This is a genomic window from Amycolatopsis sp., from assembly GCF_036008905.1.
Taxonomy (GTDB): Bacteria; Actinomycetota; Actinomycetes; order Mycobacteriales; family Pseudonocardiaceae; genus Amycolatopsis.
This window is the reverse complement of sequence record NZ_DASYMU010000059.1, coordinates 1-90,394: the sequence shown is the minus strand read 5'-3', so window position 1 is coordinate 90,394 and position 90,394 is coordinate 1. Positions and strand designations below refer to the sequence as shown.

General features: G+C 67.1%; 92 protein-coding genes and 1 pseudogene. 67 read left to right on the top strand and 26 right to left on the bottom strand.

The genetic code is table 11. From position 1 onward, the window contains the following. From VGP60_RS11900 to VGP60_RS11885, 4 genes and pseudogenes are all read left to right on the top strand, one after another. Positions 1-111 (top strand): annotated as a pseudogene (locus VGP60_RS11900) (IS982 family transposase); the annotation flags it as partial. A 78-nt stretch (positions 112-189) separates the two neighbouring features. Beyond that, positions 190-1,521, top strand: a complete 1,332-nt coding sequence (locus VGP60_RS11895; protein WP_327548005.1) for a thioesterase domain-containing protein — start codon at positions 190-192, stop codon at positions 1,519-1,521. A gap of 99 nt (positions 1,522-1,620) precedes the next feature. Then, positions 1,621-1,848: a hypothetical protein gene (locus VGP60_RS11890; protein ID WP_327548004.1), complete on the top strand. Its 228-nt coding sequence runs from the start codon at positions 1,621-1,623 to the stop codon at positions 1,846-1,848. Continuing rightward, positions 1,848-2,417 carry a hypothetical protein gene (locus VGP60_RS11885; RefSeq protein WP_327548003.1) on the top strand — a complete coding sequence of 190 codons (570 nt, stop codon included), beginning with the start codon at positions 1,848-1,850 and terminating at the stop codon, positions 2,415-2,417. The genes VGP60_RS11890 and VGP60_RS11885 overlap by 1 nt, the downstream gene beginning before the upstream one ends. Positions 2,418-2,795: 378 nt before the next feature. Here VGP60_RS11885 and VGP60_RS11880 read toward each other — a convergent pair whose 3' ends face one another. Then, positions 2,796-3,173 (bottom strand): metalloregulator ArsR/SmtB family transcription factor, encoded by a 378-nt coding sequence (locus VGP60_RS11880; RefSeq protein ID WP_327548002.1) that lies wholly within the window; start codon positions 3,171-3,173, stop codon positions 2,796-2,798. Positions 3,174-3,271: 98 nt separating this feature from the next. On the opposite strand from VGP60_RS11880, the gene VGP60_RS11875 reads away from it, so the two are divergent. Further along, positions 3,272-5,260 (top strand): heavy metal translocating P-type ATPase, encoded by a 1,989-nt coding sequence (locus tag VGP60_RS11875; protein ID WP_327548001.1) that lies wholly within the window; start codon positions 3,272-3,274, stop codon positions 5,258-5,260. A gap of 9 nt (positions 5,261-5,269) precedes the next feature. Here the strand turns inward: VGP60_RS11875 and VGP60_RS11870 are convergent, their stop codons facing one another. Further along, positions 5,270-5,710, bottom strand: a complete 441-nt coding sequence (locus tag VGP60_RS11870) for a hypothetical protein (RefSeq protein ID WP_327548000.1) — start codon at positions 5,708-5,710, stop codon at positions 5,270-5,272. Positions 5,711-5,773: 63 nt separating this feature from the next. Between VGP60_RS11870 and VGP60_RS11865 the strand changes: the two genes are divergently transcribed. Further along, a complete protein-coding gene (locus VGP60_RS11865) occupies positions 5,774-6,196 on the top strand; it encodes a hypothetical protein (protein ID WP_327547999.1) in 423 nt (140 codons plus the stop codon). 101 nt (positions 6,197-6,297) lie between these two features. On the opposite strand, the gene VGP60_RS11860 is transcribed toward VGP60_RS11865, so the two are convergent. Beyond that, positions 6,298-6,714, bottom strand: a complete 417-nt coding sequence (locus VGP60_RS11860) for a DUF1707 domain-containing protein (protein ID WP_327547998.1) — start codon at positions 6,712-6,714, stop codon at positions 6,298-6,300. Between the two features lie 228 nt (positions 6,715-6,942). Beyond that, positions 6,943-7,329, bottom strand: coding sequence for a BlaI/MecI/CopY family transcriptional regulator (locus VGP60_RS11855; RefSeq protein WP_327548008.1), 387 nt, complete (start codon positions 7,327-7,329; stop codon positions 6,943-6,945). 73 nt (positions 7,330-7,402) lie between these two features. Between VGP60_RS11855 and VGP60_RS11850 the strand changes: the two genes are divergently transcribed. The 5 genes from VGP60_RS11850 to VGP60_RS11830 all read left to right on the top strand — a co-directional run bounded on the left by VGP60_RS11850 (position 7,403) and on the right by VGP60_RS11830 (position 13,574). Beyond that, positions 7,403-8,344 carry a M56 family metallopeptidase gene (locus VGP60_RS11850; protein WP_327547997.1) on the top strand — a complete coding sequence of 314 codons (942 nt, stop codon included), beginning with the start codon at positions 7,403-7,405 and terminating at the stop codon, positions 8,342-8,344. A gap of 140 nt (positions 8,345-8,484) precedes the next feature. Next, a complete protein-coding gene (locus VGP60_RS11845; RefSeq protein ID WP_327547996.1) occupies positions 8,485-9,516 on the top strand; it encodes an iron ABC transporter substrate-binding protein in 1,032 nt (343 codons plus the stop codon). A 122-nt stretch (positions 9,517-9,638) separates the two neighbouring features. Continuing rightward, the gene (locus VGP60_RS11840; protein ID WP_327547995.1) at positions 9,639-11,138 is read left to right on the top strand and encodes an iron ABC transporter permease; all 1,500 of its coding nucleotides are present in this window, start codon (positions 9,639-9,641) and stop codon (positions 11,136-11,138) included. Further along, complete coding sequence (locus VGP60_RS11835; protein WP_327547994.1) at positions 11,135-12,175, top strand: ABC transporter ATP-binding protein; 1,041 nt, start codon at positions 11,135-11,137, stop codon at positions 12,173-12,175. The genes VGP60_RS11840 and VGP60_RS11835 overlap by 4 nt, the downstream gene beginning before the upstream one ends. 676 nt (positions 12,176-12,851) lie before the next feature. Next, on the top strand, positions 12,852-13,574 hold the full coding sequence (locus VGP60_RS11830; RefSeq protein ID WP_327547993.1) for a VIT1/CCC1 transporter family protein: 723 nt from the start codon (positions 12,852-12,854) through the stop codon (positions 13,572-13,574). 132 nt (positions 13,575-13,706) lie between these two features. On the opposite strand, the gene VGP60_RS11825 is transcribed toward VGP60_RS11830, so the two are convergent. Continuing rightward, positions 13,707-14,243, bottom strand: a complete 537-nt coding sequence (locus tag VGP60_RS11825; protein ID WP_327547992.1) for an RBBP9/YdeN family alpha/beta hydrolase — start codon at positions 14,241-14,243, stop codon at positions 13,707-13,709. A 139-nt stretch (positions 14,244-14,382) separates the two neighbouring features. Between VGP60_RS11825 and VGP60_RS11820 the strand changes: the two genes are divergently transcribed. Further along, positions 14,383-14,571, top strand: coding sequence for a hypothetical protein (locus tag VGP60_RS11820; RefSeq protein WP_327547991.1), 189 nt, complete (start codon positions 14,383-14,385; stop codon positions 14,569-14,571). A gap of 366 nt (positions 14,572-14,937) precedes the next feature. Here VGP60_RS11820 and VGP60_RS11815 read toward each other — a convergent pair whose 3' ends face one another. Next, positions 14,938-15,597 (bottom strand): response regulator transcription factor, encoded by a 660-nt coding sequence (locus tag VGP60_RS11815; RefSeq protein ID WP_327547990.1) that lies wholly within the window; start codon positions 15,595-15,597, stop codon positions 14,938-14,940. A 5-nt stretch (positions 15,598-15,602) separates the two neighbouring features. After that, positions 15,603-16,940 carry a sensor histidine kinase gene (locus tag VGP60_RS11810; RefSeq protein ID WP_327547989.1) on the bottom strand — a complete coding sequence of 446 codons (1,338 nt, stop codon included), beginning with the start codon at positions 16,938-16,940 and terminating at the stop codon, positions 15,603-15,605. A 179-nt stretch (positions 16,941-17,119) separates the two neighbouring features. Between VGP60_RS11810 and VGP60_RS11805 the strand changes: the two genes are divergently transcribed. The 4 genes from VGP60_RS11805 (at position 17,120) to VGP60_RS11790 (ending at position 19,613) form a co-directional block, all read left to right on the top strand. Next, entirely contained in the window at positions 17,120-18,175 is a 1,056-nt protein-coding gene (locus tag VGP60_RS11805) for a Clp protease N-terminal domain-containing protein (protein ID WP_327547988.1), read from the top strand. Positions 18,176-18,206: 31 nt separating this feature from the next. After that, positions 18,207-18,731, top strand: coding sequence for a hypothetical protein (locus VGP60_RS11800; RefSeq protein WP_327547987.1), 525 nt, complete (start codon positions 18,207-18,209; stop codon positions 18,729-18,731). 73 nt (positions 18,732-18,804) lie between these two features. Next, a complete protein-coding gene (locus VGP60_RS11795) occupies positions 18,805-19,056 on the top strand; it encodes a hypothetical protein (protein WP_327547986.1) in 252 nt (83 codons plus the stop codon). A gap of 11 nt (positions 19,057-19,067) precedes the next feature. Then, entirely contained in the window at positions 19,068-19,613 is a 546-nt protein-coding gene (locus VGP60_RS11790) for a hypothetical protein (RefSeq protein WP_327547985.1), read from the top strand. 1,032 nt (positions 19,614-20,645) lie between these two features. On the opposite strand, the gene VGP60_RS11785 is transcribed toward VGP60_RS11790, so the two are convergent. The 3 genes from VGP60_RS11785 to VGP60_RS11775 all read right to left on the bottom strand — a co-directional run bounded on the left by VGP60_RS11785 (position 20,646) and on the right by VGP60_RS11775 (position 21,725). Continuing rightward, entirely contained in the window at positions 20,646-20,900 is a 255-nt protein-coding gene (locus tag VGP60_RS11785; RefSeq protein WP_327547984.1) for a hypothetical protein, read from the bottom strand. 1 nt (position 20,901) lies between these two features. Beyond that, on the bottom strand, positions 20,902-21,177 hold the full coding sequence (locus VGP60_RS11780; RefSeq protein WP_327547983.1) for a hypothetical protein: 276 nt from the start codon (positions 21,175-21,177) through the stop codon (positions 20,902-20,904). 86 nt (positions 21,178-21,263) lie between these two features. After that, a complete protein-coding gene (locus VGP60_RS11775; protein ID WP_327547982.1) occupies positions 21,264-21,725 on the bottom strand; it encodes a MarR family winged helix-turn-helix transcriptional regulator in 462 nt (153 codons plus the stop codon). Positions 21,726-21,809: 84 nt separating this feature from the next. Between VGP60_RS11775 and VGP60_RS11770 the strand changes: the two genes are divergently transcribed. Continuing rightward, the gene (locus tag VGP60_RS11770) at positions 21,810-22,457 is read left to right on the top strand and encodes an FMN-dependent NADH-azoreductase (protein ID WP_327547981.1); all 648 of its coding nucleotides are present in this window, start codon (positions 21,810-21,812) and stop codon (positions 22,455-22,457) included. Between the two features lie 393 nt (positions 22,458-22,850). Here the strand turns inward: VGP60_RS11770 and VGP60_RS11765 are convergent, their stop codons facing one another. From VGP60_RS11765 to VGP60_RS11755, 3 genes are all read right to left on the bottom strand, one after another. Beyond that, positions 22,851-22,991, bottom strand: a complete 141-nt coding sequence (locus VGP60_RS11765; RefSeq protein ID WP_327547980.1) for a hypothetical protein — start codon at positions 22,989-22,991, stop codon at positions 22,851-22,853. Beyond that, the gene (locus VGP60_RS11760) at positions 22,988-23,461 is read right to left on the bottom strand and encodes a DUF6292 family protein (protein WP_327547979.1); all 474 of its coding nucleotides are present in this window, start codon (positions 23,459-23,461) and stop codon (positions 22,988-22,990) included. The genes VGP60_RS11765 and VGP60_RS11760 overlap by 4 nt, the downstream gene beginning before the upstream one ends. A gap of 211 nt (positions 23,462-23,672) precedes the next feature. Beyond that, positions 23,673-24,113 carry an Hsp20/alpha crystallin family protein gene (locus tag VGP60_RS11755; protein WP_327547978.1) on the bottom strand — a complete coding sequence of 147 codons (441 nt, stop codon included), beginning with the start codon at positions 24,111-24,113 and terminating at the stop codon, positions 23,673-23,675. 96 nt (positions 24,114-24,209) lie between these two features. Here VGP60_RS11755 and VGP60_RS11750 point away from each other — a divergent pair, with 96 nt between their 5' ends. After that, the gene (locus VGP60_RS11750; RefSeq protein WP_327547977.1) at positions 24,210-24,824 is read left to right on the top strand and encodes an HSP18 transcriptional regulator; all 615 of its coding nucleotides are present in this window, start codon (positions 24,210-24,212) and stop codon (positions 24,822-24,824) included. A 101-nt stretch (positions 24,825-24,925) separates the two neighbouring features. Here the strand turns inward: VGP60_RS11750 and VGP60_RS11745 are convergent, their stop codons facing one another. The 3 genes from VGP60_RS11745 to VGP60_RS11735 form a co-directional block, all read right to left on the bottom strand. Beyond that, a complete protein-coding gene (locus VGP60_RS11745) occupies positions 24,926-25,450 on the bottom strand; it encodes a DoxX family protein (protein ID WP_327547976.1) in 525 nt (174 codons plus the stop codon). A 107-nt stretch (positions 25,451-25,557) separates the two neighbouring features. After that, positions 25,558-26,643, bottom strand: a complete 1,086-nt coding sequence (locus tag VGP60_RS11740; RefSeq protein ID WP_327548007.1) for a glycosyltransferase family 4 protein — start codon at positions 26,641-26,643, stop codon at positions 25,558-25,560. 38 nt (positions 26,644-26,681) lie between these two features. Further along, positions 26,682-28,796: a glycogen debranching N-terminal domain-containing protein gene (locus tag VGP60_RS11735; RefSeq protein WP_327547975.1), complete on the bottom strand. Its 2,115-nt coding sequence runs from the start codon at positions 28,794-28,796 to the stop codon at positions 26,682-26,684. Positions 28,797-28,812: 16 nt separating this feature from the next. Here VGP60_RS11735 and VGP60_RS11730 point away from each other — a divergent pair, with 16 nt between their 5' ends. After that, positions 28,813-29,211, top strand: a complete 399-nt coding sequence (locus VGP60_RS11730) for a hypothetical protein (protein WP_327547974.1) — start codon at positions 28,813-28,815, stop codon at positions 29,209-29,211. Positions 29,212-29,451: 240 nt separating this feature from the next. Here VGP60_RS11730 and VGP60_RS11725 read toward each other — a convergent pair whose 3' ends face one another. Continuing rightward, the gene (locus tag VGP60_RS11725; RefSeq protein WP_327547973.1) at positions 29,452-29,895 is read right to left on the bottom strand and encodes an Hsp20/alpha crystallin family protein; all 444 of its coding nucleotides are present in this window, start codon (positions 29,893-29,895) and stop codon (positions 29,452-29,454) included. Between the two features lie 992 nt (positions 29,896-30,887). Then, positions 30,888-31,196, bottom strand: a complete 309-nt coding sequence (locus VGP60_RS11720; protein WP_327547972.1) for a hypothetical protein — start codon at positions 31,194-31,196, stop codon at positions 30,888-30,890. A 266-nt stretch (positions 31,197-31,462) separates the two neighbouring features. On the opposite strand from VGP60_RS11720, the gene VGP60_RS11715 reads away from it, so the two are divergent. The 24 genes from VGP60_RS11715 (at position 31,463) to VGP60_RS11600 (ending at position 58,541) form a co-directional block, all read left to right on the top strand. After that, a complete protein-coding gene (locus VGP60_RS11715) occupies positions 31,463-32,785 on the top strand; it encodes an aromatic ring-hydroxylating dioxygenase subunit alpha (protein ID WP_327547971.1) in 1,323 nt (440 codons plus the stop codon). Continuing rightward, positions 32,782-33,333: a 3-phenylpropionate/cinnamic acid dioxygenase subunit beta gene (locus VGP60_RS11710; RefSeq protein ID WP_327547970.1), complete on the top strand. Its 552-nt coding sequence runs from the start codon at positions 32,782-32,784 to the stop codon at positions 33,331-33,333. Before VGP60_RS11715 ends, VGP60_RS11710 begins: the two co-directional genes overlap by 4 nt. 52 nt (positions 33,334-33,385) lie before the next feature. Continuing rightward, positions 33,386-34,276 carry a 4,5:9,10-diseco-3-hydroxy-5,9,17-trioxoandrosta-1(10),2-diene-4-oate hydrolase gene (gene hsaD, locus VGP60_RS11705; RefSeq protein WP_327547969.1) on the top strand — a complete coding sequence of 297 codons (891 nt, stop codon included), beginning with the start codon at positions 33,386-33,388 and terminating at the stop codon, positions 34,274-34,276. Between the two features lie 14 nt (positions 34,277-34,290). After that, the gene (locus tag VGP60_RS11700) at positions 34,291-35,145 is read left to right on the top strand and encodes a VOC family protein (RefSeq protein ID WP_327547968.1); all 855 of its coding nucleotides are present in this window, start codon (positions 34,291-34,293) and stop codon (positions 35,143-35,145) included. Between the two features lie 27 nt (positions 35,146-35,172). Further along, positions 35,173-35,541: a bifunctional 3-phenylpropionate/cinnamic acid dioxygenase ferredoxin subunit gene (locus tag VGP60_RS11695; RefSeq protein ID WP_327547967.1), complete on the top strand. Its 369-nt coding sequence runs from the start codon at positions 35,173-35,175 to the stop codon at positions 35,539-35,541. Next, on the top strand, positions 35,538-36,719 hold the full coding sequence (locus VGP60_RS11690) for an NAD(P)/FAD-dependent oxidoreductase (RefSeq protein WP_327547966.1): 1,182 nt from the start codon (positions 35,538-35,540) through the stop codon (positions 36,717-36,719). The genes VGP60_RS11695 and VGP60_RS11690 overlap by 4 nt, the downstream gene beginning before the upstream one ends. Positions 36,720-36,754: 35 nt before the next feature. After that, positions 36,755-37,567, top strand: a complete 813-nt coding sequence (gene hcaB / locus VGP60_RS11685) for a 3-(cis-5,6-dihydroxycyclohexa-1,3-dien-1-yl)propanoate dehydrogenase (RefSeq protein ID WP_327547965.1) — start codon at positions 36,755-36,757, stop codon at positions 37,565-37,567. Between the two features lie 12 nt (positions 37,568-37,579). Beyond that, the gene (locus tag VGP60_RS11680) at positions 37,580-37,999 is read left to right on the top strand and encodes a hypothetical protein (RefSeq protein WP_327547964.1); all 420 of its coding nucleotides are present in this window, start codon (positions 37,580-37,582) and stop codon (positions 37,997-37,999) included. 19 nt (positions 38,000-38,018) lie between these two features. Beyond that, positions 38,019-38,678, top strand: coding sequence for an RNA polymerase sigma factor (locus VGP60_RS11675; protein ID WP_327547963.1), 660 nt, complete (start codon positions 38,019-38,021; stop codon positions 38,676-38,678). After that, the gene (locus VGP60_RS11670; protein ID WP_327547962.1) at positions 38,675-39,052 is read left to right on the top strand and encodes a hypothetical protein; all 378 of its coding nucleotides are present in this window, start codon (positions 38,675-38,677) and stop codon (positions 39,050-39,052) included. The genes VGP60_RS11675 and VGP60_RS11670 overlap by 4 nt, the downstream gene beginning before the upstream one ends. Next, positions 39,049-39,894, top strand: coding sequence for an ABC transporter permease (locus VGP60_RS11665; protein WP_327547961.1), 846 nt, complete (start codon positions 39,049-39,051; stop codon positions 39,892-39,894). The genes VGP60_RS11670 and VGP60_RS11665 overlap by 4 nt, the downstream gene beginning before the upstream one ends. 9 nt (positions 39,895-39,903) lie before the next feature. Continuing rightward, positions 39,904-40,731 (top strand): ABC transporter permease, encoded by an 828-nt coding sequence (locus VGP60_RS11660; protein ID WP_327547960.1) that lies wholly within the window; start codon positions 39,904-39,906, stop codon positions 40,729-40,731. 15 nt (positions 40,732-40,746) lie between these two features. Further along, positions 40,747-41,559: an ABC transporter ATP-binding protein gene (locus VGP60_RS11655; RefSeq protein WP_327548006.1), complete on the top strand. Its 813-nt coding sequence runs from the start codon at positions 40,747-40,749 to the stop codon at positions 41,557-41,559. 4 nt (positions 41,560-41,563) lie between these two features. Further along, the gene (locus VGP60_RS11650) at positions 41,564-42,793 is read left to right on the top strand and encodes an MlaD family protein (protein WP_327547959.1); all 1,230 of its coding nucleotides are present in this window, start codon (positions 41,564-41,566) and stop codon (positions 42,791-42,793) included. Further along, positions 42,790-44,148, top strand: coding sequence for an MlaD family protein (locus VGP60_RS11645; protein WP_327547958.1), 1,359 nt, complete (start codon positions 42,790-42,792; stop codon positions 44,146-44,148). The genes VGP60_RS11650 and VGP60_RS11645 overlap by 4 nt, the downstream gene beginning before the upstream one ends. Further along, positions 44,148-45,431, top strand: coding sequence for an MlaD family protein (locus VGP60_RS11640; RefSeq protein WP_327547957.1), 1,284 nt, complete (start codon positions 44,148-44,150; stop codon positions 45,429-45,431). Before VGP60_RS11645 ends, VGP60_RS11640 begins: the two co-directional genes overlap by 1 nt. Positions 45,432-45,437: 6 nt before the next feature. Beyond that, a complete protein-coding gene (locus VGP60_RS11635; RefSeq protein ID WP_327547956.1) occupies positions 45,438-46,769 on the top strand; it encodes an MlaD family protein in 1,332 nt (443 codons plus the stop codon). Continuing rightward, positions 46,766-48,013 (top strand): MlaD family protein, encoded by a 1,248-nt coding sequence (locus VGP60_RS11630; RefSeq protein WP_327547955.1) that lies wholly within the window; start codon positions 46,766-46,768, stop codon positions 48,011-48,013. The genes VGP60_RS11635 and VGP60_RS11630 overlap by 4 nt, the downstream gene beginning before the upstream one ends. Before the next feature lie 4 nt (positions 48,014-48,017). After that, positions 48,018-49,316 carry an MlaD family protein gene (locus VGP60_RS11625; RefSeq protein WP_327547954.1) on the top strand — a complete coding sequence of 433 codons (1,299 nt, stop codon included), beginning with the start codon at positions 48,018-48,020 and terminating at the stop codon, positions 49,314-49,316. A 2-nt stretch (positions 49,317-49,318) separates the two neighbouring features. Then, complete coding sequence (locus VGP60_RS11620; protein ID WP_327547953.1) at positions 49,319-51,616, top strand: RND transporter; 2,298 nt, start codon at positions 49,319-49,321, stop codon at positions 51,614-51,616. Beyond that, complete coding sequence (locus VGP60_RS11615; protein ID WP_327547952.1) at positions 51,616-52,728, top strand: peptidylprolyl isomerase; 1,113 nt, start codon at positions 51,616-51,618, stop codon at positions 52,726-52,728. Before VGP60_RS11620 ends, VGP60_RS11615 begins: the two co-directional genes overlap by 1 nt. After that, positions 52,725-52,940: a hypothetical protein gene (locus tag VGP60_RS11610; protein WP_327547951.1), complete on the top strand. Its 216-nt coding sequence runs from the start codon at positions 52,725-52,727 to the stop codon at positions 52,938-52,940. The genes VGP60_RS11615 and VGP60_RS11610 overlap by 4 nt, the downstream gene beginning before the upstream one ends. Positions 52,941-53,220: 280 nt before the next feature. Continuing rightward, entirely contained in the window at positions 53,221-57,927 is a 4,707-nt protein-coding gene (locus VGP60_RS11605; protein WP_327547950.1) for an AAA family ATPase, read from the top strand. Further along, complete coding sequence (locus VGP60_RS11600) at positions 57,924-58,541, top strand: response regulator transcription factor (protein WP_327547949.1); 618 nt, start codon at positions 57,924-57,926, stop codon at positions 58,539-58,541. Before VGP60_RS11605 ends, VGP60_RS11600 begins: the two co-directional genes overlap by 4 nt. A 44-nt stretch (positions 58,542-58,585) precedes the next feature. On the opposite strand, the gene VGP60_RS11595 is transcribed toward VGP60_RS11600, so the two are convergent. Further along, positions 58,586-60,112: an AMP-binding protein gene (locus VGP60_RS11595; protein WP_327547948.1), complete on the bottom strand. Its 1,527-nt coding sequence runs from the start codon at positions 60,110-60,112 to the stop codon at positions 58,586-58,588. A 65-nt stretch (positions 60,113-60,177) separates the two neighbouring features. On the opposite strand from VGP60_RS11595, the gene VGP60_RS11590 reads away from it, so the two are divergent. Continuing rightward, a complete protein-coding gene (locus VGP60_RS11590) occupies positions 60,178-60,801 on the top strand; it encodes an enoyl-CoA hydratase/isomerase family protein (protein WP_327547947.1) in 624 nt (207 codons plus the stop codon). 99 nt (positions 60,802-60,900) lie between these two features. Next, positions 60,901-61,170 carry a hypothetical protein gene (locus VGP60_RS11585; RefSeq protein WP_327547946.1) on the top strand — a complete coding sequence of 90 codons (270 nt, stop codon included), beginning with the start codon at positions 60,901-60,903 and terminating at the stop codon, positions 61,168-61,170. Positions 61,171-61,613: 443 nt separating this feature from the next. Here VGP60_RS11585 and VGP60_RS11580 read toward each other — a convergent pair whose 3' ends face one another. Next, entirely contained in the window at positions 61,614-62,012 is a 399-nt protein-coding gene (locus tag VGP60_RS11580) for an STAS domain-containing protein (RefSeq protein WP_327547945.1), read from the bottom strand. A gap of 374 nt (positions 62,013-62,386) precedes the next feature. Here VGP60_RS11580 and VGP60_RS11575 point away from each other — a divergent pair, with 374 nt between their 5' ends. The 3 genes from VGP60_RS11575 to VGP60_RS11565 all read left to right on the top strand — a co-directional run bounded on the left by VGP60_RS11575 (position 62,387) and on the right by VGP60_RS11565 (position 63,496). Continuing rightward, a complete protein-coding gene (locus VGP60_RS11575; protein WP_327547944.1) occupies positions 62,387-62,629 on the top strand; it encodes a hypothetical protein in 243 nt (80 codons plus the stop codon). Between the two features lie 59 nt (positions 62,630-62,688). Further along, positions 62,689-63,135 carry a nitroreductase family deazaflavin-dependent oxidoreductase gene (locus VGP60_RS11570; protein ID WP_327547943.1) on the top strand — a complete coding sequence of 149 codons (447 nt, stop codon included), beginning with the start codon at positions 62,689-62,691 and terminating at the stop codon, positions 63,133-63,135. Between the two features lie 139 nt (positions 63,136-63,274). Continuing rightward, the gene (locus VGP60_RS11565) at positions 63,275-63,496 is read left to right on the top strand and encodes a hypothetical protein (RefSeq protein ID WP_327547942.1); all 222 of its coding nucleotides are present in this window, start codon (positions 63,275-63,277) and stop codon (positions 63,494-63,496) included. Between the two features lie 212 nt (positions 63,497-63,708). Here the strand turns inward: VGP60_RS11565 and VGP60_RS11560 are convergent, their stop codons facing one another. Then, complete coding sequence (locus VGP60_RS11560) at positions 63,709-65,409, bottom strand: PucR family transcriptional regulator (RefSeq protein WP_327547941.1); 1,701 nt, start codon at positions 65,407-65,409, stop codon at positions 63,709-63,711. 281 nt (positions 65,410-65,690) lie between these two features. Here VGP60_RS11560 and VGP60_RS11555 point away from each other — a divergent pair, with 281 nt between their 5' ends. The 15 genes from VGP60_RS11555 to VGP60_RS11485 all read left to right on the top strand — a co-directional run bounded on the left by VGP60_RS11555 (position 65,691) and on the right by VGP60_RS11485 (position 78,061). Beyond that, positions 65,691-66,143 carry an Hsp20/alpha crystallin family protein gene (locus VGP60_RS11555; protein WP_327547940.1) on the top strand — a complete coding sequence of 151 codons (453 nt, stop codon included), beginning with the start codon at positions 65,691-65,693 and terminating at the stop codon, positions 66,141-66,143. Positions 66,144-66,151: 8 nt separating this feature from the next. Beyond that, on the top strand, positions 66,152-66,655 hold the full coding sequence (locus tag VGP60_RS11550; protein ID WP_327547939.1) for a general stress protein: 504 nt from the start codon (positions 66,152-66,154) through the stop codon (positions 66,653-66,655). Then, entirely contained in the window at positions 66,655-68,514 is a 1,860-nt protein-coding gene (dnaK, locus tag VGP60_RS11545) for a molecular chaperone DnaK (RefSeq protein ID WP_327547938.1), read from the top strand. The genes VGP60_RS11550 and dnaK overlap by 1 nt, the downstream gene beginning before the upstream one ends. An 8-nt stretch (positions 68,515-68,522) precedes the next feature. Then, a complete protein-coding gene (locus VGP60_RS11540) occupies positions 68,523-69,074 on the top strand; it encodes a nucleotide exchange factor GrpE (protein WP_327547937.1) in 552 nt (183 codons plus the stop codon). A gap of 6 nt (positions 69,075-69,080) precedes the next feature. Next, complete coding sequence (locus VGP60_RS11535; protein WP_327547936.1) at positions 69,081-69,980, top strand: J domain-containing protein; 900 nt, start codon at positions 69,081-69,083, stop codon at positions 69,978-69,980. Further along, complete coding sequence (locus VGP60_RS11530) at positions 69,980-70,276, top strand: chaperone modulator CbpM (protein ID WP_327547935.1); 297 nt, start codon at positions 69,980-69,982, stop codon at positions 70,274-70,276. The genes VGP60_RS11535 and VGP60_RS11530 overlap by 1 nt, the downstream gene beginning before the upstream one ends. Continuing rightward, the gene (gene clpB / locus VGP60_RS11525) at positions 70,267-72,894 is read left to right on the top strand and encodes an ATP-dependent chaperone ClpB (protein WP_327547934.1); all 2,628 of its coding nucleotides are present in this window, start codon (positions 70,267-70,269) and stop codon (positions 72,892-72,894) included. Before VGP60_RS11530 ends, clpB begins: the two co-directional genes overlap by 10 nt. Next, positions 72,891-73,349 (top strand): thioredoxin, encoded by a 459-nt coding sequence (gene trxA, locus VGP60_RS11520; RefSeq protein ID WP_327547933.1) that lies wholly within the window; start codon positions 72,891-72,893, stop codon positions 73,347-73,349. The genes clpB and trxA overlap by 4 nt, the downstream gene beginning before the upstream one ends. Beyond that, entirely contained in the window at positions 73,346-73,777 is a 432-nt protein-coding gene (locus VGP60_RS11515) for a hypothetical protein (protein ID WP_327547932.1), read from the top strand. Before trxA ends, VGP60_RS11515 begins: the two co-directional genes overlap by 4 nt. Continuing rightward, positions 73,774-74,037 (top strand): UBP-type zinc finger domain-containing protein, encoded by a 264-nt coding sequence (locus VGP60_RS11510; RefSeq protein WP_327547931.1) that lies wholly within the window; start codon positions 73,774-73,776, stop codon positions 74,035-74,037. Before VGP60_RS11515 ends, VGP60_RS11510 begins: the two co-directional genes overlap by 4 nt. 32 nt (positions 74,038-74,069) lie before the next feature. Then, positions 74,070-75,725, top strand: coding sequence for an FAD-dependent oxidoreductase (locus tag VGP60_RS11505; protein ID WP_327547930.1), 1,656 nt, complete (start codon positions 74,070-74,072; stop codon positions 75,723-75,725). Positions 75,726-75,733: 8 nt separating this feature from the next. Next, on the top strand, positions 75,734-76,174 hold the full coding sequence (locus VGP60_RS11500; RefSeq protein WP_327547929.1) for a DUF1931 family protein: 441 nt from the start codon (positions 75,734-75,736) through the stop codon (positions 76,172-76,174). 124 nt (positions 76,175-76,298) lie between these two features. Then, entirely contained in the window at positions 76,299-76,874 is a 576-nt protein-coding gene (locus VGP60_RS11495) for an STAS domain-containing protein (RefSeq protein ID WP_327547928.1), read from the top strand. Next, the gene (locus tag VGP60_RS11490) at positions 76,871-77,806 is read left to right on the top strand and encodes a PrsW family intramembrane metalloprotease (RefSeq protein WP_327547927.1); all 936 of its coding nucleotides are present in this window, start codon (positions 76,871-76,873) and stop codon (positions 77,804-77,806) included. Before VGP60_RS11495 ends, VGP60_RS11490 begins: the two co-directional genes overlap by 4 nt. Before the next feature lie 9 nt (positions 77,807-77,815). Then, positions 77,816-78,061 (top strand): glycosyltransferase family 87 protein, encoded by a 246-nt coding sequence (locus VGP60_RS11485; RefSeq protein ID WP_327547926.1) that lies wholly within the window; start codon positions 77,816-77,818, stop codon positions 78,059-78,061. Positions 78,062-78,307: 246 nt separating this feature from the next. Here VGP60_RS11485 and VGP60_RS11480 read toward each other — a convergent pair whose 3' ends face one another. After that, complete coding sequence (locus tag VGP60_RS11480; RefSeq protein ID WP_327547925.1) at positions 78,308-80,662, bottom strand: hypothetical protein; 2,355 nt, start codon at positions 80,660-80,662, stop codon at positions 78,308-78,310. A gap of 9 nt (positions 80,663-80,671) precedes the next feature. On the opposite strand from VGP60_RS11480, the gene VGP60_RS11475 reads away from it, so the two are divergent. Beyond that, a complete protein-coding gene (locus VGP60_RS11475) occupies positions 80,672-81,049 on the top strand; it encodes a helix-turn-helix domain-containing protein (RefSeq protein ID WP_327547924.1) in 378 nt (125 codons plus the stop codon). Between the two features lie 442 nt (positions 81,050-81,491). Here VGP60_RS11475 and VGP60_RS11470 read toward each other — a convergent pair whose 3' ends face one another. Beyond that, positions 81,492-82,040 (bottom strand): hypothetical protein, encoded by a 549-nt coding sequence (locus VGP60_RS11470; RefSeq protein WP_327547923.1) that lies wholly within the window; start codon positions 82,038-82,040, stop codon positions 81,492-81,494. A gap of 177 nt (positions 82,041-82,217) precedes the next feature. Here VGP60_RS11470 and VGP60_RS11465 point away from each other — a divergent pair, with 177 nt between their 5' ends. Next, the gene (locus VGP60_RS11465) at positions 82,218-84,662 is read left to right on the top strand and encodes a DUF7617 domain-containing protein (protein ID WP_327547922.1); all 2,445 of its coding nucleotides are present in this window, start codon (positions 82,218-82,220) and stop codon (positions 84,660-84,662) included. A gap of 1,066 nt (positions 84,663-85,728) precedes the next feature. On the opposite strand, the gene VGP60_RS11460 is transcribed toward VGP60_RS11465, so the two are convergent. Further along, entirely contained in the window at positions 85,729-86,580 is an 852-nt protein-coding gene (locus tag VGP60_RS11460) for an LLM class flavin-dependent oxidoreductase (protein ID WP_327547921.1), read from the bottom strand. Between the two features lie 445 nt (positions 86,581-87,025). On the opposite strand from VGP60_RS11460, the gene VGP60_RS11455 reads away from it, so the two are divergent. Next, positions 87,026-87,823, top strand: a complete 798-nt coding sequence (locus VGP60_RS11455; RefSeq protein WP_327547920.1) for an endonuclease/exonuclease/phosphatase family protein — start codon at positions 87,026-87,028, stop codon at positions 87,821-87,823. Positions 87,824-87,892: 69 nt separating this feature from the next. On the opposite strand, the gene VGP60_RS11450 is transcribed toward VGP60_RS11455, so the two are convergent. Continuing rightward, positions 87,893-88,024 carry a hypothetical protein gene (locus VGP60_RS11450; protein ID WP_327547919.1) on the bottom strand — a complete coding sequence of 44 codons (132 nt, stop codon included), beginning with the start codon at positions 88,022-88,024 and terminating at the stop codon, positions 87,893-87,895. A 508-nt stretch (positions 88,025-88,532) separates the two neighbouring features. Between VGP60_RS11450 and VGP60_RS11445 the strand changes: the two genes are divergently transcribed. Continuing rightward, positions 88,533-89,477, top strand: coding sequence for a hypothetical protein (locus tag VGP60_RS11445; RefSeq protein ID WP_327547918.1), 945 nt, complete (start codon positions 88,533-88,535; stop codon positions 89,475-89,477). A 491-nt stretch (positions 89,478-89,968) separates the two neighbouring features. Here VGP60_RS11445 and VGP60_RS11440 read toward each other — a convergent pair. Next, on the bottom strand, positions 89,969-90,394 hold a 426-nt coding region (locus VGP60_RS11440; protein ID WP_327547917.1), incomplete at its 5' end, for a hypothetical protein.

The following is a 90,394-nucleotide window of genomic DNA, read 5'->3' as shown; positions in this document are numbered from 1 at the left end:
GGAGTGTTCATCCGTGTCGCACAGCGCCTGCTGGCCCTGGCCGCAGGCATCTGGCACAACTGGCAAACCGGCGTGACCAGCAAACGATCACTGATCGCCTTCGATCACTAACACCAACTTCACGGAATCAATCATCTAGGGCTGCCGGCGCTGTCGCTGGCCTGGGGGTTGTGGGCGGGGGACGACGGCATGGCCGCAGCGGTCGTCGACCGGCTGCGGCGCGCGGGGGACCGGGCGCTGTCCGCGGCGCAGGGCGTGGCGCTGTTCGACGCGGCGTTGCGCACGGGCGAAGCCGTCGTGGTGCCCGCCCGGTTGAACCTTCCCGCCATCCGTGCTCGCGGCGCCGTCCCGGCGCTGCTGCGTGGCTCGGTCCCGGTCGTCGCGGCGGCGCCGGCGACCCCGGTCCCGCCCCGCGACACACTGGATCTCGTCCGCGCCGAGATCGCGGCCGTGCTCGGTCATTCGGTCCCGGTGGCCCCGGACACGGCGTTCGGCGAACTCGGGTTCGATTCGCTGACTGGTCTCGAGCTCCGTAACCGCCTGGCCGCCGCCACCGGGATCAGGCTGTCCGCGACGCTGGTTTTCGACCACCCGACCCCCGCCGAACTCGCCCGTCACCTCGACCAGGGACTCGGTGGTGAGCCGGTGGGCTCGTCCCGTCCGGACACGCTGGCCACGTTGTATCGGAAGGTGTGCGAGGCGGGCGAATTCGTCGCGGCGATGCACCTGCTCGTGACCGCTTCCTGGGCCTTACCGACGTTCGGCGCGGCCGACAGTCGCGCCCATGCTCTTGCCCCGACACTCCACCGCGCGGGCGGCGAGGGCCCGCTGCTGGTGTGCTTTCCGTCGTTCGTGCCGGATGTCGCGGAATACGGGCCGCTTGTCCAACTGCTGCCCGTGGACACGCTGCTGATCCCACATCCCGGCTTCGTCGGCTCGGCCGTCCCCCGGGACTGGGAAACGCTGGTCGCGTTGCACACCGAAACGGTGCTGGCGCAAATCGGTGACCGGAGGTTCGTCGTTGTCGGCCGTTCGGCGGGCGGCCGCGTCGCGCACGCGGTCGCGACCCGGTTGCGGGCCCTCGGGCGGCCTCCGGCAGGGCTTGTCCTTCTCGACACTTACCAGGTCGATGCGGGGAACATCGCCGACGAATGGTTGTTGTCGTTGCCGTGGCGATCGGCACTGAGGCTCGGAGAACGGTTCGATGACGCGGTCGCGGAGTTGGGCGCTTACACGAGGATCTTCCTTGACTGGCGGCCCTCGCCGACGGATCTCCCCACCCTGCTGGTCCGCGCGTCCGAGCCTGTCGGGGATCCGGGCTCCACGGTGGACTGGCAGGCGCGCTGGCCGTTGCCCTGCGACGTCGTCGACGTCGCAGGCGACCATTTCACCCTGCTCGAAGACCAGGTGCCAGCTACCGCGGCCGCGGTTATGCACTGGGTGTCGCGGCTTGACGAGCCGCGTGTCCTGGACAGCACGCCCATGCGTGAAGCCGTCCCGGACACGCCGCATCCGGTGTGAGAGTGGGAAAACCACGGCTTCGGCTAAGCGGGCAACGGCTCGTAGTCGCCGATTTGCGCGTGTGAGAGGACTTCATGCTCGTACCGTTGGCACCAACCGGTGGGCGCTCGGGCGGGGCAGCCGGATGGTGTGCTCGCGGTGCTCAGCGGCGGCCAATCCGTCCGCGCCGCCGGTGAGGCGACTATCGCCGGTTCGGCGGGGAGCGGTTACTGGGGCCTCGACATCAGCAGCCGCAGCGGCCACTTCGTCGGCGGTGACGAGGCACTCTGGGGGCCGATCATGAAGCTGGGTCAGGACGCGTTCGGGAAGTTGGGGATCCACTTCTGATGGCCATGGACGTCAGGGACCTGGATTCGCTGTCGCAGAGGGAGCGCTTCGCGTGGTGGAAGGCCGGTGGCCGCCTTCCGGCGGACGCCGGGGAAAGCCCGTGGCTGGGCGTGGTGCAGTCGCTGACCATGCCGCTGGTGCGGGAACTCCGATATCGGGAGGCAACGACCGAGCAATTGTCCGTCGCCGAATTCGAGCGGTTTCTCGAGGTGGCCGACGAGGTGTTCTCGTTTCTCGAAGAACGGCAGCTGATGAGCCGGCACGAAGTGCTGACCCGCCGGCTCATCCTGGCTTCCGCATTATCGGGGTCGGGGATTTCGCTGCCCGATTCGCCGTTCACGGCCGACCGTGTCGTGCGGCAGGTGATAGCCGTGGTCACCTCGGCTCGGCTCGCCGAGGCGAGTCGGCTTGGTCCGGTGTGGACGACGTTGGAGAGCGCGGAAATCTTGCGCTTGCGGCATCTCAAGCAGCTCATCCGGCTCGCCGCCGACCTGCGCGAGGACCTCGGCGACGAGGAATCGGCCGCCACGGTGTCGAGCTGGCTGCGGGTGTCTTCTGTGCTGCCGTAAACCCGTGCTGAGCTCATTCCTCCAGGAACCGAGCCTGGCCCGCGTGCGCCCGGGCCGGCCCGGGCTGGCCGGTTGAGCGCGTCGGACTCGCGGTCACTCGTCGATCCCGGTGACCAGAATATCGAAACATAACAATCAAGACCTGAGACGGAAATATCTCGTCTCGGCCGGGTGACAGCACCCGTTCAACTCGAAGCGGCCAAAGCCATGGCACTGGCGCGTGACTCGACCGTCGACGATCTGGGCAGCCTCACCCGCGGGACCTGAGTTCCGGTGTGGATGGGCAGGCCGCCATGGGAAGTCTCAAGCGGAGCGACACAGCGCAGGACGAATCGTCGGGGATTGGCCGCCCATGGACTGTCGATCCTGGGGTTCCGCTCAGTCAGGGATGGAGACGTCCGGGTTGGCATCGCTCAGGCCCAGGCGTAGATGCTCGACGTGGTAGACGGCCTGGTCGAGTAGTTCGGCGACGTGGTGGTCATAGAGCGTGTACACCACCGAGCGGCCCCGTCGTTCACCGACGACGAGGCCGAGGTTGCGCAGCAGGCGCAGCTGATGCGAGCAGGCGGACTGCTCCATGCCGACCTCGGTGGCCAGTTCGGTGGCGGGCAGCGCCCCTTCGCGGAGACGGGCGAGGATCAGCAGTCGCGACGGGGTGGCGAGGGCTTGCAGGGTGGTGGCCACCTTTGCCGCGCCGGCCGCGTCCAGTCGGGTGCGCGGTACGGCATTTGTGGTGGTGACGACTCCGTGGCCCATGACACCATCATACGTACAGGAACACATGAAGACGTCTTCATGCGTTCCTGTACGGTGGTGGAGTTGCCCGGCCGTCTACGCGAAGGATCACCACCGCCATGTCTGCCACCCTCACCGAGCGCCCGGCCCGTACCGCGCGTGTGGTTGTCGCCCCGAAACGGCGGACCCGCGTGTTCGCGCTCGCCGAGGCCCGCTGGGCGGGCGCGGCCACGATCGCGTTCCTGATCGCGCTGCCACTGCAGCTCACCGGCGCCCCCGCCTGGCTGTGGGGGCCGCTGTACGCGATCGCCTACGTCACCGGCGGCTGGGAACCCGGCTGGGCCGGCCTGCAGGCGCTACGGGAGAAGTCCCTCGACGTGGACCTGCTGATGATCGTCGCCGCGATCGGCGCCGCCGCGATCGGACAGGTGATGGACGGCGCATTGCTGATCGTCATCTTCGCCACCTCCGGCGCCCTGGAAGCGCTGGCCACCGCACGGACCCAGGACGCGGTCCGCGGCCTGCTCGACCTCGCCCCCACCACCGCCACCCGCCTGACCGGCGACGGTAACGAAGAAACGGTCGCCACCGCCGAGCTCACGGTTGGCGACACCATCCTGGTCCGGCCCGGCGAGCGTGTCGGCGCCGACGGCCGCGTGCTGGACGGGGCCAGCGAGGTCGACCAGGCCACCATCACCGGCGAACCCCTGCCCGTGACTAAGGAACTGGGCGACGAGGTGTTCGCCGGCACCCTCAACGGCACCGGTGCTCTGCGGGTGCGGGTCGAGCGCGATGCATCGGACTCGGTGATCGCCCGGATCGTGGCCATGGTCGAGGAAGCCTCCGAAACCAAGGCGCCGACCCAGCTGTTCATCGAGAAGGTCGAGCAGCGCTACTCCCTCGGCATGGTCGTCGCCACCCTGGCGGTGTTCCTCATCCCGCTGGCCTTCGGCGACGACCTGACCCCTGCGCTGCTGCGCGCGATGACGTTCATGATCGTCGCCTCGCCCTGCGCGGTGGTACTGGCCACCATGCCGCCGCTGCTCTCCGCGATCGCCAACGCCGGGCGCCACGGAGTCCTGGTGAAATCCGCCGTGGTCATGGAACGCCTCGGGCAGGTCGACGCGGTCGCACTGGACAAGACCGGCACCCTCACCGAGGGCACCCCCCGCGTCGCCGACATCCGCCCGCTGCCCGGCAGCGGCCTGGACGAGAACGCCCTGCTGGCCCTGGCAGCCGCGGCCGAGCGCCCCAGCGAACACCCGCTGGCCCGCGCCGTCGTCGACGCCGCCCGCACCCGCGGGCTCGCCATCCCCGAGATGCAGGACTTCACCTCCGCCCCCGGCATCGGCGTCACCGCCACTGTCGACGGCCACGTGATCGCCGTCGGCGCTCCCGCCCGCCTGCTGGACGGCACCGGCGACGGGATCACAGGCCGCGCCGCCGTGGTGGCCGACGGGCTGGAAAATGGTGGTGGCACCGCGGTCCTCGTCCAGCGCGACGGCACACCGGTCGGTGTGCTGGGCATCGCCGATCGGCTGCGTCCCGACGCGGCCGACACCGTCGCCGCACTCAGCACGCTGACCGGAACCACCCCGATGCTGCTGACGGGCGACAACCCGCGCGCCGCCGCCCGCATCGCCGCCGAGGTCGGCATCACCGACGTCCGCGCCGGACTGCTGCCCCAAGACAAGGTCACCGCCGTGCGGGAGCAGGAAACAGCCGGGCGCAAGGTGCTGGTCGTCGGTGACGGTGTCAACGACGCCCCCGCGCTGGCCGCCGCCCACACGGGTGTCGCCATGGGTCGCGCAGGATCCGACCTCGCCTTGGAGACCGCGGACGCGGTCATCGTCCGCGACGATCTCGCCACCGTCCCGGCCGTCATCGCGCTCTCCCGTGCGGCCCGCCGGCTGGTCGTGCAGAACCTCGTCATCGCCGGGGTGTTCATCTCCGGGTTGGTTCTGTGGGACCTGATCGGCACCCTGCCGCTGCCCCTGGGTGTCCTCGGGCACGAGGGTTCGACCGTCATCGTCGGCCTCAACGGGCTCCGTCTGCTGCGCGACGTCGCCTGGCGCCGGGCTGCCGCGACCGTGCGCGGCGACCGCTGAACCGCACGACTACCGATCGGACAGTCGCAAGGTGCGGTCGGGCAACGGAATCACGTCGGGATCGGCGTCGGCCAGGCGGCGGTGGAGTTGCCGGGCCCGATCCTCAAGCTCCGCGTTCCACAAGGCGAGAACCGGGATCTGGTTGGCGTAGACCCTGACGTTCTCTTCCAACTCGCGCGTGGTGGCGGCGTGGTCGCTGGCGGTCTGTTTACGCTCCCGCTTGAGAGCGCCGATCTCCTCGCGCAGCGCGACGAGTTCAGGCTGGTGGCCCTCTCGGTTCGCTTGTGCAGTAGCAACAACATCCTTGAACTCCTGCGTCGAGCAGTAGAACGAGTCACGCCCACGCCGTGAGACGTGCCCCTTGACGGTGGCTTCGGTCAGGTGGAGGCGGACACCGATCCAGTCGCAGGGCAAGCAGGACGAGTACGCGACGCTGTCCGGTATCGCCACGACGCTGGGATCGCCAAGGGCGCCAAGCCGAACCAGGTGCCGTGGCGGCAGTGATCTCACGCGGTGGGCAAGGAAACCGACGGGAAGGCGCTTGTCGCTGCCACTGAGGACAAGCTTCGCCGGACAGCGCGCGAAAACCCGGCTTTCGCCACCAAGACCGTGTCGATCCTGCTCGCCTGCAGCGGCAACGGGGGTCTACACGACCAGCGACACCCGGATGCAGGTCGTCACGGAGATGGGGCTCAAACCGTCGCCGTTTGCGGAGAAGCTGGGTACGGACGACTACTTCGTCGACGTCTCCCCGGGGAGACCCTCGGTGAGGCCGACGCCGACGTGGTGGTCGTGCTGAGCCGGCAGAGCCTGCCGACGAACGACACCTTCGCGCAGTACCCGCAGATCGCCCGCATGGCCGCGAACGCGGAGCAGCGGATGGTCTATCCCGAAGACGCCAACATCGGGCCGCGTTGTCCGCGGCCTCGGTGCTGAGCATTCCGTACGCCGTCGACGGGCTGCTTCCGCTCATCAAAGAGAAGCTGCGCTGACAGCGGGTCAGAATCCGGAGAGTGTCCAGCGCGCTCTCCGGATTCTCAGTCCCGGCCGACGCCGTGGTGCTCGACCTCGTCGCCGCCGACGATGCCGTGCAGTGCGAGCACCACCATCGCCACGACGAGCAGCAGCAGACCGAGCATCGCGAGGGTGAGGACCAACCTCCGGCGCGGACTGATCACGTTCTGCCCGCGACCGGTCAGCGCGGACAGGTCGCCGGCGAGCTGGTGACGCGCCGCAGTGAGCACGGGACGCCAGCCGGTGGCGGACTCTTGCAGCGGCGGGAGATCGGCGATGATCGCGTCGAGTTCGTGACGGAAGCGGGCGGTGTAGATCTCCGCGAGCCGCTCCTCGACCTCCTCCAAGGAGAGCCGTCCTTCACCAGCCGCCCGGTGCACCACCGCGCTCGCTCGCTCGCGTTCCTCGTCGGAACACCGCAGCGCACTCGCCGGGCTCACCGGGTCGGTCCCGGTAGTTGTCTTCGTTTCTTGTGTAGTAATGGTGTGTCCTCACTTTCGGTGGGTCGCCAAACGCGAGATTATGAGCACGAGAGCGTGAAGTCAGCCAAATCCCGGTTAGAGAATGGTAAGAAAACTTTCGCCGGTACGTGTTCCGGAGTAATCGTTAAGTTTTGGTGAGAAGATTCGGAATCGTAAATTCCGGGTGAATTCGCTTTTTCGCGACGATCAGTCTTCGGGTTTGAGGAGTTCCCGAAGGAGCTTTTCGTCCTGTTCGCTCAGCGCGCTGACGAACCGGGAGAGGACCGGGGCGTGGTCGGCTTCGGAATCGAGGATCCGGCTCATGCGCCAGGCCACCAGGGTCGGCGGGTCGCTGACCGCGGCGTACCGGAAGGCCCGTCCGTTGCGTTCGCGGGTGACCACGCCCTTTTCGTGCAGGCGGGTCAGGGTGGTGACCACCGCGCTGTAGGACAGCTTGCGTCCGGCCGGTAGCCGTTCGAGGACCTCGCCGGGGTTGAGCGCGATGGCCGATTCGCCCAGGATGCCGAGGATCTCCGCGGCGAGCGCGCCGGGCTTGCGGCGCGACTGCTTGTCGTCCGGCGGATCACTCTGCATCACCGGGGAAGCTTACCCAAGCGGGTACCGTCCGAGGCGGGTCGGTTCAGCGCTTGGTGGTGGGAGAGATTCGGTGTTCGATCATTTCGCCTGGTCAGTCGTGGTCGCTCCGCTGATCGTCGTGCTGGCGACGTGGGCACTGGGCGGCCGGTTGCGGCCGGATTTCGCCGCGTGGGCGTTCGCCTGGTCGGCGGCCGCGGCGGCGGCGGCCAGCACGCTCAACCTGTTGGTCTTCGCGCTCAAGGCGCTGGCCGAGATCCCGGTCGTGGCCGCGCTCGGCGGCTGGTCTCATGACACCGTGATCGCCGACACCGTGCACGTGCCCTGGGTTTCGTGGCTCTCCCTGGGATGGCTGGTGTTCATTGCCGGAGCGGTCCTGATCGCGCTGCGGCGCCATGTGCGCGCGATGCGTGCCGCCCGCCGGGAGGCCGGACTCCTGGGGGCGGGGCAGGACGTGGTGATCCTCGCCGACGACCGGATCGACGCGTTCGCCGTGCCGGGGCGGCCCGGTCGGATCGTCGTCACCAGCGGCATGCGCGAGGTCCTCGACGAGCCGCAGTATGCGGCTCTCGTCGCGCACGAACGCGCGCACCTGGACCGTAACCACCACGTGCTGGTGTGGATCACCAACATGGCCGCCGTCGCGCATCCCGTCTTCAGGCCGGTGGCGCGCAAGGTCGAGTACCTGGTCGAGCGGGCCGCGGACGAAGCCGCAGCGGACGAGCTCGGTGATCGCCGGGGAGTGGCGATGGCGATCGGGGGCGCTGCGCTCGCGGCCTCGGCGTCCGCCCGTTCCGGCGGGGTGGCGGTCCGGACACCGGGCACGCTGATGGCGCTGGGATCGGCTCCCGGAGTGGTGCCGCACCGGGTGAAGGCGTTGCTCAAGCCCGGTCGCCGGGCACGCTGGCAGGTCGTCGTGCCTGTCCTGCTCGCCGCCAGCAGTGTCGTCTGGACCGGAGAATGTGTGTATGACCTGCTGGAACTGCTCGCGTTGGCGCGGGGGCCACTGGGCTGATCGAGGTGCTCTGACCCACACGGGCTTCCGGGTTAGGTTAGCGTAAGCTACCTTCTACAGCGGTGTAGAAGATTCAAGCATGATCCTGACCGGTTCAACCCTGCGGAGAAGAGGACTCGATGCGTTTGTCGAGGCGGACAATGGCGGCGACAGCAGGACTCGCTGTCGCGATGACGATCTCCGCGTGTGGTGGCGGTGGCTCCGCGGCACCGGCCGACGGCGGTGGGGGAGCACCCCAGGACCCGGGCTCGGTGACACTGTACAACGCCCAGCACGAGGATCTGGTCAAGGCAATGGTCGAGGGCTTCACCAAGGAGACCGGGATCAAGGTCAACCTCCGGCAGGGCAAGGACTTCGAGCTCGCGAACCAGATCGTCCAGGAGGGCGCCGCGTCCCCCGCGGACGTGTTCCTCACCGAGAACTCGCCCGCGATGAGCCTCGTTGACGGCAAGGGCCTGTTCTCGAAGGTCGACGACGCGGCGGTGGCGCAGGTGCCCGCGCAGTTCGTGCCGTCGAGCCGGAACTGGGTCGGTTTCGCAGCACGGTCGACAGTACTGGCCTACAACGCGAAGGCCGCGCCCGCGGCGTCACTGCCCACCTCGCTGATGGACCTGGCGCAGCCGCAGTGGAAGGACAAGGTCGGCATCGCCGCGGCCGGCGCGGACTTCCAGGCCATCGTCAGCGCCGTGCTCGAGACCAAGGGCGAAACGGCCACGCAGCAGTGGCTCGCCGGGCTGAAGACCAACGCGAAGGTCTTCTCCGGCAACGGCGCGATCCTCAAGGCGGTCAACGCCGGGGAGATCCAGACCGGCGTGATCTACCACTACTACTGGTCCAAGGACCGGGCCGAGTCGGGCGCCAACAGCGCCAACACCGAGCTGAAGTTCTTCGCGGGCAAGGACCCCGGCGGCTTCGTCAGCGTCTCCGGCGCCGGCGTGGTGAAGGCGGGTAAAAACCAGGCGCAGGGACAGCAGCTGGTCAAGTACCTCACCGCCAAGAGCGGTCAGCAGATCCTCGCCGACAGCACCGCGCTCGAATACGCGATCGGCAAGGACGTCACGCCGAACCCGAAACTGAAGCCACTGACCGAACTCGACCCACCCACGGTCGACATCGCCAAGCTCAACGGCCCAAAGGTGGTCGAGCTGATGCAGTCGGCCGGCCTGATCTGAGCTGAGCCGAGTTGTCCGTCCGAACAGACCGGACCGCGGTCGCCCCACCCAGAGACCGCGGCCCGGCGCCGGCCGCCGTCACTCCGCGGCGACACCGTAACCGGCCGCATTATCCGGTCACGGTGCTGATCCCGGCCGTCCTCGTCGCGCTGCTCGCGGTGATACCACTGGGTTTCGTCTTCGACGCGGCTCTTAGCTCGGGCTGGGCAGAGGCGCGGCGGCTGCTGATCCGGCCTCGTACCGGGGAACTGCTGTGGAACACCACCAGGCTGACCGCCGGATGTGTGGTGCTGTGCGCGATCCTCGGCACCGGCGCGGCGTGGCTCGTCGAACGCTCGACGGTGCCGGGTCGCCGGATCTGGAACGTGCTCATGGTGGCGCCGTTGGCGATCCCGGCCTTCGTCAACAGCTACGGCTGGGTGTCGCTGATCCCCTCCGCGAGTGGTTACACGGGGGCGTTGATCATCGTGACGCTGTCGTACTTCCCGTTCGTCTACCTCCCGGTCGCCGCGTCCTTGCGCGGGCTCGATCCCGCGCTCGAAGAGACCGCGTACGCACTCGGTCACGGCACTTGGCGCACCTTCCGGCGTGTGGTGCTTCCCCAGCTGCGCCCGGCACTCCTGGGCGGTTGCCTATTGGTGGCGCTGCATCTGCTGGCGGAGTTCGGCGCGCTGCAGATGCTGCGGTTCCCCACCTTCACCACCGCGATCTACGACCAGTACCAGTCTTCGTACAACGGCCCGGCCGCGAACATGCTTGCCGGTGTCCTGATCCTGTGCTGTCTTCTGTTGCTGCTGGCCGAATTGAAGCTGCGGGGACGGGGGCGGTACGCCCGGATCGGAGCCGGTTCGGCCCGACTCGTCACCCGGGTGAAACTGCGCCTGCTCACTGTGCCTATTCTCGTCGCGTTCAGTCTGTTGGCGCTCCTGGCGCTCGCGGTTCCCTTGGGCAGCCTCGGTTATTGGCTCGTCCAGGGCCGTTCGATCGACTTCTCCGCCCCCGACCTGTTGTCGGCCGCGGCGACGTCGATCGGGCTCGGCGCGGCCGCCGCGGTCGTCACCGTCGTGCTCGCGATCCCGGTGGCATGGCTGTGCGTCCGCCACCGCGGCCGGTTGAGCACGGTGCTGGAGCGCAGCACCTACTTCGGCAACGCGCTGCCGGGCATCGTGGTCGCGCTCGCCCTGGTCACCGTCGGGATCCGGCTGGTCCCGGCCATCTACCAGACGACGACGCTGCTGATCGCCGCGTACGCGATCCTGTTCCTGCCGCGGGCCGTGGTCAACGTCCGCGCGGCTCTCGCGCAGGCACCGCCGGTGCTCGACGACGTCTCCCACAGCCTCGGGCTCAGCCGGTTCGGCACGCTCCGGCGCGTCACGCTGCCGTTGATCGCGCCTGGCCTCGGGGCGGGCGCGGCGCTGGTGTTCATCGCGGTGATGACCGAGCTGACGGCGACGTTGTTGTTGTCTCCCATCGGAACCCAGACGCTCGCGACGCATTTCTGGAGCAACAGCGACAGCATCGCCTACGCGACGGCTGCCCCATACGCGGCGGTGATGGTGCTCATCTCCGCGCCGGCCACGTATCTGCTCACCCGTCAAGCCAGAAGGGCCACACGAGGATGACCGCGCTGACCGTCCAGGGGGTCACCAAGTCCTTCGACAGCACCCGCGTGCTCGACGGCGTCGACCTGCACGTCCCAGAACGGAGCCTCACCGCGGTCCTCGGACCCTCCGGCTGCGGCAAGACGACCCTGCTGCGGCTCATCGCGGGCTTCGCCGACCCCGACTCCGGGTCCATCGACTTCGGCGATCAACCGATGTTCACCACGAAACGGTCTATGCCGCCGCAACACCGCCGAGTGGGGTATGTGCCGCAGGAAGGCGCGCTGTTCCCGCATTTGACGGTGTCGGCCAACATCGTTTTCGGCCTCTCCCGTGGGGCACGCCGGAACGAAACCAGACTGCGCGAACTCCTGGACCTCGTCGGCCTGGACACGGCCGTCGCCGGGCGGTATCCACACGAGCTTTCCGGTGGGCAGCAGCAACGTGTCGCGCTGGCCCGTGCCCTCGCCCCCGAACCGGCGATCGTGTTGCTCGACGAACCGTTCTCCTCGCTCGACGCCGGGCTGCGGGAGGAGACCGGTCGCGCGGTCGCCGCGGCCATCCGCCATACCGGAGCGACCGCGGTCCTGGTGACCCACGATCAGTCCGAAGCACTGTCGCTGGCGGACCAGGTGGCCGTCATGCGCGAAGGACACCTCGTCCAGCTCGGCACCCCGGTCACGGTCTACCGCAGCCCGCACGATCCCGGTGTGGCGAGTTTCGTCGGCGACGCCGTGCTTCTGCCCGCCGAGATCCGTGACGGCCGGGCCTTCTGCGCGCTCGGCGATCTGGCTGTCCGCAACGACATACCGGGGGGCCCCGCTCAGGTACTCGTCCGCCCCGAGCAGATCCGCCTGCACACGAGTACTCATCTGTCCGGAGTGGACGCAGTGGTCGAGGACGTCAGCTACTACGGCCACGACGCGTCAGCGCGCCTGATGTTGCTGCCGGACGGCCCTTTGGTGACTGTCCGCCTCCTTGGTGTCGACCTCCCTTCACCCGGCACCGCGGCCCGGCTCACCGTCACCGGCGACACTCTCGCCTTCCCGACAGCCTGAAGTGCCACCAAGGCCACCATGGTCGCGTTCAACGCGACCATGGTGGCCTTGGTGGCGTCAGGAGGCGAGGGCCGCCGTGCGGTGACGGCGTGGTGGTAGAGGTCGCCGAAGACGTCGAGAGTGTGGTCGATCCCGTGCCCGGCAATAATGTGATGAGCGATCTGGCTGGGGCGCTCTGGGGGAATATGTGGCCGGGAGCACCAAGCAGGCTGCGCTCTCGTTGGTCAGCTATCTGCTGGGGTTGCCCAGCCTGGTCTCGTTCGTGCTGGTCCGCACCGGCGGACTGGTGTCACAACGACTGGTGACCCGCGGCGTGTCGCGCAGGGCGTGCTGGGTGTGCTCGCGACGATCATCGCGGGACTGGCGATGCTCCTGCTTGGCCAGGCACCAGCAGGCATCCTCCTCCTGGTGGTGATGACCCTCGGGTTTCCGCGTTCAGCCTGCAGATCCCACTGAGCGCCGCCTCGATCGCCGACGTCGTCAGCGCGGTCACCGACGTGACCGACCCCCGCGCGGGACGCTGAGGGCAACCTCCCGCCACCTCGGTCTCGGGCGCATGGGCGGTGGCAACGACCGCCCATGCGGAGACAGGGGGAAATGCCCACCGGCCGCCGGTGACCAGCGGACAAGGGGCTCTGGCGCGCGGGTTGACGAGGACGCGGGAATAATGATCAGCGTGACACCAGAGCCCACTCCCGCCCCAACGCCCGGCTGGACTCACCGCCATCGCGACGTCTCCGGCGGCTGGCTACGGCCTACTGTGTTCGGCGCCGTCGACGGGCTGGTCACCAACGCCGCGCTGATCGCCGGAGTCGGCGGCGGTGGCGTCGCGCCGCACACCATCGTGCTCACCGGTCTCGCCGGGCTGGTCGCGGGCGCGTTCTCCATGGGCGCCGGGGAGTACGTCTCGGTCACCAATCAGAACGAGCTCGTCCACGCCGAGGTCGCTCTCGAAGCCGACATGCACGCCCGCTTCCCTGAGCAGGAACACGACGAACTCGTCGACCGGTTCACCTCCTACGGCGCCGACACTGACACTGCTCGCCGCATGGCCGAGGCGATAGCGCGCGATCCGGAGCAGGCGCTGCGGCTGCACACCCGCGACGAGCTCGGCGTCGACCCGCACGACCTGCCCTCGGCGCTACTCGCTGGCGGCGCATCGTTCGTCGCGTTCTCCCTGGGTGCGCTGCTGCCCCTGCTGCCCTACCTGCTCGGCGCGCGCACCCTGATCTTGTCTCTCGTGCTTACTGCCGTCGCGCTGCTCGCTGGCGGGATGGCCGTCGGCAAGCTCACCGGACGGCCCTTGCTGCACTCCGGGCTGCGCCAGCTCGTCCTGGGTGCACTCGCCGTCGCGGTCACCTTCGGCCTCGGTCAGCTCATCGGCGCACCCGTCAGCTGAAGACCGGCGAATTCTCACTCGCACTGTCCGTAGCACGAGCGCTCCTCGGCAAGTGAAGCATGTCCAACCGGCACCGCAACCAGCCCATCAGTGGTTTGGTGCGGCGGTCTTTGTTGTAGATCTTTTGGTGGATCAGTCGATGAGGCGGTCGACCAGGTCGAATGTGGGGTAGGGCTGGTTTTGGTCCCCGAAGTGGCCGCCGTCTCGGATGATTTGGGTGCCGCCGACTCGGTCGAGCATCGCGCGGCCCTGGTGGTCGTCGCAGCCGTAGGGGTCGTTGCGGGAGTTGATGAAGTAGATGTCCCGGACGTGTGCGGTGATCGCAGCCCAGTTGTATTCGTCCTGCAAGACGGGTTCTTCGCTGGTGTTGGGCTTTGTGGAGTAGCCGGCGACGAGGATGGCCTGGCGGACGGTGGTGTCGATGTGCTGGAGGACGGCGAGCAGCAGGGCGGCTCCGCCGGAGTGGCCTACCAGGACGGTGTTCTCGTCGAAGGTGTGGTTGGCCAGCACCTTCGGCAGGAACGTGGTGATCGGTTCGACGTTGAGGGTGGGGTAGTGCGGGGCTTCCACGGTGTAGCCGCGTTTGGTCAGCTGCTGACGTAGCCAGGGGAGCCACACAACGTCCGGGTGGGCGCCGGTTCCGTGGAAGATGATGGCCTTGCGGTTCATGTCGTCGCCTTTCGGTGGTCCGAAGTCCGGGGCGGTTTCAGGGAGGAGTTGGGTGGCCGGTCAGTGTGGCGAAAAACGTTCGGAGGTCGTTCAGCCACAAGTCGGGCGCGTCGTGGGGTGTGGTCGGGCCGTAGGAGACGTGGTTGTCGAACAGGTCGCGGTAGTCGGCCACGTACGTGCGTCGCGGCCGGACACCAGCGCTTCCCGGGTCGCACCGGTCACCGGTGAACCCGTCCGGATCTCCACTCCCGCCGAACGCGCGATGTCCGCCAGCGATCGGTGCAACGAGCGGCGGTGGCAGCAGTACATGTCACGCTTGACGCGCTGAGACTCCACGGTCCGGCCCAGTTCGCCGTGTATGGACCAGTACCCGACGCGCGCCGCGTCGGGGACAGTGCTTTCGAGCGCACCGATCCGGGTGAGCACTTCGATGCCTGTGGGCCTCACGGTGATGCCCGCCCCGATCTCCCGCAACCTGGACGACCGCTCGTGCACGGTCACCCGCCACCCACGTTGACCGAGTACCGTCGCCAAGGCCTCCGCTCACGTCGGGACTCCTCCTGCTGTACGTATGCGCCGGGGAACACCGGCGGGCAGCCGGTCTCGACCTCGCCCGGAGCGCAGCCGTCTCGTGCTCCACCACCGTGCTCTAGATCGATACCGCTGGTGACCACCGGCAGGAGCGAACTCAGGGTCAGCTGGCCTGGTCGGTGAGCAGGCCAGCCTTGTGCGCGACGATGGCTGCCTGCACTCGGTTGGTGCACCCCAGTTGGGTCAGTACCCGGCTCAGGTGCGCCTTCACCGTGCCTGTGCCGAGATACAATTGGGCCGCGATTTCCGCGTTCGAAGCTCCCGTGCCCACCAGCCGGAGCACGTCTCGCTCGGTCGGAGTCAACTCTCGCACTCGTTTGCGCACGTCTTCACCGGCATTGTCGGACATCAGATGTCGCTGCACCAGTCTGTGGGTGATTTGCGGTGCCAGCACAGACGTGCCCCGTGCGGCGGTGTGTACCGCGTGCACCAGGTCGGTGGGCCCGGTGTCTTTGAGGAGGAACCCGATCGCGCCCGCGCGCATCGCCTCCGCCACGTAGCGGTCCTCGCCGAATGTCGTGAGCACCACGACGTTGGTCCGTGGGCTCAGGCGCGCGATTTCACCGGTGGCGACGAGACCGTCGCCGCCGGGCATGCGGATGTCCAGTAACGCCACATCCACGTCGTGTTCCTGGCACGCGCGCACCGCCGCGGGGCCGCTGTCCGCCTCTGCCACCACGTCCACATCGGGGGCGTTGGCCAGGATCAGGCCTATCCTGGTACGCATGAGGGCCTCGTCGTCGGCGATGAGCACGCGGATCACCCGGCTCACTTTACGGTGAGCAGCACAACCAGTCCACCGATCGCGGTGACCAGCACGGTCCCCACCAGCAGCCCCACACAGCCGATGCCCAGGATACGCGGGAGGGTCAGTACGTTGGCGTTGCTCAGCGGCGGCGGTTCCACGCCCACGCCGATGTAGTCCGGCGCAGGAAGCTCAGGCACGGCCGGTGGGTTGCGAGGCACGTCCAACCGCAACGCGAACCCGCCTGCTTCCGGTGCCGCGGTGACGGTGCCGCCTACCAGCGCTGCCCGTTCACTCAGCCCGGCAAGCCCACGCCCGGTGCCGAGGAGCTTGCCCGGTGTCCGCGCCGGGCCGTTGGTCACCGCCACCTGGATCCGGTCTTGTCCGGCGTCGACCACGACGGCGGTATCGGCCGTCACGGCGTGCCGATGTACGTTGGTCAGTCCTTCCCGGACGGCCCGGTGTACCGCTCGCCGAGTCCGCACATCGACACCGGACAGGTCGTCCCCAGTCCACTCCAGACGCGCTTCGATGCCCGCCTCGCGGGAGTGCTCGACCAGTGCCGTCACGTCGGCCCGGGTACCGGTCAGATCGACGTCCTCGGCGTCCCCGTCATCAGGCACTCCGAGCACGACGAGAATTTGCCTCAGTTCGTCCAGCGCGGTATGCGCGGCCGTGCGAAGCAGTTCCGCCTGTGCACTGATCTGCGGCGCACTGGTCGCGGTCCCGTATTCCAAAGCCCCGGCGTGCACCGAGATCAGGCTGAGGCGGTGGCCGAGCAGATCGTGCATCTCCCCGGCGATCCGGGTTCGTTCCTGAGCGCGGGCGTTCGCGGCCGTGAGCATCGTGGCACGCTCCAGGTACTCGTTGCGCTCGCGCAACAACCGCGTCAGTGGCCGCCGCCCGCCCAGCAGCGCGCCGGCCAGCGCGGGCAGGCCGAGCAGCATCACCGACACCGCGCCTTGCAGCATGACGAGCGGGCCCATCGATTCCGCGCTGGAGTCCAGCAGCACGTTCAGCGCCGTCGTCGCCACGATGGCCGAGGCCGTGACGAGCAGTAACCGCCCGGCCGGGCGGACCCGGCGACCAGCCGAGACCGCGGTGATCACCACGCCGACCAGCCCCCCGAGTGACCAGGCGGCATAGACCAGTGCGGAACCGAGGAAGGCGAACTCCGGCCGGCGATGGCGTGCCAGCACGAGCGCCGCGCTCGCGGCCGTGGCGAGCACCGCCACGACGGTGTTCGAGGTGACCAGCCACGGTGACACCGCACCCGCAACGACGACCAGCGCTGCGAACACCTTGTCCCGACGCGGAATCCGCCGGATCGCGGCGGCGGTGTCGTCGAGCCATCGGTGCACGGTGTCTCCAGATCGTCTCGGGGCACTCATTGTTCCCGGTCCGGTTGATCATTGGCCAATGCCGGTCGGTCGGTTCGTGGTGTCCGATCGGCCATGATCTGCTGGCCGATCGGGTGCAGCGCCGGACCGGTTGGCTTTCGTAGTGTCGGTGGGGCCGACGCCGCAACGAGGAGGACTCCGTGACCAACGGCAGTACTACGACCGTCACACCATCGCGGGAGGTGGTGAAGGTGCTGACCGCCGCCGTGCGCCGCGCCGCCAAGCTGCAGTTCTCCGCGGTGGGCACCGAGAACCTGCTCATCGCCCTTGCCGACACTGGCGGTGCCGGCAGCGTGCTCGGCCGGCGTGCGTTGCGCGCGAAGGGTGCCGCCCGCGGCACGGCGCACTGGGCGGACAACGACACCGCTTCGGACAGTCCGCCCGACGCTGACGTTACGGCCCTCCTGCGCGATGCCAACGACGCTGCCTGCCAGGAGCCCGCCCCGCCGGAGACCGGGGCGCTGCGTAAGTGTCTTCGCGAGGCGGTCGCGGAGGCCGGTGACGGCGTGCTGACCACGACCGACCTCGCGCTGGCGCTTCTGCGCGCGCCGTCCGGGCGGGCCGCCGAACTGTTCACCGTGAATCGGCTGGACATCGAGGAGACCATGGCGGCCGTGTGTGCGGCGGCGAAACCGGAGGACACGCCGGCCGTGTGGCTGCTCCGCAAAGCCGGTGCCCTGCACGGTGACAAGGGTGGTGGCTATGTGCGCTGGCTGACCCGGCTCATCGCCCGCGGAAGCGACCTCGGCGGTCCGATGCTGCTGGCCGTCCGCAACGAGGCCGGCCGGCACGCGGTACGGGCCGGTCGGCCCGACGCCACCGCCGTCGATCTTGTGGCGGCTGTGCTGACGCTGGACGACCAACTCACCGGCGCCGGGTACCGGCTCCGGCCCGAGTACGAGTCCGGGGGCGCGGCAGCACTACGCGCCGCGGGAGTGGAACCCGCGGCGCTGACGGCAACGGATATCACCCCGTCAGGCGGGGAAATCACCAAGGCGATAGCAGGGGCCACACTCGTCGCGGCCCACTATGGAGACGAAGTCGTGGGAACGACCCACCTGATCATGGCTCAACTCGACGACCCGGCCGACCCCATCGGGCCCGCCCTGTGCCGGCTCGGCGTGAACACGGCCGCGCTGCGCGCAGCGCTGGCTGACCAGTTGGCCGTGCGAAAGCCGCGGGCCGACAGCCTGTAGTCTCGGAAATCGATCAGGAAAGCGAGTCGGCATGCACCTCGCCAGCACCCGCATTATCGACGACGCCTATTACGGCGAACTGAAGATCTGCCTCAGCGCCGAGCGTGGCGTGGTCGAGGTCTCCGGGGAGCAGATTCCCACGGTCATCATCGAGCGTTCTTCGGATGCGGTGCTGAACAAGTTCGTGCCGATCGGCACCAGGGAAGCCGCCCATTTGACCGTGTCCGTCGACGGTATTGAGGACGATCTGCGACTTGGCCCCGGAAAATTGACCCGTGGCTCGTATCGGGTCGAGTTGACTTTCGCCGGAGCACACTACAAATTCATGCCGGACTCCGCCGATGCCACGCAACTCTGGCGCGACGGCGCCAAGATCGCCTCGTTCTCCTTGGACGATGCCGACGGCACATTCGTCGTGCATTGGCAGACCGGCCGCGACGATTCGCAGCCCGCCGACGCCGCTCTCGGATACGCTCTGTCGGCGGCCTTCCGCACCGGCGCCACGGGGATCTTCTCGCTGCTTTTGAACGGCTCCGAAAATGTACCGTGGCACTGACGTCAGAACCGGATCCGGATTGTCTGCTGTTGGTGGACCCGAATCTGGGTGGTGGGCTGGGAGAACTGTGTCAATGGGTGGCGAATTCCAGACTTCGGCAAACTCGTCGACAGTGGACTGGCCGGCCATGGTGAGAGCGCCGCGCGCCAGGAAGGATCCAGCGTGGACGGTGCAGGACGTTTCGAGTCACGCAGCGACAGATCGCATCGCCGAGCTGGCCGGCGATGCGATCTGTCGAGGGTTGGGTAGCTCACCGCCATCATTCGAGAGGCTGACCGACCTGCGCGACCAGATCACCATGCCCAGCACCGACACCCTGAACTGAGAGCCAAGGACATGACCGAAGGACAGGTACCGCCCGGAACCGAGATGGCCTCCAACTGCCTGGAGCAGGAAACCGATCTGCTGCGCTACCGGGTCTGGTTGGAGAGTGTCGATGAGGGGATCAGGCGGGTGCACTCTGTTCACGCGGGCTCGATAGCGGCGGCCTTGGTGAAGGTCCGTGAAGCGGACTGGTGGCCGAGTAGCGGGTCCGGTAGTGACCCCAGCAGGTTTCGGATGGTGGAGGTATCCGAGGAGAGTGCCTCCGGCGAGGCTCTACACCAGAGAAACGCGCGCCGGCGATACCTCGATACCATCGTGGAAGCTGGCCTGTCGGCGCTGGGTAAGACCGTTCCCGATCGCTCAGATGACGAGTTCTTCGACGTCTTGTGCGATTTCTTCACCCGGACCATCGTTCTGCCGGGGCGCGTCGCCTTTCCTTCGGGGGATACGGAGGCCGACCGTCTGATGAGGTCCGACGAGTCCAAGGTCCTGGTCCAGCTCCTGGCAACTCACCTCTCCCATCACGGCTTGAAAGTGGCACGAATTCTTCCGGAGTAGGCGCCGCCCTGGTCCCGATGAGGTTGAAGGCCACGCTGGCGACGCAGGTTCGGTTGAGTTGCTGATTGGCAAGTAGCTCACGATAGAGTCGGTACACGATGAGCCGTGCAGAAAGTGCTTGCGGGGGCCCGCGTAACTCCGGGATTCAGATTACGTCGTGTACCCTCCAGCGAGACCAGTGTTTCGAGGATTCGCCGCCAAGTGGCCTGGTTCGCTAAAGCGAGTATGGATTTCGGTGTGGCGCAGCCACGCCAGCGCGCGTTGAATCCGCACTTGCGCTGAGGCCATAGGCCGGCATGGCCGCTGCGCCGATCGTGCAGGTAAAGCGGCTCAGGCGGAGGGCTTGCAGGAGCGGGCGCCGACTGCGAACCCGTCCTGCTCCGTCTTGGCGTATTTGATGCCGGTATTAAGTACACAGTGGACAGTCAGTCCGGTGGCCGTGGTGGTTGCCAATCAAGTCGACGACGACTGGTGGTTTTCAACGGTCGGCCGCGCCAGTCGATGGTGATCATGCACACCGATTATCGTCGACCACTCTCAACGTTCACCACGACCATCTCGACCGTGGCGCTTGTCGGTTTCCACTGCGACCAGGACTGCCGCAACGGCGCACCTATGACTACGTCCGTTACGGCATTACCGTCCTATTCGCCGCGCTGGTGGTCGCCACGGCAATATCACCGGGGACGCCTGCTATCCACGCCACAGCAAGGTCGACTTCCTCGCGTTCCCGAAGGAGGTCGCCAAGGCCCATCCGCGCGAGGTACTGGCCAACCTGCCAGGGATTCCCGCTTTCCCTGCAGGGCACCCTTTCGGACGGTTCTCACGAGCCGAGCGACGGCACAGTGATGACGGGTAGGAGCAGGCGTCGGTTTGTCGATCGTGGCGGTGGTGATCGAAGCGCACCGCGCAGCCAAGCCTCGTCGAAGCGGCACCAGAACACGGACACCAGTAGCGCCGGTAAAGCGAGTCCGTGCAGAGCCCACCAATATGTCCTGGCTGCCAGGGAGCTGGCGAAGTCGCGCCCGACGTTCACCTGATGGAGAAACCCGAGTGCGAACGTGAGGTAGGTGCAGAGGTGCACGAATGCCAGGTTTCGTAGCGGACTCTTCGCCGGGCTTGCCGGGCGGAGATCCCGGTGGCCAGAAGCACCAGCGCGACTGCGGCTTTGAGCACGTCTTGCGGGTCGAAGAGCAGGATGCGCACTTCGGATAGTGTCGAGCCGCGGTCTTGGGCGGTGTACCCGAACACGATGAGCACCACGTGCGCCTGTAGCAGCCACAGCACCCTAGAACCCTGCCCGCCGATGCCACCGGGTCAGCCGGCCCACCTTCAGCCGTCGTTCCAGCCACGGAATCCGCGCGATCAGGACCAGTTGCAGCGCGAGCACCAGCGCCCCATAGAGGCCGGTCAGACGTGCTGTCGCCATCAGCAGCGCCGCCTGGTTCCCGACCCCGCCACCGAGCACGAACAGTGCGGTTGTCCAGGTGATGTCCAGCGTCAGCAGTGCGACCAGCGACCGGTTCGCCGTCGAGGCATTGGGGTGTCCGCGATCCGTTCGCATCCTGTCGGTCTCGCGGCGCATTCTGGGAAGAAATGCGAATCAGGTGCCGTTGCGACCTGCTGGGGGGCTTCCTGAAGGAAGGACTGCTAGCAGTCACCCGGGGGTTCGTTGCAGTTCTCAGCACCGGTTGCCTGATGGAGCAGGTTGTACAGCGCCTCACGCTGCGCGTCGTCGAGCGCGCTGAGCACCTCGTTTTCGGCCGCGGCGAGCGCGCACTCGGCTTTGTGGAGCCGCTGGAGACCGTTCGCGGTGAGCTCCACGACATGGCGGCGGCGGTCTTCGGGAGAGCGCCGCCGCTCGATCAGCTGCTCGGCCTCCAGTTCGTTGAGCAGTCCGACGATATTGGTCCCGTCCATCATCAGTGTGGAGGACAGTGCCTGTTGTGTGCTGCCGTCACGGGCCCTGAGCACCGTGAGGGCCACCAGGTGGCGCTGGCGTAGCCCAAGTGGGGCCAGTACCGATTCCGCCCGCAGGCGCATGCGCCGCGCAAGGTGATCGAGTAGCGCACCTGTGCGATGTACCGGCTGGTCGGCGGGCAACGAAGCCATGCTCGTCACTTTACCTGAGGAACATATTATCTGTGTGTTATAAATGGCTTGTCTTGCACAAATGACTTGTGAAGGGTTAGCAACATGGCTCGTCTGCTGCACATCGACTCAAGCATCCAGGGCGATCGCTCCGTCAGTCGCAAGCTCACCGCCCGGGCGGCCGACGCATGGCGCGCCGCGCATCCCGGAGGCACCGTCACCTATCGTGACCTGGGCAAAGACCCACAGCCGCACCTGACTGAGGAGACCCTCCTGGCGCGGAGGCTGCCGCCCGAGCAGCACACCCCCGTCCAGGCCGCGTCGTGGGAGCTGACCGTGAAATTGGTCAGCGAGGTGAAGGAAGCCGACACGGTCCTGCTGGGGCTTCCGCTCTACAACTTCGCCGCGCCCAGCGGTGTGAAGTCCTGGGTCGACCATCTCCTCGCGCCCGGGCTGTCGGTCGACGCCGAGACGCAGGCCGGTTTGCTCGGAGGCCGTGAGTTCATCGTGCTTGCCTCACGTGGTGGCGGTTACAACAGGGGGACGCCCCGGGAAGGCTGGGACCACGCGGAGGCGTGGCTCCCGCACGGCGTGGCGGGGATGGGTCTGGAACCGCGGTTCATCACGGCCCAACTCACCCTCGCCGAGGTGAACCCCGCCATGGCGGAACTGATTCCCCTTGCCAAGGAGAGCCTCGCGCAGGCCGAGCGACAGATCGACGCTCTCTGGGCTCCGGTGTCCGCTCGGATCTGACGGCAACCCCGCCGGTCCGTCCCGAAGGTGGCGCCAGCCCCGTGCACGGCATCGCCGAACGAGAACACCGAGCGGGGGTCATACCGGATCTCTCGATCCTTGCCGGACTCACGATGAACGTCACCGGTGCGGGCGGGCGCTGTCGGATGGATCTCCGGGTGATCGACTTGATGAATCGGGGCGAATTCTCGATCCGCGCCGACGATGAGCATTCCCGCGCCCCGCGGCCCGGAGACGTGCGTCTGGTCCGTGACGGCGACGCCGCCGGGAGCGGGCTGCGTGCGCGACGTGGAGATGACATTGCGGCCCTACGACACCGTTGGCCATGCCGTTGCTATGCAGGCCATGTGGGACAAACTGCCTGCCAAACACGGCACTCGCTGAACGGGACCATCATCGTCTGCTGACCGCTGTCGGCTCAGCGCGCTCGTGGACCAGTTCCCGGTCGTAGCCGCGCAGGGTCAGCGGGAAGCTGAGCGGCAGCGGCAGCACGCCGTCGCCCTCGGCCGGAGCGGGTGCGGACGCCGCAGTCATGGCTGGAAAAGCCTTTCGGCGTTCGGCTCCGCGACCGTGGGGGTGGGACGGTAGGCGAGCAGTTGAGCTGCCAGCTCCTCCGGGCTGCCGCCCGCGCGGATCGCAGGCGGGTTCGGCAGGCCAACGGTCCGGTCGTCGCAGTACAGCGCGTTGACGAACCGCGCGACTCTTTTGGGTGAGGGCGTGATTGTCGGGCCGCCCAGGTAGGCGAGGACGAGCAGGTCTTCGCCGGAGTGGGTTTCCTTGGCGATGGCCCAGCCATGCTCCTCGTCCCACAGCAGGGCGACGTCGCGGTCGGGGCAGTGGGGCAGCCGGGTGTCGAGGGCGAGGTAGGCCGAGACGGGGGTGTCGTGGTCGATGGTGGCCGATTCCAGTCCCACCCCGAGTTCGTCGCCCACCGCGCGTAGGTAGCTGCGCAGCGCGCGAATGGCGATGTGCTGATGGAGCGAGATGTCGAGCGACGCGGTCACTGCTGAGCGAACCTTTCTGCCAGACGGGGCGGAGAGTGGGCGGGGGCCGGAGAGCCGCGGTCGAATGGGCCCCCGCCCACGGCGGAGTGCCGCGCCGTCGGTGCTACGTGCCGAGAAGGGAGCACGGCGGCGCGGCAAGGATGGTTTCGTGTGACTCAAGGCCGATACGCATCACCTGCCTCTGTTTGTCCTGGCTGTGGTGTCCCGGCGGTCAGGCCTCGATTTCCCTGGGCTCGCCGCCGGTGGTGCCGATGGCGATACGGCGCGGCCGGGCCTTCTCGGCGACCGGGATGCGCACGGTGAGGACACCGGCGTCGTAGTCAGCCTTGATGTGCTCGGTATCGAGGGTGTCGCCGAGGAATAGCTGGCGGGAGAACACGCCCAGCGGCCGTTCAGAGACCTGCGTTTGGACGTCGTCGCCGCTGGGCAGCGGGCGCCGCTCGGCCTTGACAGTCAGCACGTTGCGCTGGATGTCCAGCTCGATCGCGGCGGGGTCCACGCCGGGCAGGTCGAAGCAGACCACGAACTCGTCGCCGGCGCGGTAGGCGTCGATCGGCATCGCCGCCGGCCTCGACCAAGTCCCCGGCATGTCACCGAACACCTGCTTGGTCAGCCGGTCGAACTCGCGGAACGGGTCGGTGCGCATCAACATCGGGTTCCACCTCCTGTTGCCATGTCTCTGGTGTCAACACGCACGTTCATTATAGAATGTCATCGCATCGATGACAAGAAGTCTGTCGTCAGGAGGATGACACACGTGGACGACGACCCGATCACAACTCTCGGCGACATCCGCGCCGTGGTCGTCGCCGCCCGCGACGGTGTCACGGAGCGCGAGAAGCTGCTGCACGCGCTGGCCGCATTGCGCGTGCTGCGCGACGAACTCAGTGCATGGGAACCGGAACTGATCAGCGCGGCCCGCTCGAACGGCATCAGCTGGACCGCGCTGGCCCCGGCACTCGGGGTGGCCAGCAGGCAGGCCGCCGAGCGGCGCTACCTGCGGCTGCAGCCATCCGACACCGGCGAGACCACCGGTGAAGGCCGGGTCGACGCGCGGCGAGACAAACGCGCCGGCGATCGCGCTGTCGCGGAGTGGGCGCGCCGCAACGCCGGGTCCCTGCGGAAACTGGCCGGTCAGGTGAGCGCCCTCGACGGGCTCGGTGCCACGGCGCAGAACAGCGCCGACCGAGTCGGCGACGCACTTGGCACCGACAACCCCGCGGACCTGCTCAGCCCGCTCGCCGCGACCCACCCGCACGTGGTCGAACACCACCAGGGACTCGCCGACCAGCTGACGGCCATCGCCGAGCACACCGACCGGCTTCGCCGCGACGCCGCCAACCAGCGCCGCACCCAGCGCTGACCTTCCCGCGGAACCCGTGCCGGATGCTGTGAAGGCCTCCTTACCGACACACAACGCCGGTAAGGAGGCCTTCACAGCCGTTCGGGAGTGCCCGGGCGAGTTCAGGCAGCTTGGCCGACCGTCCGATCGTGCCCAGTGCGCGCACCGTGTTCGTGCGCTGCCAGGCCGGCCACAGTGCCCAGCACAGCGACCAGGACGGTGGCGAAGCCCCAGGCAATACCACCCGTCGCCCAACCGGCGAGGTGGTCCAGGCTGAACCGACCGGGGCCGGTGAACGCCAGCGCCAGCGCCGAGCCGATCAGCACCAGCGGGTACTCATACCCGCCCGCGGTGTTCCACAGGCCGTGGCGACCATGAACGACCAGCGCCGCGTTGGCCAGCACCGCCATCAGCACCGCGGCCGCGAGCGGAGTCGCGAAGCCCAGCGCCAAAGCGAGACCGCCGAACAACTCCGCCACGCCGAGCAGCAGTGCGTACAGTCGCCCGGGCCGCCAGCCGAGCGACTCGAGGAAGCCCGCGGTGCCCGGCACGCCATGACCGCCGAACCAGCCGAACAGCTTCTGCGCGCCGTGACCGGCCATCAACAGCCCGACCACCAAACGAAGAAGCACCAGACCGATGTCCATGACAAGTCACCTCCCAATAGTGGAGCCATACTCTGTTGTCGATCACGTAGGCGGAGGAAACCCTTATGCCGCAAGAGCTTCCGCCTATTGTGAATCCGCTTCGCCGGCTACCCGGTCGGAAGCAGGTTTTGCCCGGCCCAATTCCGGCCGCGCGTCGGCCGCAGGGGCGACGTACGTTCCCAACCGGCGTCGGCGAGTACCCGCCGGTAGGCTCGCTCGTAGCCGGCGGCCATGGCGTCCGGGTGGAACCGGTGGAGCACGTCCGCGCGGCATGCGGCCGGGCTGATCCGGTCGACGGAGTTGATCGCGTCGGCCAGCTCGGCCGGTTCGTCGCACACCAGGCCGGTGCGGCCGTGAGTCACCACCTCGGGCACCGAGCCGCGCCGCAGGGCCACCACGGGCGTGCCGCAGGCCATGGCCTCGATCATGACCATGCCGAAGGGTTCTTCCCACTGGATCGGGAAAAGCAGGCAGCGCGCCTTGGCGAGCAGCTTCTTCTTCCGCTCACCGCCGACCTCTCCCAGCCACTCGACGTCGGGGCCGAGGCGGGGCTTGATCTCGGTCTCGAAGTAGGAGATCTCCGCCGGTTCGCTGCACTTGGCAGCCAGCACGATGTTCCGGCCGGCCTCGCGGGCGACGTCGATCGCGAGGTGCATGCCCTTGTCCGGCGTGCAGCGGCCGAGGAAGAGGACCCAGTCCTCTTTGTCCTCGTGGAACGGGAAGCCGCCGACGTCGATCGCGTTGTGTACCGTCGCGAACCAGTTGAGGTCCGGCGCGATGCGGCGCTGCGCGTCCGAGATCGCGACGAGCCGGACGCCGTCGCCGAGCCGGCGGTAGTACTCGCCGGACTCACCACCGACCGGGCCGTGCACCGTGACCACAGTCGGGACCTCGCGGCCGCGGGCGAGCAGTGGACCGGCCAGCGAGTGGTCGTGGACGATGTCGACGTCCAGCTCATCCAGGATCCGGCCGGCCGCCGCCGCGTGCAGTATCTCGGGCATCGGCTCCCCGAGGCGCGCGCCCTGCGGGGTGTCGTAGGTGCGCCGGAACCGCCCGCGGGTTCCGTTGTGTCCCACGCCGATGACGGTCACCTCGTGTCCGCGCGCGACCAGCGCGTCGACGAGGTCGGCACAAACCGCCTCGACGCCTCCGTAACCCTGCGGGGGCAGTTCGAACCACGGTGGCGCGACCATGGCGATCCGAAGCGGGTGGTTACTCACAGTTCCTCCTCTCAGTCGCAGGGGCACGCCTGCCGTACCACCTGCACACCCTCTGGTAAACCGTCCACTCGCGACTGTCCATCATGGACGTCGATGGAAACGCTCGCGCCGGCGAGCGGCACGTCACGCAGGCGCAGCGCGCCGAATCGCTGCGGCAGCGCGGGATCGAGCCGGACCCGGCCGTGCGGCAGGCACGGCTCGGCCCGCAGCAGCACCCGCAGCAGCTCGACCGGGGTGGCCGCGGCCCAGGCCTGCGGTGAGCAGGCCGTCGGATAGGGCACCGGGCGCGGGTACTCGGACCGGTCGAAGCCGCACATCAGCTCGGGCAGCCGACCGTCGAACTCCGCCGCGGCGTCCAGCACCGCGCAGGCGACCCGCTGGGCGTGGTCGACGAAGCCGTACCGCATCAGCCCGGCCGCGATGATCCCGTTGTCGTGCGGCCACACCGAGCCGTTGTGGTAGCTCACCGGGTTGTACGCGCCCATGGTGGTCGCCAGGGTGCGCACGCCCCAGCCGCTGAACATCTCCGGGGACAGCAGTCGATCCGCGACGGCGGCTGCCTTGTCGTCGTCCACGATGCCGGTCCACAGCAGGTGGCCCATGTTGGACGCGAGCGAGTCGATGGGCCGCTTGTCCCGGTCCAGCCCGAGCGCGTACCAGCCGCGCTCGGGCAGCCAGAACCGCTCGTTGAACGCCCGCTTGAACCGCGCGGCCCGCTCCCGCCAGTGCTGCGCGCCTGCGGCGTCACCGGCATCGTCGGCCAGCAGCGCGCGGGCGAGGTAGGCGGCGTAGACGTAGCCCTGCACCTCGCACAACGCGATCGGGGCCTGCGCGATCCGGCCGTCGGCGAAGGTGACTCCATCCCAGGAGTCCTTCCAGCCCTGGTTGACCAGACCGCGGTCGGTGGCGCGCCGGTACTCGACGAACCCGTCGCCGTCGACGTCGCCATACCGCTCGATCCACGCGAGGGCCGCGTCGGCGTGCGGCAGCAGCGCGTGCACCTGTTCGCGGTCCACGCCCCACCGGCGCAGCTCGCCGAGCAGCATCACGAACAGCGGCGACGCGTCGACGGTGCCGTAGTACACATTGCCGCCGAGCAAGGGCGACGCGTCGCCGAAGCGCAGTTCATGCGGGATGCGCCCCGGCTCCTCCTCGGTGACCGGATCGACTCGCTTTCCCTGGTAGCGCGCGAGAGTCTGCGCGGTGCCGAGCGCCAGCGAGGGATCCAGCGGGATCGTCATCAGCGACGTGATGATCGAGTCGCGCCCGAACAGGGCCATGAACCACGGCGCTCCCGCGGCCACGGCCGCCCGGTCCGGCCGGTCGGGATCGAAGATCCGCAGGGCGCCAAGGTCGCTGCGGCTGCGCGCGAGCGTGTGCCGCAGCGCGTCGTCGTCCGCGATCAGGCCTGGTCCTGTTTCCCGCCATTCGGTCGAGCGCAGCGCCGCACCGGTCTGCTCCACCGGCCGGTCCTGCGGGAAGGACTGCGGGGACTCCTTGCCATCCACCACGGGGGAGACCTGCACAGTGGTCCGCCAGGTGCCGCGTGCCGGGACGACCGCCCGGAAGGTGATCGTGTCCGCGGAGGTGACGGCGCCCTCGGCGACGATGTGCACCTCGCGGTCCTGGTCCCGCCCGCGCCGCGCCAGCCGCAGCCGGCCGTCGCCGTGCTCGATGCTGTGGTGGCCGTGGCGTCGGATCTTGCCCTGCTTCACCTCGAACAGATCGGCGAAATCCGCCCCGACCCGGATGGCCAGCGTGCACGCGGCGGCCTCGGGGCCAAGGTTGCGCAGCACGATGTCCTCGCGCATGCCGGCGTCGACGAACCGCTGGCGCTCGACGAGCAGTGTGCTGTCGGCCAGCCCGGCCCGAGGCCGGCCACGACCCAGGAACGTCGCGCGATACGGCGCTTCGGCCATCACCGCGAGTGGTTCGACGGGTTCGTCGTCGAGCCGGAGTTGCCATTCGGACAGGATGCGGGTGTCGCGGAAGAACAGCCCGTGCGGGGAACCCCGGTTGATGTCCCCGGTCTGCTCGCAGAGGCAGAACGACGAACCCTCCAGCAGGCTGACCGTGCCACCGCTGAGCCGGGCAGGTTCGCCGGCGAAGGTCCAACCGTCGGTCATCGATCATCCTTCCGTCGTGGATGCCGGCGGCGATGGCATCGGCCCGCTCGCCGGCGTGGTGGTCGGTATCGGCAGTGTGGTGGTGGTCGGCGCAGGCGGCGTGGAGACGGCGCTGGTCGGCGTCACCGACGTCGTCGGCACCGCGCTCGTCGTCGAGGTCGGTGGCGCCGGAACGGAGGCCGGTGCCCGCGAGTGCGCGCCGTGTCGCGGATCGATCAGCTGGACGATCGCCGGAGCGCTCGGTCTGGGCGTGCCGCGGATCGTGTCGGCGGTGGACCTGCCCAGCACCCGCTCCCCGAGCGTGATCACACCCATCGCCAGCGCGAACGCCACGACGGCCGTTATCGCGACCCGCCGCCACTGCGGCGGTGCGACGCGAATTCTGTCGTGGGTGCGGCGCAGGGCGTCCTCGTAGAGCGCCGCACCCGCCGTGCTCAGGCCGCTGGCCAGGGCCGCGCCCGCAACGGTTCCGGCGACCCCGAGAGTCGAGGCCGCGACGGCTCCGGACACGGCGGCCAGAGCGCTCGCGGCCACCTCCGTTGCACTGAGTCGCGAGCGTCGTGCGGTTGACGGATCAGCCACCGGGGGCCGCATCCTCACTACTCCCTCCAGGTGCGGACCTGTGGGGGCCGGCCCGGCCGGCCCCCGCGACTGCTCACTTCCCGGTGATCTTGATCCGGCGCGGCTTGATGGCCTCGCTCTTCGGGATCCGCACGGTCAGCACGCCGTCGTTGAGATTCGCCTCGATCCGGTCGGCGTCGACCTCGTGCGGCAGCGCCGTGCGGTACTCGAACCGGCCTCGCCGACGAGTGCGGGACCGGAACCACCCGGTCTGCTCCCGCTCCTTCAGCTCACCAGTGATCGCCAGCGTGGTGCCCACCAGCTCGACGGTGACGTCCTCACGCTTGACGCCGGGCAGATCGACAGCCACCACGTAGGCGTCTGCCGTCTCCGACACGTCGGCCAGCGGGGACCACGCGGCCACGCCGCTGAAGGCCGACTGCAGCCACTCGTCCAGCCCGCTGCGGAGATCCTCGAACTCACGCAACGGATCCCACCGGCTCACCGTGTCCGACGAACGCAGCACAGGCAGTGCCATGGTTCTCACCTCTCCTCCGGAAAATCGACTTGTGGTCGGCTCTGCCGGGGAAGTCGCCCCTGACAGGCCCTCCACTTCGGAAGACGATCAGACGCCGCGCTGTGTTCCCGGATTCTTGTGGCGTTCGTCACGCGACTGGAACACGATCCAACGCACCAAATCCACTTAGGAACCGCGCCAGGAACCTCGCTGTCGAGCTACGCCGTGCACCTGCCGCCCGCCCACATGGGCAAGGCGCACGAGTCGCCGACCTACGTGCAGAACATCGCCGTGGCATCGACCAGGCGTGAGCAAACCTTGGCTAGCGGTCATGACCAGCTACGTCACGACCATCCCTACGGCCCGCTCGTCGGCATCGGCGACTCGATTTCAGCCGGAAAGGTCCTTTGCCGATCGGGCGGGGACGTCGCGGCAGCAGCTCCAACAGTCGGGGTGGCTGTTCTGGCCGACGGAGACCACCGAAGTGGACGAACACCGATGGGCGCTTGGGATACACCGACACTTCCGGGTCACGTTGACGCATGGAGCCCGCTAGCTCGATGTCCAAACCAGAGCGTAGATCCGATGACCTGACCCGATTTCGGCCCTCGTAAGTAACGAAAACAGCACTATGTAAGGAGTTTTGATGAACACCGGCAACCGTGACGTCCTTGCCATCGCGCCAGATGGCACCCCTGCGTGGGCGACACCATCGTCATCCTGGCCGTCGTCGCTCCAACCATCCTTTGTGGATGGTGGTACCAGCGCGCAGGGATGGATCTCGGTGTACGCCATCGCGGATGGCGCTCGAATCCGCAGCCGCGCTCACCAGCTTCCTGGAAGCGAGTAGCCGCTCAAGACGATCGTCGCCAGCGGCGGAAGCCGGCTCGACGTCGTGATCAACCCGTTGCCTGCATGGTGAGGGCCTGGTGTTGCTCGTCGGGCCTCCGGTAGCGCCACGGCACTGAGCCGGATGCTGGACGAGGCTGGGGAACGGGATGATGCGGGCGTTGCTAGCGGCCGGCCGCAGCGCGCAACCCCGCAGTGCGGGCAGCGGTAGCGAAGCAGCCGGTGATGGATTGGGCAGGCGAAGACCACGGCGAGTCGCCACTGCTTGCGCCAGGGGTCACCATGTTCTTGCTGGATGGCGCTGCCGTCTCCGGCCAGGCAAGCACGAAGACGATCGCCGCCTCGACTTTCGGTGCGATGAAGCCATTCAGCCCGATAGTGCGTCCACCGTCGGCGAACAGAAGTAGGACGAGTTCCTGCTGGATGGCGTGACCGTCGGTCATCCCCAGCGTCAGGTCCTCGTCGTTGAACAAGCCGGGGGCTTCCTGTTTCGCCCGACGTCGCGGAGAGCTTGCGCCTTCACTGGCGCATCAGTCACGGGTATGGCAGTCATGGTGCACCGCGCAACCCGGTGTCGTCCACCTGTTCCGTTCCGCTCAATGACACCGCTACCTCCGCGTAGGTTTCCGTACTTTTCCCGGATGTCCACCAGATGTGCTCGAGTACACACTAGGCCAACCAACGCGGCGGCAAGACGCGTTAGGCCCAGGGCACAGCTCGAAGGAGGCCTGAATTGGCAATGGACATCAGTGATTTGGTCGACGTCCAGCAAGGCACGCTGGACCCCCGAATCTACGAAGACGAAGAAATTTACCAGCAGGAGCTGAGGAACATCTTCGCCCGGTGCTGGTTGTTCCTCGCACACGACAGTCAGCTGCCAAACCGAGGCGACTACGTGACCACGTATATGGGTGAGGACCCGGTGCTGGTCGTGCGCAAACGGGACGGTTCGGTCGGCGTCTTCATGAACCAGTGCCGGCATCGCGGAATGCGGCTGTGCCGGGCTGACGCGGGTACGGCCAAGAGCTTTTCCTGCAGCTACCACGGCTGGACCTACGACCTCAGCGGGAATCTCGTCGGTGTCCCCAGTGAGGACGACGCCTATCACGACGAAATCAACAAAGAAGAATGGGGCGCCATCAAGGTCGCCAAGGTGGACAGCTACAAGGGGTTCATCTTCGCCACTTGGGATGCCGAAGCGCCTTCCCTTCTCGACTACATCGGCGATTTCCGGTTCTATTTCGACGCGTTCGCCGACCGGACCGAAGCCGGTACCGAACTCATCGGCGGGGCCCACCGGTGGGTGTTCCCGGCCAACTGGAAGTTCGCCGCGGAGCAGTTCTGCAGCGATATGTACCACGCGCCGATCAGTCACGCTTCGGCCGTGCTCGCGCTGACGCCGGACGACCAGGACGTCGACGAAGAAGTCTTCCCCATGGACGGCACGAAGGGCCGCCAGTTCAGCTCGGAATTGGGCCATGGAACCGGGTTCTTCGTCGAATCGGGTGACGTGCTGGCGAACATCGTCGGGCAGAAGCCGGCGGATTGGTTCCAGGGTGGCAATCCGGAGGCGATCGGGCGGCTCGGCGAGGCGCGAGCCGAGCGTATGCGCGGCGCGCACGCGACGCTGTTCCCGAACTTCTCCTTCCTGCCGGGCATCAACACGCTGCGCATCTGGCACCCGAAGGGCCCGAACGAGATGGAGGTCTGGGCCTGGACCGTGGTGGACAAGGAGGCCCCGGCCGACGTCAAGGAAGCGCAGCGGGTCGGTACCGGCCGCACGTTCAGCGTGGCGGGCCTCTTCGAGCAGGACGACGGCGAGAACTGGAGCGAGATCCAGCGCGTGCTCCGCGGGCACATCGCGAAGAAGAGCAGCTTCAACGTGCAAATGGGTCTCGGCCACGAAACCTACGAGGACCCCGATTTCCCGGGGAAGATCAACCGGGTCTACTGCGAAATGGCGGCACGTGGCTTTTACAAGCGGTGGGCCGACATGGCGAGCGGCCAGTCCTGGGACGAACTGATGGCATCGGTGCAAAAGGCAGCGGAGGCTTCTCTATGACCGCACAACTCGAAAGCTCCCCGGTGACTTCGGTCAGCGTCGAGCTTCAGCATCAGATCGAGCAGTACCTGTACCAGGAAGCCAGGTTCCTCGACGAACGCCGGTTCGAGGAATGGCTCGACCTGTTCAGCGACGACACGTACTACTGGATGCCGACCCGCGGAGTTCGCTACGAGCGCGAACTCGACAAGGAATTCTCGCGGCGCGACGAGGTCTCGCATTTCGACGAGACCAAGCGTGGCTTGGAAGAGCGGGTCACCCGGATCAGGTCGGGTATGGCGTGGGCGGAGGAACCGCCTTCGCGGACCAGGCACATGGTGCACAACGTGGTCATCGAGCCGGGGGATTCCCCCGACGAACTGCTGGTCCGCTGCAACATCCTGCTCTACCGGGGCCGCCTCGACCGTGACGTCGACATCTTCGTCGGCTGCCGCGAGGACGTGCTCCGGCAGAGCGACGACGCGGATTACGGATGGTTGATCGCGAACCGGTCGATCTACCTCGACCAGACCGTGATTCTCGCGAAGAACATGAGCATCTTCTTTTAGCACTTTAGTTCTTTCGCAGTCGTTTTTCCTGGTGACACTGGAGGCTTCAGCAATGACGCGCACTGCCGGACACCTCACGGCCGACGAGACTTCGCGTTTCGCCGACCTCGAGGATATTCGAATTCATTACCACGACACGGGTGCGCGTTCGGCTGCGGCCGAGGCGCGGCCACCGCTCGTGCTGTTGCACGGCGGTGGCCCCGGTGCCTCGGGCTGGAGCAACTTCTCCCAGAACGTGGCCGGGCTTTCCGAGTACTTCCGGGTGCTCGTCGTCGATCAGCCGGGTTATGGAAAGTCGGACAAGCCGGTCGTCAAGAACGGCGTCTGGACCTACAACGCCCGGGTGCTGGACCAACTTCTGGAGCATCTCGACATCCCGCAGGTTCATCTCGTCGGCAACTCGCTCGGTGGGGGTACTTCGCTGAAACTGGCGCTGGACTTTCCCGAGCGGGTCGACCGGCTGGTCCTGATGGGCCCGGCGGGTGGAGCGCTGAATCTCTTTTCGGCGGACCCATCGGAAGGCCTGAAGGTCCTCTTTTCGTTCTACTCACCGCCCGGACCCAGCATCGAGCGGATGCAGAACCTCATCGATGTCATGAGCTATGAGTCGAAGACGGTGCCGCCGGAGGTGCTCCAGGACCGCTTCGAGGCCGCGACCACCCCGGAGGCCATGGACTACGCGACCCGGCTGTACCAGGCGTTCGGCCAGGACGGCGCCGGGTTGCCGGAGGAATTGTGGCGGGACGTCGACCGCATCCAGCACAAGACCCTGCTGGTATGGGGACGCGACGACAGGGTGCTTCCGCTGGACGGCGCCTTCTTCCTGTTGAAGCGGATGCCCGACGCGCGGCTGCACGTGTTCCCGCGGTGCGGGCACTGGGCGCAGCTGGAGCACCGCGTCGAGTTCAACCGGCTGACGATCAGCTTCTTGGCAGCTTCGTAAATCTTGGAGGAAACGTGTCCGTTAAATCGCTAGGCCATCTCACGATCACGACGCCCAAAAGAGACGAATGGATCGAGTTCGCCGGGAACGTCCTCGGCATGCAGATCGGTCCGGACAAGGACGGCGTCACCCGCGTTCGCCTGGACGAACGGAGCTACCGGCTGGAGTTCGAAGACGGCGACGAGGAGGGCCTGTCCCGGATCGGCTGGGAAGTGCCGGACGCCGCAGGACTCGAAGACGTCATCGAACGGCTCGAAAAGGACGGCCTGACGGTCACCCGGTGCAGCGCGGAGGAAGCGGCCGCCCGCGACGTCCAAGGGCTGGCGAAGACGGTCGACAGTTCGGGCTTCAACCTCGACTTCTTCTACGGGCAGCAGAAGTCGATCGAACCGTTCATCTCGCCGCGGTCGGCGAACTTCGTCACCGAAAACATGGGCCTCGGCCACGCCGTACTGATGACTCCGGTCTTCGAAGACGCCTTGCGGTTCTACACCGAGGTGCTCGGATTCCGGCTCAGTGACACCCTGCGCCTCGGGCCGTCCAGGGTCGCCTTCCTCCGCTGCAATCCGCGTCACCACAGCGTGGCGTTGATCGAAGCGCCGGAAAAGGGAATCCATCACTTCATGGTGGAGGTGTCCGAAGTGGACATGGTCGGGCGGGCACACGACGCCTGCCGCGACGGTGGCGCCGGAATCATGATGGACATCGGCCGTCACGCGAACGACGACATGTTCTCGTTCTACGCCAGGACTCCGTCGGGTTTTGGGCTGGAATACGGCCACGGCGGCCTGCTTGTCGATGACTCGGAGTGGACCGTGACCGAGATCGCCGGGCCGAGCCTATGGGGCCACCGCGGGTCCATGGTCTGACCGGTTTGTTGCGCGAAAGGTGAGAAAATGAGCTCGTCCGTCCCCTCCGGCTCGGAAACTCCGGAAACCTCGGAAACCCTTGTGGTGTGCAAGGTCGACGAGCTGCCGCCGGGACAAGTGCGGAAAGTCGACGCGGCGCGTCCGATCGCGGTGTTCAATGTGGACGGTGTGTTCCACGCGATCGACGACACGTGTTCTCATGCCAATGCTTCGCTGAGCGAAGGCGATCTCGAAGGGCATGAGGTCGAGTGCCCGTGGCACGTCGCCCGTTTCGACCTCCGCACGGGTAAGCCCTGTTCGCTGCCGGCCAGCAAGCCGGTGCGGACGCATGCGGTTGAGGTCCGCGACGACGTCGTTGTCGTCCTGGTCGGAACCAAGCCGGAGTGGGCGGCATGACTGAGTCCTTCGAATCGGTGGCCATCGTCGGCGCCGGGCTGGCCGGGGCAAGCGCGGCTGGCACCCTTCGCGAAGCCGGGTTCGACGGCCGGATCCGATTGATCGGTGCCGAAACGCATCTGCCCTACGAACGTCCGCCGCTGTCCAAGGACTTCCTTGGCGGCGGGGTATCGAAGGAGCAACTGCTCGTTCATCCAGCGGAGGCTTACGCGGAACGGGACATCGAGCTGGTGCTCGGACGGGCGGCGACCCGGCTCATTCCGGGTGAGCGTGCTATCGAGCTTGAAGGCGGCGAACGGGTCGCCGCGGACCGGGTACTGCTGTGCACGGGTGTCCGGCCACGGACGGTCGGCGTGCGCGGCGAGCAGCTGAACGGCGTCCACTACCTGCGGGACCTCGAGCACGCGGAGGCCCTGCGGGAGGTGGTCAAGCGCGGTGTGCCAGTGGTTGTGGCCGGCGAGGGCTTCATCGGTTCGGAGGTCGCGTCGACACTGGCCGAGCAGGGCGCGGACGTCACCCTGCTGATGGGCGATGACCTGCCGATGAAGCTGGCACTCGGCGTCGAGGCCGCCGGATGGTTGCTCGAGCAGCATCGGAGCCACGGGGTGAAGGTGCTGCCGCAGTCGCCGCTGAAGGCGATCCACGGGTTCGACCAGGTAGAGGGGGTCGAGGTCGCGGACGGCACGGTGCTCCCCGCGGGCGCGGTGGTGATCGGTATCGGGTCCGTGCCGGTGGCCGATCTGGCGATCGAGGCCGGCCTCGAGGTCGGCGACGGCGTGGTTGTCGATGTGACGTGCCGGACTTCGATTCCGGAGATCTACGCGGCAGGCGACCTGGCCCGGTTTCCCAGCCAGGCCTTCAACCGGCAACTCCGGGTCGAGCACTGGCAGAACGCGCAGAAGCAGGCCGTGCATGCGGTCCGGTCGATGCTCGGTCACGACGAGCCGTACGACGAGATTCCGTGGGCGTGGAGCGAGCAGCACGGAAAGCGCTGGGAGATCGCCGGCTTGCCGATGCTCGGCAACGACGTGGTCCGCACGGGGGATCCCGACAGCGACGAAGGTGCGCTGTGGGTGTTCTCCGACGAGGGACGCGTGCAGGGCGCGGTGGCGGTCAACCGCCGCCGCGAGCTGCGGGCGGTATTGCGTGCGATGGCAAAGGAAGCGGCAGCGGTTTGAGCAGTTCACAGGGGCCAAGCGATAAGAGGTCAGACATGGGTTGGTTGCAGGGCAACGTCGCTATTGTCACCGGCGGTGGTTCCGGCCTCGGCCGGGCGGTGGTCGAGCGGTTCCTGGCGGAAGGCGCGCAGGTCGGCGTCCTGGAGAAGTCGGCGGAGAAACTCGCCAAGCTCGAAGCAGATCTCGGCGACGACGTCGTCGGCGTCCAGGGTGACGTGACCAGTTACCAGGACAATGTGCGGGTCGTCGAGGAAACCGTCGCGCGATTCGGGAAGCTCGACACCTTTGTGGCCAACGCCGCGATCTGGGACTTCTCGACGAAGCTGGTCGATATGCCGGAGGACAGCCTGGACACGCTGTTCGACGAAATGTTCCATGTGAACGTCAAGGGTTACCTGTTCGGTGCCAAGGCAGCTGTCCGGGAATTGGCCGCCAGTGGCGGATCGATCATCTTCACGGTGTCCAATGCCGGGTTCTACCCTGGCGGCGGCGGCCCGCTGTACACCTCGTCCAAGCACGCCGTGCTCGGGCTGATCAAGCAGTTGGCATTCGAATTGGCACCGAAGATCCGAGTCAACGGCGTCGCCCCCGGTGGCATGCTCACCGACCTGCGCGGCCCCGGCGCGCTAGGCCTCGGGGAGACCAACATTTCCTCGGTTCCTCTTGCTGATCTGGTCAATCAGTGCACGGTATTGCAGAAACTTCCGGAAGCCGCCGATTACGCCGGGAACTACGTATTGCTGGCTTCGAAGGAAAACTCTTCGGCTTCGACCGGAGCGATCATCAACTGTGACGGCGGGATGGGCGTTCGTGGCCTGGCCGAAGTCGCCGGCGGAAACGACCTGTAGGAGAGGAAAGTCATGAAGAGGCCTACTTTCGGTACCCGTGAACTCTATGACGCACTCGCGGAAGCGCTCAACAGTGACCCCGTCTGGCAGAAGAAGGCCAGGAAGATGACGTTCGGGATGACCCACGTCTATAACGGGAAGTTCCCGCTCGTCCTGCGGATGATGTTCACCGAGGGTGTGATGTCGGACGTCACCGTTTTCGATTCCGCGGAGGACGCGCCCTTCAGTGAGTTCGTGCTCACCGGGGACAGTGAGAACTGGGAGCGGATGCTCGTCACCGGCGAACTCAGCGTCAACATCGCGCTGGTGAGCAAGCAGATCTCGGTCAAGGGAAAAATGGGGATGATGATGAAGAACATCCCGCAGTTCAATTACATCATCGCCAAGCTCATCGAACTCGAGCCCCGCGTGCTGGACGACGACCGCGCCTGACATCGACCCCGGCTTGTGAGTGTTCAGGCTGGTTCTTACTGGCCTGAACACTCACGAGGATCAGGAAACAGGATGGATCTCAATGGCGAGACTAATCGATCTCGGTAATGATGATTGGCAGTTGGTGAGACGGGTGCAGCGCGGCGACATCGACGCGTTCGGCCGCCTGTACGACAACAATTACCGGTTGGTCTATTCCTATGTCCTGCAGCGCACAAGACACGCGGCGCTGGCCGAGGATCTGACCAGCGAGACGTTCATCCGGGCCTTCCGCCGGATCGGTTCGGTGAAGTTCCAGGGCCGCGAGATACAGGCCTGGATCATCACCATCGCGCGCAACCTCATGATCGACCACGTTCGCTCGGCCCACTCGCGGTACGAGCAGGTCAAAGGAGAATTCGAGCCGGCGGACATCCTCGCTGACAGTGCTGAACAAGCGGTGTTGGCGAGGATGGCCGGTTCGGAGCTGCGCGCCGGCATCGCGCAGCTCACGGACGCGCAGCGGCAATGCATCGTCCTGCGGTTCTACGAGGACTGCTCGGTCGCCGAAACAGCGGTGATCATGCGGCGCAACACCGGGACGATCCGGGCGTTGCAGCACCGGGCGGTCCGACGACTGGCGGCGCTCATCGAGTCTCCGCAGCCGCGAAATCAGCTTGTCGGGGAAGGAATCGGATGATGCGCGTTTGGGATGCCTGGCTGGACAAGTTCGACCCGGTGGCCGCGGTACGTGGTGCCTGGCGAGGGTTCGCGGTCCTGCTGATCGGCGGGCTCCTCGCGCCGGTGGCCGCGCAGCACATCCCGGTCGTCGGTTCGTTCTGGCTCGTGCTCACCGCGGTCGCCGCCTTCGCGGTGGCGGCGTGGGCGCCGGGCACGTCGGCCGATTTCCGGGTGTGCGGAGTTGTTTCCGCGGTAAGCGCGTATCTGCTGGTCTTGCCGCTGGTGTTGCTGCAATCGGCCGGGCGATCCCCGGTGCAGATCGTGTCCACTTTGGCCGTCGCGGTGCTTGTCGGTGCGGTGACTGGTTTTGCTCGCACTAGGTGGTCCCAATGAGTAACGCGGTACAGACGCCGACTGCGCACCGGAACAAGCCGAAGCCGAAGTCGAAGCAGCTGAAGATGGTGGCGAGCCCGTTCCGGCAGGCCGGTGAGATGACCCAGCTCGGTGGCCGGGTCATCGCGATGGCGGTGCGCAAGCCGGTCGGCTACTGGGGTGAGGTGCGGGACCAGATGGCCCTGATCCTCAAGCTCTGCTGGCTGCCGATGATGGTGGCCACCATCGCGTTCGGGTTCGGCGCGCCCGGCCTGCAGGGCGGGAACATCATCAACCTCTTCGGCGTGCCGGAACGGCTTGGCTCCTTCTTCATCATGGCCAGCGTCCGGGAATTCGCGCCGTGGATCAACGCGATGGTGATCGCCGGTGTGGTGGGCACCGCGATGACCGCGGACCTCGGCGCCCGGCGGATCCGCGAAGAGATCGACGCGATGGAAGTGCTCGGCGTCGACCCGATCCGCACGCTGATCCTGCCGCGGGTGATCGCGGTGACCGTCATGACCGGCCTGATGGACCTCGTCGCGCTGGTGTTCGGCGTCATCGGCGGGTTCATCGCGGCGGTCTTCGTGTTCGACGCGAGCGCCGCGGCCTTCGTGAACAGCTTCTTCGACAACGCCACCACCACCGACATCTGGGGCAGCGTGGTGAAAACGACGGTTTTCGGCCTGATCATCGGCGTTGTCTGCAGCTACAAGGGTTTCCGGGCCGAAGGCGGGCCGAGCGGTGTCGGCCGCGCGGTCAACCAGGCCGTGGTGATCTCGTTCGCCGCGATCTGGATTTTCAACTGGGTGTTCACCACGATCTTGCTCGGGTTGAACCCGGACATGCACGTCTACAAGTGAGAGGCGCAGATGACTGCTCCGAAGCCGAAGGATCTTGTCATCACGCCAGGCGTTCTCGGCGAGAAGATCCACCAGAGTTTCGCCACCGGCGGCGAGATCGCCCAATTCTCCGCCAAGACCATTCGCGGGCTGCCCGATGTCCGGCATTACGTCGGTGAGGTGCTTCGCCAGTCCGCCACCCTGATCCTTTCCAGCGGCCTGATCATCTGGGCGATGCAGTTCGTCATGGGATCGGTGTGCGCTGTCGAGGCGAGTTACACGCTGAAGCAGATCGGCGCGCCGCTGTATTCCGGCATCTTCAACGTCTATTGCGGTTTCCGGGAGATGTCCCCGTACATGTGGGGCTACATCCTGGCCGCAAAAGTCGGGTGCGGCCTGGTCGCGGAAATCGGGTCGATGCGCATCACTGACGAGATCGACGCGATGGAGGTGATGGGCATCAACTCGCGGAGTTACCTTGTCGGCACCCGGATCCTGGCGACTTGGATGGCCATGCCGTTCCTGTACACCATTGGGCTCGGCATGCTGTACATCTCCGAATACCTCGTCACCGTGCTGCAGTTGCGCGTTGTTTCACCGGGTGGGTACAACTACATCTTCTGGTTGTATCAGAGTCCGGTCGACTTCCTCATGGTACTCGCGAAAGTGATGGCCATGGGCACGGTGATCATTTTCGTCAGTTGTTACTACGGGTACAACGCGCGGGGCGGCCCTGTCGGCGTCGGCACCAATACCGCGAAGTCGATGATGGTGAACATGGTGATGATCCACGTCGTGAGCACCTTGTTCACGCAATTGTTCTGGGGGCTCGATCCCAACGCCCCGATCGCGAATTAGGAGCGGACGATGAAGATGACCACGGGCCACTTGGCGAACGTGGGCACGCTGCCGGATGTCGCGTCGAACGGCGCCACGCATTCGATGCAGGTGCGCGATGTGCACAAGAGCTTCGGCGATTTCCAGGTTCTGAAGGGCATGAACCTGGATTTCGCGGACGATGCCATCACGACGGTCCTCGGCCCGTCAGGCACCGGCAAGAGCGTGCTGATCAAGCACCTCGTCGGCCTGCTCGAGCCGGACGCCGGTGAGATCATGGTCTTCGGCCAGGACATCTGGCGGGTGAGCGAGCAGGAGCGGTACGAGCTGCGCAAGCGGTTCGGCGTGCTGTTCCAGGACGGCGCGCTGTTCGGGTCGATGAACCTGTTCGACAACGTCGCCTTCCCGCTTCGCAAGCACACCAACATGTCCGAGGCCGACATCACCGAGATCGTGATGGGCCGGCTGATCGAAGTGGGCCTCGAGAAGTCGCTCACGAAGTCGCCGTCGGAGATCTCGGGTGGTATGCGCAAGCGCGCCGGGTTCGCCCGCGCATTGGTGATGAACCCCGACATCGTCCTGTTCGACGAGCCGGACTCCGGCCTCGACCCGGTGCGCACCAGCCTGCTGTGCGACCTGATCCTGGAGATGCACGCGCGGCACAAGGGCACGTATCTGGTGGTCACACACGACATCCGCAGCGCCCGCAAGGTCAGCGACTACGTGGGCGTGATCTGGCAGGGCCAGGTCGTGCACTACGGCGAGGCGGACGAGGCGTTCGCCTCGGAAGACCCGTTCGTGCGCCAATTCCTGTCCGGTGAGTCCGCCGGACCGCTGGGGATGGACTGAACGCATGCGAAACCTGATGGTCATCGGATTGGCGGCCGTCGCCGTGTTCGGCGCCGGCGCCTGGTCCCTGAGTTCGGAGGATTATCGCGTCAGCGTGCTGCTGCCGTCCGCGGCGAACGTGGTCGAAGGCAGTCCCGTGCTGATGAACGGTTTTCAGACCGGCGAGGTCGCCTCGATCAAGGTGCAGGACGGGAAGGCGCGGGTCGAACTCGCGTTGGACAGCGACCACTCCCCGCTGCACGACGGCGCCAAGGTCGAGGTGGAATGGCGTGCGCTGCTCAGTGAGCGCCACATCAGCGTCACCGACGGCCCGGAGAACAACGCGGCCATCCCGTCCGGCGGGATGCTCAAGGGCGAAATGCCGACACCGATGGAGCTGGACCAGGTGCTGGCGGCGCTCGACCCGCCGACCCGGGCACGGCTGTCGTCGCTGGTCAAGCGGCTGGACGGCACGCTCACCGGGAATGAGAAAGACCTGCGGTCGACGCTGAAGACCAGCGGGCCGGCGGTCGCCGCGCTCGGTGACGTCCTGCGCGGGCTCGGCACGGACGGCCCGGCCATCAAGCAGATGGTGACTCGGGTCAACTCGATGGTCGGGACGCTGACCGAGCGGGACGGCGACCTGCGGAACATCGTCAACGGCCTGTCCACCCTGTCCGCGGAAACCGCAGGACAACGGCAAAAGCTGTCGGACTCGCTGACCGCGTTGCCCGGCACACTGGACACCGCGAACCGGACGCTGGGCAATGTACCCGGTGTGGTGGACAAGGTCGCGCCGCTGCTCGACGACCTCCGCCCGGCCACCGAGCGGCTGCCCGGCATCGCCGGTAACCTCGCGCCCGTCCTGCGCGACCTGCGGCCACTCGTCGGCGAGCTGCGGCCGACCCTGGCCGCGGCGGATGCGCTGCTGGATACCACTCCTGGCCTGCTGGACAGCGCGCACCCGGTGGTAACCGGTTTGAATTCCGCGGTCGGCGCCATGCTCCCGGCGGTGGAGTTCCTGCGGCCGTACACCCCTGAGCTGGCCGCGAACTTCACGAACTGGGGCAGCGCGATGGCCAACTACGACCAGAACAGCCACTACTCGCGGCTGCACATTTCGGCGAGCCCACAGAGCGTCAACCTGAACCCGGGCTTGAACCTCCCGCCCGGGTTCGTCAACCGGCCGTACCCGTTCCCGGGTGAAGCCGGGCGGCAGCCGTGGACCGACGCTTTCGGGAGTGGAGTGAAATGAGCGTCTTCTCGAAAGCACGCGTCATCGGCGCGGTGATCTTCCTCGGCGCGACAGCTGTCGCCAGCTGGGGAATCCACGAGAGTTCCAACCCCGACGGCACCCTGGTGGTCGCCGAGTTCGCCGACGCGAGCCCGCTGCTCAAGCGCAACGACGTCAAGGTGGACGGCGTCAAGGTCGGCGAGATCGCGGAAATCACCGCGCACGATGGCAAAGCGGCCGTCACGATGGAGCTGAATCCCGAGGCGCTGCCGTTGCACGACGACGCCAAGGCACAGATCCGCCCGGTCAGCCTGCTCGGCGAGCGCTACCTGGAACTGGACCGCGGCACGCCGTCGGCGCCGGAAATGGCGCCAGGGGCCAAGATCGGGTTGGAACGCACCAGCCGCAACACCGACCTCGACGAAGTGCTCAACACCGTCGACGACCCGACCGGCCAGTCGCTGGCCGCGTTGATCACCATGCTCGGCGAGGGTGCCCGCGGAAACGGCGCGAACATCCAGGCGACCATCGAGGCGCTCGGCCCCGCCATGCGGAACACCGATGGCCTGGTCAAGATCCTCAACGAGCAGAACCAGTTGCTCAACAGCGTCGTCGACAACGTGGGCCCGGTGGCCGGAGCACTCGCCCGCGACCAGGGCAAGACGCTCGACGGCCTGGTGGGTTCGGCGCACACGCTGCTCGGCACGACTTCCGCGCAGCAGCAGGCGTTCGAGTCGACGCTGGCGGAACTTCCGTCCACTTTGACCGAAGCCCGGTCGACGCTCGGTGAGCTTGTCGGCACCGCGAATTCGGCGACCCCGATGCTCGCGGGCCTGCGGCCGACGACAGACAACTTGGCGCAGATCAGCGAGGAACTGAAGCGGTTCGCCGACTCGGCCGACCCGGCGCTGGCGTCCGCGGAACCGGTGCTCGCCAAGGCGCAGGGCATGCTCGATCAGGCGCAGCCGGTGGCCGCCGAGCTGCGCAAGGCGGGTCCGGACCTGGCGTCGAGCATCAAATCGGCGGATCCGCTGGTGTCCCAGCTGACCCAGAACATCGGTGGCGTGATGGCGTTCATCAGGAACTGGGCGCTGTGCACTACCGGCCACGACGGCGTGTCGCACTATTTCCGCGGCCGCATCATCGCGACTCCGCTGACCGCGACCGGCACGGTCCCCGGGCTCCAGGGCGATCTGGGCATTCCGCAGCTGCTTTCCAGCGGCGGGCAAGCCCAACCGCAGCCCGGCGCGTTGCCGCCCCTTCCGCTGCCGGGGCTCGGGCTGCTCAGCCAGCCGCAGCAGCCGGACGGCGGCGTCACCGGCCTGAATAAGCAGCAAGAAACCGGCGTTCTCGGCTTTCTCCTCGGAGGGTTGTAATGGCAGCGATACGCAGGGCGCGACCGAGCCGCTCGGTGTTCATCGGCATCGGGGTGCTGTCGGTGTTCGTGGTGTCGCTGCTGCTGGCGGTGAACGCGACCCACGGCGTGCCGTGGCAGACGGGCACGCAGCTCAAGGTCGCCTTCAACAACGTCGGCGCGTTGCAGACCGGCGACGACGTCCGCATCGCGAACGTGCGGGTGGGCCATGTCCGGGAGATCAGCCTGGTCGACGGCAAACCGTCGATCGTGCTCAGCTTCGACAAGGACACCAACGTCTACCGCAATGCCACCGTCGTGGTGGACGAGCGGTCCGCGCTGGGGCAGAAGTTCGTCGACATCGATCCTGGTGACGAACGCGCCGGTCAGGTCGGCCCGGACGAAACCCTGCCGGCGGCCAGTACCACGGACGCGAACGAACTGTCCGATGTGCTCAAGGTGCTCGACGAGCCGACCCGCAAGGGACTCGGCACCGCCGTCCGGGAACTCGGCGGCGGCGCGGGCGGGCACAGCCAGGACATCCGCGATGTACTCGGCGCGGCGCCGCAGATGTTGCCGGACCTCGGAAAAGTCGCGCAGGCACTGAGCGCCGAGAACGGCACCGATCTCCACGCGATGCTGGCGTCCGCGAACAGCCTGGCCGGCCGGTTCGCCGGCCGTCAGGAGCAACTCGGCGAGCTGGCCGGGCAACTGGACACGACCATGCACGCGCTGTCGGTGGACAACGGGAAACCGTTGTCGGAAGCGTTGCAGCGCGCGCCGGAGACACTGCGTGAGGTCCGTAGCGCGTTGCAGACCGTGCGTGGTCCGCTCGCGCAGACCGCGTCGGCGGCGCACCAGCTTGAACCCGGCGCGGTGGCGCTCGGGAAGGCGACCCCGGATGTCCGCGGTGTGCTGCGCGAGGCCGTCGGCCCGCTGAACAAGGTCCCCGATGTCGCGGGCAAGGCCCAACCGGCGATCTCGGGCCTTGAGCAGGCTTTCGGCGAGGCACGGCCGTTGGCGCCGATGCTGACCAAGGGGTTCGGCGACCTGCAGGTCCCGCTGGCCGTGCTCAAGCCGTACGCGCCGGAGATCGCCAGGTTCTTCAACAACGCGTCGAGCGCGCTCGGCCAGGGCGACGCAGCTGGGCATTGGCTGCGGATCTATCTCAACCTGGGCGCGGAATCGGTGCTCGGCACCCTGCCGATCGCGGACCCGACGGCATCACGCAACGCGTATCCGGCGCCGGGCCAGGCCATCCACGACCGAGAAAAAGGTCCGCTCGGTCAACGAGCGGGAAAGTGAGTCGGCATGTTCGGTAGAAAAGGTACGGGCATCAGCCGGCGGAGGGTGGCACCGGCGAAGATCGGCGTGCTGATGGCGGTGGTGACCATCGCCATCGGGGTCGCGTTGTTCAACAAGGACCGCATCTCCACCTCGCTGAGCAGCGGTGACCTGCTGCGCGTCAACTTCGCGCAGGACTACAAGCTCCGGGAAAGCCTCACCGATGTGAAGATCGCCGGTGTTCCCGTCGGCCGGGTCAGCTCGGTCAAGGAGACCGGCGACGGCACCGCCGTGGTCGAGGTGAAGATCGACGACGGCGTCCGGCAGAAGCTCGGCCGGACCCCGTCCGCGGCGATCCGCCCGGTGACGATGCTCGGCGGCAAGTATTACGTCGACCTGGTTCCCGGCGGAGACAAGGGAAATCCCGACGACGACATCCCGGTCGAGCGCACCAAGGTCCCGGTGGAACTGGACAAGGTGGCCAGGGCGTTGCAGCCCTCGGCGCTGGACGGCGCGCGTTCGTCCATCTCACAGCTGGACAAGACCCTCGGCAACGGCGGGTCCACCGCCATCGACCAGTTGCTGGCCGACGCGCCTTCCGCGCTGGCGCCGGCGAGCGACGTGCTGACGGCGGCGCGCGGCACCAATCCGCGTACCGATCTGCCGTCCCTGGTGAGCGGCCTGGAATCCACCGGCCGCGTGCTCACACAGCAGGACGGGCAGCTGACTTCCATCGTGCAGGATCTCTCGTCGACCAGTTCGGTGCTCGGCAACCGGGCGCGGGACCTCGCCGCGACGCTCAACACACTGCCGGAAACCCTGCGCAGCGCGGACTCCGGACTGTCCCGTTTGGACACCACACTCGGGAAGCTGAAGGACACCGCGGATTCGGCGCGACCAGTCGCGCGTGAGCTGAACAACACGCTGGAACACGCCGATCCGGTATTGGTCAAAGCCAGGCCGCTGGTCACCGACGCCAAGAACCTGCTGGTGGACGCGCGTCCGCTGGTCCAGGACCTGGTGCCGGCCGGCAAGCGGACCACCGACGTGCTGCATGGGCTGAACGGCCCGGTGCTCGACCGGGTCACCGGCCCGATCACGAAATTCGTGATGTCGCCGTGGAACGGCACGGGGAATTACAACGGTTCGGGGTCCGACCGGCCCTTCTACCAGGAAGTCGCCTTCCTCGCGGCGAACCTCGTGCGGGAATCCGTGGTCTCCGATCCCAACGGGCACGTGATCATGGCGCACGCCGGGGTCGGTCCCGGCTCGGTTGGCGGACTGCCCATCAGCTTCGAACAGCTGGTCGCCGGGCTGATTCAGATGCAGGTCCAGAAGGCGGAAGGTGGTCCCCGATGAACCGGGTGTCCCGCGCATGGGAGCGGATGAGGAACGAGCCGGGGCTCAGCCGGAATCTCGCGGTCACCGTCGGGCTGTTCGTCGTGGCCACGGTGGCGGGCGGCATCATCTTGACCAACCAGCGGTTCAACTGGCCGTGGGAAGACGAATTCACCTTCTACGTGACCCTGCCGAGCAGCCCGGGCGTCAGCCCCGGCAACGGGCAGGAGGTCCGCATCGCAGGCGTCCAGGTCGGTGACATCAGGTCGGTCGAGGTGGACGACCAGGGTGACGCCAAGCTGGGCCTGGCGATCGATCCGCAGTACCGCGTCTACGACAACGCGAAGGTCGTGCTGCGCCCGAAAAGCCCGTTGAACGAGATGTACATGGAGCTCAACCCCGGTGCCCCGCCCGGAAAGCAACTCGACGAGGACGGCGTGCTCCCGGTGGCCAACTCGGCCCGGCCGATCCAGATCGACGAGGTTCTCGGGCATCTCGACGTCACCACGCGGGATGCGCTGACCAGCCTGCTTTCCGAGTCCGATGTGGCACTCGCGAAGGCGCCGGAACAGCTTCCGGAGGGCGTGGCCGAGACCGACCAGGTCGTCAAGAACCTGCGCCCGGTGGCGGAAGCGTTGCAGTCGCGGAAGGACACGCTGGCCAACCTGGTCACCTCGCTGCAGCAGATCGCCACCAGCATCAGCGGTGACGACAAGCGGCTCTCCGAGCTGGCCACTGCGCTACAGCGGACGCTGGACACCGTCGGCAAGCGCAACGATTCCCTCGACGCGACCCTGGCCACGCTGCCGGATCTGACGCGGAAGCTCAAGCAGGCGACTGATTCCGTGCAGGGCCTGTCCGATCAGCTCGATCCGACGCTGGAAAATCTGCACAAGGCGACCGGGACGCTGCCGGAATCGTTGTCCCGCTTGACGAAGACCGTCGACCGGATCGGCTCCACTGTGGATGCCGCGACACCGGTCGTCGCCAAGGCCCGGCCGGTGGTCGCGGACCTGCGGCCGTTCGTCGGCAACCTGAACGAGGCGTTGCCCTCGCTCGGCTCGATCACGAAGAACCTGGATCCGGTCACCGGCAACCTGGTGTCCTATTTGAACGATCTCGGCGCGTTCGTCGTGCAGACTCGCTCGGTCACGAGCCTCACCGACGGCAACGCCGGCGTGCTGCGTGCTCAGGTGGGCATCTCGCCGAACTCCATTCCGACCGATCTGCTGAATTTCCTGTCCACCCCGAAACCGAGCAGGTGAAGCAATGCGCATTTCCCATGGCACGCTGCCATTGATTCGCCTGGTGGTGCTCTGCGTGTTCTTCGCGGTGTGCGCGGTGATCTTCGGCTACCTTTGGCTGAATTCGGGTGGCAAGGTCCCGCTGTTCAGCAAGTCCGGCTATCAGGTGTCCTTCGTCGCCCCGAAAACGGCGAACCTGGTGTACAACGGCGACGCGATGATCGCCGGCGTCCCGGTCGGCGAGGTCGAGAAGATCGAGGTCCAGGGCGGCGACGCCAAGGTCACCGTGCAGCTGAACGACCAACACCCGTTGCACCAGGGCGTCACCTTCGAACTGCGGAACAAGACGCTCGTCGAAGAGACCTTCGTGGAGATCGTCGACGGGCACGGCGAGCCGCTTCCCAGCGGCTCCGCGCTCCCGATTGAGTCGGTGAAGTCGGCCGTCAAGCTCAACGATGTGCTGACCAGCATCGACGGTGATACCAGGACCGCGCTGGCGAGCACCGTACGGTCGCTCGGCGCGGGTACCGAGGGCACCAAACAGGACCTGTCCGCGGCGCTGACCGGGCTAGGCGACCTCGGCAGGCAAGGGCATGACGCGCTCGGCGCGTTGGCCGCGCAGTCCGACGATCTGCGGGAGCTGGCGGGCAACAGCGCCACGCTGCTCGCCGCGTTGGACAGTAGGCAGGGCCAGATCGCCCAGCTGGTGGACAACGCGAACCAGCTGACCAAGGCGACCGCGGGCGGTGCGGGACAGATCGAAGCCGTCGTGCGCAAGCTCCCCGGCCTGATGGATACGGCGAAAAAGGCCAGCACCGGGCTGAACCGGTTGTCCGGCTCGCTGGCCCCGGTCGCGGGCAACCTCAACAAGGCCGCGCCCGCGTTGAGCACCGCGCTCGCGGAACTGCCGGCCACCTCGGCGGATCTGCGTGGCCTGCTGCCGTCTTTGGACAGCGTGCTGAACAAGGCTCCCGGCACGTTGACGCGGGTTCCGCAGTTCTCTTCGGATCTGCGCGGGCTGATTCCCACCGCGCGGACGGCGTTGTCCGACGTCAACCCGATGCTGGCCTACCTTCGGCCGTACGGGCCGGAAATCGCGGCCTACTTCATCAACTGGGGCGACAGCGTCACCAGCGGGGATGCCAACGGGAAGTACTGGAACGTCTACCCGATCCTGGACGAGTACAGCGTCAAGGGCCTTCCGCTCGACCTCAGCTCGCTCGGCCCGCTGAACAAGTTCAACCCGTATCCGTTGCCCGGCACGCTGAACAACCCCGGCCCGGCGGAACGGCCGTATCCCCACATCGAGAGGGAAGGTAACTAGTGGTGCGCCGTCTGCGCGCGCGGCTGTGGATTCGCCGGTTCCGCCCGACACGCAAGGGATTGCTGATCACGGCAGGCGTGGCGCTCGCGGGCGGAGCGTTGTTCGGCGGGCTCGCGAAGTCCACAATGGAGACAGGAGTCGACTCGTTCCTGCCGTCCGGTGACAAGTCGGTCGTGAGTCTCAATGAGCTGGCGGGGTCGTTCGGCGGGGATCCGGTGGTGGTGCTGCTGGAGTCCGAGGGTGATCGGCAGCTGCTCAACGAGGACAACATCCAGAAAGTCCTCCAGCTGGAAGGCCGGTTGTCCGCGCTGCCCGACGTCGCCACCGTGTACGGACCGGCGACGACCGTCAACCAGATCGCCGCGCAGGCACAGAAGTTCCTGGCCGAACTGACCGGCCGCCGGGACGCCGAGCGGGGCGCCGCGGAGGCGGCCGCGAAGCAGTCCGGCGCGAAGGACAAGGCCGTCGCGGCCGCGGGTGACAAGGCGGTTCAGGCGTTCGACGCGCGGTACGGGCCGTTGCTGGTGCAGGGTTTGCCCGCCGGCCTGCCCACGCTGCGCAACCCGACCTTCGTCGGCACCGTGATCTACAACGCCGATGGGCAGCCCCGGCCGCAGTGGCATTTCGTGATCCCGTCCGCCGACTCGATCGCGATCCTGGTCCGGCCACGGGAAGGGATCGCGGCCGACGGCACCAGGAACCTGGTGACCGGCATTCGGGAGGCCGTCGCCGAGGCTGGGATCCAGACCAAGGCGACGACGATTTCCGGGGTGCCCGCGGTCGCCTCCGGGGTGGGGGAGCAGGTGGCGACGGAGATCCCGCTGCTCGGCGGGGTCGCCGTGGTCGCGGTCGCCGCCTGCTTCCTTTGCACCCCGTGGACCCGGCGCAGCCGCCGGTTGGGTCCGGTGCTGACGGCGCTGCTCGCGACCGGGTCCACCGTGGCGTTGTTCGGCTGGCTCGATCGGCCGCTTTCCTTGGGGGTGCTGGCTTTCCTGTCGGTGCTGCTGGGCATAGGGTCGTTCTACCCGATGTACTTCGCGCAACGGGCCCGCCGCCGTACGGTGCTGGCGGTGGCCGCTGGGACGGCGGCCAGTTTCGCCGCGCTGACCCTTTCGCCGTTGCCGTTCGTGCAGGATCTTGGGCTGGCGTTGTCGGTTGGTGTGCTTTTCTCGGCGGTCATCGGGTTGGTGGTCTCGCCGTGGCTCGTCAGCACTCCGTCGCCGGAGCGACGGGGACGACTGGCGTGGCCGCCCTCGACCAAGGGCCGGCGCGTCGGGGTGAGTGCGATCGTCGTGCTGGCGGCCATCGTGGGGTGGGCTCTGTTACCCGGATTGCCGCTGCGGTCGGACTTCCGGAGTTTCGCGGACGGTCTGCCCGCGCTGGCCGACGCCGAGCATGTGGAGCAGAAGATCGGTTCTTCCGGCGAGCTCGACATCGTGATCCGCGGTGACAACGTGCGTTCGATGGAGGCGTTCGACTGGATGCGGCGGGCGCAATCGAGTGTGGTGTCCGCGCACGGCGAGCAGATGCGGCCGGTGGTGTCGCCGGTTTCGCTGCTTCCGTTTCTCGGGCCGACGCCGACCGCCGAGCAGCTCGGTTCGGCGTTGCGGCTGCTGCCGCCGTACCTGGTCGGTTCGGTGATCCGCAACGACGGCAAGGTCGCGGTGCTGAGTTTCGGCGTCGACATCAACGATCTCAGTGCGTTGCAACGGTTACGCGACGATGTGCTCTCGACGTTGCCGCCGGCTCCGCCCGGATATCACACGGAGCTGGCCGGGTTGCCGGTAGTGGCGGTGACTGCGCAGGAAATGGTGTCCGCGGACCGGGTCTGGGGCAACCTAGCCGGAATCGGCGCCGCCGGCATCGTCTTGCTCATCGGGTTGCGGCGGCGGTCCGACGCGGTCCGCGCGGTCGCGGCGGGTGCGATCGCCACCGGCACCGGGTTCTGCGCGTTGTGGCTCACCGGGGTTCCGCTCAGCCCGGTGACGGTCGCGCTGGGTTCGCTGACCACCGCGATCGGGTGCGAGTTCACCGTGTTGCTCGCCGAGGCGGCCAGGCAGGGCAGCAGACGGCTGCTGCGCTCGGTGTGGCTGGCGACGGCGACTTCGGCCGTCGGCTACGCGGTCCTGGTCGGGTCGCAGCTTGCTGTGATCGCCGAATTCGGTGTGCTGCTGGCGGGTTCGGTCGTGTTGTCGCTGCTCTCCGCGTCCTGTGTGGTCGCGGTGACCGTCCGGCAGGAGCGACAACCTGTGCCGGAAGCCGTGCGGCCGTCCGAGAAGTCCACTGTAGGAGTTGCGTGATGAAGACTGACGAAGAAGTATCCGTAGAAGAGGATTCCACAGAGGAGCCTGCTGAAAAGACGGATGCGAAGCGGTCACGCCGGTTGCGGCTTCCGCGGACGAAGCGCGCCAGGGTCCTGCTCGCACTGGTGCTCGTCGTCCTGCTCGGCGGCGGCACGGGTGGTTATCTCTGGTGGACGGCGGGTGAGCTGCCGGACGGCGTGGCCTTCCGCGTCGGCGATTCCACGGTTTCGGCTGACCAGTTGAACAAGGAAATGGACACGCTACGTGCGCTTTACGGCGTCCAGCGGCCGTCCGACCCCCAGGCGCTGGACCGGTACTGGCGGGATGGCGCGAAGGCTCAGGCGGTCAGCATCATCATCGACGATGCCGCGCGTGCGCGGAACGTCACGATCGCCGACAAGGCCGCGCGCGATGTTCTTTCGCGGTACATCTCCCAGCAGATCGGCGAGGGGGCGTCCGCGCAGGACGAATTCATCCGGGCGCTGGGCAACGCCGGCGCGTCGGAGCAGAGCGTGCTGACCGAAATCAAACGGCAGCTCGCCTTGAACCAGCTGTTCGATCAGGTCTCGGGAGGCCAGACAGTCACCGACGACGAGGTGCGGCAGGCGTTCGACCAGCGGCGTGCTCAGCTGGGCACGCCGGAGCGGCGGCACCTGCGCAACATCGTGGTGCGCACCAAGGAGGAGGCCGACCAGGCGCTGGCCGACATCCGGGGCGGCGCGAAGTTCGAGGACGTGGCGGGGCGGACCAGCCTGGACAGCACGCGGACGTCGGGCGGGGACCTGGGCGAGCTGAGCCGTGATCAGCTGGACGACGCTTTCCGGGAGCCGGCCTTCACCGCGCCGATCGGGACCGTGTTCGGCCCTGTGCAGAACGCGCATGGTTGGAACGTGGGCCGGGCGGATCAGGCGCTGCCGGCGGTCCCAGCCGACTTCGAGCAGGTCAAGGGCCGGTTGAAGGACACCCTGCTGCTGGAGAAGGCGCTGGGTGTCTGGCGGGGCTGGCTGGGGGAGCAGATCAAGCACGCCGGCGTCCAGTACGCCGACCAGTACCGGCCCGCCGACCCGGACGCGCCGCCGTCAGACGCTCCAGCCGGGTCGCCGCGATGACCGTCGTGAGCAGTGCGGTGCTGCTCCTGCTGGCCGGGGTGCTCGTCCTGCTCGGCCGGTGGGGCCGCCGCAACGCGCACCACGGGCCGCCATGGATGTCGCCGCGTGACCGCCAGCGCCGGTCATGCACGCTTCGCCGCGGCGCCCGGACCTGCTACTTCCTCGCCATCGTCCTCGCGCTCACCGGCCTCGGCACCCTCATCCCACCTTAGAGTCTCCGGCAATTGAGTCTTGGATTAGCGAGTCGGGTCCAGGTGGATGCATCGGTGCTCGGAGGGGCCGGACCTGGACTGGACCGTCCGGTCCGGTTCCTCCGGGCAGCGAGGCGCCGCCTGGGCGCGACCTCGCCCAAACGCTCAATTGCCGGAGCCTCTTAGTTCAGTGCGGCAGATAGCGGCGCGCGAAAGTGCTGTCGACAGGTGCCGGGGCTTTGGATAGTTTGACAATAGTATTGAGGTCTAAGTCTCGAACGTAGTAAGACGGGGACCGGCAATGAAGCCAGATCCAGTGTGGGATGCCGACGAAGTCGAGGTCGTCCGTGGGTTGCGTGCGACGCACGGCATCACCACGGCACTCGGCGTCGCGGGTAACGCGCGGGATCACGTCGTCCTCCGGCGGCTCGACCTGTCGGTTACCTGGCCGTGGAGCTGGTATTGGCTCGCCCAGGAGCTCGAGGTCATGGCCGACTCCGGGCTGTCGAACCTGGTGCCGACCCGGGTCGCGCACGCGAGTCCCGAGCAGGTGATACTCACCCGGCCGCTGGTGGAGGGCCGCGACCTCCTGGAATGGGCCGCGCAGGACCCGCACCCGTCGATCGACGACCACCTTCAGCTGATGTGCGAGCTGTTCTTCGCGCTCGCGCAGTTGCACGGCATGGGGATCGCGCACGGCGGGCTGAAGCCGGCGAACATCATGGTGACCGAGGAGACCGGGCGGCTGGTCCTGCTCGACGCGAGCGTCACCCGCACGCAGCTGGCCGACTCCATAGAATCCGCCGACGGCAGGTACCTGCCTCCCGAGCACACCGGGGAGGTGCGCCGGACGGTCGGCTTCGCCGCGGACATCTTCGCCTGCGGCCGCGTCCTGCTCGAATCCGCCGCCGAACGAAACCGCACGGCCAGCGCGTTGCGGGCGCAGGCGAACGAGCACGGTTCCAGCGTGGAAGGCCTGGTCCACCTGCTCGCCGTGGTCGGTGTGCCCCCGGCCCTGCGCCCGATCTTCCTGAAGCTGCTCCACCCCCAGCCGGAGCAGCGGTACGCCAGCGCCGAGGACGCACTGGCCGGGGTCGAGGCGGTGCTCGCGACCGGCATCGTTCCGCAGACCACCACGCGAAGCGGTGGCACGCTTGCCTACGTCGAGCCGCCGCTCGTCGGCAGACGTGCGGAGCTGGACAAACTGGTCTCCTACGCCAAAAGTGCCCGTACCGAGGGTGCGGTGCTGTGCTTGAGCGGCGAGTCCGGGCTCGGCAAGAGCCGTCTTCTCGACGCGGCCGCCGGGCGCGCCGACGATGCGGGCGTAACCGTCTTGCGCGGTGGCTCGTTCGACTACGCGGCACAACGCCCGCTCGGGCTGTTCGCGGAACCGTTGCGGGACCTCATGGCCTACCTCCGGGCTCACCCCGCCGAAGCCGAAGCGGCCGGTCGCGAACTGGGAGAGCTGCTCCCGCCGGTGATCGAACTGGTGCCGGGCCTTTCCGGGCTGTTCGCCGACCTGCCGGTGGCCGGGCTCGCCGGCGAGGCGCTTGTGGACGGTTCACCATCGGTTGTCGCGACGGCCGTCACCCGCCTCTTCCAAGCCGTGTTCACCCGGGCGCGGCCCGGAGTGCTCATTGTCGACGACTGCCAGTGGGCCGACGACCTCAGCTGGCAGGTGCTCGCCAAACTGGCGTCGGCGATTTCGCGCGGCGAGGAACACCTTTCCCTGATCTGCGCCTGCAGGCCGGAAGCCGTCGCGCAGGTGAAGACCTGGGCTATCGCCGATTTCCTCGCACTGCAACCACTGTCTTCCTCGGACACCGAGGAGCTCGTCCGTTCGGTCGGTGACCGGCTTCCTGGCGAGATCATCCCGTACGTGATCGGCTACTCCGGGGGCAATCCCTTGGAGACGCTGTCGGTTTTCCGCGCGCTCGTCGATTCGTCCGCGCTGGTCTACGACGGGGAGCGGTGGGTGCTGGACGAGAGCGAGATGCGTTCGCTTCCACTGATCTCCCAATCTCGCGCGGTTTCTCCCACTGGCGCGCGCGAGCGGGTGCCGGCGGACATCTTCGTCTCCGCCCGGCTGGACCGGCTACCGGCCAACACCAAGCACGCCGTTCGGCAGGCCGCCGTTCTCGGCCGCCGGTTCGAGTCCTCGGCGCTGGGTGAAGCACTCGGTGTCGGCACCAGAAAAATCCACCATCTTCTACGGGAAGCCATGGATCGCGGGATCCTCCGGCGTCTTCCCGGCGATGGCGGCTTCGTGTTCACCCACGACCGGCTGCGGGACGCGGTGCTGCGGTCACTGACCGACGCCTGCCGGAAAGACCTGCATCTCCGGGCCGCGCAAGCGCTGGAACGGTCGGGTGAAACGCAGGGCGACTACGAGATCGCGTACCACTTCGACCGGGCAGGCCGGGTCGAACTGGCGATGCCGTACGCGGTGCGAGCCGGTGAAGCGGGTTTGCGGCAGCACGCGCTCGATGTCGCGGAGAGCAACTTCAAGATCTCCGAGGCAGGGATACGGCTCGCGGGGACGGTGAGCAAGCCAGACAGGTTCCGGGTCTACAGTGGACTCGGCGCGGTGCACATGCTGCTGGGTAACTACGATCTGGCGGCCAAAGAACTGGCCACCGCCTACGAAGTGGCGGAGGCACTCGACGGTCTCGACTCGGCAAGGGTGGCGACCCTGCTCGGGGAGCTGGCTTTCAAGACCGGCAGGTTGGAGGAAGCCGCCGACTGGATGAAGCAGGGCATGCGGCATCTGGGTTTGGGCGTGCCGGAACGTTCATGGAGGGCCGCCGCGTCCTGCGTCGGTGAACTCGTCCTGCTGACCGTTGGGTTGTTCCGCTGGGGCAAGGCGAAAGCGGGTAACGAACGTGCGCGGATCGCGGCGCGCATCTACAACCGGCTGGTATATGAGTGGTGGTTCGCGCGTTCGCCGATCTGGGTGGTCTGGGCGATGGTCCGCGCGCTGCGGATTTCCCGGAGCAGCAGGAGCATGCGGGAACAGTCGCAGGCGTATTCCACCGCGGCGGTGTGTATCGCCGGGCTTACCCCGGTGCTCGCGCCCGTCGCACTGCGGCTGTCCGTGCGCTCCCTACGACTTCGCCAGGCGGAGGACGAAGACTGGGGAATCGCGCAGTCACAGCATTTCCGGGGTTTTGTGCTGCTCGCGGCCGACAGGTACGAGGAAGCGATCGAGGCGTTCGATACCGCCATCACGGCTTTCGACGTGGTCGGTGACCGGTGGGAGCAGATCGCCGCGCGGTGGCAGAAGGCGCTTTGCCGCTACCGGCAGGGGAGACTGCACGAAGCCGGGGTGATCGCGCGCGAAACCTATTGGGAGGGAAAGCGGATCGGCGACCGGATCGGTGCGGGGACCGCGCTCGCGATCTGGACCCGGTGCCTGCCGGGCGATGTCAGCGCGGACACTATCGCCCGTGAACTGCGGCAGACCAATTCGGACGATCACCACACCACCGCGATGCTGCAGGCGGCCCGAGGCTGGCGGCTGTTCTATTCGGAACAGTATGAGGCCGCGGTGGAGGCGTTTCGCAAGGCCGACGATTCCCTGCGCACCGCGGGCATCAGGAACCATTTTGTCGCGCCCATTGTGACGTCGCATCTGCAGGTGCTCCGCCAATGGCATGACAAGGCGCCGGCGTGGTGGGCAGGGGAACGGCGGAGCCGGGCCAAGCTCGTCCGCCGCCAGTTCCGCCGTGCCCTGCGATCTGCTCTCGTCTTTCGTGGCGAGCGGTCCGCGGTACTGCGTGAATGGGCGGTGATGTCGTTCGCGCACGGGCACAGACGGCGTGGACAGCTGATTCTGAGCGCGGCGGTGCACAGCGCGACCCGCGCGCGGGCCGAAGGCGAACTCGCCGCGTGCTCCCTGGTCGCGGAGCTCGCCTGGGTGAAATCGGAACGGGGTGCGCTCGCCCGCCTGCGGCCCGCGTCGGAACTGTGCCGCCCGCTGGGCGTGCGGGTGGACCGCGGGATCGTCGAAGCGGTGTCGTCGCGGGTCATGCCCACGGTCGGGGATTCCTCGCGGCACCAGGCGCTGGTCAACGCCGTCGGCGGCATCGTCGCGTCCGAAGACGTCGACGAAGTGCTGGAGAAGCTGCGTGAGGCGACGGTCGCCACGACCACCGCGCGCCGGGTGGAGATCACCAACGGTGAGGCGCGAGAGTCCACTGTGGACGAGCTTGAGATGAAGCGGACCGAGCGCGTCGCCAAGCTGGTGACGACCGACGGCGTCCGGGCGAAATCCGTGGTGGCGGCTTTTCCTTTGGGGGAAGGCGATCAGCACGAGCCGACCGTCGAGGTGCTGGCCGCGCTCGCGGGCGCGGTCATCGAACGGGAAGGGCTGCGCCGCGAGTCCATGGAACGGATCGTCGCCGTGCAGGAGGCCGAGCGTGACCGGATCGCGCGGGACCTGCACGACGAGTTCGGGCACCTGTTCGCCGGCATGATGGACGGGCTCGGCAAACTGGAGAAGGCCGGTGACGACACCACTCGTGGCCTGACCAGGGATGTCCGGAGCATTGTGCGGCAAGGGATTCAGTCGGTCAACACGGTGGCTTGGTCGCTGCGTCCGTCCGGGCTCGACGACCTCGGCCTGCCCGGCTGCATCGAGCAGTTCGTGGCGGACTGCCGCCGGATCTTCCCGATCCGGTTCGAGCTGAGCGTGGCCGTGGGGGATGCGAAGATCCCGCAGCCGGTGGAAACCGCGCTCTTTCGCATCGTCCAGGAAGCGCTGACGAACGTCGGCAGGCACAGCCGTGCGAGTGAGGCGAGCATTGTGCTCGTGTCTTCGGGGGACAGCGTGCGCGTGGTCGTCGAGGATGACGGGATCGGCTTCGACGTCGATCGTGACAGGCAAGGTAGGTCGCTCGGGCTGACCGGGATGCGGGAACGGGCGCGGCTGGCCGGTGGCCGGTTGACCGTCGATTCCCAGCCAGGTCGGGGAACGACCGTAATGGCGGAGGTGCCAGTCGTCCGATGATCGATGTAGTCGTGTGTGATGACCACGGGATAGTCAGATCCGGGATCCGCCGGATCCTGGAAGGCACGCCGGACTTCCAAGTCCGGGCCGCGGCACCGACCGGGAAGCTCCTCGTCGAGGCTATCGAGGAGTTCCGGCCGGAACTGGCGGTGGTCGACATCCGCCTGCCCGACGGCAGCGGCCTCGACCTGCTGGCGTCGATCGCCTCGATCTCACCCGCCACGAACGTCGTGATGCTCAGTATGTACGGGGCGCGGGGATACGTGGAGAAGGCGAAGCTGCGCGGGGCGAGGGGTTACATCACGAAGGACTGTCTGGAGGAGGAGCTCATCGAGGTCCTGCACGCGGTGATGACCGGGGACGAGTTCGTGTCGTATGTGCCGGAGGAAACTGCGGAGTGCTATCCGTCGGGGAATGTCGACATCTTGTCGTCCCGGGAGCGCGAAGTTCTGAAGCTCATCGCCACCGGGCTGACGAACTCCGAGGTTGGCGACGAACTCCGCGTGTCCCCGCGAACCGTCGAGAGCCACCGCGCCAGCGTCCAGCGGAAGCTCCTCGTCCGCACCCGCGCCGAACTCGCCCGCGTCGCCCGGGACGCCGGCTTGCTGGACTGACTCGTGAGTGTTCGGGCCGGTCCGAACACTCACGAGCCACGTGCTCAGTTGACCTTGCGGTCGAGGCCTTTCCAGTACTGTTCGCGGAGTTTGAACTTCTGGATCTTGCCGGTGGCGGTCTGGGGGATGGCGGCGCGGAACTCGACTGACGTCGGCGCTTTGTAGCCCGCCAGCCGTTGTTTGCAGTGGGCGATGATTTCGGCCTCGGTGACCGTCGCGCTGTCGGCCTTGACGACCAGAGCCTTGATCGTCTCGCCCCATTTGTCGTGCGGCACGCCGATCACCGCTACCGCGGCAACCGCCGGGTGCGAGAAGACGCAGTCCTCCACCTCGATCGACGACACGTTCTCACCGCCGGTGATGATCACGTCCTTCTTCCGGTCGGAGATCGTCAACGTGCCCTCGTCGTCGATCGACCCGCCGTCGCCGGTGTGGAACCAGCCGTCCCGCAGGGCGTCGGCGGTGGCAGCCGGGTCGCGCCAGTAGCCGTCCATGACCACGTTCGAGCGGGCGAGCACCTCGCCCGAATCGGAGATCCGTAGCCGAGCACCCAGCGAAGGGATCCCGGCGCGGGAGATCCTGCGCGCGCGTTCCTCGGCGGGGAGTGCGTCGTCCGCCGGCGTGGCGCGGTTGACGGTCAGTAGCGGGGACGTCTCGGTCAGGCCGTAGATCTGCAGGAACTCCCACCCGAGCTCCTCGCCGACGCGGCCGATCGTGCGGCTCGGCGGTGGCGCACCCGCGCATACGATCCGCACCCGGCCGCGGCCGGGGATCTCGCCTTCCCACTGTTGTGCCGCATCAAGGACCGCGTTCCACACCGCCGGAGCGCCGCACATCAGCGTGACGCCGTGGTGCTCGACGCGGCGGAGGATCTCCATCCCGTCGACCTTCCGCAGCACGATCTGTTCGGCGCCGAGCCCGGCGAGCCCGAATGGCATTCCCCAGCCGTTGCAGTGGAACATCGGCAGCGTGTGCAGGTAGACGTCCCGTTCCCAGGCCCGTGTGTGCAACGCGAGGGTGACCGCGTTGACCCAGATGTTGCGGTGGGTGAGCTGAACGCCCTTGGGGCGCGCGGTGGTACCCGAGGTGTAGTTGATGGTGGCCGTCGCGTTCTCGTCTGGTGACTCCCAGGGCGCGGGCTCGATGCCGAACCGCATCAGTTCCGTGTCGGTTTGCTTGCCCAGCACGAACTTGTGTCGCATCTCGACGTCGGCCAGCTTGTCTTCGAGTTCCGGGTCCACGAGCAGTACGGATGCCCCGCTGTGCTCGACGATGTAGTCCACTTCGTCCCTGGACAGCCGGAAGTTCACCGGCACGCAGATCCGGCCGCTGCCAGGCACCGCGTGCAGGAGCTCGAGCAGGCGCGCGGAATTGTGGCTGACCACGGCCACCCGCTCGCCAACTCCGATACCGAGCGCGTCGAAGCCCGCTTGCCAGGCACGTACCCGGTCGCCCAGGTCGCGATAGGTGAGCTTTCCGAGGCCCTCAGGTTCGTCGATGACGGCTGCGTTGCCCGCGAAGCCGGTTTCACCGCGGTCGAGGAAGTCCGCGACGGTGAGGGGGACGTGCATGGCGGCTACCTCCGCAGCAGGGTGGACACGGCCGTCGGAGTGCGGCCTAGCGAAACGGTAGTCCGGTGCGGGCCGATCCAACTTCCGTAGTTTTTCCGGATGTTCTCCGGCGCCGCGGCTCGTTGAATGAACGGATGCGGAGTTGTCCATTGTCAGACCTCGAAACGTTCGCCAATGTGCTGAGTGAGCAGGCCGGCGGGGTGCTCAGGGTGACCCTGAACCGGACGGGGGCGCTTAACGCTATCGATTCGGTGATGGCCGCCCAGTTGCGTGAAATATGGGTACTTGCCCAGCAGGATCCGGAGGTCCGGACGATCGTCCTGGCGGCGGCCGGAGTTGAGGCTTTCTGTATCGGCTTCGACCGTGCAGACCCGCCGCTGCCTGTACTCGGCTGGGTGCCGATCACCCCGAAGGAATGTGGCGTCGCCAAGCGCGTGATCGTCACAGTGAATGGCATCGCCTGCCGGGAGTCGTTCCGCTTTCTGCGCGACGCTGACGTTGTGCTCGCCGCGCCGAACGCGTCGTTCTTCGAACCGTCCGCCGACTGGGGCCCGTCGTGCGACGACGTGCCCACGATGCGCAACCCGTTGACGGCCTCACGGGCCCAGCAGCGAGGCCTTGTACACGACGTGGTCCCCTTGGCCTCACTGCGATCCGTTTCCGCCCGCCTGGCCGCTCCAAGCTCGTAAGTGCTTAAGACCGGTTGGTATAGAAGCGAGATAAGAACCGCCCTAAACACTCCTGGGGCTCATGGCTGAAGGTTTCTCACCAGCCAGGTCGGCAAGGGTGTGTACGTCCGCGCGCAGCACCCCTTTGTCGTCGGTGTCGTCGCCTACATCGCCCCAGCGCCTGGCGAGTATCGCTACGACCTGCTCGCTGTCGACGAGATCCAGCCGCCCGCGGATTCGGCCCGCGGACTCGGCTTGGAGCGGGAGACCACAGTAATCCGACTTCGGGTGATCTACGACAACGATCGCCGTCCCATCGAAGCGTCGGTCCTGATCAAAGGTGGGTACCTCTACGAACTGTCCTGCCAGCAGGACATTCCGACGCCATAGACCGAGGTTGGTCAACGAGGCGGCGCACCGTTGTCGAGGTTGGGTCAGATTGTGGGATCGTCACGTGTCGTATGAGGAAAGTCCGACGGTCGTGCCTAACTATCTGACCTTCTCGAACTCGCGCAGTCGCTCAAAACCGGCTTTTGCAGCTATCAAGCGGCAGCTGTACGGTCGAGCAAAGCTCGACCTCCTCCGCAAACTTGTCATCTTTGGCTAGTACCAACAAATCTAATGCTCCGTGACTCCATTACAAATTCGCGCCATATCCAATTTGACGGAGCGCCATCGGCGCCGGTGCATCCTTCTCGGCGATTTACCACACCACATCACGGAAACTGTGCAAGAGTCAGAAAAATCTGGTCACTGAAAAAGAACGCCCGCTGTATGATCTAAAGGGCGTTGTCATCTGGCTGTGCGTGTGACCCGCCAGCGGACGTTCGACGTCAGCCGCTGAGCCGATCCCGTCCAGCGAAAGTTGTCTGCGAATTGGCACCCCATCGGCCGATCAGCCGGAAACGTGAACATAGCCCAGTGACGTCCAGGGCGCGACGCACGATACGGGACGGTTTGAGTTCCAGATCCACACCGAGAGCGTTACAACGCTGGTCGAGGTCCACGAACGCTTGTAGCCCTGCGACGCCACAAAAACCCACACCGCTGAGATCGACGACGACCTGAGACAGTTCTCGTCGTCGCAATGCTTGACCGAACTGAGTGTCCAATGCGGGGAGGGTAGCGATGTCGATCTCGCCAACGACGTCGATGGTGATCGCCCCGGAGACGCCTTCAGCTGTGGCCAGCCTCAACAGCGACGGGGGCCCAGTTTGCTTCGCAGTGTTCATCGTTATCCCCTTCGCGTCGACGTCCACGGCTGTGGCTGCGCAGGACAGCGCCACCGGGTATCGCTCGGCCGCCGACTGCGCTCTCGGGCTTTGGGCACCTGCAAACTACCCAGCTGCCGAGAATTTCAAAACTGATCTTGTCGCGAAGGTTTAGGCTTGTGCGGCGCTGGTCGGAGATGGTGTGGATACATGATTCCCGCTCGCGGTCGAGGTCAAAGTCGCCGAAGGTCCCAGCTGAGCCCGAGCAGTACGCCTCGCCGCGCCCGGCAGGGACTGTGACGGCCATCATAGACGTTATTGTGTCGAGAATAGTGCGTCAGCTCCGTCCCAGGGGCACGAGCGGCCACGACTGGCCACGTGACACGGGAGGAATGGTGACGATCCAGCAGAGGGAGAACGTCGGCGTCGTTGTCGACGACTTCGCGGCTGCTACCGCGTTCTTCCTCGAGCTCGGCCTCGAGCTCGAGGATCAGGCCGTCCAGGACATCGAGGGCCGCCTGCGCGCGCATGGCGCCGAACTCGTGGGCGAGATAGCGCAGTACGAGCAGTACTGCCGGTACTGCTACGTCCGCGGCCCCGACGGCATCATCATCGGGCCGGTCGAAGAGCTCAACTGAAGTAGATCGCAGTCAGCACGTTCCGTACCAGACTTCCGTTCCAGAAAGGACCGTCCATCATGGCTGTCGCCGATGACCTTGACCACGCCACCGACTCGCAGTGGGACTGGGTCGCTGAGCAGACTCGTAAGTATCTGGCCTCGGGTGGCACCGAGGGATACGAATCGAACGGCGTCTACACGCTCGTGCTCGCCACGACCGGACGCAGGACCGGCATTGCGCGTCGCACGTGCCTGATCTACGGCACCGCGGGCGAGGACTTCGTCGTCGTCGCCTCCAAAGGTGGTGCCGACGAGGATCCGGCGTGGTTCAAGAACCTCCAGGCGGACCCGAGCGTCGGGGTGCAGGTCGGCGGCCGTCGGTTCACCGCTCGCGCCCGGGTCGCGTCCCCGGCCGAACGTGAGCCCCTGTGGCTCGAGATGGCGCGCATCTTCCCGCTGTACGACGAGTACGCACAGAAGACCGACCGCGGAATCCCGATCGTCCTGCTCACTCCGCAGGACTGACCAGGACGCGTCGGAGCGAGCACCGGACTCTGCATCAGCGGCGGCGCTGGGTGGATGCGGACCGGGCTGCGTCAACGTGGTGTATCGCCGATGAGCGCTGGTTTTCGGGGAAGACAGTTGCCCATCAGCCATCCTTGGCGTGGTCCGCAGGCAGGGCGAAAGGGTCGCCGGGCACCGCCATGGCCGTGCGGAACATGGGGGTGACTCGGCCGGAGTCGATCACCGCCTGCTCGTCGCGAGGCTGGTCGAGCACGTCGACCAGTCGCTCGGGGGCGAAGGGTTGTTCCTGGTGCGTCTGGAGTTTGACGCTGTTGTCGCCGGTCAGATCGATCCGGTTCCGGCGCCCGCCGAGGGCTGGTAAGTCCGCTGTCGACGATACGTGCGGAATGCCCGCGGCGCGCGCACCGGCACCTCATCGGCGTTGGTTCCGCGGCGGGGAAGATCGCGACCGGCGTTCAGGGAACGGTTCCCCCAAAAAGAACATGCAAAGGTGGTCGCCCACGGTGATAACGGGCTGCCGCCCAGCGTCGTGACCTGGGCGTCACTGGAGCTGTCTGCCACTGCCGCCGCCCTTCACTCCGCCCCTCGCAGCACCTGCCAAGCCCTGGTGGCCAGATGCAGGTTGAGCTTGCTGTCGACATCGTTGAGATCGAGATCGGTGATCTCCCGGATCCGGCCCAGCCGGTAGCGCAACGTGCTCCGGTGGATCGTCAGCGCGGACGCGGTCTCGTCGTAGCTGCCGCCGCATTCGAGGTACTGGGACAGGGTTCTGACCAGGTCAGAGTTCTTGTGCTCGTCGTAGTCCAAGAGCCGGCCGAGCCATTCCCGCACGAACGCCTGGATCTCTTCGTGGCTCTTCCCGGTGTCCAGGACCCGGTAGACCCCCAGCTGTTCGAACGCGGTCACCCCGTCGGGGGTCCGCGAGTTGCTCCGGATGTCGAGCGCCCGCAGTGCTTCCGAATACGATCTCGGCATGTCGCCAGGCTTGTCGCACTGGCTGCCGACGCCGACCGCGCCGACGGCGCCGTCCAGTCCGTCGGAGAGCGCGCGGTACAGCGCGTTCCAGTCCGGACGTCCGTGGACCAGGAGCACGACCGCTCCCGAGCGCCGCGAGATCAACGAGCTCAGGTCCAACGAGGCCACGGCCCGGCCGGCGGCCTCGGCGACGACACCGTCCGTCTGCTGCCCGCGCCACCTCACCACCACCACGTGGTGCGGGCCGACCAGGTCGTGCCCGATCGCGTCGGCGCGGGCGTAGGCGCTTTCGTCATCGGTGCCGGTGAGCAGGTCGTCGACCAGGTCCTGATGCAGGCGGAGCTCGACCTCGGCGAGGTTGCGCTGGTGGGACAGTTCGAGCGCCAGCACGGTGGTCCCGTACTCCAGCGCGAACATCTCGTGCTGGCCGGCGGTCTTGCCCGGGTCTACGAGCGCGAGCACACCGAGCACTTCGTGTCGTGGCTTGATCAGGGAGATCACCCGGTCCCTCTCCCGGATCGGGTGTGGGGTCACCGAAGCCCGTTTCAGTATTTCCTCGCGCCGGTGGACACTGAGCTTCGGGTACGGGTCGGGCTTGCCCGGCCCGTCCCAGGCACGCAGGTTGCCGAACCGGTCCTCGATCGCGACCGGCAACGCGGTCAGCTGGTGCAACGCGTGCGCGATCCCCGACTCGCCGGCGCCGGTCGCCGAGATGGAGCTGAGCACGTCGTGCACCTGCGTCTGCTGCTTGAGCCGGGCGACCGAGGCGGACAGCTCCGAGTTGAGTTCCTGAAGTTCGAGGGACTGCTCCCGTTCCCTGCGGTGCAGCGAGGCATTCGCCAACGCGCCGGCCGTCTGCTGCCCGAGCACCTTGAGCAGGAAGAACTCGTCGCTCGACGGATCCATCGGCGCTCGCACCACCAGGCAGCCGGTCGTTCCGCTCAGCCCGCGCAGCGCGAAGCCCCAGTGCCAGGCGTTGTCGGGCAGGACGATCAGGCCGCTGGTGCCGCCGAGCAGCTCGACTTGCGCGTCGAGCTCGGCGTTCGGCGCACCTCCGAAGGGACGGCGGGTCAGCCGCCCGTCGACGACCAGGTACACCGCCTCCACCTCGCAGCCGCTCAACGACGGCACCGAGGTGGTGGCGAGCCGGAGGATGGCGTCGGCTTCGCGGCTGTCGAACATCATCATGGAAATGACGAAAAGCCCATACAGATTCGACAGCTGGGCTCTCCACCAGCTGTCCGGCCTGACCGTGTCATCGTGCGCGACCGTGTCGTCGTGCGCGAATGCCGCCGCCACGGGGCCATCCGTCCTCTCGCCGTAAAGGTCGCCTAAGACCTTACGCGCCTGACCTGGCCTGCCGGGTCGATCGTTCGCGTGAATTTCGGCCTCCCAGGGGCACGCGCCGCCATGGGTGTTCTTGCCAGGGTGAGAGCTGCAAGGACACGCTTCACGGTGGCGCCGGACCGCACCGCCACGTGCGGAAAGCAGGCCTGGCAAGGGAAACCGGGTCGCGGAGTTCGCTGACGACCGTGGGATTTTTCGCGGCCGAAATCCCTGGGGAGAGATGAGGCAAGATTATGACACTGATGCGTTTCGACCCGTTTCGCGATCTTGAGCGGCTGACCGACCAGGCGCTCGCCGGCAGCCGCGGTCCCCGAGCGATGCCCATGGAGGCCTTCCGCCGCGACGACGAGTTCGTGGTCGGACTGGACCTGCCAGGAGTGGACCCTGCCGATGTCGACGTGACCGTGGAACGGAATGTGGTCACCGTGCGGGCCCGCCGCAGCCCCTTGCGCCGCGAGGGCGACGAACTTCTGGTCGACGAACGGCCGCAGGGCGAGTTCAGCCGGCAGTTCTTCCTCGGCGACAACCTCGACACCGCACGGCTTTCCGCGGACTTCGCGCACGGCGTGCTGATGCTCACCATCCCCGTCGCCGAAGCCAGCAAGCCCCGCAAGGTCGAAATCGACAGCCACAAAGCCGGCTCCCGCACGATCGAGACCGGTTCCACCGAACCGGCCAACGCCTAGGAGGATCGATGACCACGCAGCCGGGCGCCACCGCGCCGACACCCCAGTCCAGCGCGAACCAGCGTCGCTCGATCGGTGTCTTCAGCAACTACAGCGACGCCGAGCGTGCGGTCGACCACCTGTCGGACTCGGGGTTCCCGGTCCAGCGGGTCGCCATCATCGGCTCGGACGTGCAGATGGTCGAGCAGATCATCGGGCGGCTGAACTACGGCGGCGCCGCGTTGCGCGGAGCAGGTTCCGGCGCCTTCGCCGGGGTACTGATCGGCTGGCTGTTCGGGCTGTTCAACTGGTTCACGCCGTTGCTGGCCACCCTGACCATCGTCCTGTACGGCCTCGTCTTCGGCGCGGTGCTCGGCGCGATCTTCGGTCTGATCGTGCACGCGCTGCAGGGCGGCCGTCGTGACTTCGCCTCGGTGCGGGTGATGCTGCCCAGCCGTTACGAAGTGGTGGCCGACGAGCAGGTGGCCGACGAAGCCAGGAACCTGCTCGCCCAGATGCCGGGAGGTATGTAATGGCGAAAGCCGTCGGTATCGACCTCGGTACGACCAACTCGGTGATCGCCGTCTGGGAGGGCGGTGAACCCACGGTCATCGCCAACTCCGAAGGAGCCCGGACCACGCCGTCGGTGGTCGCGTTCACCGACAGTGGGGAGCGGCTGGTCGGCCAGCTCGCCCGCAGGCAGGCGATCCTCAACCCGAAAGGCACCATCTACTCGGCGAAGCGGTTCATCGGCCGGAAGTACGACGAAGTCACCGACGAGGCCAAAGCCGTCGGCTTCGACGTCGTCGAGGGCGACGGCGGTGTCGTGCGGTTCAAGGTCCGCGACAAGCTCTACGCGCCGGAAGAGATCAGCGCGCAGGTGCTGCGCAAGCTGGCGGACGACGCCGGGAAGTACCTCGGCGAGCGGGTGACCGAGGCCGTCATCACGGTGCCCGCGTACTTCAACGACGCACAGCGTCAGGCCACCAAGGACGCGGGCAGGATCGCCGGGCTCGAAGTCCTGCGGATCATCAACGAACCGACCGCCGCCGCGCTGGCCTACGGGCTCGACTCGAAGGGCCACGAGACGGTCCTGGTGTTCGACCTCGGTGGGGGCACCTTCGACGTGAGCCTGCTCGACGTCGGCGACGGAGTGGTCGAGGTCCGGTCGACAGCCGGTGACACCCACCTGGGTGGCGACGACTTCGACCGCCGCATCGTGGACCACCTGGCCGACAAGTTCAAGGCGGAAAACGGCATCGAGCTGCGGAGCGATCCACAAGCGTTGCAACGGCTCTTCGAAGCCGCGGAGAAGGCGAAGGTCGAACTCAGCTCGGTCAGCCAGACCAGCGTGAGCCTGCCGTTCATCACGGCGGACGCCGACGGCCCCAAGCACCTCACGGCCACCCTGATGCGCTCGGTGTTCGAGCAGGTCACCGCCGACCTGGTCGAGCGGTGCCTTGCTCCGGTCAAACAGGCCATGGCCGACGCGAAGGTGACCGCGAACGACATCGACGAGGTCATCCTGGTCGGCGGCTCGACCAGGATCCCGGCCGTGCAGAGCCTGGTCCGCAAGCTGACCGGCGGCAAGGAGCCGCACATGGGCGTCAACCCGGACGAGGTCGTCGCGCTCGGCGCGGCCGTCCAGGCGGGCGTGCTCAAGGGCGACGTCAAAGACGTGCTGCTGCTCGACGTCACCCCGCTGTCGCTGGGCGTCGAGACCCGCGGCGGCGTGATGACGAAGATCATCGAGCGCAACACGACGATCCCGGCGCGCCGGACCGAGGTGTTCTCGACCGCCGACGACAACCAGCCGGCGGTCGACGTCGTGGTCCTGCAGGGAGAACGGGAACGGGCGGCCGACAACCGGGTGCTCGGGCGCTTTCAGCTGACCAACATCCGCCCGGCGCCGCGTGGCGAGCCGCAGATCGAGGTCACCTTCGACGTGGACGCCAACGGCATCGTCAATGTCACCGCGAAGGACAAGGACACCGGCGCCGAACAGGGCATCACGATCAGCGAGAGCTCCAACCTCGACCAGAGCGAGATCGATCGCATGGTCAGCGAGGCCGACCGCAACCGGTCCGAGGACCGGCGGCTCCGTGAGGAGGTCGACGCCCGCAACACGCTCGACTCGATCGCGTACCGGGTCGAACGCGCGCTCAACGACGACACGCCACCTCACGAGAAAGCACGGGCGGAAATGCTCGTCGAGGAGGCTCGCGAGGCCGTGAAGTCGGAGGCGTCCGTGGACAGGGTGCGCCCGCTGACCTCGGAGCTGCAGCAGATGCTGGCCGGACTCAACGCACCGCGGCCCGGCGGCGGGGATGACCGCGCCGCGCGGGAAGCGGTGGACGACGACGTGATCGACGCGGACTTCGACCGGGCGTGAGGAAGTCGATGGCCACTACAGAAAATGCTGCGGAGCAGGGCGAATCCTCCGCGGAGACCGCCGGAGCCGACGCACGATCCCGCCCCCAGGACCCGTCGGCCCAGGACCCGTCGGCCCCGGAGTCGCCGGAGGCGAGGATCGCCGAACTCGAGGATCACCGGAGGCGGGCCCTGGCCGACCTCGACAACCTGCGCAAACGCCACGCCACGGAGTTGCGGCGGGCACGTGAGGCCGAACGGGCGCGGGTCGCGGCTGCTTGGCTGCCCGTGCTCGACAACCTCGAACTGGCGCTCGCGCACGCCGACGCCGACCCGACGGCCGTCGTGCGGGGCGTGCTCGCGATCCGCGATCAGGCCGTGCAACTGCTCGCCGGGCTCGGTTACCCCCGCGACGACGAAACCGGGGTCCCGTTCGACCCCGGCCGCCACGAGGTCGTTGCCGTCGTCGACGACCCGGGGGCCGAACCGAACACCGTGACCCGCGTCGTGCGGCCGGGTTACGGAACCGACGGGCACGAGCTGCGGCCGACAGCCGTGGCCGTGGCCAAGCCAAGGGAGTGAGGGCCGGTGGCCACCGATTTCTACGACGCTCTCGGGGTCGCCCGCACGGCGAGCGCCGACGAAATCCAGCGTGCGTACCGGAAACTGGCCCGCGAGTACCACCCGGACGTGAACGCTGATCCGGGCGCCGAAGAGCGCTTCAAGGAGATCAGTGAGGCGTACCAGGTGCTGTCCGACCCGGACCAGCGCAAGAAGTACGACCGTTTCGGCGCGGACTTCCGGCGCGTTCCCGACGACTTCGACGAGCGGGCGCACGTGGGTGGCGGCGGCCGGGTCCGTTACGCCCAGGGAGGGCAGGGCTTCGGTGGCGGCTTCGAAGGGATCGACATCGAAGACCTGCTCGGTGGCTTCTTCCGGGGCCGTGGCGGGTCGGTCCCGGGCGCGGATCAGCAGGCCGAACTCGAGCTGACCGTGGAAGATGCCTACCGCGGTGGCCGCAGGCATCTGACCCTGGCCGGGGCGGCTGAACGCGGCTACGACGTCACCGTCCCGCCGGGTGTGCTCGACGGGCAGCGCATCCGGCTCGCCGGGCAGGGCGGGACGGGCTCCGGGAACGCCGCGCCCGGCGACCTCTACCTCGTCGTGCGTGTCAAGCCGCATCCGCGCTACCGCCTGTCCGGCCGCGACATCCACGTCGATCTGCCGGTGTCGCCCTGGGAAGCCGTGCTCGGCGCGACCGTCCCGGTCACCACGCCCGGCGGCGAGGTGAAGGTGCGGGTCACGCCCGGTTCGTCGACCGGCAGGCGGCTGCGGTTGCGCGGCGAGGGGATGCCCAACCCCAAGGGCAAACCCGGCGACCTCTACGCGGAGGTTCGCGTGATGGTGCCGAAGAAACCGGGCAAACGCGAACGGGAGCTCTTCGAGGAACTCGCCGCCGTCTCCGACTTCGACCCGAGGAGCAGCTGATGGCCGAGTACCTGCTGGTCCGTCCCGTCCGGCTCAGTCTCGAGACAGTGGCCGTCCGAAGTGGATTGCATCCCGAACTGGTCCGCCGGTTCGCCGCACTGAGCCTGCTGGAGTGCACCACGGACGCGGACGGACGACTGTGGTTCACACCGTCCACTGTGGCCATTCTCGCGCGGATTCAGCGGCTGCGTTCCGGACTTTCCTTGAACTACGCGGCGATCGGGCTGGTGCTCGACCTGCTCGACCGCATCGACGTCCTCGAAGCCCAAGTCAGGAGCCAACGGCGATGGACATGAGCAAGCTGACCCAGAAATCGCAGGAAGCACTACAGCAGGCGCAGAGCGAGGCCCAGCGCCTCGGCCACGCCGAGACCGACGGTGAGCACCTGCTGCTCGCCCTGCTCGTCCAGCCCGACGGCCTGGTGCCACGGCTGCTGGAGCAGGCAGGCGCGGACGTCCCGGGGCTGCGCGCCACCGTCGAGGCGGAACTCGCGCGCCGTCCCCGGGTGACCGGCCCCGGCGTCAACCCCGGTCAGGTGGTCGTGACCCGTCGGCTCGCCGGTCTGCTGGACGCGGCTGAGCGAGAGGCCACCCGCCTGAAGGACTCCTATGTCTCCGTCGAGCATCTGATCCTGGCCCTCGCCGACGAGGGTTCGAACAGCGCGGCCGGGCGGCGGCTCGCCGAGTTCGGCGTGACGCGGGAATCTTTCCTGACCGCGTTGACCAAGATCCGCGGCAACCAGCGGGTCACCTCCGCCAGCCCCGAAGGCGCCTACGAGGCGCTGGAGAAGTACGGCCGTGACCTCGTCACCGACGCGCGGTCGGGCAAGCTCGACCCGGTGATCGGCCGGGACGCCGAGATCCGGCGGGTGGTCCAGATCTTGTCGCGGAAAACCAAGAACAATCCCGTCCTCATCGGTGACCCCGGGGTCGGCAAGACCGCGATCGTCGAAGGACTCGCCCAGCGGATCGTGCGCGGCGACGTGCCGGAAGGCCTGCGGGACAAGACGATCTTCTCCCTCGACATGGGCGCGCTCATCGCCGGGGCGAAATACCGTGGTGAATTCGAGGAGCGGCTCAAGGCGGTGCTCGCCGAGGTCAAGGCCGAGGAAGGGCGCATCCTCCTGTTCGTCGACGAGCTCCACACCGTCGTCGGAGCCGGTGCCACGGAAGGGGCGATGGACGCGGGCAACATGCTCAAACCCATGCTGGCGCGCGGCGAACTCCACATGATCGGCGCGACGACCCTCGACGAGTACCGCAAGCACATCGAGTCCGACGCCGCGCTGGAGCGCAGGTTCCAGCCGATCGTGGTCGACGAACCGACTCTCGAGGACACCATCTCGATCCTGCGAGGACTGCGCGAACGGCTCGAAGTGTTTCACGGCGTCAAGATCCAGGACGGCGCGCTGGTCGCCGCCGCGACACTGTCCCACCGCTACATCACCGACCGGTTCCTGCCGGACAAAGCCATCGACCTGGTCGACGAGGCTTGCGCGCGGCTCCGTACCGAGATCGACTCCATGCCCGCCGAACTCGACGAACTCACCCGGCGGGTCACCCGGCTGGAGATCGAGGACGCCGCACTGTCGAAGGAAACCGACGCCGCCAGCAAGTCCAGATTGGACGATCTGCGCAAGGAGCTCGCGGATCTGCGGGGCGAAGCCGACGCCAAGATGGCCCAGTGGGAGGCCGAACGACAGGCGATCCGGCGGGTGCAGGACCTGCGTTCGGAGCTGGAACGGCTGCGCCACGAAGCCGAGGAGGCCGAGCGGAACTACGACCTCAACCGTGCCGCCGAACTGCGCTACGGCGAAATCCGGGAACTCGAGCGCAGGCTGGCCGCCGAGGAGGCGCAACTCGCCACCAAACAAGGGGAAGCACGGCTGCTGCACGAAGTCGTCACCGAGGACGAGATCGCCGAGATCGTCGCTGCCTGGACCCACATCCCGGTCGCCCGCCTGCGGGAGGGCGAACGAGAGAAACTCCTGCGGCTCGACGAGATCCTGCACGAGCGGGTCGTCGGGCAGTCCGAGGCCGTCCAGCTGGTCGCCGACGCGATCATCCGCGCACGTTCGGGCATCCGCGATCCCCGCAAGCCGATCGGGTCGTTCATCTTCCTGGGACCGACCGGCGTCGGGAAGACCGAACTCGCGAAAACCCTTGCCGCCGCTCTGTTCGACAGCGAGGAGAACATGATCCGGCTGGACATGAGCGAGTACCAGGAACGCCACACGGTCAGTCGGCTGCTCGGCGCGCCACCCGGATACGTCGGTTACGACGAGGGCGGGCAGCTCACCGAAGCGGTGCGGCGCAAGCCCTACTCGGTCGTGCTGTTCGACGAGATCGAGAAGGCACACCCGGACGTCTTCAACACCTTGCTGCAGGTACTCGACGACGGCCGAATCACCGACGCCCAGGGCCGGACCGTCGATTTCCGCAACACGGTGATCATCATGACCTCCAACATCGGTTCACAGCACCTGCTCGACGGTGTCTCCGCCGGCGAGATCAAACCGGACGCGCGCGACGCCGTCCTCGCCGAACTGCGCCACCACTTCCGCCCGGAGTTCCTCAACCGCGTCGACGACATCATCCTGTTCACCCCGCTCGGGCTGCCGGAGATCGAGCGGATCGTCGAGTTGCAGTTCGGGCAACTGCGCGACCGCCTCGCCGAGCAGGGCATCACCGTCGAACTCACCGACGACGCCCGGCGCCTCATCGCGGAACGCGGGTTCGACCCGGTCTACGGCGCCCGGCCGCTGCGCCGGTACATCTCCCACGAGGTCGAGACCAGGATCGGCCGGGCCCTGCTGCGCGGGGAACTGACCCCTGGGCTCGTGATCACCGTGGATGCCGAGCACGGCGAACTGACCGTTACCTACACCGGCGGAGAAAGCAGGTCCGTGGCATGAAGACCACCACCGTCGTCTGTGAACACTGCGGGCACACCAACCGGCTGCCGGTGGCCGCCATGGGCAAGCCGAAATGCGGGAACTGCCACGAGCCGCTGCCTTGGGTCGTCGACGCCGGGGACGACGATTTCGGCGAAGTAGCGGAGAAGGCGACGATGCCGGTGCTTGTCGACCTGTGGGCCACGTGGTGCGGGCCGTGCCGGATGGTCAGCCCCGTGCTCGCCCAGCTCGCGCGGGAGCGGGCCGGGAAGGTCAAGCTCGTCAAGGTCGACATCGACAAGGCGCCCCGGCTGTCGCAACGGTTCGGGGTTCAGGCCGTGCCCACGCTGATGGTGCTGCGCGACGGCGAGGTGATCGCGCGTCAATCGGGCGCGGCGCCCGCGAACGTGCTGCGCGACTGGCTCGATCAGGCGCTCGCGCCGTCGCACAGCACTACTCAGGAGGTCGGGACATGACCACGAAAACACTGCTCCGGCAGCTCCCGCTGAGGGTGACCGCCGGCGCCTTCTTGCTCAATTCGGGATTCGGCAAGGTCGGCGCTGACAAGGACGCCGCCGAACAGATGCACGGGTTCGCCGCCGGCACCTACCCGGCGCTCGGCAAGCTGGATCCGTCACTGTTCGCCAAAGCGCTGGCGGCGGGTGAGATCGCCACCGGTATGGCGCTGCTGATCCCGTTCGTGCCGGCCGCGATCGCCGGGATCGGGCTGACCGCGTTCTCGGCCGGACTGCTCGGCCTGTACCTGAAGACGCCGGGCATGCGGAAGGAGGGCAGCGTCCGGCCGACCGAGCAAGGACTCACCCTCGCGAAGGACGTCTGGCTGTTCGGGATCGGGCTGGCCCTCGTGCTCGACGGTTCCACCGGGACGGAGGGACGGTCATGATCGGCGTGACCGACCGCCATCTGGCGTTCGTGCGCGACGTCGTGCCGCGAACCCCGTACGGCTGCGAGGAGTGCCTCGCCACCGGGACACCGTGGCTGCACCTCCGGCTGTGCCTGACCTGCGGGCACGTCGGCTGCTGCGACTCGTCACCGATGAAGCACGCGCGTGCGCACGCGTTCGACATCGGCCATCCGGTCGTGCGCTCGTTCGAACCGGGCGAGAACTGGCGCTGGTGTTACGTCGATCAGGCCTACCTGTGACGGCCCCGGCCAGCGCGGCGGTGGGCGCGCCGATGACGGAGACCCCGGATCCGGACGGCGCGTTCCCCAAGCTCACCGACGAGCAGATCAGAACGCTCGCCGAAGGGGCGGAACGCCGTCCGACACAGCGGGGAGAAGTGCTGTACGCACAGGGGGAGCGGACCTCCGAATTCTTCGTGGTCCTCAGCGGCATGGTCGCTGTCGTCGAAGGGACCGGCGACGAGGAGAAGGTCGTCCGCGTGCACGGGCCACGCCGGTTTCTCGGTGAACTCGGTCTCCTCGAAGACCAACCCGCCTTCGTCGGCGTGGTCGTCGCCGAACCCGGCGAGGTGCTGGCCGTGCCGGTGGACGCGCTGCGACGGCTGGTGCTCGGGGATCCGGTGCTCGGTGACCTGATCCTGCGCGCCTACCTCGTCCGGCGCTCACTGCTCATCGGGCTCGGCAACGGCTTCCGGATCATCGGCTCGTGTTACTCCCCGGACACCAAGCGGCTGCTCGAGTTCGCCGCCCGCAACCGGCTCCCGCACCGGCTGGTCGACCTCGAAAAGGACCGGCAGGCCGAGACCCTGCTGCGCCGGTTCGGCGTCACCACCGAGGACACCCCGGTCGTCGTGCTTCGCGGGACGGAGGTGCTGCGGAATCCGGGGAACGCCGAACTGGCCAGGAGAATGGGGCTGAGGCAGCCGGAAGCCGAGCACCGGCTGCGCGACTTGATCGTGGTCGGCGCCGGACCTGCGGGCTTGGCGGCGGTCGTTTATGGCGCCTCGGAAGGGCTGACGGTGTCGGCGCTCGACGCCATGGCGCCGGGCGGGCAAGCCGGGACGACGTCGCGCATTGAGAACTACCTCGGCTTCCCGTCGGGGGTATCCGGGGCGGAACTGGCCGAGCGATCGGTGATCCAGGCGGACAAGTTCGGCGTCCGGGTCGCCGTTCCCGCCGAAGCGCTCTCCCTGAAGTCGCGAGGCGGTTATTACGTCGTCGGATTCGACGACGGTATCGAGATCGTTTCCCGCACCGTCATGATCGCCACCGGCGCGCGCTACCGCAGGCTCGCCGTGCCCGGCATCAAGAAGTTCGAAGCGACCAATGTCTATTACGCCGCGACCGTGCACGAAGCACGTGGATGCCGGGCCGCCCCGGTGGCGGTGGTCGGCGGAGGCAATTCGGCGGGACAGGCGGCGGTGTTCCTCGCGGAGGGCTCGCCCAAGGTCTACCTCTTGATGCGAGGCGGCGACCTCGCGGAGAACATGTCCCGCTATCTCGTCGACCAGGTCGAACGCCATCCGCGGATAGAAGTATTGCTGCACAGCGAGGTCCGTGAGCTTGCCGGTGACGATGTCCTCGAATCCCTGGTCGTCGAAGACAACCGCACCCGCGAGCGCAGGTTCGTAGAGGCGCGCGCGCTCTTCGTCTTCATCGGGGCTTCCCCGCACACCGACTGGCTTTCCGGTGTGGTCGCACTCGACGAGGACGGGTTCGTGCTCACCGGGGCGGAGGCCGATCCGTTCAGGACGGACGACGCGTGGCGCTCCGTGGCACGCCCGCCGCTCGCACTGGAAACCAATCGGCCCGGCGTGTTCGCCATCGGGGACGTGCGCCACGGGTCGGTCAAACGAGTGGCCTCGGCGGTGGGTGAAGGAGCGATGGCGATCAGGCTTGTTCACGAGCATCTTTATTCGGAGGCATGATGGTTGTCATGGGCGTGGCGAGGTTCGAGCGGTTCTTCCGAGCGGCCGCGAGTTTGGACGTCGACAAGAGCGATCTGAAGCGGTACAACGACTTCCTCGATCAAAAGATCTACGACCTGTTCGTGGTCGCCAAGGCCGTGGCTAAGGCCAACGCGCGCGATGTCATCGAGCCGACGGATCTGCCGATCACCAACGGACTGCAGCAGAGCATGCGCGAGTTCCGGAAAATGGACGACGACATCGAAGTAGCGCCCCTGCTCGAACAGCTTCTGGCGCGTCCGGCGCTCGATGTCACGATCAGCGGGGAAACAGAGGCGAAGCTTCCCGCCGTCGCCGGTGGGCTCAGCGTCGCACTCGCCCGGACCTTCAAGATCATCGACCCCGACGTGAAGAATCCCGGTTCCGAGGACTGGGACCGAGTATTCCGCGTCTTCGAACTGCTTCTGTAGGCGTAAGAAGCGCACCAGGGTCACTGTTCTGCTGGGTCACCTGTCTTGCCGTGTCAGCAGCGAGGCCGCTATTCGGCGCCGTCAGGTTGAGGCCGTCAGGACCACCGACGAGGAGGATCAGAGCATGGTCACCGTACTGTCAGACAACTTCGACGAACCGAGGCGCTTCGCCGAGCTGGAACACCTCATGGCCCACGCGCTCACCACCGCGGTGGCCGGCACGGCAGGTGAGCTCACGGTCACCTCGACCTTGCGAGGCCAGCGCTACACCGTGGTCACGGTGGGCGGGACGATCGACGCGCGGGCGATCCACCTGCTGACGGCCCACTTCGCCGGCCTGCTCAACGCCGGCACGCGGCGCCTCCTGGTGGATCTGTCCGGCGTCGATCACCCGGACGACAGTCTCTTGGAACTGATGCGCCGGGTGGAGAACAAACTGGTGGCGCTCAACGGCCTGTTCGAGCTGACCGGCCTCGCGCCCCCGACCCTGCACGCGATGGACGATGAATCCCTCGCCGAGGTCTTCGCCCTGTACCGCACCACTCTCGAAGACGCGAAACCAAGCACCCTCCTGTGGTCGGCCCTGCGCTGCCCGGAAGGACTCGACGACGTGCCCGAACCGGGGTCGGCGGCCCGGTACCGGGCCACTATCGACACCGCTGCCCATGGCCGCGGTGAGCGGTGGGGGAGGCGCCGGTGACCGGCGTGCAACTTCGGCCGCGAAAGCGTGCCTGGCTTCGGATATTCGGCATCGGGTTGACGCTGTGGGTGCTGTCCGCCGTGGTCACCTATCTGACCGGCAACCCACATCTCATTCCGACTTTGGTACTGCTCGGCAGCTTCCTGGTGCCGGCGACCTTTGTGGCGTGGGCGTTCGAGCGCCGTCACTCCGGGGAGATCACCGCCGAACTGATGTTCAGCACTTTCCTTTTCGGCGGGGTGCTCGGGGTGCTCGGGGCATCGGTCCTGGAGGCCTACCTGTTGTATCCGTCGCCCTGGCTGTACGTCGGGGTCGGGCTCGTCGAGGAGGCGGTCAAGCTGGGCGCCCTCGCCTTGCTGACGCGGAAACTGAGTGTGAAGTCGACGCGTGACGGGATGATTCTCGGCGCCTCGGTCGGGTTCGGGTTCGCCGCCTTCGAATCGGCCGGCTACGCGCTCACGTCGCTGTTCACGCCACAAGGCCTCTCCTTGAACGACCTGGTCACCACCGAGCTGCTGCGTGGGCTGTTAGCCCCGATGGGGCACGGGCTGTGGACTGCGATTCTCGGCGGGACGCTGTTCGCGTGGAGCACGCGCAAACACTTCGTGCTCACCGGCAAGCTGGTCGCCACCTATCTGGGCGTCTCGCTGCTGCACGCGCTGTGGGACTCGATGTCCAACATCGCCGCGATGATCACGCTGCTGCTGACCGGGCAGCCCTGGCAGTACGAACTGATGCTGCACGGCTGGCTCGTCGAGCCGACCTCGACCCAAGTGCAGCTCTACACCACGTTGAGCTGGCTCGGGCTGGGCGTGGTGGCGCTGATCGGGGTGCTGTGGCTGCTGGCCATAGTCCGGCGGTCGCGCGACCTGCGGCGCGCCTCACCGCCGGTGCGGGCGTACCGCGTCGCGACGGCCCGGCATTTCCAGTAAGCCGGCGGCGTGGCCGCGGTGGGCACCCGGCCGCGGCAGCAGTGGCCGCGCGGCATGCTGATCGGCTTGGCCGCGACGCTGAAACTGACCCCGGCCGTGTTCGTGCTGTACTTCCTTCGCCGCGCCGCGGCGGTCTCGGGCCTGTCCTGGCTGGCCGCGACGGCGCTCGGTTTTCTCGTGCCGGAGCTATCGGCCCGCTGCCGCGCCGCCTCGATCACCTCTCCTGTGGCTGAGCATCTGACCTCCAGATCGTAGCGCTGACCTACGACACTCTTAGCGGCTCTACATGGTCGCCCGTTCATTGCGCGCAAATGCTAGCCAAATGATGCAACTGGCACTAACGAGAGGGGGCGCCTTCGTTGCATGCCGCCCGCGACCGGTTGGCACCGATCTTGGTCTGGACCTCACAAATGCGGTGGACAGGTGTGCCAAAGAGGGCTGCCGGGCTGGTTCATGCGTCGTCGCTGCGGCTGTGGTCGTACTTACCATGCTGAGTGAGACTCATAGCCTGACCCGTTCGCGCCGAATGAGCTGTGGTTGCGGGAAATATCGCCAGCGTTCGACTCGCTCATATAGAGCTGGGTCTAGGCTGCGGTCCTTGCGGAAGTCCACAATTCGCCGCCACGCCAGCTGCGGATGCATCGCCATCTGGCGGCGAGCGAGCGCGAGTTGGTGCAGGTCCGCGGTGAGCTCCTCACTACCGAGGTCGTCGTTGAAGACATCAAGGATTGTGGCGCAGAACAAGGTGAAGCAGCCGGCGTTCCAGCGGATGTCGTCGGTCGGCTTCACCGAGTCTTCTGCGGATTCGCGCACCAGATCGTCGGCGAGTCGTGCGAGTTCAAGCGGGATCGTGGTTTCTTGGATCGCGAGCAGTTTAGCGCTGAGTGCGACATGCTCAGACGTCGCTTCGAGTGTGCTGGTGACGCTGGTCAGCGCGTGAATCTTGGTGGCAAGGTCGTTCCGGACCAGAGTTTCGGTCACGGTCGCAAGGCGCGGCTCGTAGACCGTCGTCGACACGTCGACCATTTCGATGGTGTAGCGCTGCAGGTCCCGTGGGAGACCACCGGACAGACAATGGCACAGGTAGCAGAACTGCTCGGTGACCCCCGTGATTCGAAGCGCGATCCACAACCGGCTCTCGTCGAGGGTGAAGTGCTCCAGACGAACCATTTCGGAGAAAGCGCTGTCGAACGCGTCACGGATGCCCAGTCCGCGTTGCTCGAAGTTGAGCACGGCGTCGTCGGACACCGAAACGAAGAACAGGCAGCCCGGGACCCCGAATACACCCTTGATGTCGTTGACGAACTGCTGTGCCTTCTCCGGCTCTCCGATCTTGTCCAGCTCGTCGATGGCGATGACCATCCGGTCGATGATGTGGTTGTCGCGTAACGTGCGTGAGCTTTCTTCGGCGAACAACCGCAGTTTCTCGACAACCTCGGGGTGGGTCAGCTGCTGTTCGGCCCGCTGCATCGACCAGGTCCGGCCGGCTTCGCCTTTGAGCGGCAGGCTCAGCTTGCCAGACCAGCCGGTTGTATGCGTCTGTAGGAACCTGGTCTGGGCAAGTTGTTGTACGGCGGAGCGGCGCAGGTCGAACAAGTCGCGGTGACGGTGGCGCCGACTGAACAGGACGACCAGCCGTAACGGTGCGAGCATTACCGCCCAGACGACCCGCCACGCGACAAGGGCGACGGCGCCGAGCGCGAGGAGGTGGTTGAGCGGCTGGGAGTTCCACAACATCTGGGCAGATACCGGAAGATCGGCTACCGCAGCGGCGACCACTGTGCCTACCTCGACCGGGAACCGCGGCAAACTCACGCCCCAGAGCAACAGCGCGGCGCCTAAGCACACGATTGCGAACGTGAAGAAACTGGCCAGTTCAACCACGCCCTGCCGTACTGCGGCCCAGCGCTCGTCCTTACTCCGTGGCAGCAAGGGCCGCAAGGCTTCGGACACCTTGTCGATTACGGTCCGACAAAGCAGCGCGTGCATGTGCAGAACGAAGTCCCGGGCTTCGTAGTTGGAGGGCGCCGAGGTCATGACCACCAGGGGCGGCGAGCCGATGTTATTCAATCGGCCCTGCCGCACAGCCTCGATAGCCGTCGTCTTGCCGACACCACGAGAGCCTGCGAGCGCAACAGCTCCGGAGTCGGCCCGTTCGATGATGCGACGCAACCGCTCCGCCCCGGCGGTCACCACGACCTTCCCGCCGTCGACTTCGTACAGACCTGCCACCTCGGTGTAGACAAGCTTGGTCCCGTGGCGCACCGATCGGCGCGCCCGGATGAACTCCTGGATGGCCGGTACCACGATCTCAGCCAGCAGGTACCCGCGCCGGTCGCCGATACACAGGAGGTCGGGATGCGGCTGGAACGCGCCTATCTCTTGACCGCCGGCCATGCCAAGTACGCTCGGCACCCGACGCACGAGAGCCCGGCCAGACAGTGCGATCACCGCAACCAGGCCAAACACCGCGACCACTTGCCACGGCAATGGCAGCCGGGGCCACGCGAACCGTAGTAGCGAGACGTACCCGACCCCTACCCCGGCCACGGTCGCGAGCCAGAAGTAGTGCCCGGCACGCAATGACTCGAACCGTGACGCCGGTCGCGATCGTTCCAGACCCGCATGGACCAGCCGATCCTGCTCGATGCGGATCCGGGCGGACAGCGAGTCGTCGAGAAGCAAGGTCTGCCGCACATCCTTCCGCCGCAGCCGCTCGTCAACCAGGGCCTTGGCGATGTCATCCTCGTTGAGGGCGTCCTCGAGCAGTACTCGCAGGGCGAGCCTGGCGGTCCAGGAACCGAAGTCCTCGAACTCTGAACTCTCGAAGAGATACTCAAGTACCCCGTCAGTCATCGGGCTATCATGCCGCACCCGCCCGGGCTGGCTGACCAAGTTACACATCTCCAAGAATGCGACGCGTGGCCGGGCCGAGGATGTGGGGCCACCTCGTGGCCGACGCCGACGCCGATCCCGAAGATCGCGGCGCAGCTGGGGGTGAGCGAGCGCTCGTTGCAGGTCACCTTCCGCGAGGAGCTGCACACGACACCGAGCGCGAGTTTCAAGCGACTCAGGCTTGAGGCCGTGCGTGATGCGCTGCTGCGACTGGATCCCGAGGGCACGACGGTCACCGAGGTGGCAGTCGACGTCGGCGGCTTCTTTAACCTCGGCCGGATGGCCCGCGAGTATCACGAGATGTTCGGCGAGCACCCTTCGGACACGCTGCGTCGACCCCTCTCTTGAGGAGCGGCCTCGACGAAGGGACTCGTCGAGGAATTGCACCGACTCGCGCTCACCAAGGGCTCTACGGTGCCTGCGTGGCGGAGCGGACGTGGTCGGCGCCGGGCGTCGCACGGTGGAGCTTGCCGAGCAGTTCCGCGATGGCCATCGCGGACTCCGGTATCGCGTCGATGCGTGAAACGCACGACAGATTCCTTGCGCCACAGCGGCGCGATCACTTTCGCTGTCGCGTGTAGCGGTGAGCCGAACCGGCCGAGTGGCACGGAGTCCCGGCTGGCTCGGGAATCCGGGCCAGACACCGTCCGCGGAAGCTGTTTGCAGGACGTGCCAACTACCGGTTCGGCCGGCGAAGCTCGGTCGTCGTCGCCAGCGCTTGTGCCGCAACCTGGTGCCAGCACAGGGAAGCGCGCAACATTGTCAGCACAGCGAGGGCAGCAAGCCGCGATCACTGGTTCCCATCTGAGGCGATGGAGGTAGTGCCACGCGAACGCTCGTGGCGGAACCCGTTGTGGTCGAACTCGTCGACGCCGTGGAGTGTGGCGACGAAATCCGGAGCGATCTTGGTAGACCACCCGCAGTCCTGCTTGCGCTGCCAACTCTCGATGGTGGGTTCGCCGAGGTTCCACCGAGCGGTGTGGTCGATGGTCCGGATACTCGGAGACTCGTGCGGCCCACCATCCTGGAATTGGCCGACGTGTTCTGCGTCTTCCTGTTGTCCCGAGATCGATTCCGCCGGCGCGCGACGCCATGTTTGTTCTTTGCAATAAACCTCACAATCGGCCACATAGAATTTATCGCGCGGCTGTGATGGCCTCCGCGTCGAGCGAATGCTTACGCCAATCGAGAACGCCGGCACCCATTTGGCGGCGGCATGCATCGATTCGAGACATACGGCCGTCGCGGTTATCCGGGACGGCCAGGATCGGTGACGGCGCATGGCACTGACGAGTGATGCCTTGGCGGCATCCGAGTGAACGCCGGCCGAGTCGGTCATTGTCACGTCAAGTGTCCGCTATTTCGCCAAGGTAACGAATTGCGCTATTGGTGTCTCCTTTTCGGCGCCCGGGTGAGAGCGCTTTAACGGTCCGTCGTAGCGGCATAGGATTTCCCTTCTGTCAGGCGACAGGATTCCTGGACCATTATCCGCCCGGAAAAGAATCGAGGACCATTCATGCGAAGACGCATGCGTGCGCGCCGTTCAATGGCGGCCGCCCTGCCTCTGCTGCTCGTGGCGGCCGCCTTCCCCGCACCCGCTTCGGCTGATCCGGCACCGCAGGCCGCGGTGTCGGCGCTGACGAAGTCGGTGCAGGGCACCGGTTCCCCCGCCGATCACGGTGCCACCGCGAACTGGGTTGTCGGCTACGACAACCACGCGACCGGGACCGGCACCGCCACGATCACCGACGCGGTCGGCGCGGGGCAGGCATACCAAGCCGGCTCCCTGCACGCGCCGCCGGGGTGGACGCCGTCGTGGTCCATCGACGGCAGCACTTTCACCGGTACCGAGCCGGCCTCTGGGGTGACCGCCGTGCGAGCGACCAACCCCCGTTCCGGGCCGGACGCGACCGCGCTGTCCGGCGCGCTCACCCCGCCGGTGCAGACGATCGCCACCCCGACCGGCGGCGACGGGTTCACCCCGCTGCTGCACCGCACCCCCGACGGCACGTTGCAGGCCTGGAACATCTACCACCACCTGGGGGCCGCCGCGCCGAAACTGGTGTGCAGCGACGTCGGCACCGGCCAGCGGTGCCCCGGCGGTCCGTGGCCCAAACCGCTCAACACGACCCCCGGCCCGTTCGGCAACGGGGCGACCGGCGACATCACCAGCACGCTGACCCAGCAGTACGTCCGCGACCCCGTCACGCCGGCGAAGGTCTACTACGCCGCCACCACCGCGTCGTCGGCCGGTGTCGGCTGCCTGGACCTGGCCGCCGCGGCCAACTGTGGTTTCTGGCCGCTGGCGGCCCTCGGCGGTTCTCCGTTGGCCGTGAACAACATCGCCGGTGTCGTGGAAAGCGGCGGCAATCTCTACGGCGTCGTCAGCAGCGGCGCGGTGACCTGCTGGACGATCGCCACGCAGAGCGCGTGCCCGGGCCAGCCGTACGCGCCGATCGTTCCACCCAGCGGCGCCCAGCCGGGCAACGTCAGTTCGTACATATACGGTGCGATGATCGTCGTGGCGGGCAAGGTGTTCGCCTCGTCTTCCACTCCCGGTGGTGTGCAGCCCGCGCTCGGCTGCTTCGACCCGGCGACCGCGACGGCGTGTGCCGAGTGGGCGTCTTCGAAGCCGACCGGTCCGCCCGGGAATTACACCTACAACGCCTATACCGCCTTCGGCACGAACGGCACGCCGATCGGGGTGTGCTCGTCCACGACCGGCGGCACGAACGTCACCACCTGCTACGCGATCGACGGCTCAGCGCTGGCGGCACCCTCGACCGCGACCGGGCTGGCCCCCGGTGTGATCGTCTTCAATCCCGAAGTCATCACCGACGCCAACGGCCACGTCCGCAGCTACCTGGCGATCTGGGGCGGGCCGTACGTGGGCGCGACGCTGTGCCACGACTGGACCACCGCGGCACCGTGCGCCGGTCTGCCCGTCCCGATCACCCACCCGACGGTCAACGGGGGCAACACCCGGGACTACGGCTACACCTTCGACCCGCCGACGGGATGCCTGATCGGCCTCGGCGACGCCGGTGTGCTGTTCTCGATGGACCCGGTGACGGGTAGTTCGCCCTGCGTCCGGTCCGGCGGGCAGGTGTCGCTGAAACCCGGCGACTTCTACTGCGACGGCGGGACCGGGCATGTCCAGGGCTACACCGCCGCGCGGTTGACCGGCATCACGCCGACGAACGTCAATTTCGCGGCCTCGCGGGTCACGGTGATCGACCAGGACGGCGTGGTCGTCGCGACGCCCGGGTTCGCCCCGGACGGCTCGGTCGACCTGACCGGCGTCTCCCCGGTCGCGCATCCGTCGATCACGGTCACGACGACGCTGGTGCTCACCGGCGCGGGCGACTTCGGCGGCGGCAACCAGCCGCAGCTGGTGGTCGACTACGCGGGCGACGCGCCCCAGCTGTGTTTCCGCACGACGATCGCGACGGACTGCGCGGTGACGAGTGTGGCGAACACCGCGACCGGCACCGACACGACGGGCTCGTTCACGTCCAACACGGTCACACTGCCGGTCGCGCCGGGTTCGGCGTGCACGCCGAACGTCACGGTCGACAAGGAGATCTGCGCCTCGGCGACCGCGGCGAAGTGTGGTCCGGGTGGTGCGGGGCCGTGGGCGAAACAGGCCCCGGTGGGCATATTGGGCCTGCTGAACGCGAGGGCGTACTGGCGGATCACCGTGACCAATCACGGGCCGGTGGGCATCACGGGCACCCAGGTGGTGGACAGTGTCGAGCCGTCCTGCCAGTCGGGGCCGTTCACCCTGCAGGCGGGCGAGTCGAAACAGATCCACTGCTCGACGTACGCCCTGCTGAACCTGTTCCCGATCACCAACCAGGCGAAGGCGGGCTACCTGCCGGTGAACGCGCCGCCGGGCACCCCGCCGTCGTACACGAACCGGTCGTCGGCGAAGGCATGCTCGTTGCTGTGCATCCTGTAGTGACCTGAGCAGTTCCGGGCCGGCCGTCAGTCCACACAGGACTGGCGGGCCGGTTCTCGCTGTGCGGGATTGATCTCTTCGAATTCTGAGTCCCGCGCAGTTTGTGATGTTGCCCGTCGCTCCGTCCATCGGGGACGTAGTTCTCCGATGGCAACGGGCGGACCATCGCACTCACGGCGTTGCGCATCGACCAGCTCCAGCCGGGACGCTGACCGGCCACTCTTTGGCGCTCGGCGCGGTGGACTAACACCGGAACGTGTCGCGGCAGCGTGGTCAGGCTCGCTTTGGACCGGTCGCGCCGACACCTCTGCAGTCCAGTGCGGTAGCGCGTGTCTGCCGCGGATGTTGCACCGTCGGTCAGTAATTGCTGTGGTGGTGAGCGACGAGTCGGCACATTCTCGCCGGCGTGACGGTATTTCAATCAATCGGCTTCGCAGAGGGTTTCCCAGCCTTGGGGCCAGGGTTGGGAAACCGTGGCCGGATCCACTCGCAACCGCTCGGCAACATCCTTACGTGAAGGCCATCCCCACACGCCAGCACAATCCGACACCGCAACGCCAACGCCTGCGACGACGTCGCCCACCGCGCCAGCGTTTCCCGTTCCTCGACAGTCAACGTCACCTCGGCCACCGGCCGACCCATCCGCCCACCCTGGACTTCAAGGACGAATTTCCGGCGCAGGACACTAGCCTTTAACGAACCAGATTTCGGACTGCGGTGATTCGCCGGTCCAATGGATGGCGGTTCTTCGCTCCCGTGGCGGGCAGTTTCACCGACGCCCCAGACAGGTCAAGCCCGTTCTGGGGCGTCGGTGAAGCCACGAATGACCTACCGTCGACGAGCAGCTCCGTTTCTCTGATGTGATCCTGGTCGATCAATGGGATGCGGGCCTTCGCGACATCGCCGTGCTCAGAGACCCGGCCGAGCGGATCGCGCTCGCTGTCCAGGCGAAGACCTTCTCCAGGTCGGTCTCAGTGCTCGCGACAGAGGACTTCTCGCGATCGCATTTTCCGTTGGGGAGGAGTTCGTTGGCATTGTCTCCCGCGATCGCCGCCGGTGGAGTCGGTCAGAGGATGACGTCGGCCAGCCGTGTGATTTCGTCGGGATCGTCGGTGGCGGGGTTGAAGATCAGTTCGTCGGCGCCGAGCGCTTCGAAGGCCTTCGCCACTTCTTTGACCTCGTCTGCTGAGGTGCGGACGGTCGATGCGATGAATCCGGCTTGCTCGCCCATGTTGCTGTAGTAGTCGTGGACATTGCCGCGGCCCTTGTCAGGGTCTCCGAAGGCGTAGTAGGCGATGGCGACGAGCCGGGGCGAGCCTTCGCGTCCGGCTTCTGTCCACGCCGCGCGTGCTCCGTCGAATGCGCCGGCGACCATCTCGGGCGGTATCGATCCGCCGACGTAGCCCTCTCCCCAGCGTGCCATGCGGGCTAGGGCGGCTGGTGCGAATCCGCCGAACAGCAGGGGGATTTCGCGGGTGCCGGCGGGGACTGCGGGGTTGTCCCCGCCACCGACCGGCTTGCTGTTCCAGATGTCGCGGTAGACCTCGAGGTCGTGGTCCATTCGTTTACCGAGTCCCTTCGGGCCGGCTCCGTCGGCGACGAAGTCGTCCGGTCGTCCGCCGATCCCGACGCCGAGGGTCAGTCGTCCGCCGGAGACGCCGTCGATGCCTGCGAGTTCCTTGGCCAGCAGGACCGGCGGCCAGACGGTTGCGAGCAGGACGTTGCTGATCAGGCCGATTGTGCTGGTCGCACCGGCCGCGGCGGCGAGGGCGACGGTGTCCATGACGCCGGGGTAGGCGATCCGCCCGACGGTGCCGAGGGTGGAGAAGCCGGCCGCTTCGGCCTGGGACGCCCAGGCGGGGATGACGGTCGGGCGGACGTCGCGGACCTGGTTGGGCAGGCCGATACCGATCTTCATGAAGCCGATTCTCCTTCGAGCACGTCAGATGATTTTTCCGAACCTAGTCCGCCCCATGGTGTTCCGGCGGCGGTACCCCACGTGGCGGTGCCCGACGGGAATCCACCACAGCCGTGTCCACTCAGCCTCGGGGGTTGCCGCAGCTTCTCCAGCACTGGTCCGGCAACGCGGTCCCACAGCCTGGCGAGCACGGAGCCGAGCCGTGCCGGGTCCGCAGTGCCCGGTAGAACGCGCCGATCTGGTCGAGGAAGCTGCAGCCCCCTTGGCGGCAGGATGCTTTTCACCGGGATCAAACTCAAGACGGGTTACGGCCTCCATCTGGAAACAGGATCTCGGCAGGTCAGCGCGGGTCCGTATGGCTCAGTGATCGGGGCCTCCTGTCATGCCCCTGTTTGCCGGTTGCGGAGTGTTGTGGTGGGCTGGGTTTTTCTGCTTATGTCTTGCTATGAGTCGCGTGTTCATCGTCCTGACGGCACTCGGGCTCCTGGTCATTCCGTCGGCGACGGCGTGCACCGGGACGAGCGCTGGGACGACGATCACCGTGCTCCAGCTCAACATCTGCCACGGTGGTATGGCCGGTTGCTATCGAGGTGACGTGGTGCTGGCCAAGGCGGCCGAGGTGATCAGGTCGAGTGAGCCGCAGGTGCTGTCGGTGAACGAGGCGTGTTCGGGTGACATCGACCGGCTGCGGCCGGCCATGGGGCCCGCACGGGCACTGTTCGCCGCGGCACGCAACCTCGACGGCACGCCCACCTTGTGCCGTGACGGTAGCCAGCAGTACGGCAACATCATCATGGTCGCGAGCAGGTTCGCCGGCACCACCGAGGAGACCGGTACCTACGCCGCCCAGTACACGGCCGCGGACGGACACCGGGAGCTGCGGTCCTGGGCATGCCTGCCCGCCGCCGGCCTCAGCGCCTGCACCACCCATCTGTCCTCGGACAACGCACCGACCGCGCTCACACAGTGCCAGGACCTGATGCGCCGCGCGGCCGGCTATCCGCGGCCGGCCATCGTTGTCGGTGACTTCAACCTGGAGGACCAGGGTTCCCCGAGCATGCGGGACTGCGACTCACCCGGGTTCTCCCGCCGGGGTGACGGCAGCGTCCAGCACATATACGCCAGCAATGACCTGTCCTTCGCCCAGACCACCAAGATCGACATGACGGGCACCACCGACCACCCCGGCTGGCTGGCCATCCTGACCAACCCCCGACCCACCATCGCGCTGACCGAAACGTGAGCCTCGCTGGTCAACCGAACAGCGCCGCGAATCACTTGGCCTGTAGGCGTTTACCGATTCGTGTGTCCGTCAGCCGTCGCCCAGCGACGCATGGCGAACGGTCGCACACGCGAAGAACTTGGTAAGGATGCGTTCCTCGCGTTCCAGCAATGGTCTTGCCCGCCCCGGATCGCCGTCGCCGATTGCGGCCGCGAGTTCCATTGCGCGATGATCAACCGATCGCGAACGCTGATAGGCAGTCACTCACGTTAGAGTCTGTTCGCGATGAGCCGTACAGACGACACCCGCGGAGCCTCGGTCGACGGGGCTGATGGCAGGCGAAACGGGTACCGGTTCGATCATGTATTCGTCAGTGAGCAGCATCGCGGCGCCGTTGTCGATTGTCGATATGGCCACTCGGTGAGGACATCCGGGCTGACTGATCACTCCGCGCTCGTCACGACGCTCGACCTTGCTGACAACGCAGAGTGAGTCGCTGGCGCCGCGGTACGCGTCCTTCGCGTCGGGCTTGCCCTGGCCGCAATAGGCCGAGGCGCGTGTGCTCCCAAGCCAGCCTGGTAGACCATCGGTGAAAGGTTACGGAGGAGGCAGGATGGAGCTGAGATCAGCGACAGCTTCTCGTGCGCGCGCGGCTCGAGCGCTGGCGAAGGCGACGCACGCCATGGAGAGGGAGCGCTGGGATACCGCACTGCGACACAGCAAGATCGCGGTGTCCGCGGCCGAAGAGGCGGTGACGATAGCCGACTATGACGACGATGTTGTGCTGCTGGCGCAGACTCTGACCACCAAGAGTCAGATCCATGAGTCGCTCGGCGACGGCGGTGAAGCGCTGCCCTCGGCACGAGAGGCGCTGGACGTGTATTCGAGGCTCGATCGCGAAGTGAACAATCCTCAGAGGGTCACCCGACGGCTGGGTGGTGACTCAGTGCTGTTCCCCGCCGGGCACAGCCCGCTCAAGGACAGGTTCGCGTGGCTGTATGCCCAGACCGCGGACGCGCAATTGGATCTGGCCGGGCTTATCGCCAAACACGAGGCCGCGACCGGAGCAACCGAGGCGCGGCGACTGGCCGACATCGCGCTCGAAACCTTCCGGGAGCTGGCGCGGTTCAGCGACAGGTACGCGGCCAAGGCCGATCAAGTGGCGGCTGGGCACGTGGCGGTGATCGACCGGCTTGCCGGCCGCGGCCCGGCCGACGTGCCCGCCCAGCCTCTCGTGGCGGAAGACCTCACCCAGCAGGCAGCACGGATCGACGAGGCGCAAAGGAAACAGCTGCAGGCCCGAGTAACGCAGGCGGAATCGCACGCGAACCAGGCGAGGGCCGACTACGCGGCCCGGCGCTACGCCGAGGCGGTTGAGAACATGCGGACGGCCGTCGAGGCGTACCGGGAAGTGGTTCCGCACAGCCTGTGGCACAAACGCGAACTGGCACGGGCTTTGTACGACTACGCCCACCACCTTGAAGCGCGGGGAAGCAGGAGTGCGGCGGTGGACGCGATGGACGAAGCCGGTCTTCTCTTCGCGCAGGTGTATGAAGGCAACGACCGCCGCTTCGCGGACGAGGTGGCGCTGTGCTCCCGCGAGTCGCGCCACTTGCGGCTGGCGCGGTTGCACCTGCGCCGGCGACGCACTTTCGTGGCACCACTCGCGACGTGACCGGCACACCGCCTGCGGTCGGCGTTCGAGCCGGAGGAACAGCAAGCGTGCCAACGCTTCTGACCAGGCATGGTGGCCTGGTCGCGGTGTTATTGATGGGAAAGGCAAACGTGGCATGTCTCAGACGGCGCGTTGGCGACGTTGAGCGTCCTCGACGCGCCATGTGAGACATCCTCAGCGCAGGGGGTGGCCGGGCTCGCCATCGTCTACCGCTCCGCCGTGCTGGTGCGCGCAGTGACCATCTGGAGTCGGTACCGCCTTCCGGGCCGTGGGTTTCATGACGGCGCATCCCGCGTCGCTGACCGACCCGGACCTGGTGTTCCGCGCGGCCCGAATCAACGGCGTGCCTGAGGAACAAATCCCGCGCGAATACACCATTTATTGACCGGTGGCGATCAGCCGGACCCACCAGGGGCAGCGGTAGCCCTTGGCCGCCGCTGCCCGCTACCGGCCTCGGCCCGACGCACCAGCGCCAGAGCCAAAGCCGGTGCTCACAAGTCGTAGTCGCGGATGCGGTCGGGGTACGCCGTGATGACGTTGTTCTTACCCTCGACGATCATCTTCATGTGGTCCAGCTTCTGCATTTCCCGCACCCATGCGCCGTTGGCGTCCCGTTGGAAGACCACGTCGCCGGCCGCGTCCCGCCTGACCTCGCCGTTGGGCAGCCGGTCCGGGACACGTTCGTTGATATAGCCGATGTCCTTGCCCATCGGCACGGTGTAGGCGGTCCTGCCACCGTCCTGCCTGTCCACGCGGACCCCGTCTTCCCCGTTGTTGATCTTGTCCCACGCCTTGTCGACCGTCTTCGTGACCTTGGTGTCCGACCAGACATTGGCACCGGGTGACCCGAAGACGCCGTGGTCGCTCTTGGCCCTGCCCCCGGCTGCCGGATTGGGGTTGTCGTTGTCGGCATGGAG

Excerpts from the sequence above, each read along its gene's own strand:
- VGP60_RS11895 (WP_327548005.1), top strand. The coding sequence starts at position 190 with ATGGCCGCAGCGGTCGTCGACCGGCTGCGGCGCGCGGGGGACCGGGCG.
- VGP60_RS11885 (WP_327548003.1), top strand. The coding sequence starts at position 1,848 with ATGGCCATGGACGTCAGGGACCTGGATTCGCTGTCGCAGAGGGAGCGC.
- VGP60_RS11880 (WP_327548002.1), bottom strand. The coding sequence starts at position 3,173 with ATGGGCCACGGAGTCGTCACCACCACAAATGCCGTACCGCGCACCCGA.
- VGP60_RS11875 (WP_327548001.1), top strand. The coding sequence starts at position 3,272 with ATGTCTGCCACCCTCACCGAGCGCCCGGCCCGTACCGCGCGTGTGGTT.
- VGP60_RS11855 (WP_327548008.1), bottom strand. The coding sequence starts at position 7,329 with ATGCAGAGTGATCCGCCGGACGACAAGCAGTCGCGCCGCAAGCCCGGC.
- VGP60_RS11845 (WP_327547996.1), top strand. The coding sequence starts at position 8,485 with ATGGCGGCGACAGCAGGACTCGCTGTCGCGATGACGATCTCCGCGTGT.
- VGP60_RS11835 (WP_327547994.1), top strand. The coding sequence starts at position 11,135 with ATGACCGCGCTGACCGTCCAGGGGGTCACCAAGTCCTTCGACAGCACC.
- VGP60_RS11825 (WP_327547992.1), bottom strand. The coding sequence starts at position 14,243 with ATGAACCGCAAGGCCATCATCTTCCACGGAACCGGCGCCCACCCGGAC.
- VGP60_RS11800 (WP_327547987.1), top strand. The coding sequence starts at position 18,207 with ATGCACCTCGCCAGCACCCGCATTATCGACGACGCCTATTACGGCGAA.
- VGP60_RS11795 (WP_327547986.1), top strand. The coding sequence starts at position 18,805 with ATGGGTGGCGAATTCCAGACTTCGGCAAACTCGTCGACAGTGGACTGG.
- VGP60_RS11790 (WP_327547985.1), top strand. The coding sequence starts at position 19,068 with ATGACCGAAGGACAGGTACCGCCCGGAACCGAGATGGCCTCCAACTGC.
- VGP60_RS11780 (WP_327547983.1), bottom strand. The coding sequence starts at position 21,177 with ATGCGAACGGATCGCGGACACCCCAATGCCTCGACGGCGAACCGGTCG.
- VGP60_RS11775 (WP_327547982.1), bottom strand. The coding sequence starts at position 21,725 with ATGGCTTCGTTGCCCGCCGACCAGCCGGTACATCGCACAGGTGCGCTA.
- VGP60_RS11770 (WP_327547981.1), top strand. The coding sequence starts at position 21,810 with ATGGCTCGTCTGCTGCACATCGACTCAAGCATCCAGGGCGATCGCTCC.
- VGP60_RS11765 (WP_327547980.1), bottom strand. The coding sequence starts at position 22,991 with ATGACTGCGGCGTCCGCACCCGCTCCGGCCGAGGGCGACGGCGTGCTG.
- VGP60_RS11755 (WP_327547978.1), bottom strand. The coding sequence starts at position 24,113 with ATGTTGATGCGCACCGACCCGTTCCGCGAGTTCGACCGGCTGACCAAG.
- VGP60_RS11750 (WP_327547977.1), top strand. The coding sequence starts at position 24,210 with ATGACACACGTGGACGACGACCCGATCACAACTCTCGGCGACATCCGC.
- VGP60_RS11745 (WP_327547976.1), bottom strand. The coding sequence starts at position 25,450 with ATGGACATCGGTCTGGTGCTTCTTCGTTTGGTGGTCGGGCTGTTGATG.
- VGP60_RS11740 (WP_327548007.1), bottom strand. The coding sequence starts at position 26,643 with ATGGTCGCGCCACCGTGGTTCGAACTGCCCCCGCAGGGTTACGGAGGC.
- VGP60_RS11735 (WP_327547975.1), bottom strand. The coding sequence starts at position 28,796 with ATGACCGACGGTTGGACCTTCGCCGGCGAACCTGCCCGGCTCAGCGGT.
- VGP60_RS11725 (WP_327547973.1), bottom strand. The coding sequence starts at position 29,895 with ATGGCACTGCCTGTGCTGCGTTCGTCGGACACGGTGAGCCGGTGGGAT.
- VGP60_RS11715 (WP_327547971.1), top strand. The coding sequence starts at position 31,463 with ATGGACATCAGTGATTTGGTCGACGTCCAGCAAGGCACGCTGGACCCC.
- VGP60_RS11710 (WP_327547970.1), top strand. The coding sequence starts at position 32,782 with ATGACCGCACAACTCGAAAGCTCCCCGGTGACTTCGGTCAGCGTCGAG.
- hsaD (WP_327547969.1), top strand. The coding sequence starts at position 33,386 with ATGACGCGCACTGCCGGACACCTCACGGCCGACGAGACTTCGCGTTTC.
- VGP60_RS11695 (WP_327547967.1), top strand. The coding sequence starts at position 35,173 with ATGAGCTCGTCCGTCCCCTCCGGCTCGGAAACTCCGGAAACCTCGGAA.
- VGP60_RS11690 (WP_327547966.1), top strand. The coding sequence starts at position 35,538 with ATGACTGAGTCCTTCGAATCGGTGGCCATCGTCGGCGCCGGGCTGGCC.
- hcaB (WP_327547965.1), top strand. The coding sequence starts at position 36,755 with ATGGGTTGGTTGCAGGGCAACGTCGCTATTGTCACCGGCGGTGGTTCC.
- VGP60_RS11680 (WP_327547964.1), top strand. The coding sequence starts at position 37,580 with ATGAAGAGGCCTACTTTCGGTACCCGTGAACTCTATGACGCACTCGCG.
- VGP60_RS11670 (WP_327547962.1), top strand. The coding sequence starts at position 38,675 with ATGATGCGCGTTTGGGATGCCTGGCTGGACAAGTTCGACCCGGTGGCC.
- VGP60_RS11665 (WP_327547961.1), top strand. The coding sequence starts at position 39,049 with ATGAGTAACGCGGTACAGACGCCGACTGCGCACCGGAACAAGCCGAAG.
- VGP60_RS11660 (WP_327547960.1), top strand. The coding sequence starts at position 39,904 with ATGACTGCTCCGAAGCCGAAGGATCTTGTCATCACGCCAGGCGTTCTC.
- VGP60_RS11655 (WP_327548006.1), top strand. The coding sequence starts at position 40,747 with ATGACCACGGGCCACTTGGCGAACGTGGGCACGCTGCCGGATGTCGCG.
- VGP60_RS11650 (WP_327547959.1), top strand. The coding sequence starts at position 41,564 with ATGCGAAACCTGATGGTCATCGGATTGGCGGCCGTCGCCGTGTTCGGC.
- VGP60_RS11645 (WP_327547958.1), top strand. The coding sequence starts at position 42,790 with ATGAGCGTCTTCTCGAAAGCACGCGTCATCGGCGCGGTGATCTTCCTC.
- VGP60_RS11640 (WP_327547957.1), top strand. The coding sequence starts at position 44,148 with ATGGCAGCGATACGCAGGGCGCGACCGAGCCGCTCGGTGTTCATCGGC.
- VGP60_RS11635 (WP_327547956.1), top strand. The coding sequence starts at position 45,438 with ATGTTCGGTAGAAAAGGTACGGGCATCAGCCGGCGGAGGGTGGCACCG.
- VGP60_RS11630 (WP_327547955.1), top strand. The coding sequence starts at position 46,766 with ATGAACCGGGTGTCCCGCGCATGGGAGCGGATGAGGAACGAGCCGGGG.
- VGP60_RS11625 (WP_327547954.1), top strand. The coding sequence starts at position 48,018 with ATGCGCATTTCCCATGGCACGCTGCCATTGATTCGCCTGGTGGTGCTC.
- VGP60_RS11615 (WP_327547952.1), top strand. The coding sequence starts at position 51,616 with ATGAAGACTGACGAAGAAGTATCCGTAGAAGAGGATTCCACAGAGGAG.
- VGP60_RS11610 (WP_327547951.1), top strand. The coding sequence starts at position 52,725 with ATGACCGTCGTGAGCAGTGCGGTGCTGCTCCTGCTGGCCGGGGTGCTC.
- VGP60_RS11605 (WP_327547950.1), top strand. The coding sequence starts at position 53,221 with ATGAAGCCAGATCCAGTGTGGGATGCCGACGAAGTCGAGGTCGTCCGT.
- VGP60_RS11600 (WP_327547949.1), top strand. The coding sequence starts at position 57,924 with ATGATCGATGTAGTCGTGTGTGATGACCACGGGATAGTCAGATCCGGG.
- VGP60_RS11595 (WP_327547948.1), bottom strand. The coding sequence starts at position 60,112 with ATGCACGTCCCCCTCACCGTCGCGGACTTCCTCGACCGCGGTGAAACC.
- VGP60_RS11580 (WP_327547945.1), bottom strand. The coding sequence starts at position 62,012 with ATGAACACTGCGAAGCAAACTGGGCCCCCGTCGCTGTTGAGGCTGGCC.
- VGP60_RS11570 (WP_327547943.1), top strand. The coding sequence starts at position 62,689 with ATGGCTGTCGCCGATGACCTTGACCACGCCACCGACTCGCAGTGGGAC.
- VGP60_RS11555 (WP_327547940.1), top strand. The coding sequence starts at position 65,691 with ATGACACTGATGCGTTTCGACCCGTTTCGCGATCTTGAGCGGCTGACC.
- VGP60_RS11550 (WP_327547939.1), top strand. The coding sequence starts at position 66,152 with ATGACCACGCAGCCGGGCGCCACCGCGCCGACACCCCAGTCCAGCGCG.
- dnaK (WP_327547938.1), top strand. The coding sequence starts at position 66,655 with ATGGCGAAAGCCGTCGGTATCGACCTCGGTACGACCAACTCGGTGATC.
- VGP60_RS11540 (WP_327547937.1), top strand. The coding sequence starts at position 68,523 with ATGGCCACTACAGAAAATGCTGCGGAGCAGGGCGAATCCTCCGCGGAG.
- VGP60_RS11530 (WP_327547935.1), top strand. The coding sequence starts at position 69,980 with ATGGCCGAGTACCTGCTGGTCCGTCCCGTCCGGCTCAGTCTCGAGACA.
- clpB (WP_327547934.1), top strand. The coding sequence starts at position 70,267 with ATGGACATGAGCAAGCTGACCCAGAAATCGCAGGAAGCACTACAGCAG.
- trxA (WP_327547933.1), top strand. The coding sequence starts at position 72,891 with ATGAAGACCACCACCGTCGTCTGTGAACACTGCGGGCACACCAACCGG.
- VGP60_RS11515 (WP_327547932.1), top strand. The coding sequence starts at position 73,346 with ATGACCACGAAAACACTGCTCCGGCAGCTCCCGCTGAGGGTGACCGCC.
- VGP60_RS11510 (WP_327547931.1), top strand. The coding sequence starts at position 73,774 with ATGATCGGCGTGACCGACCGCCATCTGGCGTTCGTGCGCGACGTCGTG.
- VGP60_RS11505 (WP_327547930.1), top strand. The coding sequence starts at position 74,070 with ATGACGGAGACCCCGGATCCGGACGGCGCGTTCCCCAAGCTCACCGAC.
- VGP60_RS11500 (WP_327547929.1), top strand. The coding sequence starts at position 75,734 with ATGGGCGTGGCGAGGTTCGAGCGGTTCTTCCGAGCGGCCGCGAGTTTG.
- VGP60_RS11495 (WP_327547928.1), top strand. The coding sequence starts at position 76,299 with ATGGTCACCGTACTGTCAGACAACTTCGACGAACCGAGGCGCTTCGCC.
- VGP60_RS11480 (WP_327547925.1), bottom strand. The coding sequence starts at position 80,662 with ATGACTGACGGGGTACTTGAGTATCTCTTCGAGAGTTCAGAGTTCGAG.
- VGP60_RS11475 (WP_327547924.1), top strand. The coding sequence starts at position 80,672 with ATGCCGCACCCGCCCGGGCTGGCTGACCAAGTTACACATCTCCAAGAA.
- VGP60_RS11470 (WP_327547923.1), bottom strand. The coding sequence starts at position 82,040 with ATGACCGACTCGGCCGGCGTTCACTCGGATGCCGCCAAGGCATCACTC.
- VGP60_RS11465 (WP_327547922.1), top strand. The coding sequence starts at position 82,218 with ATGCGAAGACGCATGCGTGCGCGCCGTTCAATGGCGGCCGCCCTGCCT.
- VGP60_RS11460 (WP_327547921.1), bottom strand. The coding sequence starts at position 86,580 with ATGAAGATCGGTATCGGCCTGCCCAACCAGGTCCGCGACGTCCGCCCG.
- VGP60_RS11455 (WP_327547920.1), top strand. The coding sequence starts at position 87,026 with ATGAGTCGCGTGTTCATCGTCCTGACGGCACTCGGGCTCCTGGTCATT.
- VGP60_RS11450 (WP_327547919.1), bottom strand. The coding sequence starts at position 88,024 with ATGGAACTCGCGGCCGCAATCGGCGACGGCGATCCGGGGCGGGCAAGA.